General features: G+C 69.6%; 107 protein-coding genes, 2 tRNA genes and 1 pseudogene (2 of these 110 only partly in view). 74 read left to right on the plus strand and 36 right to left on the minus strand.

Going from position 1 to position 115343, the window contains the following annotated elements:
- Window positions 1–29 carry the 5' end (the start) of a MerR family transcriptional regulator gene (locus K1J57_RS07125; protein ID WP_220563671.1) on the minus strand. The gene continues 379 nt to the left of window position 1, outside the view, so only the first 29 of its 408 coding nucleotides appear in the window; its start codon is at window positions 27–29; its stop codon lies beyond the left edge, outside the window.
- 309 nt (window positions 30–338) lie between these two features.
- Entirely contained in the window at window positions 339–1139 is an 801-nt protein-coding gene (locus K1J57_RS07130) for a hypothetical protein (RefSeq protein WP_220563672.1), read from the minus strand.
- Window positions 1140–1335: 196 nt separating this feature from the next.
- Between K1J57_RS07130 and K1J57_RS07135 the strand changes: the two genes are divergently transcribed.
- Window positions 1336–1776, plus strand: a complete 441-nt coding sequence (locus K1J57_RS07135) for an NUDIX domain-containing protein (protein ID WP_277615495.1) — start codon at window positions 1336–1338, stop codon at window positions 1774–1776.
- Window positions 1777–1868: 92 nt separating this feature from the next.
- Window positions 1869–2528 carry a hypothetical protein gene (locus tag K1J57_RS07140; RefSeq protein ID WP_220563673.1) on the plus strand — a complete coding sequence of 220 codons (660 nt, stop codon included), beginning with the start codon at window positions 1869–1871 and terminating at the stop codon, window positions 2526–2528.
- A gap of 106 nt (window positions 2529–2634) precedes the next feature.
- Here K1J57_RS07140 and K1J57_RS07145 read toward each other — a convergent pair whose 3' ends face one another.
- Window positions 2635–3480: an alpha/beta fold hydrolase gene (locus K1J57_RS07145; RefSeq protein ID WP_220563674.1), complete on the minus strand. Its 846-nt coding sequence runs from the start codon at window positions 3478–3480 to the stop codon at window positions 2635–2637.
- A 39-nt stretch (window positions 3481–3519) separates the two neighbouring features.
- Entirely contained in the window at window positions 3520–4062 is a 543-nt protein-coding gene (locus tag K1J57_RS07150) for a dihydrofolate reductase family protein (RefSeq protein ID WP_220563675.1), read from the minus strand.
- A gap of 113 nt (window positions 4063–4175) precedes the next feature.
- Here K1J57_RS07150 and K1J57_RS07155 point away from each other — a divergent pair, with 113 nt between their 5' ends.
- The gene (locus K1J57_RS07155; protein ID WP_255646872.1) at window positions 4176–4823 is read left to right on the plus strand and encodes a helix-turn-helix domain-containing protein; all 648 of its coding nucleotides are present in this window, start codon (window positions 4176–4178) and stop codon (window positions 4821–4823) included.
- 415 nt (window positions 4824–5238) lie between these two features.
- Here K1J57_RS07155 and K1J57_RS07160 read toward each other — a convergent pair whose 3' ends face one another.
- From K1J57_RS07160 to K1J57_RS07170, 3 genes are all read right to left on the minus strand, one after another.
- Window positions 5239–5934, minus strand: a complete 696-nt coding sequence (locus K1J57_RS07160) for an alpha/beta hydrolase (protein ID WP_220563676.1) — start codon at window positions 5932–5934, stop codon at window positions 5239–5241.
- 172 nt (window positions 5935–6106) lie between these two features.
- Window positions 6107–6691, minus strand: coding sequence for a hypothetical protein (locus tag K1J57_RS07165; RefSeq protein ID WP_220563677.1), 585 nt, complete (start codon window positions 6689–6691; stop codon window positions 6107–6109).
- Window positions 6688–6873, minus strand: a complete 186-nt coding sequence (locus tag K1J57_RS07170) for a hypothetical protein (protein ID WP_220563678.1) — start codon at window positions 6871–6873, stop codon at window positions 6688–6690. Before K1J57_RS07170 ends, K1J57_RS07165 begins: the two co-directional genes overlap by 4 nt.
- A gap of 1230 nt (window positions 6874–8103) precedes the next feature.
- On the opposite strand from K1J57_RS07170, the gene K1J57_RS07175 reads away from it, so the two are divergent.
- Window positions 8104–8580, plus strand: coding sequence for a TrmO family methyltransferase (locus tag K1J57_RS07175; protein WP_220563679.1), 477 nt, complete (start codon window positions 8104–8106; stop codon window positions 8578–8580).
- A gap of 56 nt (window positions 8581–8636) precedes the next feature.
- Here the strand turns inward: K1J57_RS07175 and K1J57_RS07180 are convergent, their stop codons facing one another.
- Together K1J57_RS07180 and K1J57_RS07185 are read right to left on the minus strand one after the other, a co-directional pair.
- Window positions 8637–8816, minus strand: coding sequence for a DUF397 domain-containing protein (locus K1J57_RS07180; protein WP_220563680.1), 180 nt, complete (start codon window positions 8814–8816; stop codon window positions 8637–8639).
- A gap of 141 nt (window positions 8817–8957) precedes the next feature.
- Window positions 8958–9413 (minus strand): NUDIX hydrolase, encoded by a 456-nt coding sequence (locus tag K1J57_RS07185; protein WP_255646873.1) that lies wholly within the window; start codon window positions 9411–9413, stop codon window positions 8958–8960.
- A 30-nt stretch (window positions 9414–9443) separates the two neighbouring features.
- Between K1J57_RS07185 and K1J57_RS07190 the strand changes: the two genes are divergently transcribed.
- From K1J57_RS07190 to K1J57_RS07200, 3 genes are all read left to right on the plus strand, one after another.
- Entirely contained in the window at window positions 9444–10223 is a 780-nt protein-coding gene (locus tag K1J57_RS07190; protein WP_220563682.1) for a GntR family transcriptional regulator, read from the plus strand.
- A 340-nt stretch (window positions 10224–10563) separates the two neighbouring features.
- Window positions 10564–11364, plus strand: coding sequence for a hypothetical protein (locus tag K1J57_RS07195; protein ID WP_255647129.1), 801 nt, complete (start codon window positions 10564–10566; stop codon window positions 11362–11364).
- A gap of 87 nt (window positions 11365–11451) precedes the next feature.
- Window positions 11452–11973, plus strand: coding sequence for a hypothetical protein (locus K1J57_RS07200; protein WP_220563684.1), 522 nt, complete (start codon window positions 11452–11454; stop codon window positions 11971–11973).
- Between the two features lie 330 nt (window positions 11974–12303).
- Here the strand turns inward: K1J57_RS07200 and K1J57_RS07205 are convergent.
- A tRNA-Lys gene (locus K1J57_RS07205) sits at window positions 12304–12371 on the minus strand.
- A gap of 333 nt (window positions 12372–12704) precedes the next feature.
- Between K1J57_RS07205 and K1J57_RS07210 the strand changes: the two genes are divergently transcribed.
- Window positions 12705–13469 carry a transposase family protein gene (locus K1J57_RS07210; protein ID WP_220563685.1) on the plus strand — a complete coding sequence of 255 codons (765 nt, stop codon included), beginning with the start codon at window positions 12705–12707 and terminating at the stop codon, window positions 13467–13469.
- 156 nt (window positions 13470–13625) lie between these two features.
- Here the strand turns inward: K1J57_RS07210 and K1J57_RS07215 are convergent, their stop codons facing one another.
- The 3 genes from K1J57_RS07215 to K1J57_RS33940 all read right to left on the minus strand — a co-directional run bounded on the left by K1J57_RS07215 (window position 13626) and on the right by K1J57_RS33940 (window position 23519).
- Complete coding sequence (locus K1J57_RS07215; RefSeq protein ID WP_220563686.1) at window positions 13626–13835, minus strand: hypothetical protein; 210 nt, start codon at window positions 13833–13835, stop codon at window positions 13626–13628.
- 120 nt (window positions 13836–13955) lie between these two features.
- Window positions 13956–14540 (minus strand): hypothetical protein, encoded by a 585-nt coding sequence (locus K1J57_RS07220; RefSeq protein WP_220563687.1) that lies wholly within the window; start codon window positions 14538–14540, stop codon window positions 13956–13958.
- 9 nt (window positions 14541–14549) lie between these two features.
- Window positions 14550–23519, minus strand: coding sequence for a DNRLRE domain-containing protein (locus K1J57_RS33940; RefSeq protein ID WP_220563688.1), 8970 nt, complete (start codon window positions 23517–23519; stop codon window positions 14550–14552).
- Between the two features lie 369 nt (window positions 23520–23888).
- Here K1J57_RS33940 and K1J57_RS07230 point away from each other — a divergent pair, with 369 nt between their 5' ends.
- On the plus strand, window positions 23889–25445 hold the full coding sequence (locus K1J57_RS07230) for an FG-GAP-like repeat-containing protein (protein ID WP_220563689.1): 1557 nt from the start codon (window positions 23889–23891) through the stop codon (window positions 25443–25445).
- 240 nt (window positions 25446–25685) lie between these two features.
- Complete coding sequence (locus K1J57_RS07235) at window positions 25686–26258, plus strand: hypothetical protein (RefSeq protein ID WP_220563690.1); 573 nt, start codon at window positions 25686–25688, stop codon at window positions 26256–26258.
- A 55-nt stretch (window positions 26259–26313) separates the two neighbouring features.
- On the opposite strand, the gene K1J57_RS07240 is transcribed toward K1J57_RS07235, so the two are convergent.
- The gene (locus K1J57_RS07240) at window positions 26314–27540 is read right to left on the minus strand and encodes a HEPN-associated N-terminal domain-containing protein (protein WP_220563691.1); all 1227 of its coding nucleotides are present in this window, start codon (window positions 27538–27540) and stop codon (window positions 26314–26316) included.
- Window positions 27541–28050: 510 nt separating this feature from the next.
- On the opposite strand from K1J57_RS07240, the pseudogene K1J57_RS33365 reads away from it, so the two are divergent.
- A pseudogene (locus K1J57_RS33365) lies at window positions 28051–28347 on the plus strand (transposase); the annotation flags it as partial.
- Between the two features lie 276 nt (window positions 28348–28623).
- On the opposite strand, the gene K1J57_RS07250 reads toward K1J57_RS33365, so the two are convergent.
- Window positions 28624–29420, minus strand: a protein-coding gene (locus tag K1J57_RS07250; protein WP_255647131.1) for an IS5 family transposase whose coding sequence is annotated in 2 segments (ribosomal slippage) — window positions 28624–29084 and window positions 29084–29420 — 798 coding nt in all. Because the reading frame shifts where the segments join, the coding sequence is not laid out codon by codon here.
- Window positions 29421–29870: 450 nt separating this feature from the next.
- Here K1J57_RS07250 and K1J57_RS07255 point away from each other — a divergent pair.
- From K1J57_RS07255 to K1J57_RS07260, 3 genes are all read left to right on the plus strand, one after another.
- Window positions 29871–30692, plus strand: coding sequence for an ISAs1 family transposase (locus tag K1J57_RS07255; protein ID WP_255646874.1), 822 nt, complete (start codon window positions 29871–29873; stop codon window positions 30690–30692).
- Window positions 30677–30967: a hypothetical protein gene (locus K1J57_RS33370; protein ID WP_255646875.1), complete on the plus strand. Its 291-nt coding sequence runs from the start codon at window positions 30677–30679 to the stop codon at window positions 30965–30967. The genes K1J57_RS07255 and K1J57_RS33370 overlap by 16 nt, the downstream gene beginning before the upstream one ends.
- Before the next feature lie 514 nt (window positions 30968–31481).
- Window positions 31482–33053 carry a PIN-like domain-containing protein gene (locus tag K1J57_RS07260; RefSeq protein ID WP_220563693.1) on the plus strand — a complete coding sequence of 524 codons (1572 nt, stop codon included), beginning with the start codon at window positions 31482–31484 and terminating at the stop codon, window positions 33051–33053.
- 64 nt (window positions 33054–33117) lie between these two features.
- On the opposite strand, the gene K1J57_RS07265 is transcribed toward K1J57_RS07260, so the two are convergent.
- The 3 genes from K1J57_RS07265 to K1J57_RS07275 all read right to left on the minus strand — a co-directional run bounded on the left by K1J57_RS07265 (window position 33118) and on the right by K1J57_RS07275 (window position 34689).
- Window positions 33118–33423, minus strand: a complete 306-nt coding sequence (locus K1J57_RS07265) for a hypothetical protein (protein WP_220565938.1) — start codon at window positions 33421–33423, stop codon at window positions 33118–33120.
- Window positions 33344–33727 (minus strand): transposase, encoded by a 384-nt coding sequence (locus K1J57_RS34130; RefSeq protein WP_220563694.1) that lies wholly within the window; start codon window positions 33725–33727, stop codon window positions 33344–33346. Before K1J57_RS34130 ends, K1J57_RS07265 begins: the two co-directional genes overlap by 80 nt.
- A 116-nt stretch (window positions 33728–33843) precedes the next feature.
- A complete protein-coding gene (locus K1J57_RS07275) occupies window positions 33844–34689 on the minus strand; it encodes an Eco29kI family restriction endonuclease (RefSeq protein ID WP_220563695.1) in 846 nt (281 codons plus the stop codon).
- A gap of 121 nt (window positions 34690–34810) precedes the next feature.
- Between K1J57_RS07275 and K1J57_RS07280 the strand changes: the two genes are divergently transcribed.
- On the plus strand, window positions 34811–36163 hold the full coding sequence (locus K1J57_RS07280; protein ID WP_220563696.1) for a DNA cytosine methyltransferase: 1353 nt from the start codon (window positions 34811–34813) through the stop codon (window positions 36161–36163).
- A 278-nt stretch (window positions 36164–36441) separates the two neighbouring features.
- The gene (locus K1J57_RS07285; RefSeq protein WP_255646876.1) at window positions 36442–36945 is read left to right on the plus strand and encodes a very short patch repair endonuclease; all 504 of its coding nucleotides are present in this window, start codon (window positions 36442–36444) and stop codon (window positions 36943–36945) included.
- Window positions 36946–36957: 12 nt separating this feature from the next.
- Here K1J57_RS07285 and K1J57_RS07290 read toward each other — a convergent pair whose 3' ends face one another.
- The 5 genes from K1J57_RS07290 to K1J57_RS07310 are packed head-to-tail and all read right to left on the minus strand — an operon-like array spanning window position 36958 to window position 43213.
- On the minus strand, window positions 36958–39849 hold the full coding sequence (locus K1J57_RS07290) for a type I polyketide synthase (RefSeq protein WP_220563697.1): 2892 nt from the start codon (window positions 39847–39849) through the stop codon (window positions 36958–36960).
- Window positions 39846–40559 (minus strand): hypothetical protein, encoded by a 714-nt coding sequence (locus K1J57_RS07295; RefSeq protein ID WP_220563698.1) that lies wholly within the window; start codon window positions 40557–40559, stop codon window positions 39846–39848. Before K1J57_RS07295 ends, K1J57_RS07290 begins: the two co-directional genes overlap by 4 nt.
- A gap of 52 nt (window positions 40560–40611) precedes the next feature.
- Window positions 40612–41937 carry a hypothetical protein gene (locus tag K1J57_RS07300; RefSeq protein WP_220563699.1) on the minus strand — a complete coding sequence of 442 codons (1326 nt, stop codon included), beginning with the start codon at window positions 41935–41937 and terminating at the stop codon, window positions 40612–40614.
- Complete coding sequence (locus K1J57_RS07305) at window positions 41934–42740, minus strand: DUF742 domain-containing protein (RefSeq protein ID WP_220563700.1); 807 nt, start codon at window positions 42738–42740, stop codon at window positions 41934–41936. The genes K1J57_RS07300 and K1J57_RS07305 overlap by 4 nt, the downstream gene beginning before the upstream one ends.
- Complete coding sequence (locus K1J57_RS07310) at window positions 42737–43213, minus strand: roadblock/LC7 domain-containing protein (RefSeq protein WP_220563701.1); 477 nt, start codon at window positions 43211–43213, stop codon at window positions 42737–42739. Before K1J57_RS07310 ends, K1J57_RS07305 begins: the two co-directional genes overlap by 4 nt.
- Window positions 43214–43515: 302 nt before the next feature.
- Here K1J57_RS07310 and K1J57_RS07315 point away from each other — a divergent pair, with 302 nt between their 5' ends.
- Window positions 43516–44742 carry a helix-turn-helix transcriptional regulator gene (locus K1J57_RS07315; RefSeq protein WP_255646877.1) on the plus strand — a complete coding sequence of 409 codons (1227 nt, stop codon included), beginning with the start codon at window positions 43516–43518 and terminating at the stop codon, window positions 44740–44742.
- Here K1J57_RS07315 and K1J57_RS07320 read toward each other — a convergent pair.
- Entirely contained in the window at window positions 44726–45373 is a 648-nt protein-coding gene (locus K1J57_RS07320) for an HAD family hydrolase (protein WP_255646878.1), read from the minus strand. The two genes, K1J57_RS07315 and K1J57_RS07320, sit on opposite strands and share 17 nt — an antisense overlap.
- 292 nt (window positions 45374–45665) lie before the next feature.
- Here K1J57_RS07320 and K1J57_RS07325 point away from each other — a divergent pair, with 292 nt between their 5' ends.
- From K1J57_RS07325 to K1J57_RS07510, 38 genes are all read left to right on the plus strand, one after another.
- Window positions 45666–45836, plus strand: coding sequence for a hypothetical protein (locus K1J57_RS07325; RefSeq protein ID WP_220563703.1), 171 nt, complete (start codon window positions 45666–45668; stop codon window positions 45834–45836).
- Window positions 45837–45877: 41 nt separating this feature from the next.
- Entirely contained in the window at window positions 45878–47113 is a 1236-nt protein-coding gene (locus tag K1J57_RS07330) for a hypothetical protein (protein ID WP_220563704.1), read from the plus strand.
- A 50-nt stretch (window positions 47114–47163) separates the two neighbouring features.
- On the plus strand, window positions 47164–48459 hold the full coding sequence (gene hisS, locus K1J57_RS07335; protein ID WP_220563705.1) for a histidine--tRNA ligase: 1296 nt from the start codon (window positions 47164–47166) through the stop codon (window positions 48457–48459).
- Window positions 48460–48463: 4 nt separating this feature from the next.
- Complete coding sequence (locus tag K1J57_RS07340; protein ID WP_255646879.1) at window positions 48464–49318, plus strand: hypothetical protein; 855 nt, start codon at window positions 48464–48466, stop codon at window positions 49316–49318.
- Window positions 49319–49367: 49 nt separating this feature from the next.
- Window positions 49368–49844, plus strand: coding sequence for a TrmO family methyltransferase (locus K1J57_RS07345; protein WP_255646880.1), 477 nt, complete (start codon window positions 49368–49370; stop codon window positions 49842–49844).
- A gap of 278 nt (window positions 49845–50122) precedes the next feature.
- Entirely contained in the window at window positions 50123–50926 is an 804-nt protein-coding gene (locus K1J57_RS07350) for a sigma-70 family RNA polymerase sigma factor (RefSeq protein WP_220563707.1), read from the plus strand.
- Between the two features lie 32 nt (window positions 50927–50958).
- Window positions 50959–51330, plus strand: coding sequence for a hypothetical protein (locus tag K1J57_RS07355; RefSeq protein WP_220563708.1), 372 nt, complete (start codon window positions 50959–50961; stop codon window positions 51328–51330).
- Window positions 51327–53237, plus strand: a complete 1911-nt coding sequence (locus K1J57_RS07360; protein ID WP_220563709.1) for a hypothetical protein — start codon at window positions 51327–51329, stop codon at window positions 53235–53237. Before K1J57_RS07355 ends, K1J57_RS07360 begins: the two co-directional genes overlap by 4 nt.
- A gap of 30 nt (window positions 53238–53267) precedes the next feature.
- Window positions 53268–54221: a PrgI family protein gene (locus K1J57_RS07365; protein WP_220563710.1), complete on the plus strand. Its 954-nt coding sequence runs from the start codon at window positions 53268–53270 to the stop codon at window positions 54219–54221.
- Window positions 54222–54355: 134 nt separating this feature from the next.
- Complete coding sequence (locus K1J57_RS07370; protein WP_255646881.1) at window positions 54356–56068, plus strand: VirB4 family type IV secretion system protein; 1713 nt, start codon at window positions 54356–54358, stop codon at window positions 56066–56068.
- Window positions 56068–58401: a type IV secretory system conjugative DNA transfer family protein gene (locus tag K1J57_RS07375; protein WP_220563712.1), complete on the plus strand. Its 2334-nt coding sequence runs from the start codon at window positions 56068–56070 to the stop codon at window positions 58399–58401. Before K1J57_RS07370 ends, K1J57_RS07375 begins: the two co-directional genes overlap by 1 nt.
- Window positions 58394–59224 carry a replication-relaxation family protein gene (locus tag K1J57_RS07380; protein WP_220563713.1) on the plus strand — a complete coding sequence of 277 codons (831 nt, stop codon included), beginning with the start codon at window positions 58394–58396 and terminating at the stop codon, window positions 59222–59224. Before K1J57_RS07375 ends, K1J57_RS07380 begins: the two co-directional genes overlap by 8 nt.
- The gene (locus tag K1J57_RS07385) at window positions 59221–60288 is read left to right on the plus strand and encodes a bifunctional lytic transglycosylase/C40 family peptidase (protein WP_255646882.1); all 1068 of its coding nucleotides are present in this window, start codon (window positions 59221–59223) and stop codon (window positions 60286–60288) included. The genes K1J57_RS07380 and K1J57_RS07385 overlap by 4 nt, the downstream gene beginning before the upstream one ends.
- 704 nt (window positions 60289–60992) lie before the next feature.
- On the plus strand, window positions 60993–61190 hold the full coding sequence (locus K1J57_RS07390; RefSeq protein WP_220563714.1) for a hypothetical protein: 198 nt from the start codon (window positions 60993–60995) through the stop codon (window positions 61188–61190).
- A 379-nt stretch (window positions 61191–61569) separates the two neighbouring features.
- Complete coding sequence (locus K1J57_RS07395; RefSeq protein ID WP_220563715.1) at window positions 61570–61941, plus strand: hypothetical protein; 372 nt, start codon at window positions 61570–61572, stop codon at window positions 61939–61941.
- Window positions 61942–62150: 209 nt separating this feature from the next.
- Window positions 62151–62744, plus strand: coding sequence for a hypothetical protein (locus K1J57_RS07400; RefSeq protein ID WP_220563716.1), 594 nt, complete (start codon window positions 62151–62153; stop codon window positions 62742–62744).
- Window positions 62745–62870: 126 nt separating this feature from the next.
- The gene (locus tag K1J57_RS07405) at window positions 62871–63482 is read left to right on the plus strand and encodes an SAF domain-containing protein (RefSeq protein ID WP_220563717.1); all 612 of its coding nucleotides are present in this window, start codon (window positions 62871–62873) and stop codon (window positions 63480–63482) included.
- On the plus strand, window positions 63479–64366 hold the full coding sequence (locus K1J57_RS07410) for a hypothetical protein (RefSeq protein ID WP_220563718.1): 888 nt from the start codon (window positions 63479–63481) through the stop codon (window positions 64364–64366). The genes K1J57_RS07405 and K1J57_RS07410 overlap by 4 nt, the downstream gene beginning before the upstream one ends.
- On the plus strand, window positions 64363–65661 hold the full coding sequence (locus tag K1J57_RS07415) for a CpaF family protein (protein WP_220563719.1): 1299 nt from the start codon (window positions 64363–64365) through the stop codon (window positions 65659–65661). The genes K1J57_RS07410 and K1J57_RS07415 overlap by 4 nt, the downstream gene beginning before the upstream one ends.
- Entirely contained in the window at window positions 65661–66539 is an 879-nt protein-coding gene (locus tag K1J57_RS07420; protein WP_220563720.1) for a type II secretion system F family protein, read from the plus strand. Before K1J57_RS07415 ends, K1J57_RS07420 begins: the two co-directional genes overlap by 1 nt.
- Window positions 66536–67417, plus strand: a complete 882-nt coding sequence (locus tag K1J57_RS33375) for a hypothetical protein (RefSeq protein WP_255646883.1) — start codon at window positions 66536–66538, stop codon at window positions 67415–67417. The genes K1J57_RS07420 and K1J57_RS33375 overlap by 4 nt, the downstream gene beginning before the upstream one ends.
- Before the next feature lie 12 nt (window positions 67418–67429).
- Complete coding sequence (locus K1J57_RS07430) at window positions 67430–67636, plus strand: hypothetical protein (protein ID WP_220565939.1); 207 nt, start codon at window positions 67430–67432, stop codon at window positions 67634–67636.
- Between the two features lie 38 nt (window positions 67637–67674).
- Window positions 67675–68040, plus strand: a complete 366-nt coding sequence (locus K1J57_RS07435; protein WP_220563721.1) for a TadE/TadG family type IV pilus assembly protein — start codon at window positions 67675–67677, stop codon at window positions 68038–68040.
- Window positions 68040–68465 (plus strand): TadE/TadG family type IV pilus assembly protein, encoded by a 426-nt coding sequence (locus tag K1J57_RS07440; protein ID WP_255646884.1) that lies wholly within the window; start codon window positions 68040–68042, stop codon window positions 68463–68465. The genes K1J57_RS07435 and K1J57_RS07440 overlap by 1 nt, the downstream gene beginning before the upstream one ends.
- A complete protein-coding gene (locus K1J57_RS07445; protein WP_255646886.1) occupies window positions 68462–68881 on the plus strand; it encodes a pilus assembly protein TadG-related protein in 420 nt (139 codons plus the stop codon). The genes K1J57_RS07440 and K1J57_RS07445 overlap by 4 nt, the downstream gene beginning before the upstream one ends.
- A 44-nt stretch (window positions 68882–68925) precedes the next feature.
- On the plus strand, window positions 68926–71391 hold the full coding sequence (locus tag K1J57_RS07450) for an OmpA family protein (protein WP_220563722.1): 2466 nt from the start codon (window positions 68926–68928) through the stop codon (window positions 71389–71391).
- Window positions 71392–72378: 987 nt separating this feature from the next.
- Window positions 72379–72987 (plus strand): hypothetical protein, encoded by a 609-nt coding sequence (locus tag K1J57_RS07455; protein ID WP_220563723.1) that lies wholly within the window; start codon window positions 72379–72381, stop codon window positions 72985–72987.
- A 111-nt stretch (window positions 72988–73098) separates the two neighbouring features.
- Complete coding sequence (locus tag K1J57_RS07460; RefSeq protein ID WP_220563724.1) at window positions 73099–73713, plus strand: hypothetical protein; 615 nt, start codon at window positions 73099–73101, stop codon at window positions 73711–73713.
- 104 nt (window positions 73714–73817) lie between these two features.
- On the plus strand, window positions 73818–74492 hold the full coding sequence (locus K1J57_RS07465; protein WP_220563725.1) for a hypothetical protein: 675 nt from the start codon (window positions 73818–73820) through the stop codon (window positions 74490–74492).
- Window positions 74493–74591: 99 nt separating this feature from the next.
- Window positions 74592–75209, plus strand: coding sequence for a hypothetical protein (locus K1J57_RS07470; protein WP_220563726.1), 618 nt, complete (start codon window positions 74592–74594; stop codon window positions 75207–75209).
- Between the two features lie 76 nt (window positions 75210–75285).
- Window positions 75286–75948 carry a helix-turn-helix transcriptional regulator gene (locus tag K1J57_RS07475; RefSeq protein WP_220563727.1) on the plus strand — a complete coding sequence of 221 codons (663 nt, stop codon included), beginning with the start codon at window positions 75286–75288 and terminating at the stop codon, window positions 75946–75948.
- Between the two features lie 83 nt (window positions 75949–76031).
- Window positions 76032–76385 (plus strand): hypothetical protein, encoded by a 354-nt coding sequence (locus K1J57_RS07480; RefSeq protein ID WP_220563728.1) that lies wholly within the window; start codon window positions 76032–76034, stop codon window positions 76383–76385.
- A 154-nt stretch (window positions 76386–76539) separates the two neighbouring features.
- The gene (locus K1J57_RS07485; protein ID WP_255646889.1) at window positions 76540–77295 is read left to right on the plus strand and encodes a hypothetical protein; all 756 of its coding nucleotides are present in this window, start codon (window positions 76540–76542) and stop codon (window positions 77293–77295) included.
- Window positions 77296–77342: 47 nt separating this feature from the next.
- Window positions 77343–78236 (plus strand): DNA methyltransferase, encoded by an 894-nt coding sequence (locus tag K1J57_RS07490; protein ID WP_255646890.1) that lies wholly within the window; start codon window positions 77343–77345, stop codon window positions 78234–78236.
- On the plus strand, window positions 78233–78628 hold the full coding sequence (locus K1J57_RS07495) for a hypothetical protein (protein WP_220563730.1): 396 nt from the start codon (window positions 78233–78235) through the stop codon (window positions 78626–78628). The genes K1J57_RS07490 and K1J57_RS07495 overlap by 4 nt, the downstream gene beginning before the upstream one ends.
- Window positions 78629–78938: 310 nt before the next feature.
- A complete protein-coding gene (locus K1J57_RS07500) occupies window positions 78939–79199 on the plus strand; it encodes a helix-turn-helix domain-containing protein (RefSeq protein WP_255646891.1) in 261 nt (86 codons plus the stop codon).
- Window positions 79154–80680 (plus strand): site-specific integrase, encoded by a 1527-nt coding sequence (locus K1J57_RS07505; RefSeq protein WP_220563731.1) that lies wholly within the window; start codon window positions 79154–79156, stop codon window positions 80678–80680. Before K1J57_RS07500 ends, K1J57_RS07505 begins: the two co-directional genes overlap by 46 nt.
- A gap of 590 nt (window positions 80681–81270) precedes the next feature.
- Window positions 81271–83886, plus strand: coding sequence for a hypothetical protein (locus K1J57_RS07510; protein WP_220563732.1), 2616 nt, complete (start codon window positions 81271–81273; stop codon window positions 83884–83886).
- Between the two features lie 327 nt (window positions 83887–84213).
- On the opposite strand, the gene K1J57_RS07515 is transcribed toward K1J57_RS07510, so the two are convergent.
- Window positions 84214–84286 (minus strand) — tRNA-Lys (locus K1J57_RS07515).
- Between the two features lie 160 nt (window positions 84287–84446).
- Between K1J57_RS07515 and K1J57_RS07520 the strand changes: the two genes are divergently transcribed.
- From K1J57_RS07520 to K1J57_RS07560, 9 genes are all read left to right on the plus strand, one after another.
- Window positions 84447–85283 (plus strand): MerR family transcriptional regulator, encoded by an 837-nt coding sequence (locus K1J57_RS07520; protein ID WP_220563733.1) that lies wholly within the window; start codon window positions 84447–84449, stop codon window positions 85281–85283.
- A 130-nt stretch (window positions 85284–85413) separates the two neighbouring features.
- Window positions 85414–85932: a DinB family protein gene (locus tag K1J57_RS07525; RefSeq protein ID WP_220563734.1), complete on the plus strand. Its 519-nt coding sequence runs from the start codon at window positions 85414–85416 to the stop codon at window positions 85930–85932.
- A gap of 715 nt (window positions 85933–86647) precedes the next feature.
- Window positions 86648–87079, plus strand: coding sequence for a hypothetical protein (locus K1J57_RS07530; protein WP_220563735.1), 432 nt, complete (start codon window positions 86648–86650; stop codon window positions 87077–87079).
- Window positions 87080–87380: 301 nt separating this feature from the next.
- On the plus strand, window positions 87381–88196 hold the full coding sequence (locus K1J57_RS07535) for an ABC transporter ATP-binding protein (RefSeq protein ID WP_220563736.1): 816 nt from the start codon (window positions 87381–87383) through the stop codon (window positions 88194–88196).
- Between the two features lie 14 nt (window positions 88197–88210).
- Window positions 88211–89158 (plus strand): ABC transporter permease, encoded by a 948-nt coding sequence (locus K1J57_RS07540; protein ID WP_220565395.1) that lies wholly within the window; start codon window positions 88211–88213, stop codon window positions 89156–89158.
- Window positions 89155–90276: an ABC transporter substrate-binding protein gene (locus tag K1J57_RS07545; protein WP_220563737.1), complete on the plus strand. Its 1122-nt coding sequence runs from the start codon at window positions 89155–89157 to the stop codon at window positions 90274–90276. Before K1J57_RS07540 ends, K1J57_RS07545 begins: the two co-directional genes overlap by 4 nt.
- A gap of 99 nt (window positions 90277–90375) precedes the next feature.
- On the plus strand, window positions 90376–91464 hold the full coding sequence (locus K1J57_RS07550; RefSeq protein ID WP_220563738.1) for an LLM class flavin-dependent oxidoreductase: 1089 nt from the start codon (window positions 90376–90378) through the stop codon (window positions 91462–91464).
- Window positions 91461–92129, plus strand: coding sequence for a cysteine hydrolase family protein (locus K1J57_RS07555; RefSeq protein WP_220563739.1), 669 nt, complete (start codon window positions 91461–91463; stop codon window positions 92127–92129). The genes K1J57_RS07550 and K1J57_RS07555 overlap by 4 nt, the downstream gene beginning before the upstream one ends.
- Before the next feature lie 68 nt (window positions 92130–92197).
- On the plus strand, window positions 92198–92449 hold the full coding sequence (locus K1J57_RS07560; RefSeq protein WP_220563740.1) for a DUF2795 domain-containing protein: 252 nt from the start codon (window positions 92198–92200) through the stop codon (window positions 92447–92449).
- Window positions 92450–92514: 65 nt separating this feature from the next.
- Here K1J57_RS07560 and K1J57_RS07565 read toward each other — a convergent pair whose 3' ends face one another.
- Together K1J57_RS07565 and K1J57_RS07570 are read right to left on the minus strand one after the other, a co-directional pair.
- Window positions 92515–92772 (minus strand): type II toxin-antitoxin system RelE/ParE family toxin, encoded by a 258-nt coding sequence (locus K1J57_RS07565; protein WP_220563741.1) that lies wholly within the window; start codon window positions 92770–92772, stop codon window positions 92515–92517.
- Window positions 92769–93035 carry a type II toxin-antitoxin system prevent-host-death family antitoxin gene (locus tag K1J57_RS07570; protein ID WP_220563742.1) on the minus strand — a complete coding sequence of 89 codons (267 nt, stop codon included), beginning with the start codon at window positions 93033–93035 and terminating at the stop codon, window positions 92769–92771. Before K1J57_RS07570 ends, K1J57_RS07565 begins: the two co-directional genes overlap by 4 nt.
- Window positions 93036–93137: 102 nt before the next feature.
- Between K1J57_RS07570 and K1J57_RS07575 the strand changes: the two genes are divergently transcribed.
- The 3 genes from K1J57_RS07575 to K1J57_RS07585 all read left to right on the plus strand — a co-directional run bounded on the left by K1J57_RS07575 (window position 93138) and on the right by K1J57_RS07585 (window position 97074).
- Window positions 93138–94052, plus strand: a complete 915-nt coding sequence (locus K1J57_RS07575) for an aminoglycoside phosphotransferase family protein (protein WP_220563743.1) — start codon at window positions 93138–93140, stop codon at window positions 94050–94052.
- Window positions 94045–95550, plus strand: a complete 1506-nt coding sequence (locus K1J57_RS07580; protein ID WP_220563744.1) for a CdaR family transcriptional regulator — start codon at window positions 94045–94047, stop codon at window positions 95548–95550. The genes K1J57_RS07575 and K1J57_RS07580 overlap by 8 nt, the downstream gene beginning before the upstream one ends.
- 210 nt (window positions 95551–95760) lie before the next feature.
- Window positions 95761–97074, plus strand: coding sequence for an MFS transporter (locus K1J57_RS07585; protein WP_220563745.1), 1314 nt, complete (start codon window positions 95761–95763; stop codon window positions 97072–97074).
- A gap of 66 nt (window positions 97075–97140) precedes the next feature.
- Here the strand turns inward: K1J57_RS07585 and K1J57_RS07590 are convergent, their stop codons facing one another.
- Window positions 97141–98031 (minus strand): alpha/beta fold hydrolase, encoded by an 891-nt coding sequence (locus K1J57_RS07590; protein ID WP_220563746.1) that lies wholly within the window; start codon window positions 98029–98031, stop codon window positions 97141–97143.
- Window positions 98032–98262: 231 nt separating this feature from the next.
- Here K1J57_RS07590 and nhaA point away from each other — a divergent pair, with 231 nt between their 5' ends.
- The 3 genes from nhaA to K1J57_RS07605 all read left to right on the plus strand — a co-directional run bounded on the left by nhaA (window position 98263) and on the right by K1J57_RS07605 (window position 101669).
- Window positions 98263–99537: a Na+/H+ antiporter NhaA gene (nhaA, locus tag K1J57_RS07595; protein WP_220563747.1), complete on the plus strand. Its 1275-nt coding sequence runs from the start codon at window positions 98263–98265 to the stop codon at window positions 99535–99537.
- Window positions 99538–99800: 263 nt separating this feature from the next.
- Window positions 99801–100004 carry a cold-shock protein gene (locus K1J57_RS07600; protein ID WP_220563748.1) on the plus strand — a complete coding sequence of 68 codons (204 nt, stop codon included), beginning with the start codon at window positions 99801–99803 and terminating at the stop codon, window positions 100002–100004.
- A 261-nt stretch (window positions 100005–100265) separates the two neighbouring features.
- Window positions 100266–101669, plus strand: coding sequence for a DEAD/DEAH box helicase (locus K1J57_RS07605; protein ID WP_220563749.1), 1404 nt, complete (start codon window positions 100266–100268; stop codon window positions 101667–101669).
- Window positions 101670–102061: 392 nt separating this feature from the next.
- Here K1J57_RS07605 and atzF read toward each other — a convergent pair whose 3' ends face one another.
- The 3 genes from atzF to K1J57_RS07620 form a co-directional block, all read right to left on the minus strand.
- Window positions 102062–103759, minus strand: a complete 1698-nt coding sequence (gene atzF, locus K1J57_RS07610; protein ID WP_220563750.1) for an allophanate hydrolase — start codon at window positions 103757–103759, stop codon at window positions 102062–102064.
- Complete coding sequence (gene uca / locus K1J57_RS07615) at window positions 103759–107364, minus strand: urea carboxylase (RefSeq protein WP_220563751.1); 3606 nt, start codon at window positions 107362–107364, stop codon at window positions 103759–103761. The genes atzF and uca overlap by 1 nt, the downstream gene beginning before the upstream one ends.
- A gap of 70 nt (window positions 107365–107434) precedes the next feature.
- Window positions 107435–108160: a GntR family transcriptional regulator gene (locus tag K1J57_RS07620; protein ID WP_220563752.1), complete on the minus strand. Its 726-nt coding sequence runs from the start codon at window positions 108158–108160 to the stop codon at window positions 107435–107437.
- 199 nt (window positions 108161–108359) lie between these two features.
- Here K1J57_RS07620 and K1J57_RS07625 point away from each other — a divergent pair, with 199 nt between their 5' ends.
- Entirely contained in the window at window positions 108360–109304 is a 945-nt protein-coding gene (locus K1J57_RS07625; protein ID WP_220563753.1) for a TAXI family TRAP transporter solute-binding subunit, read from the plus strand.
- Between the two features lie 93 nt (window positions 109305–109397).
- Here K1J57_RS07625 and K1J57_RS07630 read toward each other — a convergent pair whose 3' ends face one another.
- From K1J57_RS07630 to K1J57_RS07645, 4 genes are all read right to left on the minus strand, one after another.
- Window positions 109398–110813, minus strand: a complete 1416-nt coding sequence (locus K1J57_RS07630) for a HAMP domain-containing sensor histidine kinase (RefSeq protein ID WP_220563754.1) — start codon at window positions 110811–110813, stop codon at window positions 109398–109400.
- Between the two features lies 1 nt (window position 110814).
- Window positions 110815–111492 carry a response regulator transcription factor gene (locus K1J57_RS07635; protein WP_220563755.1) on the minus strand — a complete coding sequence of 226 codons (678 nt, stop codon included), beginning with the start codon at window positions 111490–111492 and terminating at the stop codon, window positions 110815–110817.
- Between the two features lie 188 nt (window positions 111493–111680).
- Entirely contained in the window at window positions 111681–112136 is a 456-nt protein-coding gene (locus K1J57_RS07640; RefSeq protein ID WP_220563756.1) for a DoxX family protein, read from the minus strand.
- Window positions 112137–112314: 178 nt separating this feature from the next.
- Window positions 112315–112821, minus strand: a complete 507-nt coding sequence (locus K1J57_RS07645; RefSeq protein WP_220563757.1) for a MarR family winged helix-turn-helix transcriptional regulator — start codon at window positions 112819–112821, stop codon at window positions 112315–112317.
- Window positions 112822–112894: 73 nt separating this feature from the next.
- Here K1J57_RS07645 and K1J57_RS07650 point away from each other — a divergent pair, with 73 nt between their 5' ends.
- The 3 genes from K1J57_RS07650 to K1J57_RS07660 all read left to right on the plus strand — a co-directional run bounded on the left by K1J57_RS07650 (window position 112895) and on the right by K1J57_RS07660 (window position 115172).
- A complete protein-coding gene (locus tag K1J57_RS07650; RefSeq protein WP_255646895.1) occupies window positions 112895–113674 on the plus strand; it encodes a dioxygenase in 780 nt (259 codons plus the stop codon).
- A 61-nt stretch (window positions 113675–113735) separates the two neighbouring features.
- Entirely contained in the window at window positions 113736–114299 is a 564-nt protein-coding gene (locus K1J57_RS07655) for an NADAR family protein (RefSeq protein WP_220563758.1), read from the plus strand.
- Between the two features lie 123 nt (window positions 114300–114422).
- Window positions 114423–115172, plus strand: a complete 750-nt coding sequence (locus K1J57_RS07660; RefSeq protein ID WP_220563759.1) for an SDR family NAD(P)-dependent oxidoreductase — start codon at window positions 114423–114425, stop codon at window positions 115170–115172.
- A 51-nt stretch (window positions 115173–115223) separates the two neighbouring features.
- Here K1J57_RS07660 and K1J57_RS07665 read toward each other — a convergent pair whose 3' ends face one another.
- Window positions 115224–115343, minus strand: partial view of an SDR family NAD(P)-dependent oxidoreductase gene (locus tag K1J57_RS07665; RefSeq protein ID WP_255646896.1) — the 3' portion only. Its footprint extends 666 nt past the window's final position; only the last 120 of its 786 coding nucleotides appear in the window; the start codon falls outside the window, past its right edge; the stop codon is at window positions 115224–115226.

A 115343-nucleotide genomic window follows, 5' to 3' on the forward strand; every position in this document is an offset into this window, starting at 1 on the left:
CCGATCTGCATGTGACCCGCTTCGGGCATCGCTGTGCTCCTCGTCCTTATTTCTACTCTAACGTCAGAGTCGCCTTTTCGGCGTCGGCCCCGTAGCGGGCAACGCTAGCGCGCCCGCGGACGCGGAGGACGCCGTGCCGCGTCGGGCGGTGCGCCCCCTCCACCCCGGCGGAGGGCGGTGGCGCCGGGGGCGACGCCCCCCGGCCCGCCCCGGAACGCCGGCTCCTCCCCCGGCCTACCATCCCCCCGGCCCGCCCCTGGACCGGTCTCGGGACAGGCCCTGGTCGGCGCCCGTCCCGCCGCGCCCCTCCCGGAGCGGACGGCCGCTCCCCCGGCCCGTCACGCGTGGAGGTCGACCGTGACCAGGTAGGCGTCACCGGGCAGGGCGTCCAAGAGCGTGTTCATGTGGCGCAGGTGCTCACGCAGGGCCCGCCGCGCCTCGTCGTCGCCGGCGTCGGACAGGTGCTCCATGCCGTGCCAGGCCCCGCCCGTGTCGATGAGGGCCCACCCCGGTACCGCGCTCCAACGAGCCTCCTCCACGAACTCCTCCCGGGGAGCGGAGTAGTGGTCGACCGCACAGCCGAGGAAGTGCGTGAGCCCGGCCTCCCTGAGCTCCCGGACGGCGTCCTGGGCGTGGTAGGCCTTCAGGGCGGCCGACCGCTCGGCCTCGGCGATCCTCCACTCCGGCGTCCGGACGTGCGCGGCCGTCGACCCGGGGCACGCCAGTTCGGCCCGTTCCCTGCCCCGCAGGACGAACGCGGAAAGGGGTTCGGTCTCGGGGCGGCGCCGGAGGACGGCGTTGGCGCGATCCCACCGGTCGGCCGCCTTTCGGGCCCGCGCGTCCCGCTGCGCGTCGAGGTCGAGCAGGGACACGGGGGCCGCCGTCACCATGCGGGGATCGCCGTCCTCGGCGGGCAGGATCAGGGAGTGGTCGGGGTCGGTGCACAGGAACCCGTTCTCGAACCGGCCCCCGACCATCCACCAGTCCCACCAGCGGTCGGCCGGGTCCGTATCTCCCCCGGCGTAGACGGGTTCCCCCAGCAGGGGCAGCAGGTCCCGTAGGAGCGCGTCGCCCAGGGCGGTACCCGCCGAGATGTCGGGCGGCTCCGGCAGGGCCACGGTGAGCCGGTAGTGGGACACGTTCGCCTCCAGGTGGTTCCGGTGGGCGGACCGGGATCACACGGACCCCCGACACCGCGGCGCCCCGGAGTCCCACCGCACGATCGGACGGGTGTGGTACGCGCGGAGCAGGATACTCCGGCCCGGCCGCCGATCCGGGCGTACGGGATCTCCTGGTGCCCGCTCACCGAGCTCCTCCCCCGGCTAGGGTCCGGGCATGGACATACGGGTGACGGGCCTCCTGGTGGAGGACGGGAGGGTGCTGCTCCTGGACCAGGACACCGACGGCCCGCGCCGCTGGAGCCTGCCCGGAGGGCGGGTCGAGGAGGGCGAACCGCTACGGGACGCCCTGGTCCGCGAGATGCGCGAGGAGACCGGCCTGGAGGTCGAGGTGGACCGGCTCCTGTACGTGTGCGACCACATCGCCCCCGACACGGGCCTGCACGTCGTCCACATGACCTTCGAGGTACGGCGCACCGGGGGCACGCTCGGGGAGGTCGCCAGGGGGCTGGACACCCGGCCGATCCGCGGCGTGGAATTCGTGGGAACCGGTGACCTGACCGGCCTGGGCTTCAGTGAGCGGTTCGCCCGGCTGGTCGAGGACGGGTTCCCCGGGGCGGGCTCCTACATGGGCCCCAAGTCGGCCATCGGCCTGTGACCGGGCTTCGGCCGCGGACCGGCTCCGCGGGTCTCCGGGTACGGCCGCCGACCGCCCTGTACCCGCCGGCGCGGCCGGTCCAGAATGCCGTCATGGCCGAAGACGACGAGACCGGCGGGGAACCGCGCTCATTCCTGACCTGCGCGGCGGAAGTGGCCCGGCTGCTGGGTGTCGAAGACGAGGACGTCCCCGGCGAGCCCGACCACCGGCACGCCCGCCGCCTCGCCCTCAGGGTGCGCAAGCCCCTGCTCGAACGGGCGGGCCTGCCCGAGGAACTGTTCGCCCCGCTGATGGCGGCGGCCGTGTACGACCCGGACCCCAGCTTCTGCCGCTGGTTCGTGGAACCGGCCGTCTACGCCTTCGGACGCCGCCGTGTGATGGCGGCGCTGGTCGACCGCCTGCGGTTCGGCACGGACACCGAGCGGGCGGGCGCCGTGCGGGCCTGGTACAGCGCCCACGTTCCCCTGCGCGCGGACCGTTCCCCCGCGTACGGGCCCGACGGCGTACGCGATCCTGCCCTGGACGAGACGCGGGACGTCGAGCACTCCTGGCTGGAGGTCTCGATGCGGCTGTTCGCCGAGACCGCCGACCTGCGGATGCGCCACCGCGTCCTGCTGGACCTGCCCACCTCCCGCACGGCGTACCCGCCCCGCCTGCACGGACTCCTGGAGAGCACACGCGCGACCGCCCGGGCCCACCCCGACCCCCACATCCGCGGCTGGGCCGCCGCGGCGGACCGCGACGAGGCCTGAGGGCCCCGACGACCGCCGGGGAGGGCCGGCCCGCGCCGACCGGCGGGGACCGCCGCGACGGGCCCCCGCCGGAGGGCACGACGCGGCCGCCCCCGCGCGGCGAGGGTCAGGCCAGGGCCGCGTGGACGAGCTCCACGCAGGCGGGGGCATCGGTCGCCAGACCCTGGTGGTCGCCTGGGAAGGTGAGCGGCTCGACGCCGAGCCGCTCGGCCAGCACCCGCGAGGAGAGGACGGGGACGCCCTCGCCCGAGGCCTTCCCAATGCCGACGGTGACGGGGACCGGGCCGGAGCGCAGCGCCGCGACGTCGGGGGTGAAGCGCAGCACCGGCAGCAGGACGTGGGACAGGAAGTGGTCGAGGTTCCCCTGGATACGGCCCATCATCTCCAGCGCCTCGGGCGGCATCTGCGAGGGGTCGGGCATCGCGGGAGGCGCGCTGTCGGGGCCGTCCACGGTGGTGATGAACTCGCCCATCGCCGCACCCGCGCCGTGGGCGAGGTAGGTCTCGTGCACGTGCCGGAACACCGTCCGCCAGTGGTCGCGGTCGGACAGCAGCTCGGGGAGCGGCGGCTCGTGCACCACCAGGGCGCGGACCTGTTCGGGGTGGCGGGCGGCCAGCTCCAGGGCGGTGAGCGCGCCGCCGCTGTTGCCCAGCACGTAGGCCGGACCGTCGCCCAGGGCGGTGATCAGGCGGTGGGCGTCCTCGCCGAAGACCGTGACGTCCGTGTCGGCGGGCGGTCCGGTGAGGGTGCTGCGCGACAGGCCGCGCTGGTCATAGGTGACGACGGTGTAGCGGTCGGCCAGGCAGGCCGCCAGCCCGGCCAGCGCTCCGGCGTCGGCGGGCGCGCCGGGGATCATCAGCAGCAGCGGCCCGGTCCCCCGGACCTCGTAGTGCAGGCTCGCACCGGGGACCTGGAGGGTGCCGGTCCGGCCCTGGGTCTGGATGTCGTTCATCGGTGTCTTCCTTCTGGGTTCTCGGCTGGGGGGGGAGGGTCAGGCGGCACGGTAGGTCAGGTCGAGCACGCCGTTGGGCAGGACGGCCGACCGGATCAGGTCCAAGGGCACGGGGGCGGCGCCCTCGGGGAAGAGGCGCCGTCCGGTGCCGACCACCAGGGGGTGGACCAGCAGGCGCAGCTCGTCCAGGAGGCCGGCCCCGAGCAGGGCGCGCACCAGGCTGATGCTCCCCGCCACCGTGACCGTGCCGCCGGGCCGCTCCGCGAGCTCCTTCACTGCGGCGAGCACATTGCCCCCGATGAGTTCCGCGCCCGCCCAGTCGACCCCGGTGAGGGTGGTGGAGGCCACCAGCTTGCGGATGCCGTTGATCGCCTCGGCCATCTCCCCGCTCTGGTGCGGCCACACGGCGGCGAAGGCCTCGTAGGTGGCCCTCCCCAGCAGCAGGGTGTCGGCCTCGGCGTACATCCCGCCCACCGCCGCCTGCATCTCCGCGCTCAGGTAGGGGAAGTGCCACGTCTCGGGTGCCTCCACCACACCGTCCAGCGAGACGAACAGCCCTGCCGCGATCTTGCGCGCCGCCATGCGCCCAACTCCTCACAACTCCTCTGTGGATCGACCGTCCGGTCGAGCACGAAAGCAAGCTTGTCTTTTGCAAGCACACTTTGTCAAGCGAAGTTCGATGTAGAGTGTGAGGCATGGCGATTCGTAGCTACGGACAGTTCTGCGGCCTGGCCCGCGCGCTGGAGACGGTCGGCGAACGCTGGACGCTGCTGATCGTCCGCAACCTGCTGTCGGGGCCCCAGCGCTACACCGACCTGCGCAAAGGCCTGCCGTCCATCCCGACCAACATCCTGTCGGCGCGCCTCAAACAGCTCGAGGAGGCGGACGTGGTCACCCGCCGCGCGCTGCCCCACCCCGAGCGCGCCGTCGTCTACGAGCTCACCGAGTACGGGCGCGAACTCGAACCGGCGCTGATCGCGCTCGGCCGCTGGGGCGCCTCCACGATGACCGGGCCCCGCGCCGGCGAGGTCGTCACCGCCGAGTCGGTGGCCATGGCCTTCCGCACCACCTACCGGCCGGAAGCCGCCGGGAAGGCCACCGTCGGCTACGAGGTCCGCATGGGCGACTTCACCATCCGCCTACAGATCAACGAAGGGGTCCTGACCGCCGCCATCGGGCCGCACCCGTCCCCGGACCTCGTCATCGAGAGGGTCTCCGAACAGGGGATCCACGCCATGATGACCGGCGCCAGGACCCCGGAGCAGGCACTGGCCGACGGCAGCGTGCGCGTGGAGGGCGACACCGCCCTCCTCCCGGGCTTCGTGGAGACCTTCCGCTTCTGACCCGGCCCACGCCGACACCCCGGCCACCCCGGAGCGGCCCCGCACTCCAGGCTTCCCCACGGGCTCCCCGCCCCCGGAAACGACGAAAGGCGCCCCTCCCAGAAGAGGAACGCCCAGGTGGAAAGGGGTAGGGCCCAAGGACTCGCCCCCTCACCCACGGATCAAAAGTCCGCTCCCGTCGTGCCGATATGCCCCACCATGCCCCGATATATCCCCCATCGCCCCGCAGCGCCGACACCACACAGGCCCACCCGGCACCACCGGCTCCCCAGCACCGGAGCAACCGCCCCACCTCCCGAGCCACGGACCGAACCCGTTGGGTTTCCAGCCCGCGCCGACGCCTCCATCGCACCTGGCCCGGAACAGTGTGCTCACGAAGTGAAACCACCCAAGGGGCATGACCACCGGAAGCGGATCAGGCCGTAGCGGCGAGTCCGACGAGGTGCCGGGCCGTGCCGACAGGATCGCTGATCTGGTGGAGGTGCGTTCCGGGCAGGTGCGCCGAACGCCAACCGCGTTCGCGTGCCTCGGCGGCAAGACCTGCATACGGGGGGCTGAACAGCAGGTACGAACAAGGGTGGTCGTCCCAGCCCTCGGGAACAGGGATGTTCTGCTCGTAGTAGGACAGCGGAAGGGTGGGTTGCTCCTCGACGACCGTTCGCCGCACCTTCGGGTTCGGGAACAAGGAGGCGACCTCTGCCTCGTCCCACCAATCGGTCCAGCGCGGAAGCCTGCCGTTCATGGCCATCGGGCGGAGGAACTCCAACAACCGTGGTGGGGCGACGGGGGTCGGCCCGGATCGGGCCGGCAGCGCGGCATCAACGAAGACAGAACCGACCACTGGCCGGTCGAGGCCCGAACGTATCAGCGGAAGGAACAAGCCCGCGTTGCTGTGCGCGACCAATACGAGAGGGCTGGCGGCCGGAACCTGCCGGAGGTCGTCGCGGACGGCGCTGACGATACGGGGCCAGAACGGGGGAGCGCCGGCGCCTATGTCCAGCAGGGAAGGCAACCGCACCGGGTATCCCGTCGCCGTCAGGCATTCGGCCACGGGGCGCCAGGTCGAAGGACCTACGGACGGGCTGTGCACGAGAACGAAGGTCGGCTGCATACAACGATCTTGGCGCCCATACCACGGTAGGCGCGAGGGTCTCGGCTGATGGCAGAACGCCGCCGGCCGAGCGCCTAACGTCGGCGGGCGGGCAAGACGTGCACATGGCCCGCGGCAGTTATTTTCACTGGGGCGCCCTCCCCCGTCGTTCGACGGAGGAGGGCGTCGCGGGTCAGGCCGAGGTGTTCCCTTGGCGGGTGGGCAAGGCGATCATGTACGGGCCGCCGGCCACCCTGCCGTCGAGGGAGCGCCAAGCGGTGGCCCACCTCTGGAAGTCCTCCTGGGTTCCGCCGAGCGAGACGACGAAGGCGTTGAGGAGGGTGTAGGAGGGCAGCCGGTCGGTACGTTTGAGCGCCTCGCAGAACCCCGCCGCAGATCCGGCGCCCATCCTGCGGGCCATCTCCCGGAAGGAAGGCTTGCCCGCCCAGTGGCGGTAGCGGCGCATGGCCTCGACGAACTCCTCCACGGTCTTGGCTTCGAGGGGGTCGGGCTTGAAGCGGTAACCGGGCACGTCCTCGGGCGCGGCACCGGCGAGACGGCGCCTGGGGCGGGGCCGGCGGATGCTCCCCGCGTTCTGAGCGGCGGTCTCGTCGTGCGAGTACCCGTGCACCACCACACTGAGGGACTCGTGGATGGGAACGACCTGGACTTCTCCCCACAGGGTGCCGTCGGGGGCCATGCGGATGTTGCGGGGCAGGGCCCCGTCCCTGACGGCGAACCGGTTGCAGCGGACCTGGTGGCGGACGGAGTACGTCATCGCGACTCCTTGGCCAGGATGCGGTGCGCGACCTCGCCCGCCAGGGCGAGTCCGGCCACAGCCACCAGCAGGGCGGTGGCCAGGTCCTGGCCCTGCAGGTGCAGGACCAGGGCGAGAACGATCACGACGATCACGAGCACAACGCGGCCCGTGACCGCGTCAAGGGTGAAGACAGCAGTCATGGAAATTCCTCGTCATAGGAAACAAAGGACCAGATCGGCTGGATGGTCACAGGGCCCTATAAAGCGCCCGACTGCGGCTGTAGTTCTGGAGACGCCGCAAGCGGGTAGGGATGCGACCGAGGAACCGTAAACGGGAAAGTACCCCATGCCGGAGACGGTCGCCACGCACACATCAGGATTTTGTACCATCTGACCTACATGCCCCCTAAAGTCACGATTGTTAATATTTGTGACTCCATCCCATCGCTACCGGCCAGTAGCGTTCAGAAATGTTCAGAACCGTTGCCGCGATGCACTGAAGCCATGTTGTGACGTTCCCGATCTTTGAAACCAGCCCTTCCGGGTAGAAAGATCACCACGTCGACCCGAGGCCGCTGCGCCGGTTTCGGTCGACCGAATTCCCGTCTTAGGGAATACGGAAACGCTTGAGGGCTCGGCTGGATGCCCAGGGCGCGGGACTGGAGACCTCGCACCCCGGGAGACGGGACCTCAGGTGGGCCTCGTCTCGATACGAAGGCCACGCGTTCCAGACTTGTTCTGGACACGACACGGAGTCCCGGCCACCTCGCAGGTGGCCGGGACTCCGTCATTCATGTGTTCTCCTGCCTCAACGCCACACGAGCCGAGGGACGGAGAAACACCCCCGTTGTGGCCACAACAGCCGCTCTGCCGTCAGCCTTCTCCGCCCTACAGGGATTGCCGACAGACCGATGCGGTCTGTCCTCTTACAGCCCGGCTCCCCATGACCCGCCCTCTGCATCTGTGAACTCCTGAGATCCCCGTTCACCGCCATGCAGAAGCGAGCTGATCAATTTCGGACAGGCTCAAGCGAGGCAGTAACGATGGCGCGGATGGCCATGAGGAGTCTCTTCTCCAGGTCCGTGGGAAGTTCGGAGCGGTCGAGGCCACAGTCGACCACGAGCTTCTTCAGGAGCCTTGTCCCACGGCGAGGGGGAGTCGACCAGTTCTCGAGCGCAGTAGCCATCCCTGCTCTGGAAGGTCCGTTCGAGCAGTATCGAAGCCGCCTGCTCGACGTCGTCACAAACCCTGGACTCCATGCAGGGCATGCGCTCCGGCCGGGCGATGAACACTATGAGGACCATGAGGTCGATACTCGACACGTTCTGGAACCGGGGCGTCCGTGCTGTCGACGAGCTCGATCACCGCGCAGCCGAAATCCTGCGCGATATACCCTGATCCAGCCTCTCCCCCAGTGTGAAGGGAACACCTGTGGAGATCACGCTCTCCCCCGTCGCCACCATTATCGGCGGCCGGTTCGAGGTCGGTGACGACTACTGGGGCGGTGTGCGGTCCGTCATCCGCCTCAACGAAGACCTGCCCCTGGACACGTTGAAGGGCCTGGAGGAGTTCAGCCACCTCGAAGTCGTGTGGCACTTCAGCAAGGGCTCAGACGCCGACGTGCACCTCGGGGCACGCCACCCGCGCAACAACCCGGCCTGGCCGGAGACGGGGACGTTCGTCCACCGCAACCACCGGCGCCCGGCCAGGATCGCGGTCTCCCACCCCCGCCTGCTGAGCGTCGAAGGCCGCGACCTGCACGTGGAGGACCTGGACGCGGTCGACGGCACTCCGGTCTACGACATCGCCCCGTGGTTCACCGAGTTCGGACCGCGCGGAGAGGTCGGCCAGCCTTCCTGGCCCGGAGAAATGCTCAGCCGGTACTGGGAGAAGCGCTCGAACACGTAGCATCGAGTTACAACGGTGAATGCGCAGTGCCAGCCGGCCTCGGCGGGCACCAGCGGTCAGTCGGTGTGCAGGCCTCTGAGGAAGTGGGCCCCCGCTCCCGGGGTGAAGTCCAGCGGCTCCACGTGGAGGTTCTGGTTGTCGCGCACACGCGTCACCGGACCTTCGGAGACCTCCACACAGGTCCCGGCCTCGTTGCTGTAGCTGGACTTGCGCCAAGGCAGGCTCTGGGTGCTCATGTGGAAAACCCTCCTCAGTCGAGTGCGGCGATCCGGGACCGAATCAGGTCGCGGGACCGCTACGGGAGCCTGGTCATGTGCGCTACCGGCCTGAGTGGTCCTTGTCGTTCAAGCGGTCAGCAGCGGTGCGGTCCCAAGAGGTCACCGACCTCTGGCCAGACGTTGGCCGTCGTGGCTGCGGACGTGGGGGGTGTTGGGGTCCAGGGCGTCGAGCAAACGGACCGCATAGACCTCGCCCATGCGCTCGGACACCTCGGCGGGGGCGAGCCAGGCAACTTCGGTGGATTCCGCGGAGGGGCGCTCTGTGCCGCCGGAGGGCTTGCAGCGGAAGACCAGGGCGACGACACCCCGGGCGGTGTTCTTGTAGACGCCGGTGAGGCGGTCCACCTCGACGTGGATGCCCGTCTCCTCCCAGACCTCCCGGCACACGCCGTCCTCCGGGGCCTCGGCGAGCTCCAGAACCCCACCCGGGAGCTCCCAGCGTCCGTTGTCGGCACGGCGGATCACCAGGAACCGGCCGTCCTCGTCGAGGACGGCTCCGGCGACGGACACCGAGTGCAGCGGCGTTGACGGCCTGTCTCCGGTGCTGTTACTCATGTACAGGAGCATAGGAGGTACGGAAGGACCATGGCGAGCACTGTAGGGGCGCGGTCCGGTAAGCCCCGGTATCTCCAGATCGCGGACGACATCGAAGAGCAGATCACGACCGGAAGGTTGGCTCCGGCAGCGGAGATTCCGAGCGAGACGGTGCTGGTGGAGCGCTACGGCGTCTCGGCGGGCACGGTTCGCAAGGCCATCGCCCAGTTGCGGACCGTTGGGTTGGTGGAGACCTTCCAGGGCAAGGGCTCGTTCGTGAAGTCGCGCCCGCCCGTCACCCGCAAGTCCTCCGACCGGTTCCGGCGCTCGCACCGTCGCGCGGGTAAGGCCGCCTACATCGCCGAGACCGAGCAGGCCGGGGTCGAGCCGACCGTGCAGGTGCTGTCCATCGGCCCGGTGCCCGTTCCCGCCGAGATCGCGGAGCGCCTGGGCGTGGATGAAAGCGACAAGGTCCTGGCCCGCCGACGCCTGTACTTCAGCGACGGCACGCCCACGGAGGAGGCCACGTCGTACCTGCCGTGGGACGTGGCCCGGGACATCCCGGAGTTGTTCGAGGAGAACCCCGGAGGTGGCGGGATCTACGCACGGCTCGAAGAACACGGCCATGAGTTCGCCGAGTACACCGAGACGGTGCGGGCGCGGCTGGCCACCAAGCAGGAGGCGAGCGCGCTGGGCCTGAGCCCGGGTTCCGCGGTCTTCCACCTGACGCGCAACGCCGTGACCACCGCCGGGCGTGTGGTGGAGGTGTGCGACACGATCATGGCGGCGGATCAGTTCGTGCTCGACTACCGCATCCCCGCTGTGGACTGAGGGTTTTCCGGGTTCTTCGCCAACGGGGTTGACTCATGTACATGAGTGAGGCAACCTGATCTCACACTCATATATATGAGTACATGAGTTAGGCACATACATATGTGATGGCTCTTCCACCAATCCCGGCCCTCTTGGAGCGTGCTCCGTGAACGCTGCCGTCGTCTCGATGCCGAAACCGATCGCCACGGAAGATGGCGTCCCCGAACCGACACAGGTGGGAGTCGGCAGGGGCGGGTCGACCGCGCGTGCTCCGCGCGGGTCGAGTGAGTTCGGTCCTTTGCTGCCACCGCCCCGAGCCGATGACCCGGTGGGGCACGGATACACGGCTTTCCAGGTGGTGCGGTTGGCGGTATGGGCGGCGCGGGAGTGCCGGTGGGTGGACGCCATGGACCCGGTGCACCGCGCGGAGACCGCGTGGGAGGCCATCACCGAACACCTCCATCTCGTCCACGAGCGCCCGGAGGAGACGGAGCTGATCGCCATCGGGTGGAAGGCGATGAAGGCCCAGCACTACCAGGATCTCAAGGTCCGCGGTCTGGGCGGCAAGGACAAAGCCCTGCTCTCCCGGGCGTTCGTCCGCTACTGGACCAGTGCGTCGGCGCCGGCCCACTCCCACGAGGACCACATCGTCGACCGCCTCGCCCTGGCGCAGATCTGGGCCGCCCTGAAACCCGCTCATCGCGAAGTGCTCATCGCTCTGGCCGAGCACGAGGACCGGCGCAGCGCCGAACGCTCCTTGAACATGGACCCCGCCGCCTTCACCCGCACGTTGGGGCGAGCCCGCCGCGCCTTCCTGGCCCTGTGGCACGAGGGCGAGACCCCGTCCCTGCTCTGGGGCTATGACCGCCCCGGGGCGCGGCACCAGAACGTGATGTACCTGGTCCGGCTGCGCAAGCGCCGAGCATTGCAGCGCAAAGCTGAAGGCCATGTGCGCCGCTACGGACACCGCCCGCCCCGGGACCTGGGGGTACCCGACACCGAACTGCTGGCACGGCACGAGGCCGGGGAGAGCTACGCGGCGCTGGCCGAGTGCTTCGGTGTCAGCCGCGCGCTGATCGCCTCCCGAGTAGCCAAAACCCGAGCCCAAAGGGAGATACAGACCACTCATGCGACACCGCTGACGGCATCCCGCAAGTAACGGGAGCAAAGAAAAGAAGGTGCCCCGACCGGTGCTGGAACACCGGACCGGGGCGTGATCACCACCTGAAACCACCAGGAGGAGACCATGGAAAACCCTACTACCGGCCGCCATCGTCGACCCTGCCACAGCATGGCCGGGCGCGTATGGGCGCTGACCGCAGCGCTACTGGCCACAGCCCTGGCGGCGATCTTCAGCCCTCGATTGGATCGTCCCAGCCAAGTACCGCGCGCATTGCCCGCAGCACCGACGCCCGGAGGCAACCCCGGGCACGGTAGGCGAGGCAGTGACCTGCTCGCCGAGCCTCCCGGCTTCCCGGCGCAGAACATCTGGGCGGCCGGGGCGTCCACAGCCTCGACCCTCTGGGAGCAGGCCTACCGCGACCGCCCCACATTGTTCGAACCGGAGGATGCGGTGGACGCCGATCCCGACCAGATCGCCGGAGCACTGGTTCGCCCCTACCTCGGCCCTGCCATGATTCCCCGACCGCGACCGGCCGAGCCGAGCGATTACCCGGCCAGGCCCTCGACTGTGGAGCCCGAACCGGTGAAGGACGAGTTCGCCGAGCTGGCCGACCGCATTCGCACTTACCTGGCCATGAGGAACTGAACCGCCCTTCATCGGGATGGACTTACAGTTCCGCCCGCGAGCGGCCCCATCGGAACGTCCCCCTCCAGTTCATCGGTGCAGCTCAAGCCACTGCGAATGGGCCTTTCGCAATCCAGGCACATACCCGAGCGGGCGGTCCCTCTTCGCGCAGGGCGGAGCGAGGACAACATGGAAGCGATCGCGGAGGAGGAGCGTGCGGCGAGGATGCTCGGTGAGGTGAGAGACACGGCGAAGACAGCGGAGCGTGTCCGGAGCGATCGGCGGGTGTCGGGGACGGGAAAACCCCGGATCGGGGATCGAAACCGGGGCTCTGAACTGGGGTTTTGTGGGTAGGCCCCCAGGGGCTCGAACCCTGAACCCACGGATTAAAAGTCCGCTCCCACCACGGCGATACGCCCCACCACGCCCCGATAGCTCCCCCGCCACCCCACAGCGCCAACACCACATAGGACCACCCGGGACCACGGGAGACCGCCCTGTCCCCCAGCACCGGAGCAATCACCGAGCAACCGCCCCACCTCCCGAGCCACGGACCAAATCCATGGGGGCCAGGTCAGCACATCCGCTGCAAACCCTTGCCTGTTCCGTTTCCGATGGGGTCACTGAGCCTTTTTCATCCTGAACGTGCAGGTCGCAGCCTCGTACCAGCTCACCCTGAGCACCCCTGACAGCAAGAAGCCCCTGGTAGATGGATTAACGACCAAGAAAACCCGCCCCACCAGAGGCTCCACATGCTGTTCTACCGTGCCGCGCTACCCCTGTCACGCCGGACCCTGAACCTGGCCGCCCGCACCATCCGAACCCACCGCAAGAACACCGGTTCTCGATGGCGCCGCCTCGACCCGGCCACCCAGGCCCTGCTCGTCCTGGTCCACCTGCACAAGGGCGAACCGTTCGCCCAGGTCGCGGCCGGTTTCGGTGTCGGCACCACCACCGCCTGGCGCTACGTGCACGAGACCACGGCCCTGCTCGCCGCCCAGGCGCCCACCCTGGAGCAAGGACTGCGCCGCGCCCGCCGCAAGGGCTGGGGATACGTGATCGTGGACGGCACGCTGATCGCCTGCGACCGTCTGGCGGCCGACCGCCCGTTCTACTCCGGCAAGCACAAACAGCACGGCATGAACATCCAGATCGTCGCAGCCCCCGACGGTGAACCCCTGTGGACGTCCTGGTCGCTGCCCGGGGCGGTGCACGACACCCGGGCCGCCCGGGTCTGGAGGATCGCCGATCGCATCAGAGCCGCAGGACTGCTCGGCCTGGGCGACAAGGGATACGTGGGGCTCTCGGACGTGGTGTTCTGCCCGTTCAAAGGGCGGGGCAAGCCGCAGTGGAAGAAGGAGGCCAACTCCGAACACGCCAAGCTCCGCTCGCCGGGCGAGCGCGCAATCGCCCAGCTCAAGCAGTGGGACATCCTGCGCCGCCTACGCTGCTGTCCGCAGCGCGCTGGCCAGATCACCCGCGCGGTGCTGGTCCTTCAGCTCCGAGAAGCAGGATGAAAAAGGCTCACTACCCGGAAAACCGATGAGGAAGCGGCCATTTCCGTACTCGGTGAACACTCACAACAGTCCGACCACGAGCAATTGAAACCGACCAGTGAGCACCGGTTTAGTGTGAGATACAAGCGCTACCACAGCACAGGTCGGCATTCCTTGCTACGCCTCATATGGCGTGAAGAACGGAGGGTCCACCATGTCCGCGATGGTGTAGTCCTCAAAGGTGGCATCGGTCAGGACACGGAAGAGACACTCCGATGCCGACATCGTCAGGAGCTGCCAGTCATCGGCCTCCTCTCTCGCCACCACCGGCCAGTCCTCCGGCGGAGTCTCGGCGTCAGCGGCCCAGCAGAACTCCGCGGCCGTCATCGATATGCCCCAACGGACCAGACCCTGCCCGCCCGGACGGTAGACGCCATAGGAGCCGAAGACATCGTCCGTAGCAAAAAATTACCAAAGTCAAGCCAGATCAAAAAATAATTTCCATCATCATTCAAAGTAGCCATATTCAGACAAGCGCTCCCCTCCCCCCCTCCATTTTCCATCGCTCGCCTCAAAAGGAATTGGAATTTGACTATCGGTTTCGTCGAAGAACTCCATCTCCCCAGTGTTCCAAATATAAGAATACAAATACTGGGAGAATCCACCATTGAAGTGAGCCAGATCGTCGGCGCGCGACGACGCCGCTACAGTCCACGCGTTGGGATCACCCGGCGACGTGACCCAGTACAAAGCATCCCCATCAATAGTGAAACCCCAAGGCAGCCACCCACCCACCTCAGGAAATAGCGAGTAAGGTCGTGGTGAGTCGGGGTTGATTTTTTTACGAAAATCGCTTAATTTTCCCTCATCCTTCAATCGAGAACCCAATTCCGTGACGCTATTTTCGACACCAGGGATGCAAATATAGAGATACTCCTCGAAGCTCCCCGGGCCAAACCAATATACGTACTCCTTGTAATCCGATGGCAGAGAAGTTCCCAACTCGGCTTCCGCCCTTCCCCAATCCACCTTGTATCGGCGAGGCCCCTCCAGTCCTGCGTCTGATGCCAGTTGCGAAATCGTCACCTTCACGAATCCTCCTTAAGGCATTCCCGTAGGGGTGTTGTACACAGTCCATTGAGCATAGAAACCCCGATCGCCCACAGCATACAGGTCGATGGTCTCCGGAACGGGGTTGTTTCCTTCATAGTTAGGGACAGAAACGTAAAATACGCGCTCCCCTGCATCGAGCCGCCTCCTCACTACATGCTCATACTGCGCCATCACGCCCGAGTTAGCCGCAGTATACATCTTTACAAGGTTACGCCTGTCTCTGCCTGTACCACCAAGTTCACGAGCGAGAAGGTGACCTCGAGCAAATCCTCTTTCTCCGTCGAGATGCTGCCATCCGGCCGGATTGGTTTTTTCGCTACCCCTACCGCGATCAGTGTCTCCACCAATGATCTCCGTCGACTTATTTGGGTCCTTTTTCCTGCCGCGACCCCTGTAGTCGATTTGGTCAGCACTCAAGCATGCCGTGACGCCAGTGGCTCTCCCCTGAGAGTCGAGGGGGTGATAATAGACCCATGATTCATTGCCCTGAAGGCAGTTTCCGGGCTGCTCATCCCACCCCCCCAAGAGATCGCTAAATTCTCGACGACGATCCGCATCAGTGAGAATAATTGGGAAGTGTTTAAAGTAGTCCTTCAGTTGCTTTTCATTTAGCCCCAGATCCTTTACGGCACGAGTGAATGAGTCGTCAACAAATTGGTCGTGGCCCGAGTCTGTGGTTGCCTCAGTAGTGGGCCGTTCGTACGCAGTGGCCAGGACCGCTGCAAGGATTGCCTTCCACGGGGGCGGGGGCGGAGGAGCCGCAACAACGAAACCGCCTCCATTGCCATCCCAGTAGTAGTAGCCGCCTCCAGAAGGGTTTGGGACCCACGTGGGCTTATTCCCATAGCAGGAACGGCAGAAACCCTTGCCACCGTAACCCAGGCCAGGGAAATCCTTATTCCCGTAGCAGAGATTGCGACAGGTGCCATCTGCCAAAGTTCCAGGCGTGAGAACCACGATAAGACCAGCAAGGCCACCAACAACGGCTGCCTTCACTCCGGCAGCAACTCCGGCTGCGGCTGCGGCTCTTGCTGCGGCTTTCCTCGCCTGCCTTTTGAGATACCTCTCCATTTTCTGAGAAAGCCGACGAAGCTCTTCGTCAATGTGATCGGTGTACTTATCCGGGATAACGTCAGGCCAATGCCCACTGGGGTCGGTGAAGTTCAGCGGGGAACCGTTGGCGTAGGTGTACCGGTTCGCTTGTACCGACGGGACCGGGTTGAGGGTCCAGCTGTCCCGGGAGGCGAACCCGCCCGTCGCCGGGTCGTACCAGCGGGCGTGCATGTTCACCCGCCCGGTCTCCGGGTCGGTGAACTCGCCCTGGTAGCCGAGTGAACCGGTGGCCCCGTCCTCCTGGGTGACCTCGCCGAACGGCGCGTAGGTGCGCGACCCGGTGATCGCTCCGGTAGCGGGGTCAAGCCCTGCGATGACATCGCCGTGCTGGTCGGCTATGGTGACCAGCCCAGCACTGCCACCGGTGCTGGTGGACAACGGTGATCCGGCCAGGTCCCGGGCGATGAGCTCCCCTGCCACGGAGACCGGGTCGTTGGCCTGGTCCGCGTAGAGGATCTTGTCGCCGCCGCGCTGAATGAGCCGGTTCAGGCCGTCGTAGAAGTAGGTGGTGTCCCCATCGGTGATCATCCGGCCACGGGCGTCGTGCGTGAAGGCCGTGACGGTTCCGTCGACGTCCGTGGTTTCGGCCAAAGTGCCACGGGCGGTCCAGGAGTAATCGGTCCCGGCCCCGCTGATCAAGCGGTTGCGCTCGTCGTAGACGGCGCTGTCCTCACCAGCGGAGGTGCGGTTGCCCGCGGCGTCCCAGGTGTAGTCGGTGACCGTATCGTCGGGTGCGGTCCAACTGGTCAGACGCCCGGCATGGTCATAGGTGTAGGTGTGCTCGCCCTCCCCGGCGATACCGGCGGTGGTCCTGCCGGTGACCTGTCCGGCCTTGTCGTAGGTGTAGGCGGTGGACAGGGTCGGCACCGGGCCCAGGGTGAGGGTGGTGTCGGTGAGCAGGCGCCCCTGGGCGTCGTAGGTGAACGAGCGCTGCGGGGCCGGGTCGGCTCCGTAGGTGATGGTGCCCAGGCGTCCCGCACTGTCATAGGCGTAGCGGTGCTCCACTCCGGTGAGCGGGTCTCCGATGGCGCTCACCCGTCCCGCGTCGTCGTAGGCGAAGGTGGTGGTTCCGGCCGCGTCGGTGCGCTGGGTCATCCGCCCTTCGATGTCGTAGGAGAAGGACGCCTCCCCTGAGCTGCCGGCTGCGGTGAGCAGGTTGCCGCGGTCGTCGTAGGTGTAGGTGGCCGATCCGGCCCGGGTCGGGCGGCCGACCAGGTCGTAGGCGAAGGTGTCGGTCTGGGTCTCGGCCTCGGCTCCGCTGCCGCTGACCTGGGTGATGCGGCCCAGGGCGTCGAAGGTTCGCTGCTGGACGACCCCGCCGGGCTGGCGTTCCTCCACCGGGTTGCCCGCGACGTCGTAGACGGTGGTCCAGGTGCGGTCGGCCAGGTCGGGGTGGGCGTCGGTGGCCGGTTCGATCACCGATTCCAGGAGCCCGTGGGTAGTGAAGGTGTACCAGGTGGTGTTGCCGCGTCCGTCAGTGAGGCGGGTGCGGTTGCTCGCGGCGTCGTAGCCGAACGTGGTGGTGATGGAGGTGGTGTCGTCGACGGGCTCGGTAAGGGTGGTCAGTCTTCCGAGAAGGTCGTATTCCTGGGTGGTGGTGTGGCCCAGGGGGTCGGTGATGGCGACGGGGTTGGAGTCGGCGTCGTAACGGGTGCTGGTGGTGGCCAGGGTGGTGCCGGAGGCGTCCTCGGCCGTGGTGGCGGTGGCGCGTCCCGCACCGTCGTAGGTGGTGCGCAGCGTGGTGCCGTCGGGGTGGGTGACCGCGGCGGCCAGCCCTGTTGGCCCGTAGGTGTAGGAGGTGGTCAGTCCGGCGGGGTCGGTCTCCGTGACCGGTTGTGCTGCGGCGTTGAAGGTGGCGGTGGCGACCGTGCCGGAGGGTGTGGTGGTCGAGGTGAGGTTGCCCGCGTCGTCGTAGGCGAGGCGGGTGGTGTGGGCGCCGGGGGCGGAGTGGCGCTCGATCTGCGTCAGGGTGATCTGGCGGCCCAGGTCGTCGTAGGTGGCCTCGGTGCGGGCGCCGGTCGGGTCGGTGACGGAGAGCTGCTCGCCCAGTAGGTCGTGGGTGTAGGTGGTGACCGGGGCGTCTTCGCCCTGGCGGGGTGCGGGTTCGGTGAGGGTGGCGATGTTGCCGAGCTGGTCGTAGGTGTAGGTGGTGACGCCGCCGGCCGGGTCGGTCTCGGAGGCGATGTGCCCGGCGGTGTTGTAGGTGGTGGTGAGGGTCGGGGTCAGGGCGGTGGAGGAGCCGGGCGGGGTGTAGTCCGCGAGCGTGACCGACACAGGGCGCCCCGCACCGTCGTAGGAGGTGCGGGTGATCTGTCCCTGGGCGTCCTTCTCGTGGGTGGCCTCACCGAAGGCGTTGTAGCCCACGAGGGTGGTGGGGCGGCCGGTGACGGCTTCGGCGGACCATTCCTCAATGGTCACCGAGGGGCTCTGGGTGGCGACCGGTCGGCCGAGGGCGTCGTAGGTGTGGTGGACGGTCGCACCGCCGGGGGTGGTCTCGGTCAGTGCCAGGCCCCGCTGGTCCAGGGTTCGGGTGAGGGTGAGGTCCTGGTCGCCGTTCTCGATGGTGTGGCTGGTCCAGGCTCCGGTGATGTCCCGTTCGTAGGTGGAGGTCTCGGTGCGTGTGCCACCGGCGCCGGTGCGGGTCTCGGTGAGGACCTCTCCCCCGGCGTCGTAGGTGTAGGTGGTGCGTCGGGCGAGCCCGTCGGGGTCCAGGACCAGGGCGGTGATGCGGTTGGCGGCGTCGACCGTGTAGGTGGTGGTGACGGTCCCGTTACCGGTGCTCTCCCGGGTCAGGTTGCCCGCGGCATCGTAGGCGCGGTCGGCTAGAACGATGTCGCGGGTGGACCCGTCCTCCTCGCGGAACCCGACGCGGATCTCCTGTGCGGGGAGGCCGTCGTCGTAGTAGGTGTAGCGGGTGGTGCGGCCCATCGCGTCGGTGTGTTCGGCCGTGCGACCCACGGGGTCGTAGGCGTAGGAGTCCAGAACGACGTCGGTGGCGGGCTGAGGGTCTGCAGGATGTCCGGTGTAGCCGGTGAGGACGACTTCGGCCAGGTCACCGGTGGGCGTGTACTCGTAGCGGAAGGTGTCTCCGCCGGACATGGTGCGGGTGTGCTGGTTGCCGTAGGTGTCGTAGGTGTAGGTCTCCGTCTGGCCTTCGGGGTCGGTGACCGAGGCCAGGCGGCCGTGGTCGTCGTAGGTGCGGGTGGTGGTGCGCACCTGGTCGGTGTCACCCAGGTCGGTGACGGTCTCGGTGAGGGGCAGGCCGTCGGGGTCGTAGGTGTAGGAGACCGAGGCCTGGTGGGAGGTTTCGGTGACGGCGTTGACGGTGGCCGGACCGGTTTCGGTGGTCACCCGGGAATCGCCGTCGTAGTTGCGGGTGGTGGTGATGCCTTCGGGGTGGTCGTCGGTGATGACGGTGGCGGAGACTTCCCGGCCCAGGGTGTCGTAGGTGTACTCGGTGATCAGGCCGTTGGGTGCGGTCACCCGGGCCAGGTCGCCGGTGGCGTAGTACTCCCGTGAGGTGACGGCCCCGCGGGGGTCGGTGGAGGTGAGCAGCAGACCTGCGGGCACGGTGCCGCCGCCGACGGCGGTCTCGGTGCCGTCGGTGAAGGTCTGGGAGGTCTCCCGGCCCTGGGGGAAGTCCGGTGTGGCCGGGGTCGTGGTGGCGATGCGGTCGCCGAAGGCGTTGTAGGTGTGGACCGTCGCGTAGGTGTCGTCGTCGGCTCCGGTGGAGCGGGCGTCGCGTTCGACGGTCAGCTGGTCGTTGCGCGGGTCCAGCGGGTCGTCGGCGTTGAGGTGGAACCCGTAGTAGGACGTGGAGCAGGAGTCCGGGTCGGAGGCGTCGCGGCAGGTGGTCTGGGAGATCTTGTTGCCGCGTTCGTCATGCCCGGCCCGGGTGACGGTGCCGTCCGGTGCCGTGGTGGCGGCGAGGAACCCGCCGGTGTCGTAGGCGAAGGCGGCGGTGTTGCCGGACACGTCGGTCTGGGAGATGAGGCGGTGTCCGTTGAGGGGGTCGTAGGTGTAGCTGGAGGTCCGGTCGTCGGGGTCGGTGACCTTGACGGTGACGGTGCTCTCCGTCTCGGGCACTTCCTCGTCGTCGCCGGTCGGGGTTCCGTTCGCACCGGTGAGGGTGTGGTCGGAGAGGCGGTAGGTGGCGCCGTTGGCATCAGTGTAGGAGCGGACGCGGTCGTGGGCGGTGTCGTGCTCGATGGTGGTGTGCACGCGGCCGCTGGGCAGGGTGGCCTGGGTCAGCTTCTGGGAGAGGGTGCCCGCGGCGTGGTGTTCGGCCACGGTCTGGGCGCCTAGGGGACGGTTGTACACGGCGATCTCGTCGAGGTCGCCGGTGAAGTGGGAGATGTCGCCTTCGCTGCCCGGCCAGTTGGACCAGGAACCGGCGCCGGCGTAGACGTAGCGCTGGTCGTCCTGGGTGATGGCACCGGTGAGGCCGCCGACCTTGGCGCCGTCCAGGTACAGGGACTGGCGGTCGCCTGCCGCGGTGAGGGCGACGTGGTGCCAGGCGCCGTCGTTGACGGCCTGGTCGGTGGTGATCGGTGCGACCGTGCCGTTCCAGAACTGGCCGCGGAGCCTGCCATCGGTGCCGACGTACAGGGCGGGTGTGGCGGTGCCGGTGATGGCCTCGTCCAGTGCCTGCTGCTGGTAGCTGAACAGCACACCGTGGGCGTCGGTGCGGAACCACATCTCAACGGTCAGGTAGGGGGTCTGTCCCACCAGCCAGTCGGACAGGCGCAGGTGCGAGGAGGTGCCGTTGAAGGTCGCGGCGCTCTCCGGGCTGCCCTGCAGGGCACCGCCGGTCCCGAGCTGGACGTCGTGGTAGACGCCGGTGTGGCGGTCGTGGTCCAGCAGCAGGTCGTTGTCAGCCTCGGTGGAGCCTTCGGCTTCGCCCAGGCGCCAGTAGGCGACGGGGCCCGCGTCGCGCACGACCGTCAGGTAGTGGGATCCGTCGGTGTAGGTGTAGCGCGTGCAGGCACCGTCGGTGTCCTCAGGGCCGCAGACCTGGACGAGCCGCTCACCCTCGTAGGTGTAGGTCCACGTCAAAGGTGCGGCGTCGGTCTGGGGCGGCTCGGTGCTGACGCTGGCGACCCGGCCGTTCTCCCAGGTGAAGTGGAGCGTGCGTCCGCCAGGGTTGGTGACGCTGGCCAGGGTGCCGTCGGAGGCGTATTCCAGGTGCTGGGTGCGGTCGCGGAAGTCGGTGATCTCCACAACCTGGCCGGAGGCGTCGAAGACGTACCCGGTCTGGTTCTTGTCGGTCAGACGCCAGCCGCCCCCGTCGGTGGAGGTGAGCGTGGCGAAACTACCGAAGGGCGGTGCGTAGGTGCCGTCGGGGTTCTGGCCGAAGCGGACCTGCTGGCCGTGGGGGTAGGTGACCACAACGTTGCCGGTGCCGTCGTCGTCGGGACTGACACGCATGTCGAAGCGGGTGCTCCAGCCGGCGCCGAAGACGTTGTCGGTGCGCGGGTCACGGCTGTTGTAGGTGCGCTGGATGCCGAGCGCGGGTCCGACAGCCGCGACCTCGGCGTCGGTGTCGGTGAGGGTGTGGTTGCCGATCAACGGGTCGACGTCGCGTCCTGCGCCGCTGAGCCCGACACCGCCCAGATGGGAGGTGATGGCGGGCTGCTCCACCGCGGTGACGAAGGGGTAATAGGGGCTGATCGGACTGGCTGTGGTGCCCTCGCGGGTGCGGACACGCCAGAGGAACTGCTCGCCCCAGGCCAGGGTGCCCTCGGGGACCACCCAGGTGCGGTCATCCTGCCAGGTGGAGTTGACGCACTCACCCGGTTCGCCGTCGTTGTCGGCGCAGACCTCGAACCAGTACTCCACCGTGGCGTCGGCCGGCCAGTCGTCGATGCTCTCGCCCTCGGCGAATAGGGTGGGAGTGAGGCTGCCCACCTGGGCCCCGGGTCGGGGGTAGATGTCGTTGATACGCGGCCCCACGTCCTGGGAGGTGACGGTGACCGTGGTCACCGGGACCGATTCGCTGGAGAGCCAGCGCTGGTCCTGGAGCCTTTGCATATCGAAGTTGAGGAGGTACTCACCCGGCGGCAGCGGCGGGATGCGGGCGTCGAGGGTCGCCGAGTCATTGGGGGTGAGGCGCTCGTTGAGGCGGGTGAACGCCACCGCGTCCAAGAGCTCGCCGGTGGCCTTATCCCGGACCCGGGTACCCAGGCGGAACTCGTTCCACCCCTGGGGTTCCCAGTCCTGGCTGCCGAGGTTGGTGACGGTGACACTGACCTCGCCACCCTGGCCTCCGGTGACCGGTTCGGTCAGTGAGCCGACGTCGTAGGAGGCACCCCACTCGCTGTGGGTGATGGCGAGGTAGGGCTGGTTGGCGGACTGGCGGCTACCGAAACGCTTCCAGGCGTTGGTGTTGTCGAAGTCGGCCTGCAACGACAGGCCGTGGTTGGTGACCGACCCTTCAACCCAGTCCTGGACCAGGTCCACGCCCTTCTTGCCGAGGTCGACGGTCTCCCACTTGGCGCCACTGCAGCTCTCACCGTGGGAGAAGGAGTCGGTGGCCACCGCGGTACCGGAGCTGGAGGGGCGGTTGTTCCAGGTGACGGTGGACGCCGACCAGGACTCGGTGATCTGGTGGACCCTCATCTGGCGGGGCGAGCAGTTCGCGGACCAGTGGTTGAACAGGACCAGGTCGGCGTTGAGGATGTAGCGGTTCTTCAGCTGGCTGTTGACGTCACCGAAGCGCAGGTAGCTGATCGCCCGGGTGCTGCCGTCGTAACTGCCGATCTTGAGCTCGTCGTCTCCGCCGTAGTTGGTGGTGGGCCAGTCGTTCTGGACATAGGAGTCACCGTTGGTGTCGATGTCGGCGACGCTGGGGTCCACCTGGACGGGGTAAACACGGTCGGGGTCGTCCAGCCAGGTGTCGTCGAGCACCACGACCAGGGACCAGTCGCCGTCCTTCTCCTCCACCCGGTAGCTCACGTCACCGGACATGGCGGGGCCGCCGGTCTCCTCATTGAAGGAGGAGTCCTCCATCCACCCGGTGGGGATCACGGCCTGGGCTTGGCCGTCGGTGTCGGAGAAGACCACTGCGCCCTGGTCGTCCAGTTCCGGGGTCAGGCCGTTCAGTTCAAGGGGGAAGGTCCACTCGCGGGGAGCGTCCGCGGAGTTGAGAATGATGGTCTCTTTGACCATGCCGGGGGCGGCCTGCAGTTCGAGGTCCGCATCGGGGCGCACGTTCTCGTACAGGATGGTGTCGTCCTGGGCTTGGCCGGTGACGGGAGCTGCTTCTTCCAGGCCGAAGGCGAGGCTGTGCCCACCGTTCTCGGTGACGCCGAGCGTGACCAGTTCCGGGGCGTCACCGTCGGTGGAGAGGGTGAGGTCGGTCTCCTCAACGGCCATGCCGAGGAGGTCTCCTTCGTTCCCCGTTGCCGGGTCGCCGGCTGCCGGGGTCTTGGGGACCAGGGTCGTGTCGATCTCCTGCCAGGTGCCGTTCTCGTCTCGGGCGTGGACCGGATCGGTGTAGAGGAGCGTGGTGGTGGTGCCGTCGGTGTTCTCGTACTCCTTGGTCCACCGGGTGCGCTCGTCGACCAGTTCCTGGCTCTGCTCCGGGTCGAACCCCTCACCGGCAGGGGTGGTCTCGACCATCTCCTGGGTCTGGTCGGTGAGTTCCTGGGGATCGATGTCCGGGGAGACCGGCGTGAAGGGGGTGGTTCCCCCGGCCAGCGGCAGGGCGTCGTTGTCGGTTTGGAGGTCAGCGGCGTCGAGGGCGTTGCCGCCGTTGGCATCGCTGTGCTCGGCTGGTACCTCGTGGTCGCGGCCAGAGGCGTCGCCGCCGAGCTGTTCGGGTCCTGAAGGGATCTGTGCGGGCACGAGGGCTCCGGAGGCGCCCTGCCCCCAGGCCGGTTGCGCCAAGACGCTGGCCACCAGGGAAAGAGCGACGGCACCGGCCAGGGTCGAGGACCAGATCCGACGGCTCAGGGTTCCGCCATGGTGCGACGCGTGCACGACGCTCCTTCACTTGCGATGCGACAGCAACAGGCCGACCGCGGCAAGGAGAACAACGCGGTCGGCCCTACTAGAACCCGGACATATTAGGGCTAACCGCGTAAACCAACCACAACTTTTGAATAACGTATCGAACATTTGCATAGTTATGAAAACATGACAAAAAGTGAGCCTTTTGTGAGGTTCAGGATGGTTAGGGTTCCGCCGTCCCAATGTTGACGTCGAAGGTGCCCGATGAAGCAGAAGCTCTCCCAGCTGTCCACTTCCCAGAAGTGGCTCGCCGCCGCGACAGGCGTGGCGGTCATCGGGGGAATGGGCACCTACGCTCTCGTCGCCGGCTTCGCCGACCCCCGGGCCACCCCCTACGACTTCAACGGGGACGGCTACCCCGACCTGGCCGTGGGACTACCGGGAGACACCCTCAACAGCCATGCGAACGCCGGTTCCATCGCCATCACCAACGGCAGCGTCACCGGTGATTTCAGCTCCGGCTACCTGCTCCACCAGGACTCGGCCGACGTCGCAGGAGCACCGGAGAAGAACGACAGCTTCGGCCAGAGCATGGCCAGCGGCGACTTCGACGCCGACGGATACGCCGACCTGGCGGTGGGCATCCCCTTCGAGGCCATCGGCGACGTCGAGGGCGCTGGATACGTCGCCATCCAGTACGGCAGCGGCTCCGGGCTCATCAACACCCGCAGCCAGTCGATCCACGAGGACAGCCCCGGCATCCCCGGGACCGTGGCCAAGGACGAGGTCTTCGGATACTCTCTGGCCACCGGCGACCTCAACACCGACGGATACGACGACCTCGTCATCGGCATGCCCCTGGACAACGCCAACGGCAAAGGCAACGCCGGAACCCTGCGCATCATCTTCGGAACCGGCACCGGCCTGGACATGAGCTCGACCATCTCGGTCGACCAGCTGACCGCGAACGTTCCCGGAGCCCCCGAAGCCGAGGACCGCTTCGGCGAGCAGCTCGCCGTCGGCGACATCAACGGCGATGGGAACGACGACTTGGTCGTGACGACCATCGGCGAGCAGATCTCCGGCAGCTCCGACCGGGGATCCATTCACGTGCTCTACGGCCCTTTCACCGACGCACCCGCGGACAGCGACTACATCGACTCAGCCCACGTCGACGGCATCGGCGAGTTCTCCGGAAGCGCCTTGGCCCTGGGCAACTTCGACGACGACCCCTACCTTGATGTGGCGGTCGGCGTGTCCGACCAGAAGGTCGGAGAGGTGGGCGCGGCAGGCAGTCTGGCTGTTTTCTACGCTGGCGCCGACGGCCTCACCCACCGCAACGTCGAGGTCATCCACCAGGACACTCCCGGGATCGGCGGCGCCCCCGAACCGGAGGACTACTTCGCCTCCGACCTGGCGGCGGGCGACATCGACGGAGATGGCATCGACGACCTGGTCGTGGGCATGCGCAGCGAGGCGATCGGCAGTGCCACCGGATCCGGGTCCGCCATGGTCCTGTTCGGCAACGCCGACGGCGGTATCTCTTCGGCGGATTCGGTATGGATCGACCAGGACGTCGAAGGGGTTCCCGGCACCGTCGCCAAGGACGACCACTTCGGCTGGACCGTCGGGATCATCGACATCGACGACGACGGACACGCTGAACCCCTCATCGGCGCCCCGGGCAACGCGGCCGGCACCGTCACCGTCCTCAAGGTGGACCGTGGAGCCCTGGTCTCTGCACAGGCGTACGCCCAAGCCGATCTCGGTCTCGGCAACGGCGTCAACGGGGATGCCTTCGGTATCGCTTTGCCCAAGTAAGACGCTCTCGGCCACACGTCTGGCCGTCGTTCCCCGAGCACCGTGGCCTGAGAATCCAGAAACACGGCTCCACCAAAGCCGGTACATGCCAAAACCCGGCACGAAACAGTGTGAATACGACGCTTCGCCAGTCACCCTGCGCTCCTGCCCGGCGAGAGCACACCCGGACCCGGTTTCGGGATGTCCGGGTTCGCCATGGCAATCTGGGTCCCTGTTACTGGACAACAGACGGGTGTGGTGATGGATCCGATCCTGATCGGTGGGTTGGCGGGCGCGGTGGGCAGCGTGGTGACGGCCTTCACCACACAGCTGTTCGCACACCGAACCAAGGCGCAGGAGCTCAGGCATGCTGAGCAGGTGCGCGAGCGACAGCAGAGTTCCGAAGACTCTCGAGCCGAGATGGCGCGGCGCCGCACCGGGTACATCGCGCTCAACTCCGCAGCTCGGGAGTATCTGACGGCACTCACCGACCTTCTGCGGGCCCTGGAGTTGGACGAACCACGTGACGAGGAACGGGGATCTATCGAACGCGTCCGGGCGGCCTACCGGCTCAGCTACGCCGAGGCACAGCTTTCGGTGAACGACGACATTCTCGGGGCCGCGTCCAAGGTCAACCGGAGCCTGTCCAGCCTTTTCGGCCTGGTGAAGCGGCTCGACCACGGCAATCCCAGGGACGGGGAAACCGCGAAGCTGGCCGAAACCAGGCGCCAAGACACCTGGGTTCGGCTTCAGGAGCTTCGCCTGTTGATGCGTGTGGACCTCGGGGTGGGGGTACCGATGGCCGGGACGGATGAGGAAGGTTCATACGCGTAGCGCGTACGGACTCCCCTGTTCCGCTACGTGCCCGGCCTGCTCACTCCAGTTCATCTCAGCCTCGGAAAGGGTCACCGAAGACCAGGCCGCTGCTTCCGAGAGCCACGTCGAGCGCTACCGGCACGGCCACCACACGCACCGCCTCTACCGACCCCTCACGAAGCCTGAGGATGGTGTTCGTGTCCTCCTCGCCCGCGTCAGCACAGTGTTCGGGGCCGCAGAAGACCACACAGGACCTGCCTTCATTCTGGGCGCTCGAGAACAGGATGCCGTCGAATGAGGGTTCAGAAAGCCACTTCATGTACTCGGTGACCACCTGGGTGGGGACGTAGTCGATATGCTGGCTTCCGTTGAGCGACACCGGTGCTCGTAGGTCCTGAGTGAACGAGTGCAGGAACACGAGGTCGTAGTAGGACTCGCGTCCAGCCGCGTCGAACACGCTTGGTACCGGCGGCAGATCCGCGAGGTTGATCATTCTCAGTGCCCTGGTGGTCTCGAACGCGCCGATCACCGCGAATCTGCTGGCACCGTGCGCGCCGATCTCCGCCACCACGGTCTCCGGGTCGTCACTTCCGTAGAACATGGGGATCCCAGCAGGGCTCATACGGTTGGCCGAAGCCAGCTCTGGAGGCGGCGGGCCGAGGGTGTGAGCGTTGCACCAGCTGAGGTCATCGGGGCGGTCGATGAGCCGTCCTCGGTAGAAGACCTGGCCTGCGGGGATCTGGAGCACTGCCTGTCGCTGCTCGATGATCTTCATGAGCTTCTCGAGAAACTCGGTCGTGGTGAACTCGTCTGGGTGGTCCGAGGACTCCTCAGGAAGGGAGAGGAAGGTGAAGCGGGACGAGTATTTCACCTTGTTCCGAAACTCCTCCCACGAGCCCTTCAAGGCAAGGTCGGGCCTCAGCCTCCCCGGATCCGGGTTCCAGTCCTCGTCAGGGATCAGCGCGACTATCGACTCTATGACACGATCGGTGACGGCGTTCCCGCAGACGTCATAAGCCACGTCCTCCGATGAGTACCTCGTGGTGAAGTCATCGGACCAGAAGAGGCTCTCCTCGGAGCGGTCATAGAAGAAGCGAATCGCGGCCATGACAAGTGGCATGAACTCCTCGAAGTCAGCCGCGATCGGCTGCTGGCCGTTTGATTCGCGCTCGCAAAAGGTGCAACGGTGTTCGGTCAGGATCTCGGACACACCGTGCCGAAGCCCGTCGTCCAGGACACACTCCAGACAGACCGCCTGGTCACCGGCGTCTTCGAAACCCCGATCCTGGATCTCCATCATGCGCGCTTTGGCTAGTCCCATGACCCCTCAAGAAGTTCCGGTCCGCAGTGTACCCGTCCCTCGGTGAGGGGCGGTAGGAGGTGCCTGGCGACGGATTCGGCGTCGTTCCTGGAGACGACAAGATATCCGCATTCCTGGTGGTTTCGTGGCCGATCTGGCTTTCGACACCGAAAGGGTTGGCTTCGGTCCTGAGGTCGGGGAAATGGTGGAGCTCCTGACCGAGCACGGTAGGGGCTGGCCCTCATCCAGGCTTTCACCCGGCATGTGTGCGGGACCTATTGCTGTGGTCAGGGCAAGCGTGTGTGGTTCGAGGTGGACAGCGATGGGGCTGAACTCAACACCGCAGAGTACTCCAGCCGCACTTGGAGATCTTGGTCTGAGCAACCCCCGGACATGAGACGGCCACCGCTGTGATCATGTGGGTGTGTTGGAACCAAACGATCGGCGGTGACCGTGCCGCCCACTGTAGTAGAAGCCGGCTCCGAAGCATGGACGAACAGTTTCGAGGACCTGTTCTCCCAGGTCGTAGCGCCCTTCTTCGGCCGCAGGGAACCCCGGCTGCGCGCCCGCTACTACCTGCTGGGCCTGCTCAGCGGCCTGGAGCGTAAGAACGGCTGGTCCCTGGCCGAGTTCGCCAGCGACGCCACCCCCGACGGCATGCAGCGGCTGCTCAACCACGCCCGCTGGGACGCCGACGAGGTCCGCAACGCCCTACGCGCCCAAGTGGGAGAACGGCTCGGCCACCTGGACGGGGTGCTGGTCGTGGACGACACCGGGTTCGAGAAGAAGGGCCGCCGCTCAGCCGGGAGGGCCGGGGCGGCGAGGAAACGGACGGCCTCGCCACACAGGGGGCCCGAGTCGTGGGGACGATCGCCGCGTGAGGGGCCGGGCGGTGATGATCCGGGCGAGCTGATCGGGTTGACCGTCAACGAGATCCGCCGATTGCATGCCCACTACCATCGACCCGATCATGCCTGGTCGTACCGGGTTCGTTGGTCGCGGTGGAGACACCGTCACCAGGCCCGGGCCCGCTGCTGTCACTACCAGCGGCAGAAACGTCTCATCGATCACTAAGAGCTCATCTCATTTGGTGAGTTGGCGATAGCAGATCAGTGTGCAGGCGATGCCGGCGAAGGCCAGGAAGTGGTCGGCCTTGCGCTCGTAGCGGCGGTGCAGGCGGCGGCATCCGGCCAGCCAGGCCATGGTCCGCTCGACCTGCCACCGATGCCGGCCCAGCCGCTGCGAGGACTCCATGTCCCGGCGGGCCAGGCGGTGCACGATCCCCCGCTGCCGGAGCCAGCGGCGCAGATGGGCGTAGTCGTAGCCCTTGTCGCCGTGCAGCTTGCCCGGGCGGCGCCTGCGGGGTCCGCGGCGGGAGCGAATCGGAGGGATCCCAGCCACCAGGGGCTGCAACGCTTGGCTGTCGTGGGTGTTGGCCCCCGAGATCGCCATGGACAGGGGCAAACCCTGTCGGTCGGTGATCAGGTGGATCTTCGACCCCTTCTTGCCCCGGTCGACAGGATTGGGACCTGTCAGGTCCCCCCTTTGAGAGCCCGCATGTTCACCGAGTCGATCGCGCACCGCGACCAGTCCAGCTCACCGCGAGAACCGAGCTCGTCCAAGACCAGGCGGTGGAGCTTGGCCCACACCCGGGCCCGGGTCCACTCGGTGAAACGCCGGTGCGCGGTGGCACCAGAGGGACCGAAGACCGGCGGGAGCTGGGCCCAGGTGCAGCCGCTGGTGGCCACGAAGATGATCGCGGCCAGCACTTGGCGGTCGCCGTGTCTGCGCCGCCCGCCGCCTTGCGGGCGGGTGGGCGCCTCGGGCACCACTCGTTGGAACAGTTCCCACAGCTCGTCCGGCACCAGCCGTTCCACCATCGACACAGGAGCAGGCTACCGAGAACCCAAATGAGATGAGCTCTAAGTGCGGCTGTAGTGCTAACGGAGACCACATAGGACTCCTCCGTGTTGTGGGATCACGGGACTGCGGAGCATGAACGGAGGATTTGAGGCCGCCGTCAAGGTGCGGATTTCAGTCCGCTGGTACCTCGAGGTCGTACGGTCAGCCTTAACGGCGGTCCGACTGGCCCCGGAGCAACCTCGAGGGCGCGGTTCAGGCCGTGGCCTCGGACACAGGTCGTCCCGAAGCGCCACTACGCCTCTACGTGCAGGGCTGTTTCATAGTCGGGATCGTGGACTATCAGCGCTGATCACAGCCCTGTAGCGATCCGGTCGAAGCCCGCACCAACGAGCAACGGAGCCCGCTAGAAGATCAGGGACTTCCACATCTCTGACTTCCAAGGGACTCCGTTGCGCCCCCAGTCTGCCATGCCCGCCCCTGTCCCCGTCGGCCTTGCCGACAAGCTCGCCCGCCTGGCCGATCCCCGCTCGCCGCAGGGTCGCCGCCACAGCCTGGCCAGCGTCGTGCTGTGCGCCCTGTGCGCGATGCTCGCCGGAGCCCGCCACCTGCGGGCCATCGGCCAATGGGCCGACGCCGCACCACAGCACACCCTAACCCAGTTGGGATGCCGGAGCTCCTGTCCGGCCTTGGGGGCGCGCTCTGCTCCGTCCCCGGCGACCATCCGCCGGGTCCTGCTCGCCCTGGACCCCGAGACCCTGGCCGCCCTGACCAGACCCGACACCCTTGAGGTGGTGGCGGTGGACGGCAAGACCCTGCGCGGATCGGCCACGGCCACCGAGGTGGCGGTGCACCTGCTCGCCGCCCTGACCCCGGATCGGCACCTGGCGGCCCAGGTGCGGGCCCTTGCCGGCACCAGCGAGATCGACGCCTTGGCCGTCCTGCTGGCGGGCGTGAATCTGGCTGGAGTGGTGGTCACGGCCGATGCTCTGCACACTCAGGCCGACACCGTCACCCACCTGGTCCAGGACCTGCACGCCGACTACGTGTTGACCGTCAAACGCAACCAGCGGACGCTGTTCGCCCAGCTCAGGACCCTGCCCTGGGCGCAGGCTCCCGCACTGGGCACCACTCGGGCCTGTGGCCACGGGCGGGCCGAGACCCGTACGGTCAAGGCCATCGACCTTGAGGGCAGGACCGGTTTCCCGCACGCGGTCCAGGCGGTGCGCGTGCGCCGTTACGTGAGGGATCTGCACACAGGGAAGGTCTGTGGACCGTGGCTTATGCGGTGACCTCGTTGGAGGTCGGGCAGGCGGACGCGGCCCGGATCAGTGCTCTGGTGTGGGGGCACTGGAACATCGAGGCCTGGCACCACGTCAAGGACGTATCGATGGGCGAGGACGCCTGCAAGGTCCGCTCCGGCCACGGCGCCGACAACCTGGCGGTGTTGCGAGCGCTCACCTTGGTGTTCTTGGGCCGGTTGGGTCAGGACACGGTGCCCGACGCGATCCGGTGGGTGTCGTACGAGGCGTTCACCCGCCCGCTGGACGTGATCGGGCTTCGCTGACCAGCGCCAACATCACCACTCGCCGAGAATGAAACAGCCCTGCGATATGCGGGGTTCCGTACCGGCTCATCCGAGCAGCGAAATCCCACTACGTGCCACCGGAGACCACCCCGTGCCGCAGTATCCAGGAACAGCCGAGCAACCACGGAGGATTTCATCGGCCCTGCGAGACGCGGATCGAATCCGCTAGCAGCTCGGTGTTCACCGCTCGATTTTTCCCTGGAACCCGGCCTGAACGAACGCTAGTATCGGAATACCCACGGTTCTACCTCGGGCCGAGTCCGGACTGACAGTCAGAGCGACTTCCTCGTTTTGAGCTCAGAACAGGGCCCACCCCTTGAGCCCTCGCACTCCCGCACGAACTAACGCAGACTAAAATTAGTCTCAGAGCATAGAAGAAAGGCCACCCAACTTGCAACGCCGCCTTACTGTAGATTTCTCGTCTTGGTTCGATCAGAAGCATGTTCCGCAAGAGCGATTTTATCGCGAGGGACTCGTTATCCTTGACGCCAACGTGCTCCTCGACCTGTACAGACTTACCCCCACAGCCCGAAACCAGGTCCTTGATGCTTTTAGCTACGCAGGGAGTCGACTTTGGGTACCTCATCAGGCTGCCATTGAGTTTAGCCGAAATCGCAAGCGTGTCGTCGAAGAAAGAATGTCTGCATTTAAGCAGACAGGCCGACTTCTGAAGACTGCTACGACTGATGCCGCCATTATTATTGAAGATGCTATTGAAAAACTTCAGGGCCTACGCGATCGGGCGGGTACAACTAGGGAGTGGCACCCTGATGAGGCTGGTCTGAGGAGGGAAGACATCCTTGCACGACTGAACGGAGTAATGGATGAGGCAATTCAAGAATTTGAGGCATTAGAGAGCGAGCACGATTTGCATCCACAGGATATGCAACGCGTGGACTCGCTACTCCTTAGGATCGATGATCTGCTGGTGGGTAAAATTGGCTCCGGATACTCGTCCTCTGAGCTCCGGTCATACGTAGATGAGGCGCATTCCTTTCGGTTCCCGAACAAAATTCCTCCAGGATACCTCGATGCTGGAAAAGAAAGCAATCTGCGCGCTGCTGGTGATTTTATTCTATGGCGCCAAACTCTGGATAGGGCGACGGAGGTCGCCAAAAAAGAGCGCCTTATACTTTTTATCACCAAGGACCTGAAGGCTGACTGGTGGGAGTACGACGCTAAGGGAAAACTCAAAGGTCCGCGGCCGGAACTGGTCCAAGAAATGCGCGACACGGCAGGTGCTGACCTGTTGCTGGTAACGCTGAAAGAATTCATCGTCGGAACGAAGGAGTATCTGTCTTCCGAGGTATCGAATGAGACAATTGAGTCACTGGGGGAATTTGGTGAAGATTTGAATTCACTGTTGCCAGAAACATTCCGCGACCCGGGTGCATCACCGAACCTTCTCGACCTTGATAGAACTGCCTTCGAAAACCTAATCCACTATCTTTTGGCTCACATGGGCTACCATGTCGAAGGCGCCGATGTAGGGTATAGGGACGCAGGATTTGATTTTATCGCCACGAGCATGGAGGATCCCAGTAGAACAAGTATCGTGCAGACAAAGCGGCATCACAGACCTGTTCCCGTCCGTGCGATCTACGAACTGATCGGTGTTCTACGGAGCAGGAACGAGGATGAAGCCATCTTCTTTGCGACATCTGAATTTTCACCGTCCGCGACAAAAATCGCCAAGGCGGAAGGCATCAGAATTGTGGGCGGCAGTGATCTAATCGCACTTCTTGCGAATTTCGGGATCAATGCCACTATCGATGTCTCCCCTTCTAGTGTCGGGTACTTTAATCCAGATAATGACGCACGAGGCCCGTGGCGCCCATCCGACATCACAAGCCCTGATTTTCGCAAGGAGAATTATTACCCGATAATCAACCCTGACGACAAGGCGATCTACCCACCAACTGGCAGGGCATGGAGATTCCCAAAGATTATAGTTGAAGAATTGCAGGCGGAGGGGCGTATTTACTGGGGTGGAAAATCGCGCAGAACGCCAAGATTGAAGAGTTTTTTCTCCGAGAGCATGTTTAAGAAGGGAGAGCAACGGTGAGGCACTTCACTCCGCAACATATTCGCGACGCTGTGAGCATGGAGGCTATGGCGGTACGACCAACCTATACCTCGACTTGACCGATATCCAGTGAGTCCTGATCGAGCCCCTGCCCTCCCCGGCCGGCCCGGGACATCAGCATCGCCACCGTGCCGTGCCAGAGCTGCATCCCGCGCCCGAGGGTGAGTGCGGCATGTACACGCCGCACCTCGTACACACTGTTGGAAGCGGCGTAAATCTGGCGGATGGTGTCGGTGAGCAGCACATGCCGGCGGGCCGAGGACTCTCGATCACGCCAGGCGTAGAATCCGAACTCTGAGACCTCCAGCACCTGGACGGCGACTTGGACCGGATGTCCCTCGGCGGCCATCACCGCGACCGCTTCGAACCGTCTTTTGGGGCACCGCCTCGCCCAATAACACGCTGGCCCGGCAGTGGATGTCCAGCTCAGCCTTCAACTCGGCGATGTGCTTGTTAGCTGCGGCCAGTTCGGTCTTCTCGGTGCTGGTCAGGCCCGGGGCCAGACCTCGGTCGATACGGTCCTGGCGCCGCCAGGCGTAGATCGTCTCGGTACTGATGTCCAGATCGCGTGCCACGTCCGCGACGCTGCGCCCCGCTTCGACCACGTCTAAGACCTTGCAGCGGAACTCGGCGGGGTATCCACGACGTCCCACGATGCCCTCCTTCAAGGGTCACGTGGTCCCATGAGTCCAAGAATCCGACTCCGAAAAGCGCAGGACACACCACCTCTAAAGAACCCGGCACGAAACACTTCTGTTGTTCTTATTTTTTACGATTCCTCGTCAGAATCTTCTTCGGCTATCTCGTGAGCTTGGTCGACTTGCGGATCGACATCTACTGGATTTCCGTCGCGGTAGTAGCGCCACGCGCTGGGATAGTCTTTTTTGCCTTCAGGGTACATGATCGCATACCCGTGCAGCAATGAAATCTGCCATTCTTGAGTGATCGCTTTTCCGATTATGGAAAAAATTTCCCCAGCGCTTGGGTCAGCCCTCGGGATGGTAGTCTCGACGTCGCCCATGGGGCCTAGAAGTTTGAGGGCGTAGCGAAAGTTGTATGGCAGTTGCTTCTTGAATTCGGCCAGGAGTTTGCGGAGAGGCAGCTTGCCTGGTCCGATGCCTTGCACAGGCAATTCTAGGTTGATGGGATGCAGGACGTCAAAGTGGTTTGCAGGGATTATGGTGCCATCTCGCTGCCTTCCGGGGTCATTATTTCCAAAGCCGTTGGTATTCCATGGGATCTCGCCCCGCTCTCTGTACTTTGCGATAAGAAGTTTTTCGGGAGCTACCGCAGGGAAATCTTCGTCAACGTAAAGGCAAGTAAATTTCATCTCGTCGATGGAGATGTTCTTTCGGCCTGAGATCTTCTTTAGGTGTATTTTGATTCGCTGCGGGAGGTTTTTGTCGGCCTTGCCTACATAGACGAAATGTTCGTTGTGGTATAGCTGGTAGATTCCGCCGCGCTTGTCCAGCTCATTTAGTCTCTCCATAGAAAGAGGACTTGGTTCCAACTCCGCCAGAGACTGGGCGAGTTGATCCTTTAGGGCCTTGGTGATGCTGAGTCTGAACTCCGCGCGATGCGAAGGTTCATCATCCCACTTCAACTGTTGTGTCATCTGTGCTCCAACTCTCACTCGGTGCGCTCGAACGGGCGCCCCATGCGTCTGTGACAGATCGCCTGGTCCACAGTCTGCCAAACTGGCTTCAAGATCGCCTGCTCCGCGGTATGCTTTTACCATGACTGAGCAGCCTAAAGACTTCGTAGGAGATCGCACCAGTGTTGAGTTGTTCGCTGGTGGCGGCGGTCTGGCCATGGCGGTTCACCGGGCCGGCTTCCGTCCGCTTCTGTTCAACGAATTCAACACCCGTGCTTGTGAGACCCTCGAAGCAAGCGCGACGAAGACGCTTGGCGACGACGGCATCATACGCACGCAGGATCGGAAGCCGACAGCCCCCAAGCCCGGTGAGCCCGCCCCTCTGTACCCGGGCGACGTGCAAGACCTTGATCTCAGCGCGCTTCGTGGGCAGGTCGACGTTCTCGCTGGAGGACCGCCCTGTCAGCCGTTCAGTGCTGGCGGCGTCGCCAAAGGAGACGAAGACAAGCGGAACATGTTCCCCGCTATGTTCAAAGCCATCCGCGAGATGCAACCCAAGGCTGTCATCTGCGAGAACGTAAGAGGCCTGCTTCGCCCATCGTTCAAAGAGTACTTCGATTACATCCAGAGGGAGTTGCAGCTTCCCTTCGTGGAGCGAGAAGACAGTGTCAGATGGCAGGTCCATAACGCCCAGCTTGAGCGTCTCCTAGCGCAGCGTCCAGCTAATGATAGAGATGACCAGCGTTACCATGTCGTCCAGGTACCCGTGAACGCCGCCGATTACGGTGTTCCGCAGATTCGCCACAGAGTTGTGCTAGTAGCTTTCCGGGCTGATCTCGACGTGGATGTCGATACTTTCGAGAAGTATGTCAAGACACCACGATTCTCGGCCTCCGCTCTGTACCGATCAATGAGGGATGAGGACGGAGAGTACTGGCAACGTCACTCCAAAGTTCCGGAACATGTCCGTGAGCGCGTCCGGGCTTCTCTCCCAAAGATTATTGGCGAGGATGACTGTGCTCCGTGGCGGACGCTCCGCGACGCCATCCAAGGTTTCGGTACAGACACACGTCTCCCAGAGCTCCCCCCGATCGACCTCGCCAAACTCGACCGCAAATCCGAGCAGGCGGCGCGTCTTGGTATCACTGATCACATCGGGTGGCCAGCGGCCCGCATCTACAAAGGACACACACCCAACGAACTCGACCGTCCAGCGAAGACGGTAAAGGCAGGGGTCCATGGTGTACCCGGCGGAGAGTCAGTAATGCTTCTCGATGAACGCGTACATGATTCCAGCGTTGAAAATGGTTGGCGATACGAGCACCGCTATATGACGGTGCGCGAGACAGCGCGCGTGATGACGTTCCCAGATGAGTGGCAGGGTGCCGGTCCACGTGGTGAAAAGATGCGACAACTTGGCAACGCTGTACCAGTCGTCCTCGGCGAGTTCTTTGCCAAGGCCGTCGCAGACGCCCTGGGTAATGCTGGTCACTGAATACTAAGATGACAAGGAAGCAGAATACCTGGAACGATCGACTGCCTCCTGAACGGGCATACAAGCACGCCAGGGGAATTTCTCCTATGCTCGAGCAGGACCGAGCCGCTGGAGGCCGACACCGGCGGATGGTGGCCTTGGGGGACGGCCGGTTCGCGCGGGCTTCGGTCGCACTCAAGCTTTATAAGAGAACCAGAAGGATCCGCGCCGTTCTTCGATGGTCTGACGCTGGCAAGTCTCCGGAGATATACCTCGGTGAGGTATCGCACAGCACACGCTTGGCGAACCTGCGTGAGGCGTGGCAACGTGCTTGGGAAAAAGGACTTCTCACTGAGGAGTCCTTGCCACCCTCATCCAAAGCCTCCTCTCGAGAAGTCCGTGCGGTCATGCTCGCGAATCGAGGAAGAGATACCAAACCCGAAATGGCCCTACGTTCCTTGCTTCACGCGAAGGGTCTACGTTACAGGGTGGACGCGAGTCCACTGAAAGGGGTTCGTCGGCGCGCAGACGTCATTTTTCCCAAGGATAAGGTTGCCATATTCGTCGATGGCTGTTTCTGGCATGGATGCTCGCAGCATCTGCGTCCAGCGAAGAAGAACGCAGAAGCCTGGGCCGCGAAGATCGAAGGCAATAAAGTCCGTGATGCGGATACTAATGAACTACTACGCGCGGCTGGTTGGACGGTCATTCGGTTCTGGGAGCACGAGGACTCAAAGAGAGCTGCGGATACCGTGGAACAGGTTTTGCGGCGATTGCGCGGTAAAGGCGAGATCAGCAACTGAAAGATCGATGCTTTAACCCATGTCCAGGACAGGTTCGTTCGCTTCGGGCAGGTGTGCGGCCAGGGTTGCGGCGACCTGGCGCCAGGTCTTTTCCGGGAGGAAGAGCCGGATGTCGATCTGAGCCCACGGCGGGACGCGGCGTAGGCGTGAGGTGAGTTGGAGCAGGCTATGGCTTCCGAGCCCGGTCTGGATCCAGGTGCTGTCGATATCCAGGCCTTCGGGCAGGTCTACCAAGCGCGCGACCTCCTCGGCCAGGTACGCCTGCACCTGGTTCCGAGCGGGCGCCGAAACCGCTGGGGCGCCCATGGTCGAGGTGTCGCGTTCGGCGTGGTCCCAGCCTGGGGCGATCACCAGATCGGGGTGAGCCCTCGCGGTGGGCCCGGTCGGGGTGATCCCCGTGGTGTAGAGCTGACCGATCCCGCGAGCGAACCCGAAGGGGTCACTGGTCACAGCAGCCGTCACGGCTTCGGGAAAGGTGTGGGCGATGTGCTCGCTCAACAGCGCACGAGGCCCGATCTCCACGAAGACGAGCGGTCGCTGACCCGCAGCTGAGGCGGCTGCCTTCAGGGCCCGGGTGAAGCGCACCGGCTGCCGCGCCTGCTCGGCCCAGTAGGCCGGCCCCCACGTGCGCGACTGGTCTCCGGGGTGGTCGGGGTCGGCGGTGGAGACGATCGGTATGCGGGCCGGGACGCTGACCAGTCCGGCCAGGGCTTCGCGGAGCGTCGGAACGACGGGAGCGACCATTGGGGAGTGAGCGGGGATCGCGTCCGGAACCGGTCTGCACCACACACCCTGCTCGTCCAGGTACTCGTGGAGGTGGTCCAGGTCCGCTGTGGGCCCGGCAACGACCTGCACTGCGGGGGCACTGTAGGAGGCGATGATGATCCTCCCCTGGTAGGGGGCGAGCATGGCCTCGACTTGCTCGACTCTGGCGCGAATGGCCAATAATCCACCGCTCTGGGCGAGCGGTGCCAGGAGTTCGGCCCGGCGTGCCAGGACCCGGGACGCCGTCCAGGTGTCCAGGATCTGGGCGGCGGACGCGGCGGCGATCTCTCCCACCGAGTGACCGAGCACCAGGTCCGGGACGATGCCTCGGTCGGCCAGCTCAGCGGTCAGACCGACCTGGACCAGGTACGTGCAGTGCTGGGCATCGGCGAACCCAATGATCTCCTCCCCCGGACCCCAGACCTGGGATCCGGTCTGCTGAGCCAACGCGGCCCGCGCGTCTTCCACCGCTTGGGCGAAAACGGGCAGGTGCATGAGTTCTAGCCCCGCGTGGGGGTGGTGGCCGCCGTGGCCGGAGTAGACGAACACCGTCCACGGCCGCTCTCCCGGAGCGGGGCGGGGGGCGATGGCGTGCGGGTCGGGGGTGCCGTCTTGGAGGCTGCGCAGCCCCTGGACCAGCGAGCCCAGATCAGCGGCGGTCACAGCGGCCCGCCAGCGGTGATGCGGTCCCCGCGCCAAGGAGGTGTCGGCCACGACCCCGACCGAGCCGCCCCTGGGGGCGTTGACCGCCAGGCGGCCAGCGGCCGAGGCCAAGGCGGCAGGGGTATGCGCGGAGACGAACACGGTCTCCGGCAGTGGCATCGGATCCTCGGCCGCGGGGCCCTCTGTGGAGGGTGCCCGGGTGAGCAGGACGTGCGCGTTGGAGCCGCCGAACCCGAATCCGCTCACCCCGGCCACCCTTCCCCTGTCTTTCTCCGTCGTGTGCGGCCATGGCTCGACCCGGGTCGGTACCCGCACCTGACGTTCCAACCCGGTGCGGAGGTGCTGATGGTGTGCGGTCGGTGGGATCTGCCCGTGGTGGAGGGCCAGGGCCGCGGCCATGACACCCGCTGCTCCGGCGGCGCCTTCGAGGTGGCCCAGCACGCTCTTGACCGACCCCACCACCACCGGGCCCCTCTCCCCCAGCGCCTGGGCGAGGCCTCGTGCTTCGATACGGTCCCCCGCTCTGGTGCCGGTGCCGTGGGCCTGCACCCACCCCACCTGGGCGGGGAGTATCCCCGCGTCGTCCAGCGCCCTGCGGACCGTCAGGGTTTGACGGTCGGCGCGTGGGGCCAGCAGGTGCGGGGCCCTGCCGCCGTGGCTCATCCCGGTTCCGGCCACCTGCGCCCAGATCCGGTGCCCGCGCGCGGTGGCGTCCTCGGAAAGGGTGAGCACCAGGACCACTGCGGCTTCGGAACGCACGTATCCGTCGGCGTGCTGCTCGAAGGGTGCGCACCGGCCTCTCCGCGAGAGCACCCCGGTTTCGGTGAAGCCAGCGGTGATGACCGGGTTGCCGAGCACGTTGGTTCCGCCGACCAGAGCCATGTCCACCTCACCCGAGCGCAGATCCCGCACCGCGTAGTGCAGGGCGGTCAGCGAGGAGGAACAGGCCGTGTCCAGCGTCAGGGAGGGCCCGGACAGGTCCAGGTGGTAGGAGAGCCGGTTGGCCAGGATCGCCATCCCCGCACCCGAAGCGGTGAACACCCCTGCCCGAGCGCCCGTTCCGAAGTTGGTGGCGGCCTGGTCGATGGAGGCGGCTCCCACGTACACCCCGGTCCTGGTCCCGGCCAACGACGCCGGGTCCAAGGCGGCGTCGGACAGCGCCTCGTAGGCGGTCTCGAGGAGCCATCCCTGCTGGGGGTCCATCTCCGCCGCTTCGTCGGCGGTGATGCCGAAGAAGGCGTTGTCGAAGGCGTGGTCCACGACCCCGGCCGGGAACGGGCGTTCGGGAACCTGGTCCGGGTGCAGGCGAGCGACCATCCCTTCCCAGCGCTCCTGCGGGATCCGGGAGACGCAATCGCGTCCTTCGACCAGGGCCTTCCACAACTGGTCGGGCGAGTTGACTCCGCCGGGCAGGCGGCAGCCCATGCCGATGATCGCCGCCGAAGGGTGCGGTGGGGCGGGCGCGTTGGCGGTCATCGGATGGGCTCCCCGACGACGAACACCGCAGCGCTGCCCATGGGACAGATCTCGACGGCGGCGAAGTACATCTTCAGCTCGCGTTCCAGGTCCGTGAACCGGTCGCCGCGGTTGCTGAAGATGTTGTCGGCCTTGTTGTAGTGCCACATCAGGACCCGTGCGAGCAGGTTGGTCCGGGTCATCGGGTCCTGGGCACCGGTCAGCGTGTAGCCCCAGGCGACGCCGTCGTCGGCCAGGGCCTCGGCCATCCCCTGGATGACCGCTGTCTTCGTGGTGAACCCCGCACCCGGCAGGCAGTGGAGCACGTTGCCGATGGCCAGAGAGAGGAAGTGGTGCTTCTTCACCGGCCAGGGCAGTGCGAGGACGTCGTGCTCGTGCGTCCTGACCTGGGCGCGGCCGGTGAGCTTCTCCTTTGCCGTGTCCAGTGGAGCGGTGTTGATGTCGACCACGTCCACTTGCCACTGGTGGGCCATCGCCGGGGCCGGGGTGCGGTCCAGGAAATGCAGGTCGGCCGGGCCGATCTCCAGGTGGGGGTCCCGGACGTGGCTCAGGTACAGGTCCTGGAGTCGGGTGTTGTCGAGCTTCCACGCCCACTTGTGGGACTTGCCGACGATGAGGTCGCCGTAGCGGCGGATGTTCTCGGGGCTGTACAGGGTCGGGTTGGGGCGCGAGATCCATCCGGCGCCGGTGTAGGGGGTGTGGTCGGGCATGGTGCAGCAACACCTTCCGTCTCGGGAAAGGAGGAGGACAGCGGAGGAAGGGTCAGAGGGGGAGAAGGCGGTTCATCCGCGCGGGGTCGTCCAGTCCGGCCGCCCACGCCGCCGCCCCCTCTGGGGTGGACACGGTGTGGGCGAACCCGGACAGCACGTGCTCGGGCAGGGACCCGCTCCAGTAGGCGGTGACGAAACCGCCGAAAGCCGAGGTGTACTGGCCGTGGCGGGCCCAGTACGCCTCCCACGCCCCCGACAGGAACTCCGCGTCCAAGGCCCCGTTGGCCTGGCGCTGTTGGCGGATCTGGTCGCGCAGGGTCGAAGCGACCCAGGTGGAGGCCCCGGCTCCTTGGCCGGAGGCGTGCTCGACGGTCATCGTCGCGTCCCCGATCCCCACCACGGGTCGGCCCGCCACGGTCGTGACCGCGCGCCTGACCTGCGGGTGTATTTCGCGTACCAGCTCAGAGCCGGTCACCACTTCGTGGTCGGAGCACCGGGCGGACAGCTCGGCATCCAGGGTGCGGAGCTGGCCGAGGACGTGGGTCCAGGCGGTGCGGGCGTGGGCGCCGTGCCTGCGCGGCAGACCCGCGCCCGTCTGTCCGTTGGCCCCGTCCGGGGATATGGCGGGTGTGGGGTCCAGCGGACTACCGGGGCGGGCCATGACCTGCACACAGACCCCTGCGAAGGGGGTGACGTGCACCGGCGGCGCGTCCGCAGCGGACAGAGTCCGTACCTGGGCCGGAGTGAGGCCGTCCACGGTCAGGACCGGGTACAGCATCACCTCACCCCACGGACAGGTCAGAACCTGGGCGTGGTCGGGGAGGTCGTCTTCGGGTACGGCCAGGTGGACCTGGACGACAACGCGGTCGGTGGCTCCACCGGTGCGGTCGGGGTCGGGTGTGAACAGGTGGCGCAGGTCGGAGTCGACGCCGGGGGCGACCACGAGCAGATCGTGTAGTCCGGAGGCGGCGAACCCGGTCACGTCACCGGATGTGCAGGTGCGTTCGTGGACCCGCCCGCCCCGGTCGGTCACGTGTTGGAGCCAGTAGGCGCTCTTGAGCCGGTGGTCCACCGCCACCGCGGCTCCCGGCAGGGGGGCGGTGAACTCCAGTCCTTCCCCCGAAGAGGGGAGCATGCGCATGCGCACCTGGTGGGCGGGCGGGGCGGTGTGCTGCCACAGTCCCAACCCCAGGGCGAGTTCAGTGGCGTGCACCGAGGGAAGGGTGAGCTGGGTCAGCCCGGCGCCGTGGCCCAGGATCTCGGGGGTGGAATGGCGGGTGAAAACATCCACTCTCCACCCGTCCGCCAACAACCCGGTGGCCAACGTCAGAGCGGAGTGCCCCGAGCCGAACACCACCGCACGCGGATTCCGGGTCATCGCCGGCCTCCGCTCATTCGGGCCGAGCACAGGTCCATCAGCGCCTCGCACATACCGCGCTCATGGACGTCCCCCACCACCACCGGGATGTGTGCGGACAGGCCCAGGCAGGCGCGCACCACGTCGGTGTCCACGTCACCGGCACCGTCCTGCTGGACCAGGACCACCACGGGAACGCCGAACTCGCGCAGGGGCAGCAGGCTCTCGCGCGCCGCGTTCAACTCTTCGGCCCCTGGGCCGGTGATGAGTACGGCACCGAAGGCTTCACGGCACACGTCCCCCCAGACCGGGCTCGCCCCGCCCAAGGCGCTGACGCCCAGGGCGAGCAGGTCCAGGTCCGGTGCGATACGGGTGGTGGCGACCTCGATCACCGGCGGCCCCTGCAACCGCCACGGGCCGACGCCGCCCAGGTCGGCGAGTGCATGCCGGGTGTACTCGGCCAGGGCGCTGACGACCAGGGTCTTGATCACCGACACCGCCACGGGGACCGGGCGGGTGCGGGTGGCCCAAGCCCGTAGTCGCTGTGCCCAGGCGGGGGCACGCACCACCCGCACCAGGTCCAGATCCGCGAGTTCGGCGACCGCCACACCGGCCACGGCTGGGGAGTGGCAGGTACGGGCCGCCAGCTCCGCCACGGTCACCGACCTGCCCAGCCCTCGGCACAGCTGCAGGACCTGGCAGAACGCCTCCGGCAGGTCCGGTTGGTAGGAGGACGGAACGGCGGGGTTGGCCTCGACCGTGGTGTGCATGACCACCGCTGCTGAGGGCCTCACCAGCAGCGGGGCTGGAACCAGAGCGCTCACCGTGCCCCTCCTGGAGCGGGCATCAGGCCGCCAGCGGAGGAAAGGGCGTCCGGAGGGAGCAGGTGCGCGGCTCGGGTCGTGAACCGGGCGATGGCGTAAGCGATGAGCGCCAGCTTCTCCGCATCACCGGTCAACAACCCCAGCCCGAACGAGTCGCCCAACGGAGCCAGGGCCAGCGCGCCGGAGGCGTAGCGGACCACGACCGTCTCCGCCTCGCCCCGGGTGGTGAGCTTCCCGGCCCCGCGGGAAAGCAGCAGCACGTTCGTCATGATCGCGGTGACGCTCTCCGCACCCACCTGGCCCAGGTCCCCGGACCGCAGCAGGTGCAGTCCGTGAGTACCGAACACCACCCCGTAGGAGGCAGCGGTGTCGCGGACCAGCTCGTCCAACAGGTCCTGGAGTCGGCCGTGGTGCTCGGGATCAGGAGCGATGGTGTTCATCAGACGCGGCGGCGTCGGTGTTGTGGTCGCCATGCCGAGCAGTTTCTGAGCGCCCGGGACAGAAACCTATGCGTACTCGGATAAGCGCGGTGTTCGAACTATGCGAACTGTTCGATTTCTCGCTTCCGACAGGCGCAGAGACTCCGAAGAAGGCCACTCCGCTTTGGAAAGAACCCGAACGCGCAGACGGCCCCGTGGTTACTGTGGAGTGATCTCGTTGCACCCCCAGGTGACGGAGGAACCCCTCGATGCGTTGTGGAAACTGCGGGCGGGACCGCGGCGCCCACCATGGGTCCTGTCAGTGCATCCCCTCGTGGGTATGGCGGGATCCGGAGATGGTGGACGCCGTCAGGGAACGTGACGCCCAGCGGGTGATCCGTTTTCTGCGCCGCCGAGTCAAGAACCTGTCCCAGGAAGCCCTGGCCAGGATGTGCGGGGTCGCCCAAAGCACCATCACGCGCGCTGAAGCAGGCAAAGGACTCAGCGACCGACGCAAGATCCACGAGGCTCTCCAGGGGCTCGGAGCCTTGGACCCGCTCCCAGCCGACGAAACACCTCGCTCCCTCGCCGAGCCCGAGCAGCCGACGCCCGCAAGCGGAAGCGGTGATGTCGACTGGAAGCAGGGCATCGCACTGCTGGAATCCCTCGTCAACCGGTACGACCTCCCCGACGACGGGCGGGTGCGGTCTCTCGGCCAGCTCCAGCGAGAAGTCAACAGCATCATTCGGTGCCGCCTGAACTCCCACTACAGCTGCCTGATGAAACGCCTCCCGGAGCTGCTCCCAGAGCTGAGCCGCTCCCTGTTGAGCCACCACGGGCAAGAACGTGCCCATGCGGCCCGCCTGCTGGTGCAGGCGTACCGGGCCGCCGACGCGATCGCCGACAAGTTCGGCCTCCACCACCTCTCAGCCCGCACCATCCAGGTGCTCCTGTGGGCAGCCGACCAGACCGGAGACGACGTCACACGGGCCGCCGCCACCTACGTACGCGGGGAGACCTTCTTCTGCTCCGGCGAGTACGAAGCCGGACGCCGCCTGCTCGAACGCGCAGCCGAGAACCTGACGCCCTCGGACGCGCGCTCATGGGCGGCCTACGGGTCCCTGCACATGCGCGCCGCCGTGTTCGCCGCGAGGGACCACAATCCCCGACAGGCCGCGCCCCACCTGGCACAAGCGCGCCTCGCCGCCGAGCACACCCGGGAGGCGGTCTACACCGGCACGGCTTTCGGTAGCGCCTCCGTGCGCATCCACCAGGTCACCCTGGCCCTGGAGTGCGAGGACCCCGACCAGGCGCTCCACGCGGCCGCAGGTTGGACCCCGCCCCTGGAGCTTCCCGCTGAGCGGGCTTCGCACTACTTCATCGACGTGGCCCGTGCCCACCACCTCCTCGGACGCCAGGAGGTGGCCTTGGCCAACCTTCGGGCCGCATGGCAGAGAGCCCCGGAGCACACACGGCTCAATCCCCACGTGCGGGCGTTGTCGGGGCTGCTGCTGTCGTCCAGCCGGGCCCAGGCGCAGGCTCGTGAGTTCGTCGCTCAGACCGGGGTCAGTCCCTTGCGGTGAGCAGGCCCGGCAGTTCCTTGATCGAGTCGATGACCCAGTCCGCGTGCGCGCGCACCTGGGGCTCGTCCGCCCACAGGTAGCCCCAGGGGCCGCGACGGATCAGCGCCGGCCGCAGCCCCGCTTCACGGGCGGGGAGAACGTCGTTGTCGCGGTGGTCGCCCACGTACACGATCTCCTGCGGTTCCCCGGGAGCCATGGCGATGACACGGTCGAAGAAGCCGGGGTCGGGTTTGGCCACCCCCCACTCCCCGGATGTGGCGATGCCATCGACGGGAAGGTCCAGCTGTCGGAGGAGCTCTCCGGCACGGGCGGTCTGATTTCCGGCGATCCCCACCCAGAGTCCGGCCTCCCGCAGGGCCTGTAGTCCGGGCCGAACGTCGGGGTACAGGTCCACGTCCTCGATGAGTTCCCCACGTCCCGCGTCCTCACGCCGTTGGCGCTCCTCGGCCAGGTCGAAGCCTGGACGGAAGTAGTCGAAGGTCTCCGCGTTGTTGCGCCCCTCGGCCGTCACAGCACCCAGGACGGCGGAGAAGGTGTGCAGGGGAACGTTCAGCCAGTCGGCCCATCGCGCCCACTCCCGGGTGTCGTCAATGAGGGTTTCTCCGACGTCGAACACCACTGAGCGAATCATGCTCTCCTGCTCTTTCCAGACCTGACGTGCACGGGACTCTCGGTGTTCAGCGTAGAACCAGCGGCCGATCAAGGCATCCGCACCCAAAGCCCTACATCCCCACGCACTGGCCATGCCGGGTTTTTCGAACACCGCGCATAAATCGAACGACGAGATTATGCGCGTGCGCATAGGTCGGTGTCCCGGTTCGCGCGACACTGCTGACTCCGGTCACCGTTCGCGGTACGAACCCCGCTGGGCGGCGGACCGGTCCCGGTCATCGCGATGGTGACAACCCCACGGAAAGGCGCACATGAGCAACAAGGCCAGTCTCACGACGTCCACCGACCACACGACGCAGCTCACCACCGCCGACCTCGGCAGGATCATGACTCTCACCCTGCCGCAGGTCGGCATGGACCGGATGACCATGCCCCGGGTGGAGGAGACGCTGTCCTGCTCCGCCCTGACCGCTCACTACTAGACCGACGAGTCCGTCCGCCTCAGAAAACGAAGGAGTCTTGAGTGAGTAACTGGGAACGGGTCACACTGCTCTTCGCCAACGGGGCGAGGACCCTGGCGCAGAAGGACGCCCTGTCGTTCGCCGATCTGCTGCGCGCGAACCGCTTTCCGCCGTCCATGTTCCAGGCCTACGAAGTACCCGGCGACGGGAGCCTGCGGCCCGTTCCCATCTCTCACACGCTCGACGCGATCCCCGAGACGAGCAACGTCATCCTGCAGTGCATGCGCAACACCGACGCCGACCTGATCCCGCCCGCCCTCACCACGTTCGCGCACACGGACCGCCCGGTCGCGGCCATGTACGACCTCAAGTACGCGGAGAAGGACGCCCTCCACGGCGTCCACCTCGTCGACGACGACCAGCTCCGCGAGATGGTCTTCGACAAGATCGCGGACTTCCTCCACGAACACCGCGTGGAGCTCCCGCTGGTCGCCGGGATCTCCGGTGGCGGCGACTCCAGCAGCATCGTGCAGGGTCTGCGCCGCTACGTCACGGCGCGAGGCCTCCCCGCAGACCAGGTGCTGTGCTTCACCGTGGTCCTGGACCCGCTCTGGCGGGGCTCGGCCGCCGAGCGGGCGCGAGAACTGTGTGAGGGGCACGGGTTCGGCCACCGCGTGCTCCACCCGGAGGACATCGCGGCCCTGCTGGGAATGAGCGCCACGCCCCAGGCCCTGTGGTCCGAGATCAGGTCCGCCTACGGGCCCGACTCCTCCCACTTCTTCGGGACCTGGCTCCTCAATCTCGTGGGTCGCGCGCTCAACAAGGAGATCGGTGGCTCCAGCCTGCTGATGGGCTACAACCGCGAGGACGTCATGGCCGAACTGCTGTTCTGCCTGATGAACGGACGCCGACCGCTCCCCTACCCCAAGCGCCGCACCGGCGAGGTGGACTGCTTCATGCCGGTGTGGGACGTGCCGAAGGTGCTGCTGGACTCGTGCTACCCGCAGGTGAGCGAGGTCAACTACTCCGAGCGGATCGACTCCACCGCGCCCCGGCGCTCCTCGATCTACTACCAGGCACACGCCCTGGACGCGATCGTGCCGCAGATGTCCCTGTCGCTGATGACGGGGGTGCGAACGCTCATGGACTCGCTCAACGGGTGGGAGGAACTGGAGGCCGTCGACGGGACACCGCTTCTGCACACCGGTCACGGCAGCTCCGAGGACCGCGCCGCGCTGGTGGAGCTCCTGGCCCGGCACTTCCCTGACTGGTCGGTCAGCGAACCTGACCCACAGTAGTCTGACGCCATCCCGGGAAGCCTGAAACCACAGCAGGAGTAAGCGTTCACATGGCCAAGTCAGCAGCCCCCTCCGGAACGAGGGACTTCCTCGCCGACGACCTGCGCCGCCGTAGGGCGGCGTTCGCCACCGTCAGCGACGTCTTCGAGCGCTACGGGTTCGACCCGCTGGAGACCCCCGCCTTCGAGCGGCTGGAGGTGCTGACCGGCAAGTACGGCGAAGAGGCCTCCCAGCTCCTGTTCAAGATCCTGCGTCGCGGGGTCCACGAGGCCTCCGGCAAGCCCGACCTGGCGCTGCGCTACGACCACACGGTTCCTCTGGCCCGGGTCATCGGCACCCACGGGGCGAAGCTTCCCAATCCCTACAAGCGCTACGCCATCGGCCCTGTATGGCGGGCCGACCGCCCGCAGGAGGGGCGGTTCCGGGAGTTCGTCCAGTGCGACATCGACACGGTGGGTTCGGCTTCCCCGTTGGCCGATGCCGAGGTGGTCCTGGCCCTGGCTGAGAGCTTGGACGCTCTGGGTGTGGAGCGGTTCCGCTTCCTCGTCAACAGCCGCGAAGCGCTCCGCGGTCTTCTGGAGGTCTACGGCGTCGCAGAGGAGAACGGTGACGGGGTCCTGGCCACTCTGGACAAGCTCGACAAGGTGGGCGTGGGTGCCGTCGCCAAGGAGCTGGTCGATGAGCGCGGCTTGGACGTGGCGAGTGCCGAACGCCTGGCCGAGGACGTCTCCTCGGACGACCAGGACCTGATCCGGTCCAAGCTCGCCACCAACGAGCGCGGCCAGCGCGGCCTCGACCAGATCGACAGCCTGCTGGAGTTGACCTCCAGCCTGGGCGACCGGGCCGTGTTCGCCCCGCGCATGGTGCGCGGGCTGGACTATTACACCGGTGCGATCTACGAGGTGGAAGCCGAAGGCTTCCCCGGGTCGATCGCGGCGGGTGGACGTTACGACGGTCTGGTCGCCTCGCTGGGCGGCCCGGACATGCCCGCCTGCGGGGGTTCCATCGGTATCGAGCGCATCCTGGCCCTCCAGGACGCCGGCGACGCTCCCGCAGTTGGGCTCGACGTCGCGATGACGGTGTTGGGCGGGCAGGCCGAGCTGATGAAACTGGCGAGCGAACTGCGCGCGCACGGTCTGCGGGTCGGCACCTACCTGGGCTCCTCCGGCAAACTCGGCAAGCAGCTGCAGTGGGCGAACGCTCAGAACGCGCGATACGCGGTGATCTTCGGCCCCGAGGAGCAGGAGTCCGGCGAGGTCACCCTCCGGGACATGGTCTCCGGCAATCAGAACCGCCTCTCCTTGGGGCAGGCCAGCGCCTACCTGCGGGAGCACCTCGAAAGGTGACCGATTGAGCGCACCCACCCCCGAACGCAACGCCCCGGCATCCGTCCGCCTCCAGGCTCAGGCGAGACCGCCGGGACTGCTCGAAGCGGCGGCAGCCAGGCTGGGCACCGGCCTCATCGAGGATCACCTGGTGGTGCGGGGATCTCGCCCGTCGGTAGGGGTTCCGACAACGCGTGGGACTTGGGTGCGTATCAGCTGGCATCCGCCGTCCAGGGTCTTCTCCCGCGAGTTCAGCGGGTTGGAGGCCTCGATGGCCGTGCTCGGCGTCCCCAAACCGTCGTTCATCCAGGCGGTGCACTGGATGAACGACGGCCTCGTCTGCCGTGCCGAGGAGATGACCCTCATACACGAGCCCACGGTCTCCACCGGTTACATCCTGGACAAGGCTCCCAAGCTGACCGAACAGTGGTGGGAGAACCTTTCCGCCGCGCTGGAGTACCTGGCTCGCACGGACACCGACCGTGTCTCCCTTGTCCAGGAGGACATCGACCGCTCCATCCGCGAAGCGTTCGGCATCTCGATCGACACAACTGTCTCTGATTGGGTGATCGGCCACGGGGATCTGCACTGGGCCAACCTCACCGCTCCCCGCCTGTTCCTCCTGGACTGGGACAGCTGGGGCATGATGCCCAGGGGTCTGGACGCTGCGAAACTGTGGGAGTCGGCGTTCCGTGTGCCCGACTTCGCTGAGGAGATCACGGAGCGCCTGGACCCCAGCCTCACGTGTCGAGACGGCAAGCTCAGCCTGCTGTGGGTCTGCGCGAACAGGATCCTCGGGGCCAGACGCCGAGGCAGGGCGACCGATCAGACCGAGCATGCCCACAGGACAGGAGAGTCACTGCTGGCAGAGCTGTCGTGATCACCATGGGCCAAACGCGCGTGATGGTAGCGCTCCGAAGGGAAACATCGTGAAGATCACGCTCTCCCCCATCGCCACCGTCATCGGGGGCCGACCCGAGGTCAGTGACGACTACTGGGGCGGTGTGCGGTCCGTCATCCGCCTCAACGAGGACCTCCCCTTGGACACGTTGAAGGGCCTGGAGGAATTCAGCCACCTCGAAGTCGTGTGGCACTTCAGCAAGGGCTCCGACGCCGATGTGCACCTCGGGGCACGCCACCCGCGCAACAACCCGGACTGGCCGGAGACGGGGACGTTCGTCCACCGCAACCACCGGCGCCCGGCCAGGATCGCGGTCTCCCACCCCCGCCTGCTGAGCGTCGAAGGCCGTGACCTGCACGTGGAGGACCTGGACGCGGTCGACGGCACCCCGGTCTACGACATCGCCCCGTGGTTCGCCGAGTTCGGCCCGCGCGGAGAGGTCAACCAGCCCTCCTGGCCCGGAGAAATGCTCAGCCGGTACTGGGAGAAGCGCTCAGACACGTAGCTGCGGCACCACGGCCGCCATCTGCCCAACAAATCTCTTTTCGGTTCTCAGAGCCCTGCTCACAAGGCATCACCAGCCCTTGCTAGCAGGGCTTTCGTCGTCCTCCACCGACCATGCCTTGGTGGATTCTTTACCTTCTGAGCGGCCTTTGAGTGCGCCGTGAGTCCGGCCTGAGTCCGGCGTGAAAGTGCTCTGAGCAGGGCGTTCGTCAAGGTGCGGGTGTCCGATGACCCGCACTGGCGAAAGGTCTGCTCATGGGCTCGCGCTCACCTCTGCACGTGGTCGAGAACGCCTTCCGGCACCTGGCCCCCACCCACCTGGTGCTGAACGGCGACCAGGTCCACCCCTGGCTCGAACCCCGCCCCTACCCGCTCACCGAGCTGCGCCGCATCCTGCTCACCGACGGCACGCCTTACGAGGTTCGCGACGAGGTCTGGCGGCACACCATCCGCGCCGCCCGCAGGTCCTCGGACTGGATGACCGGTGCCTTGGGCCTGTGCATGCCGGCCTTGCGGGCAGCGGCCTCCCGGGCCGGGCGAGGATTCAGCCCTGCTGACCGGTACGAGGTGGAGTCGGCGGTTGTGGCCGCGACCATCCAGCAGGTCCGGACCATCAACCTCTCGTACTGGCGGCTGGCCTGGTACCTGACCCGGCCCGCGCACCGGGCCGGGCTCTCCGCCCGCAAGCACGAAATGGACGCTCCGACGCCCTACGGAGGAGCACGCAACGAAAGCGACCCCGGCCTCGACACGCGCGGGAACTGCGACTTGGTGCTCATCGCCGCAGTGCGGGGTGGGGTCATCACCGCTTCCGAGGCCGATCTCATCGCCTCCACCCGGTTGGAAGACAACGTGCTCGCCGATGTGGCCCAGCGGTTGGGGGTCTCCTACAAGGCCGCGGCCAAACGGCGTGAGCGCGCTGAGAAGCGTCTGGCCAAAGCCATCCGGTCCGGTGATGTGCAAGCCTCCACGGCTCTGGACACCGAACCGACCGCCTCCTCCCCTGCCGGGGTCGTGGTCCCGCTGCTGTCGAAAGTCGCCGCTCTTCCCGTGTCGCATTCGCGCCTTCGTCCCGCTTCCTGAAAGGCGTCACTGCGAAGAAGGGAGGGGAACGTATGCGTTCACCGGCGCAGAAGGTCTGGTGGGGGCTGGCTCTGGTGGGAGCCGTCGGGTTGCTGGTCACCGGGGATGTCTCGTGGGCCTGGGCACAGACCCGGGAGGGCGCCGAGCAGGAGGCCTCGGCGCTGCTCCAGATCGTGGACCGGGTGCAGCTGATCCTCATCGTGCTCGGCACGGCCCTGGGCACGCTGTTCCTGACGATCGCCGGGGTGCGGTGGATGGTGGCGGGCGGGGAACCGGGTTCGATCGATTCGGCCAAGCGGGCGCTGACCGGGACCGCCATCGGCTACGGCATCGCGGTCCTGGCCAGCACGCTCATGCAGATCCTGGACTGGGTGCTCGCCGCACAGACCGGGGGCGGCCAGTGACCTCGCCCCTGCCCGGTGGGCGGTCGCCCGCGGACCTGGAGATCAGCGACGACCCGCTACCGCCTCCGTCCGACGACCCGCCACCGGAAGAACCCGAACCCGCACCCGAGGCCGAGCCGGAGATCACCGATGACCCGCTGCCACCGCCGGAGGACCCCGAGGGTGGGGAGCCTCCGGTGGTGGAGCCGGAGCCGGTGGAGTTGGAGGTCGACGACGCCGTCTTCGACTGCGACCTGATCGACGCCGGGTGCCACGTCTCGAACTGGTTCGCCGACTTCGCCGTCAGCGGGTTGAACCCCGCGCTGGGGTGGCTGGCGTCCAAGGCGTTCCACACCCCCGTCCCCACCGAGGGCATGCAAGGGCTGCACGCCGGGATCCTGGGCGTGTCCAACACCCTGTTCGTGCTGCTGGTGGTGGCGGGCGGTCTGATCGCGATGGGCCACCAGACCGTACAGATGCGCTACTCGGCCGCCGACATCCTGCCCCGCATCGTGTGGGGGTTCGTCGCGGCGAACGTCTCGCTGTGGATCTCCACCGAGATGATCACCGTCTCCAACCAGGTCTCGGCCGCGATCGGCGCCCAGTCCATCGACCCCCGGGAGGCGGCCGAGAACTTCCGCGACCGGCTCGACGCCCTGGTCGCCGAAGCCCTGATCTTCACCGTGCTGTTGGTGGTGGTCGTGGTGGTGCTGTTCGTGGTGTGGATGATCACCGAGGCGGTGCGCATCTGCATGGCCATCGTCCTGGTCATCGGCGCCCCGATCCTGTTGATCTTCCACGCCCTGCCGCAGACCAACCGGATCGCGGAGATGTGGTGGCGGTGCATGGCGGGCCTGTGCGCCATCCCCGTTGGGCAGGCGGTCGTGTTCATGTCCCTGGCGAAGCTGTTCTTCGAGGGGCAGATGACCTTCGCCGATATCAACCACACCCCCTCCGCCGACGGGGACGAGGTGGGGGACGGCGACTGGTTGATGCAGCTCATGCTGCTGCTGGTGCTGATCTACACCCAGATCCGGATCGGGTCGTGGGTGATGCGCCTGGTGTGGCAGCCCAATCCCGGCACCTCGCCGATCGCGAGCCTGTTGAAGAACATCGCGTGGATGCTCGCCTTCCGCAGCGTCAGCGGCCTGCGCCTACCGCGGACCGCAAGCAATCTGCCCGGTCTGGGGGTGCGCTGGCCCAGACGGACACCGGCCCCGTCGGGCAGGCCGCTGCCGCGCCACACCCCGACCCCGCCGAGCGGGTTGCAGCCGTTGCAGCCGCAGACCTGGTGGTACCGGCCCCGCCACGACCCACCCGACCCGGCCGGGGCGCTCGGCGCGGGCCGCCCGGGGCTGCCCGGCCCCGGCGGGACCACCGGGCCGTGGCCGGCCGGTCCGGGAGCACCTCCCGGTGGCGGCGGCCCCGGCACACCGGGAGGCCCCGGCACATCAGGCGGTCTCGGTCGCCCGTTCGCCCTGCCCGGCCAGCGCCCGCTGCCCTCACCCGGGGCGCCGCGCGGCCTGCCCGGAGTTCCGCCACGTCGTGCTCTGGAGGAGGGACGCATGCCCGGATCACCCAAGACGGGTCAGCAGGTGCTGTTCCCGCGCCCGGCCGCACCGGCCGTGCGGCCGCAACCGGCTCCGCCCACGATGGCTCCGCGGCGGCGGTGGCGGCAGCTGGTGCTGCCCACGCCCCCGCCGGTGCGGGTGCCCGGCAGGCGCGCCCCTGAACGCCTGGGATGGGTCGGGCCCCGTCCCCGGGCGACGGAGGGGCTGCGGCACCTGCCGTCGATGCCCGCCCTGTCCTGGGACAAGCGCCCCCAGGTGAAGGGGCAGATCCCGCTGTTCTCCAGCCCCAGGCGGGTGTGGAAGCAATACGGGCTCTTCCCGCCCCCGAGGCCGGGAGCAAGGCGGGACGACTCGTGACGGCACCACCGATGACAAGGAGGAATGCTCATGGCCTCGGATGAGAAAACGGTGTGGAGGAGCCGTATACCGGCCGACATCGACCGGCCCGAACCGATTCTGTTCGGTCTGACCGCGCGGCAGTGCCTGCTCCTGGCCCCGGCTCTGGCCGGAGCCTGGGGAATCTACCTGCTCCTGCGCGACCACCTCCCGTGGTGGGCGATCGTGGCCGCCCTGGTCCCCGCCCTTGGGGTCGTCATCGCCCTCGCGCTGGGCGAGAAAGGCGGCCAAGGGCTGGAGAAGCTGGTTGCCCAGGCGATGCGGTGGGTTGCTGCCCCCAAACACCTGGTGGCCGCGCCGTCGGGTCAGGTTCCTGCCCGGCCGCGGTGGGCGCCCAGGGTACGGCGAACGCCCCGTATAGAGCCGCTGCGGCTGCCCGCCTCAGCGATCACCCCGGAGGGCGTGATCGACCTGGGTAGGCGGTGCGCGGTGGTCATCGCCTGCACCACCGTCCCCTTCCAGCTCTCCTCCGCGCGCGAACGCGGCCAGGTGCTGGCGGCGTTCGCCGGAGTTCTGGACGCTCTCACCGAACCGGTGCAGCTCGTCGTGCAGCGCCGCACCGCCGACCTCACGGCCCTGGCCGAGATGATCCGCGCGCACGCCGCTCACCTGCCGTACCCGGCCTTGGCCGATGCCGCCGTGGGCCATGCCGAATTCCTGGACGGGCTGGCCGCGACGCATGAGCTGTCCCACCAGCAGGTCCTGGTCGTGGTCACCGCCACCGGGTCCGCCCGACGGGCCAGGGCGGCTCTGGGACGCACGGCCCGAGACACCGCCGGGCGGCTCTCGGCGATCGGGGTGCGCGCCCAGGTGTTGGACGGACAAGACGCCGAGCAGGTGCTGCGCGTGTCGATGGCCTCTCCCGAAGCACCCCTGACCCACGCCCCGGACGCAGGAGACCTGTGGATGGACCCGACCAACGACGCGCACGAACAGGAGCGGTGATGATTCTTCGCAAGCTACGGGAACGTTCGGGCTCTCCCGAGCTGGGCGGTCCGGCGATCCACGTCGGCTCCCGTCACCTGCGGGTGGGCGGCGGAGTGTGTCAGACCCTGTTGGTGATCGGTTATCCGCGCGACGTGAGCGCCGGGTGGGCCGAGCCGCTGTTCTCCTATCCCGGCCAGCTCGACATCTCCTTCCACCTGGACCCGGTACCGGCGCCGACCGCCGCCCAGCAGTTGCGCAGGCGCCGGGCGAGGCTGGAGTCGGCACACCGCACCAGCACCGCACAGGGGCGGGTGGAGGACCCGCACCAGGTGACGGCGGCAATGGACGCCGCCGAGATCGCCGACCGCATCGCCACCGGCCAAGGCAGGTTGTTCCGAGTGGGGGTGTACATCACGGTGCACGCCCCCACCCTGGAGATGCTGGACGGGCACGTTCAGCAGGTGCGGGCCCTGTGCTCCTCCCTGCTCATGGACGTCACCCCCGCCATGTTCCGGGCCGTGGAGGGGTGGATCTCCACACTGCCGCTGGGCACCGACGCGGTGGGGACGGCCCGGTCGATGGACACCGACGCCGTCGCCAGCATGCTGCCGTTCTCCTCCCCCGAGCTGGTCGCGGACCTGGGCGAGACGACGGTGGTCTACGGCATCAACACACACTCCTCCGGCCTGGTGGCCTGGGACCGGTTCTACGGCGACTTGGACAACCACAACTCGGTGATCCTCGCCCGCAGCGGGGCGGGCAAGTCCTACCTGGCGAAGCTGGAGGTGGTGCGGTCGTTGATGGTGGGGGTGGAGGTCACCGTCATCGACCCCGAAGGCGAGTACACGCGGCTGGCCGACGCCGTGGGCGGCACCGTGCTGCGGCTCGGTTCCCCCGGACAGCCGGGGCTGAACCCCTTCTCCCTCCCTCCGGCGACAGAGGATGAGCAGGGGTTCACCACCCGGGCGCTGTTCCTGCACACGCTCATCGGCGCGATGGTCGGCGACCTCTCAACGACCGACAGGACGGTCCTGGACCGGGCCATCGTCACCACCTACGCCCAGGCCGGAATCACCCGTGACCCGGCCACCTGGAACCGGGCCGCGCCCGTGCTCGGGGACCTGGCCGCGGTGCTGGAAGAGCTGGCCACCGCACCGGACACCGAGGAGGGCTTCGCCCGCGCGGCTCAGGACCTGGTCGGACGGCTGGAGCCTTTCACCCAGGGCTCCCACGCCGACCTGTTCAACGGCCCTTCCGACAGCACCGTCGGCGGGCACCTAACCGTGGTCTCGCTGCGGGACCTGCCCGACGAGATGCGCCCGGTCGGGGTCCTGGTGGCTCTGGACGCCATCTGGCGGCATGTCACCACGCGCGCCGAGGCCCGGCCTCGCATGGTCGTGGTGGACGAGGCCTGGCTGCTGCTCCAAGACCCCGCAGCAGCCCGCTACCTGGCGCGCCTGGCCAAAGCGGGCCGCAAACACTGGGTCGGGCTGACCGTCATCACCCAGGACGTCGGCGACGTGCTCGGCAGTGCGCTGGGGAAGGTCGTGATCGCCAACGCGGCCACGCAGATCCTGTTGAAACAGGCTCCGCAGAACCTCGACATGGCCCGGGAGGCGTTCCAGCTCTCCGACGGGGAGTCCCACCTGGTCGGTACCGCGCCGCGAGGCAGCGCGCTGCTGGTCGCCGGCCACCAGCGCGTCGGTTTCCACCCGGTGGCCTCACCGGCCGAGCACCGGCTGATCACCTCCGACCCCGCCGAGCTGGCCGCCCTGCGCGCAGAAGAAGAGGACCCGTACGGCGGTGTCCCGGAACCGCCGGATTCCGAAGCGAAGGCCACCGGCGGGCAGGAGGTGGACGGTTGATGGTGTCGTTCCTGCTCAACGGCGGGTTCTTTCTCGTCCTCGGCATGATCCCGTTGATCGGTGCGCTGGTGTGCGCGGTCGTACTCGGGGTGCGGCTGGCCCGTCATCACCACCTGTCCCGGCAGGCACGGACGGTGGAGATCCTTCCTCCGCCCGAGGCCACCATGGAGGACGCGATCGCGTTCTGGCAGCACGTGATGGGCCTGCTCAAACCCGGTTGGTCCCGATGGCTGCTCCAGCCCCACATCGCCCTGGAGATCCTGGCCTCCACCGCCGGAGTCCGCTTCCAGCTGTGGGTCCCCGGGACGGTACCGCCGGGAACGGTCGAACGCGCCGTCACCTCAGCCTGGCCCGGTGCCACCACCTCCACCCGGCAGGCGGCCCCCGGCTCGTCCTCTCTGCTGCTCGGGGCGTACAGCACGGGTGGTCGTCTCCGGCTGGGGCGGGCGGAGGTGTTCCCGCTGCGCACACGCTTCGACGCCGACCCCTACCGCCCGCTCCTGGGCGCGATGGGGGACCTGGCCGAAGGCGAACACGCGATGGTGCGCATCACCGCCCGGCCGGTCACGGGCCTGCGTGCGGCTCGGGCCCGCCAGGCGGCAGCCCGCCTGCACGGACACACTGCGGCAGCGGCACAGCTCATCGACGCCCTGGACCCCACCCTGACCGGGCATCGCTCCCGTCCGCCCCTGCTGCCGGGGACCGGCGACGATGTGCGCGCGATCCTCAACAAGGCCTCCAGCTCACGCCTGGCCTGCGGGATCACCTACATCCTCACCACCACCCATGCCGGAGAAGAGGCGAAGGAGCGTCTGCGAGGACTGGCGCACGGGGTGGGATCGGCGTTCGCGGCCTTCACCTCCGGCAGCAACCACCTGGATCGCGGGTACATGTTCCGCACCGCCTGGTGGGCGGTGCACCGCTTCCTCGGCCACGGGCTCCTGCTGTCCACCGCCGAGCTGGCCGCCATCGCGCACCTGCCCACCGACATATCCGTTCCCGGGTTGGTCCGCGCCGGGGCCCGTCCGGCCGCACCGACCCCGGCGGTGCCCCGCGGGGGCGAGGGCACCAAGGTGATCGGGGACAGCGATGTCGTGCCCGACCGCCCGGTCGCGGTGGGCGTGGCCGAAGGACGCCAGCACACCCACATCCTCGGCAAAACGGGCTCGGGGAAGTCGACGCTGCTGGCGCGCCTGGTGCTCCAGGACGCCGTGGCGGGTCGGGCCGCCCTGGTCATCGACCCGCGCGGCGACCTGATCACCGACGTCCTGGCCCGTCTGCCCGAAAGCGCCGTCGGCAAGGTGGTGCTGTTCGATCCCGACGACAGCAGCCCTCCGCCCCGGCTCAACTTCCTGGAAGGCGGAGATCCGGATTTCGTGTCCGACACCGTGGTGGGGATCTTCCGCCGCATCTATGACCAGTACTGGGGGCCCAGGACCGACGACATCCTGCGCGCGACCACCCTCACTCTGACCCGGGCCGGTGACCCGAATCTGACCCTGGGGGACATTCCGCGCCTGCTCGCCGACGACGGGATCCGCGCCCAGGTCCTGGCCAAGGTCACCGAGAACACGGGACGGGACCCGGCTCTGGAGGACTTCTGGGGCTGGTACGCGGGGCTGACGGTGTCCGCGCGCAGCTCGGTCACCGGGCCGATCCTGAACAAGCTCCGCAGTGCCCTGCTGCGCAAGTGGGTGCGCCAGGTGGTGGCCTCGGGGGCGTCCACCGTCCACCTCCCCACGCTGTTCGACAGCGGCCACCTGGTGCTGCTCCGGCTGCCGAAGGGGCGACTGGGAGAGGACACCTCAAGCCTCATCGGGTCGTTCGCGCTGGCCGCGACCTGGCAGGCGGTGACCGCTCGCATCCGCACTCCGGAGCACCGGCGCAAGGACCTGTCCGCCTACATCGACGAGGCGCAGAACTTCCTCAACCTGCCCGGCAGTCTGGAGGACATGCTCGCCGAGGCCCGCGGCTACCGGCTCGGCCTCACCCTCGCCCACCAGGAGCTCGGCCAGCTCCCCGGCGATCTGCGCAAGGCGCTGTCCGCGAACGCGCGCACGAAGATCTACTTCTCCGCCTCTCCCGACGACGCCGCCAGTCTCCAGCAGCACACGCTGCCCGTACTGGGGGCCTACGACCTGACCCATCTGGGCGCCTACCAGGCCGTCGTGCGCCCGTTGGTGGGGGCCAAGGAACAGGGGGCGCTGACGGTCCTGACCCGGCCTCTCCCCCCTGGTGTCAAGGGCCGGGCCACGAAGGTGCGAACGGTGGCGCGGCGGCACGGCCCGGGGGCGGCGGCAGGTTCCGATCGTAAGGGGAACGCAGATGACTGAACCCGCCAACTACACCGTCGCCTCCCTGACCACCCGGATCACCCCTCGGGACCTCGCTGTCCTGTGCGGTGTCTATGAGCACCAGACCCTGGACACCCACCAGATCGCCCGGGTGTGCTTTCACGACACGCACCCGCGCCGAGCGCGGCGACGGCTGCTGATCCTGCACCGGTACGGGGTCCTGGACCGGTTCCGGCGGTACACGCCCAAGGGCAAACTTCCCGACTACTGGGTGCTGACACCCCTGGGCGCCGAGCTGGTCTCCTACCACCAGGGCACCGACACCGCGGCTCGGGCGGTCTTCCCCGACCAGGCGGTGCGGCTCATGTACTCCCCGCAGATTCATCATGTGCAGGGGCTGGCGGAGTGCTTCGTGCGTTTCTCGGAAGCGGCCAGGTCGGGGCCCGGTGAGCTGGCTCGGTGGTTCGGTGAGGCGGAGTGCGCACGTCGGTGGGGTCAGTACATCCGCCCGGACGCGTACGTGCGGTGGCGGCAGAACGGCCTGAACCTGCGGGCCTTCGTCGAGTACGACACCGGAAGCGAGTCTCTGGCCACGGTCTGCCGCAAGATGCGGGGTTACCAGGCACTGTCCCACTACACCGAGCGGCCCTCGCTCGTGCTCTTCATCGTCCACTCAGGGCAGCGGGAGACCAATCTCGTGAAAAAGCTGGTGGACGTCGTTTCCGAGGAGGCGAACGCCTATGTCACCACGCACGCCAGGGTGGCCTCGCCCGGACCGGACCAGCGCGTGTGGCGGGCGCCGAGCGCTGCGGACCGGGTGCGGCTCGTCGACCTCATGCCCAAGCTGGGGGAGGCCGAGTGATCCGGCTGGTCGCCGGCGCTCTCGGCGGGTTCTTCCTGTTCCCCGCGGTGTTCATCAGTGCAGTCGTCGGAAGCGGTCAGAGCAGCAGGGTTCCGCTGGAGGTGGACGGCATTCCGCCGATCGTTCTGACCGCGTACGTCCGGGCCGCCCTACGACTCGAAGAGGAGTACAGCGGTTGTCGCGGGATGTCCTGGCCGGTCCTCGCGGGGATCGGTGAGGTCGAGTCCGGGCACGTGGCCGACCGGCAGATATCCCCGGACGGCGAGGTCTCGCCGCCCTTCACCGGGCCGCTGTTGGACGGCTCCGGGGTCGGGGGCAACACCACCCGGCATGCCGACTCGGACGGCGGCCGGTGGGACGGGGAGACCGAGTTCGAGCGGGCGGTGGGGCCGATGCAGTTTCTGCCCGCCACCTGGGCCTCGCACGGGCTGGACGCGTCCGGGGACGGTATCGCGGACCCGCACAACGTCTTCGACGCCGCCTGGAGCGCTGCGGTCTACCTGTGCGTGAGCAACCCGGAGGCCGGAGGGGTCGACTTCACCGATGCCGACGACCTCGAAGCCGCGCTGCTGCGCTACAACCGGAGCGGCTCCTACGTGAGCGATGTGCGGGAGCACATCGAACGCTTCACGGCGTTGGCCGCCAGTGTCCCCACCGAGGTTCCCGTCGGAGCAGCAGGGGGCAGCGGAGAATCGGGCGCCGTGGCGGCGGCGTGGGCGCTACAGCAGGTCGGCAAGCCCTACCTGTGGGGCGGGACCGGGCCGGGGGCGTTCGACTGCTCGGGCCTGGTCATGCGGGCGTGGGAGGCGGCCGGGGTGGCAATCCCCCGAGTGACGACAGACCAGGTGAACGCCGGGACGCGGGTGGGGCTCGGTGAGCTGCGGCCTGGCGATCTGCTGTTCTACGACACCGGAGCGCCCGGGGGTTCTCCGTCGCACGTGACCATGTACGTCGGCGGCGGTCAGATGGTGAACTCCCCGAGAAGCGGACAGGTGATCCGTGTCGAGCCGGTCGACGGCCCGTACTACAGCAGCGTGTTCGTCGCCGCTGTGCGCCCGGGGTGACCGCGAACCGCTTTCAGGCGAAAAACGAAACAGGCCACATATGAAGCCTGAAAGCACGTGATTTCCCTTTTGGGAAATTTCCCAAATTCCGCATTGATCCTTCTCGCGAGAATGGTGCACCATCGCAGTCGGCCCGGCCGCGCCACCGCGCGCGAACGGGAAACGGGGAGGTCCGCCCGCTGGACCACGAAACCTCCACCAACGCCCGATAACGACCAGTTCGACACCGGGAGACGAAGGAGCACCCAAGGGAAGCGCAGCCCCGGACTTCCACATCCGGGGCCAATGACACCCGTGTGCGCCTGGCATCCGAACACCCGGAAGAGAAACCGCCTCGGGCGGCGCTCCAACGCCGCCCGAGGCACGGCCTCCCACCTGAGACAGCAGGAGAGAGAACCATGACCCATCGTACGGGCAGGCACCGCAGGCGACAGCGGCCGCTTTCACACCTCCGACACCTGATCGAGGCAACGTGGAGCGCCTTCTGGAAGACCCCTGCCCCCACCCCCGGACCCGCAGCAGGGAGGGCGGCTTCTGCTTCTCCCGTGCGGCCGCCGGAGTATCGCACCTTCCGCCGCACGGACACCCCGCGACAAGGCCTGCTCTCTGCGGAAACCCGCCAGGGCAGCAGGGCTGAATTCCGTGAGCGCGAGTCGGCGCGCCCCACGCCCCCGACGCAGGAACCGTTCTCCACCGGGGGGTGCGTGGACGACGACGGTATGGCCGCGGTTCGCCCCTACCTCGTCGCGCACGAACAGCGGAAACAGCAGCAGAGCCACACGGGGGACCTCCTCGTCGATGCACCGGGCGGCCTCGCACCGGAACCCCCGGCCGATGACGAGTGGCGGGAGTTGGCGGACCTCATACGCCTGTGGGGAGTCGGGCAACCGGCGTTCGCGTGAGCAATCCCGACCGAGGAGGGACACCGCCGAGCGGTGCCCCTCCTTCGTGTTTTCGGCGTTTTCGCAGGTAGAGCGTGCGACATCTACCAGGCGTGTTATTCTCCACAATTTTCGTCACTCTGAGTATCCACAAACCGATTGTCGGTCACATTGAGTGTGGCTACTGTCACTCTTCGAAAGAGCGGTGCGGAGTCGGTCCTGAGAACGGAATCGGTGGTGGAGTGTGCGCAGCAGGTCTGGAGTGAGTGTGTTCGCCCTGATGGCGGTGCTGGGCACCGGGTGTTCCGCACCCGGCGGGGACACCTCGTCGGCCGAAGTCCCACGCACCCTTCCCAGTGCTCTGCCTTCCCCTTCCCAGCGGCCCGAGGAGGAGCGTGCCGTGGACGCCTACCTCGGCATGATGCGGGCCCTGGTCGACGCCTCCCTGGAAGGGGCCGACGATCACCCCGACCTGGAGCGGTTCGCCGACGGCCAGGCCCTGCAGCTGACCAGGGACATGCTGGCGGGCCACGATTCCGTCGCCACGGGCGAGCCCGTACTGACGCCGCAGGCGGCGGAGGTCGACCTTCGACAAGACCCGCCCCGGGTGGTCGTTGAGGACTGTGTGGACGAGACCGACTGGGTCATGGAGGGCTACGAGTCCACGTCCGCCGGGGAGCGGAGCACACGGCTGTTCGTCGCGACGGTCACCGAGCAGGAGGGTGAGTGGAAGGTCGGCGAGCTGTGGCTCGGTGAGATCGACGGATGCTGAGGACAGGCATCGGTGCCGCACCGACGATCGCGGCCCTTCTCCTGCTGTGCCCGCCGGCATGGGCCGAGGGAGGAAACTTCTCCCACCACACCTCCTGCTCCGCTTCGGGCTGCGACGTGATCGCCCGAGCCCCCGGGGAGCCTCCGAGCAACCCCGGTGGGAGCACTCCACGGGGTGCGGCCACGACGACTGCTCCGCCGCCCTGTGTCATGCCTGATGTCGAGTTCTCCGGCTCTGACGGCAACGCCCTCGCTCCCGCTGGCGGCACGGCCGAGTGCGAGCGGTCCGCGTCCACCCACACGGCACCGGTCTTCGAGCCGCGGGTTCTGGCGGAGCAGGCGCGGGCAAGGCTCGCCCCACCGGTTCCGGACATCGGCACCGCTCCGGCCCCCGGCAAGCCCCGGTTCGTGAACCTGCCGTCCTGGTTGTGGATCGACGCCGCCGACTGGGAGCCGGTGTCGGTGTCGGCGTCGGTGAGCACCGGGGCCGTGACCGTGGTGGCCGCCCCGCACCGTGTGGTGTGGGCGACCGGTGACGGGGGCGAGGTGGTGTGTCCGGGCCCCGGCACCCCCTTCTCCGTTTCCGCGCACCGGCGGAACGGAGCTTCGGACTGCTCGTACACCTACACGTCCGTTCCGCCGACCGGCCCAGGGGTTCCGGTCGACCTGGTGGCGTCGTGGGAGTGGACGGTGTCCTGGTCGGCCTCGGACGGGCAGAGCGGGGAGCTAGCCGATCTGGTCACCGCCTCCTCGGTTCCGGTGTCGGTGGCGGAACTGCACTCGGTGGTCACCGACAGCCGCTGATCCAGCGGATACGACGAAGAACGAGAGGGAGGATGCGCGATGGTCGCGCTCGCTAATCCTAAGCAAAAAGACCGGGAAAATCGGAAATACTCCGAAGGAGGCCAACAGGAGTGGGAGTCCGTGCGGTTGGCCGCCACATCCCGCCGTCGGTGGAAGTGGGGAGCGGCGGCGGTGCTCATGGTCGCCTCCGGGATCGGGTTGGGAGCCTGGGCCGGGTGGGCTGGTGAGGACACCGTCCAGGTCGCCGTGGCGGGGGCCGACCTGCCCGCGGGCCATGTGCTCACCGCCCAGGACGTGACCACGGTGGAGACCGTTCCCGCCGAGGGCCTGCACCTGCTGTCCACCGAGGATGTCACCGGCATGGTGCTGGCGCAGCCGGTCTCCGCCGGGACGCCGCTGGTCGAAGGGGCCCTCGCTGAGGAGGCCGCCTGGCCCGAGCCCGGGAGTTCCCTCGTGGCCGTTCCCGTGGCCACGGTGCCGCGCGGTCTGACCGCAGGCACGACCGTCGACGTGATCCCGTCCGTGCACAGCGATGATTCGGGAGCCCAAGTCATCACCGGGCTGGTGCACCACGTCGCCTCGCACGACGACGGATTCGGTACCGGCGGGCACGTGGTGGAGGTGCTGGTGCCGAGGGATCAAGCCGCAGCCCTGTCCCGGTCCCTGGCCGGTGAAGCGGCCCATGTGGTCCTGGTGAATCGACAGGACGCCCTGACCGGCGAGGAGGAAGCCGAATGATCGTCGCTGTCTGCTCTCTCAGCGGAGCCCCGGGAGTGACGAGCCTGGCCGTGGCTCTGGCCGCGTGCTGGCCCGCGAGCCCGGTGACCGTGCCGGTGATCGTGGAGGCGGACGCCTCCGGGGGCGACATCGCTGCCTGGCACGGTCTGGAGGGCGCGCCGCGGACGGGCCTGGTCGCGCTGGCCGCGGCTTCCCGCACTCCGGCACTCGTCCCACGGGAGGAAACGGTGCAGGGTCCGCTCGATGTCTTCTCCGGCGAGGAGCAGGCGAACCCTGCGCCGGCCCGGTTCGCGGTGGAGGTTCCCGGGGGCCTGCGGGTCGTGGCGGCCCCGGGTGACCCGTTGGAGGCGGGGCACGCGGTGGCCGTGCTGGCGCAGAACCCGGCGCTGCTCGCCTCGGGGCGGGCCACGGTGGTGGATGTGGGCCGGGCCGTACCGGGGTCTGCCGGAGCCGCCCTGCTGCGTCACGCCGATCTCGTCCTGGTGGTGACCGCTCCCGGCGACATTGGGCAGGCGGCCCGCCTGCGGTCCTGCGCCCCGGTCCTGGCCTCGCTCCGCGAGGACGGCACCCGGGTGGGCCTGGTGGTGACCGGGAACTGCCCGCACCCCGACGCCGAGGTGTCGCGGTTCTCCGCCGACCTGCCGGTGTGGGCGCGGATCCCCCATGACCCGGTGGGAGCCGCCCTGGTACGCGGGGAACACCGCCCGCCCGTCCGGTGGCGGGACCGGTGGGCGGCCTGGTCCGCACACCGGCGCGATCCCGACGGCTTGGAGTGGATGCCACTGATCAAGGCGGCCAAGGGCCTGGCCGAGCTGTGCGACGACTTCTCCGGGGTCGGTCTGGACACCCTGGGGCCGGAGCTGGCGAAGGCGGGTGCGGCATGACGGCGACCGTTCCCCACCTGGTGCCCGCGTCCTCCCGGTCCGATGAGCTCCGCGCGCACGCGCTCGTGTTGGCCGCGCAGATCACCGAACGGCTCTCGGCGTTCCCCGAACTGGGCGAGACCCCCGACACGGTCGCGCGCCTGGTGGACGAGGTCCTGGAGGACGAGGCGCAAAAGGCGGTGACCCGGGGCGGCGGCTGGTCCCCCGAGCAGGAGGGCCGCCTGCGCAAGCTCATCACCGACCACGTCCTGGGCTTGGGTGCGGTGGAGGAGCTGCTCACCGAACCGGGGGTGGAGAACATCCACATCACCGGCAGCGAACCGGTGATCGTCGACTTCGGCGCAGGACGCCGTGAGGAGCGGCCTCCGGTGGTCGAGACCGACGACGACCTGGTCGCGCTGGTGCGCCGTGCGGCCGCCCGGGCTCTGGGCGGGGAACGCCGCTTCGACCTGTCCGCCCCGATCCTGTCGATGGAGCTGCCCGGAGGGGAGCGCCTGTCGGCGATCATGCCGGGGATCGCCACCCGTCCCTCGGTGACGATCCGCCTGCACCGCGACGGCTTTCTGCGGCTGGGGGACCTGGCCAGGGCCGGGACCGTCGACCAGGCCGCCCGCGACCTGCTCGTCGCCGCCGTACGGGCCCGGTTGAACATCCTCATCAGCGGAGCCACCAACGCGGGCAAGACCACGCTCCTGCGCGCCCTGCTCGGCACGGTCGACGCCCAGCGCATCATCACCATCGAGGACTCCCTGGAACTGGGGCTGCACCGGCTGGGCACGAACGCGAACGTCATGGCCCTCCAGGGGCGGCCCGCCAACATCGAGGGGGTCGGCGAGGTCAGCCTCGCCGAGCTGGTGCGCGCCGCGCTGCGGATGTGCCCGGACCGGGTGATCGTCGGGGAGACGCGGGGGCCGGAGACCCTGGCCCTGCTCAACGCCATGTCCATGGGCACCGACGGCTCGATGTCGACCATCCACGCCTCCGGGTCCCGCCAGGTGTTCACGAAGCTGGCGGCCTACTGCGCCCAGTCCGCCGAGCGGTTGAACCCCTCGGCGACCGCCGCCCTGGTTGCGTCCGCCCTCCACCTGGTGGTGCACCTGGACACTGCGCCGTCGGGGGACCGTGTGGTCGCGAGCATCCGCCAGGTCGTCGGGGTGGAGGGCGAGCAGGTGATCTCCGACGAGCTGTACCTGCGCGACGCCGACCAGGCGACCGGAGAGGTGGTCTGCCCGCCCAGCGGTGAGGTGGCGCGACGGCTGATGCGGGCCGGGTACGCGGTGCGGGGGTGGGTGTGATGCCGCTCTGGTGGGACTGGGAGACCGGTGTTCTCGCCGTTGGCGGCGGTCTGATCGGGGCGGGTGTCCTCTGCGCGGTGCGCGGCCTGGTCACCGGGGGTTCCTCGACACCTGTTCGGCGGCTTCTCCCTTCGGTCGGGATCTCACGGGAGCTGTGCGTGCGCGTGGCCGCGGCGGCGGCCGCCGGGGTGGTGATCGGGCTGGTGACCGGGTGGCCGGTGGGGGCCGTGCTCGCGGCGGCGGCCGGCTGGTGGTTGCCGTCCCTGCTCGGGGCGGACACCGAAGCCCGGCGGCAGGCCGACCTGGCTGAAGCCCTGGCGACCTGGGCCGAGCAGCTCCGGGACATGCTGACCGGGGCGGCCGGTCTGCACCAGGCCGTGGCCGCGACGGTTCCGGCGGCTCCGGCGGTCATCGGAAAGCAGGTGCGGGCCTTCGAGGCTCGGCTGCGTTCCGGGCAGCCGGTGGAGCGGGCGGCCGCGGAGTTCGCCCACGAGGTGGACTGCGATCTGGCCGACCTGGTGTCGATCACCCTGGCCATGGGCGCTTCGCAGTACGGCGGCGATGTGGCCGGAGCGCTGTCGCGGCTGGCGAAGACGGCGCGGGAGCGGGCCGTCACCGTGGCGCGGGTGTCGGCCTCCCGGGCGCGCGTCCGGTCCTCGGTGCGGATCATCGCCGGGGCGACCCTGCTCATGGTCGTGGGCACGGCCGTGTTCCAACCGGCGGTCCTCGAACCCCTGGGGACGCCGATAGGGCAGCTGGTGCTCGCTCTCACCGGTGCGATCTGGGCCGCCTCGTTCGCGTGGATGGCCCGCCTGGCGGCACCTCCTGCCGTTGTGCGCCCGTTCACCCTGGTGACTGCCGACGGGGGTGGGCGATGAGTGCGGGTCTGCTCGCCGCGGCCGGTGGCCTGGTCGGTGCCGGTCTGTGGATGGCGGCCTACGGGTCGCGACGTCTCAGCCTGGTCGAACGGCTCAGCCCTGTGGTTCCGGCCCACAGGCCGCAGGAGGCCACCAGCGCCGACGCCGGATGGGCGTACCGGTTCGGTGCCCCGGTGCGGCGGGTGCTGGCCCGTGTCGGCCTTCCCGGGCCGGGGATGCGGCGGGCCCTGGCCGCGGCCGACATTCCGGTGGAGGACTACCGGGCGGAGAAGGCAACGGCCATCGGGGCGGCGATCGTGGTCGGCGGTCTGGTCGCCGTTTTCGGCCCTCTCGTCATGCCGTCCGCACCGGTGGGCTGGGGGCTCGCCCTCCTGGTGGGGGCGGGGTGCTTCCTCAGTCCGGATCTGGCGGCCCGTGGCCGGGCGGCCGAGTGCCGCGCCGAGCTTCGGGCCGCCACCGCGGTCCTGGCCGATCTGACGGCGATGGGCCTCGCCTCGGGGCTGGGCCCCGTCGGGGCCCTGAACGGGGCGCTCGACCGCGCGCGGGGCAAGAACCCGCAGCGGATACGCCTGGCCGTCCGGGCCAGCGAGATGCGCCACCAGCCCCAGTGGGAGGGCCTGGCCGGGCTGGGGGCCCAGGCCGGGGTGCGGGAACTGGAAGAGCTGGCGGCCTCGCTGCGGCTGGGCGGCTCCGGGGCGCGTACGCGGGATTCCCTGGCCGCCAAGGCGGCGTCGCTGCGGATCCGGCAGGCGGCCGAGGCGGAGGCCGACGCACATGCGGCGACCGAGCGCATGGCGCTGCCCACCATGGGCCTGGTGGCGGGGTTCCTGGTCCTGGTCTGCTTCATCGCCCTCACCCACGTGATGGCGGGATTCTGAGGAGGAGTCGGTATGGAAGAGCTGGTCTGCCGTGCCCACCGGCGGATACGTACGTGGGTCGCGTCAAGGCAGCATGTGGCCGACGACCGGGGGTCGGCCAGCACCGAGTGGCTGCTCACGATCATGGTGGCAATCGCCATCGCCACGGTCGTCGGAGGCATTCTCGTCACCGAGTTCACCACGGCGGCGGAGTCCATCGACCTGGGCGTGACGCGGTGAGGCCCGTCCAGGGGCCACTGGGACAGCGGTGGAGGCCGGTGGGCGGGGACGATCGCGGAAGCGCCGAGCCCCTGTTCGTCCTCCCCCTGGTCTTCGTGATGGTCCTGGCGGTGGTGCAGGTGGGGCTGTGGGCCCATGCGCAGCACCGCGCCCAGGTCATCGCCGCGCAGGCGCTGGCCGCCGCCCGATCGTTCGACGGGACGGTGCACCAGGCCCGGGAGCAGGCGGCCCGGGCCGAGGAGCAGCTGGGCGGCGGGATTCTCCAGGGCACCGAGGTGGAGGTGGAACGGCGGCCGGAGGCGGCGCAGGTGCGGGTCAGCGGGCGAGCCGTGAGCCTGGTCCCGGGTGTGGGTGTGCCGGTGTCCTCGGAGATCACCGGCCCGGTGGAACGCCTGGTGCCGTGATGCCCTCCTCAGAGTCGAAGCGGGCGGACGACCGGGGCAGTGCCTCGGTGGAACTGCTGTTGCTCGCACCGGTCCTGGTGGCAGCGCTGCTGCTGATGGTCATCGCGGGACGGCAGGTGTCGGCATCACTGATCGTGCAGGAGGCCGCCTACACGGCGGCCCGGACGGCGTCATTGCAGAACAGTGCGGCAGCCGCCCCTGAGGGGGCACGCCGTGCTGCCGCCCGAGAACTCCGGGACCGGGGCGTGGTGTGCGAGCCGTTCTCGACCGCAGTGGACACGTCGGATTTCGCACCGGCGGGCTCGGTGGGGGTGCGGGTGTCCTGCACCGTGACCGTGGTGGACCTCGGCGGGTGGGGTGGAAGCCGAGTGGTCCGGTCCGAGGCGGTCTCGCCGGTGGACCCGCACCGGGAGGCGCTGCCGTGAAGGACCCCCGAACCCGCGGGTGCCGATGGGTCCGCCGGGACGACGGGCACGCCTCGGTGTTCCTCCTGCTGCTCGTTCCCGTGCTCATGGTCGTCTTCGCCCTGGTGTGGGAGGCCGGGCACATGCTCACCGTAAGAACCGAACTGATGGGAGCGGCGCGCGAGGCGGCACGGGCCGCGACCCACCGGCTGGACGAAGGCGAAACGCTCGCCCGGAACGCTCCCGTACTGGACGAGGCCGGAGCCCGGAAGGCGGCGGCCCGGCAGTTGCGGGCGGTGGACGCGGAAGGCCTGGTCACCGTCACCGAGGACGGCGTCACGGTCCTTGCCCGCACCTCGTACACCCCGGTCCTCCTCCCCCTCGGCCCCTGGGAGATCGAGGCCGAAGCGACCGCGACCGTCGTCAGTAACGGGTGAGCCGATCACCCGAAAGCCCGTCATGAACAATCAGGAAGGACGACATGTCGCGCAGCCCGTGGTCGATCGCCGCTGAAGCCCTGGCCACCGTGCTCATGCTGGTAGGGCCTCCCCTGCTGGCGTCCGTTCTGGGCTGGCCCCCGCAGCGGACGGAGATGTCGTGGACATGGCTGATGCAGTACCTGCGCGGCGGAACTCTTCCGTCAGCGGCCGTGATCACCGCTGCGGTCGTGGCCCTGTGGGCGGTGTGGGCCGCGCACCTGGTGATCGTGGTCCTGGACGTCGTCGCCGTGCTGCGCGGCCTGGTCCCGCGCGTGGGACTGATCCGGCTGGTGTGGGTGCTCTCCGCCGGGGGTGCGACCGCTGCCACCACGACGACGGCTTCTTGGGCGGACACCACGACCTTCGTGGCGGGTGAGGAGGAAGCAGGCCCGCAGGAGGCCATGTCCGGCCGGGGCGGGGAACAGGCGGGGGATGAGCGGATCCACCGGGTCCGGACGCTCAGCCACTTCGGGTTCGACTCGGCCGAGCTCACCCCGCAGATGCGGGAGTCGTTGGCCGCCACGGTGGAGATGATCTCCGAGCTCGGCGACCCGGATGCTCCGGTGGTCGTGACCGGCCACACCGACCCCACGGGCGACCCGGTCTACAACCAGGACCTGTCCGAACGGCGGGCGCAGGTGGTGGTCGACCACCTCAAAGAGCGCACCGGTAGGGACGACGTGCGGTTCGAGGTTCAAGGAGCAGGCGAGGACCGCCCGCCCGAGGAGGCAGGTGTCTCCTACGAGAGGTACCGGCGTGTGGAGATCGCCTACACCCTGCGCCCGGCACCCGATCCTGTCTCTGCTCCCTCTGCCGACACGCAGGAGCAGCGCTCTTCGCCCGAGGACCGGGGAGAGACGGTCCAGGTGGAGGTGGTGGCCTCCGAGGAGACGGCCGCCGCGGCCCATCCGGTTCTGATCGGTGCGGCCGCCGGAGCTGCGGGGTTGGGCGTGGGATACGCGGCGGGAAGGCATAAGGGCGCACTGCGGCATCGCCATTCGCCGAGTGGCACCGATGAGAGAGAAGGAAGCATTCCGAGCGCCGGTGACGCGCCCCCTCCTGAGCCCGACGATGATCTGGTGCGCCGTGATCCGGAAGGGGTCGCACGGGGGGTCGTCGACGTGGACGGCTTCGTCCTGGTGGCCGAGGAGACACGTGTCCGGGGCAATGAGGGGGTCGGCTTGACAGGACTTCACGCCGAGGCCGCGCTGCGGGCCATGGTCACCGATCACCTCCCCGGCCCGGTGATCGCGACCGAGTCGGCGCTAACCGCTTTGGGCGGACCGGATGCCGTGCCAACCGGGGTCCAGAAGGTCGAAAGCGCACACGAAGCGCTGATCGAGGTCGACATCCTCATGTTGCACACGGCGCGAGAAGGCTTGAGCGGGGAGAGGTCCACAGAGGCGGTTGAAGGCCGACAAGCCCCGCTGGTCGTATGCACCGACCAGGACTTCACCGCCAGGGAGTCCCCCCGGCCGGCCGGTTCCTCCGGCGGGGTCGTGTGCGTGCTCGGTGGAACCGGGGCCGGTGTCGTCCTGGAATTCCAGAGCCCGGACCGGGTGTCGATGACCGCACCGATTCACCGGGAGATCTCCGATCGGCCACGGCTCTCCGCCCGGGGCACCTCTTCCGGTGAAGAACCGGCCGAGACCGACCTCCCGAAGGGGGACACGGCGGAGGCTGTGAACGGACCGGCCCCGGCACACCCTGGCGGGGAGGCAGAGCAGACTTCGCCGGAACGTGTACAGGTTCGGCTGCTCTCCCCCCATCTCGTATGCGAGGTGGACGGTCAAGCCGTCCAGGGGTTCCGCTCCAGCAGCCTCGCCCTGCTGGCGGTGCTGGCGTTGAAGGGTGGGGTGAAGGGGATCTCCGACCAAGAGCTGCTTGGTTGCCTGGCACCGGATACGGATGTCGAGCGGGCTCGCCGTCTCCGATCCAACGCGGTCACCAGCCTGCGCAACACGGTACGCAAAGCCTTGGATTTGAGTAGCGAAGCGCCTGTCATTGAGAAGGAGGGCGGATTCTACCGACTTCAGGACGGGTTGTTCGACGTCGATGTGCATCGGTTTTGGAAGTTGCGCAAGGAAGCCTCCAAGGAAGAGGATGGCGCGAGCACTCGGGCACTCAAGGAGGCCATAGGGCTCTACAAGTCGGATCTCCTTTCGGACAGCGACGAGGAGTGGCTGGGAAGATACCGGCGCCGCCTGCAAATGGAGTTCTCCGACACCTGCACGAGGCTTATCAAGGGAACCAAGGATGCAGAGGAAAAGGTTTCTCTGATCGATCTTGCCCTGCACGTCGACCCGATGAACGAGGTGCTCCACCGGGAGAAGATGATCCAGTACTCGCAAATGGGACGGAAAGAGATGGTGCACCGCTCCTTCCGAGAAATGAAGGAAATCCTGTCCCACTTCGGAGCCCGGCCTGACGCGATCTCCCAGGATCTCTTCAGGGACCTCACCGGCTGAGGGACCTTGCGAGGCGGCCCGCCCACGCCCGAAAACGGGGCGGGCCTGTGACTCCGCCTGTGACTCCGCTTGTGACTGGGCCCCACCATGGGCCTGTGACTCCGCCCGTGACCTGGCCCATTAGAGCGGCCCACCCTGTTGGCGTTATCAGTGCAGGTCAAAGCCGCCCTGGGTGGGCCCTTCGCTATCCAGACACATACCCAAGTGGGTAGTTCCTCTTCACGTAGGGCGGGCGGCGCCCCCTCCTCCGCGCCCCGACCGGCCGGGCGGTCACCCCTCCTCTCCTGCCGACCTGCTTCCCCCTCCCCCATCCCCATCCCTACTGACAGCACCACTCTCCATCACCACAAAAACAACAGCAGGACACATTTATGACCGCTTTCATGATCATCCATCATTGATCAGATCATGGAAATGGTGATCATCCAGAAAAATCGCGAACGTGAAATTTACTCCCTCACGCGCGCGTGGTTCCTTCCTCTGGCATGCGGGCGGGAAAGATTCTCGCGAGAAATCTCGCGCCGCGGGTTGACAACCCCGCTGAACCCAAGGTGCTATTGGCGTGCCACCAGGGCGGAACACGGCCCCCGGGGCGGGCGGGAAAAGTTTTCCGCAGCACGAGTTGACAAACCCGCGCCACCCAAGGTCACCTAGGGTCCGCCCCGGAGAACGGAACCGTTTCCCGGGGGTGCGGAAAAAGGTTCACGGGGCGAGTTGACAAACCCGAGATACCCAAGCGAACCTCGGACCGCAGAAAACGGAACGACGGAATGGAAAGGGGGAAATTCCCGTGAATACATGCGCACACCGCGCAGAAGAACAGAGTGGCGACCGGGCGCCCCCGGTCGAGTGATGCGGCCGGCCGGAAGACGGTCATCTTCCGACCGGCCCCACCTACAACGACCGCGCCCGCCGCAAGGTGTGGAGCCCGATGACGGGCGCGGTTCCCACACAACCAACGAAGTGGAGTGTGCTGTGAGCACGAGTATGCCTTACAAGACAGGGATCACCGTCACCCCCGCCAACATCGACAAGCTGCACGACCAGGGAACCGCCGGTTGCCTGGTCTGGGACGAGGCGACCTCCTGGGTCCACGCGGTCAGCGGCGACAAGGCCCCGGCCCCCTCTCACATGATCATCACGGGCCGCAGCGGGCTGAAGCACCTGGCCCGGGACCTCAAGGAGCAGGGACGACCGGCCACCGATGAGGAACTCGCCCGGGACCTGACCGACATCGCCAACGACCAGCTCACCGACTGGCCCGGCATCCGCGCGATGAACCTCCAGGTGCAGGGGCTGCGCGAGGCGCTGATCGGAGCCCGGGTCTATCTGGATGCCGCCCCGACCTTCGAGATCGAGGCCGGGGGACTGCCGCGGATGACGGACTACTACCGGCGCACCCACACCGGCATCACCGCGTGCGTCACGGTCACCTTCGGCTACCTGGAGGCGACCCGGATCACCGTGTGCGCCCCGGGCGAGGTCCCCCGGCCGGTCGCGGACCTGACGGTCAGCGCCGCGGGCACCTTCAAGGCCCACAAGGTCCACCGGCTGATCGCCGCCGCGGTCGACGGCGCCCTGGACCTGGACCTGTAGCCACCTACCGCGTCACCGGGGCCGCCCCTTGCGAGGGGCGGGGGCGGCCCCCTTCTTCCCGAACCACTGCCGAGCCTGTGTTCGGCATGCCCGAAAAGGAACCGCATTCTCGTGATCGATCTGAACCTGACCCGTCTCCTGGCCGCCGAGGTCACGTCTGAGGACCTGCTCGCCCTGGCCGGAACGGGCCCTGGCGCCGTGATCGTCCCCGATGCCGACAGCAGCGGGTACGCCGTCGCCCGCGCCGAGCACCTGGACTGGAACCGGCGCCGGATCTTCATCTACGGGTACGGCGACCTGTGCCTGGACCTGGCCCTGCGCCACCGCGACCTGACCGGGGCCGCCGCCGCACTGACCCGGACGGCACGCGCCGACCTCCCGGGCTGGGTCGACCGCACCCGGTGGGCGACCTCCCTGGTGTGGCGGGTGCGCGAGGACCTGCACCGGCACGGCCTGCACCTCAACGCCCGGCCCCAGTTCAGCACCACCGAGGACGGCGGGCTGCGCACCGACGACACCTTCACCTGGCGCGAGGACCGCAGGGTCGCCGTCACCCTGTGCACCGTCCAGCGCCAATCGCACAGCCTCCTGGCGGTCCTGGACCTGTACTGCGCAGGCCGCCACGTGACCGGCTGGTCCGAGCGCATCACCCGCACCAGCGGCGTGCCCCGGTTCGCCGGTCTGGCCGGGGAGCGGGCCCGTCTGCACCTGGACCTGCGCGACTGACCGCCCACCAGGGCCGCCCTTGCGAGGGGCGGGGCGGCCCCACCACCCGACCCGTTACCCGCGCCGTGCCCGGTGTTCGGCGCGCCCACAGAAAGGGACATTCCGTGTACGACGAGGAACCCGACGTGACGATCTCCGACTGGTTCACCCACGCCCGCATCACCTCGGGGATGCTGCGCGCCCTGGACAGGATCGGACCCGGCGGCGTGATCATCGCCGACCTGTTCCGGCAGGACTACCGGGTCACCCACGCCCAGACCCTGGCCCCGGACCAGAACCGCACCCACTTCATCGTGTACGGCCACCACGACCTGACCTGGGACCTGCGCGCGTTCCGCTGGGACTACGGGGAGCGGGCCTGGGAGGAGTTGGTCGCGGCGGTGGACTGCACCGCCATCGACTGCATGGACGACCAGCTCGACAACATCGCCGCCACCGGCTATGTCGTCACCCGCATGCGCCATCACCTGCGCCGCTACGACCTCGACCTGACCGCCGTCCCGCACTACCGGGACAAGCGCCTGCGCCCCGGCGGCCCGACCGCCACACGGCGGACGGTCACCGACCGGTACGCCTACCGGGCCGCACCCAGCATCACGGTCACGGTCACCAGCCCGGTGGACGAGACGACCGGAGCGCTCTCCCTGATCAGGATCACCGACCGGGGACGGCACGTGAGTGGGTGGCCCGCTCGGATGCGCAACCAGTTCACCGCCGCGCACCACGCCCACCGGGTGAGCGAGGCGATCCAGGCCTACCTGCGCCGCACCCGCACCTGACACCCCCGGGGCCGCCCCGCACAGGGGCGGGACGGCCCCGACACCCGGCACCCCCGTAGCGCCGAGTCTCGGCTCGGCATGCCCGAAAGGACGCATCCCATGGCTTTCACCCCGCCCTATGACAGGTTCTCCGACGCGGAGATCACGGTGGACCTGCTCGACGACCTAGCTGCCCGGGGACCGGGAGGGTTGATCAGGGTCGCCTACCGCGAGGCCGACTATGCGGTGACCCACTCCCGGCACGAGGACTGGCGGCGCCCCACCGTGGTCGTCTACGGCCACGGCGACCTCGTCTCGGACCTGGTCCACTACCGCGGGGACCTGGAGGAGATCGCCGCCGCGCTCACCGACCACGCCCGCGACGAGACGACCCGGTGGATCGGCCAGAACCTGCACACCTGCCGCCTGCACAAAAAGCTCCGACAGCACCTCAACACGCTCGGCTGGTACATGGACCGGCGCCCCCGGTACAAGACCGGCGAGGACGAGACCCGCTACGTCACCGACCTCCTCACCTGGCGCAACGACCGAAGGTTCACCCTCGCCCTGCGCAGCGCCCGGCGCCGCCCTGAGGACCTCGACGTGACCGTGGACCTGCACTACCAGGACCGGCACCTGACCACCTGGACCGAAACGCTCACCTACGACACCCCAGATCCCCGGTTCACCCGGCTTCTGAAGGACCAGGCCCGTTCGGCCCCGGACACCCGCGCCTGACCCCCGGGGCCGCCCCGCGAGGGGCGGGGCGGCCCCGGGCGACCAACCCGAACCCGCAGAAAGGAACACGTTCACCATGACCACCACCGCTGCTCCGCACCGGTCTGCCGAGCACACCCGCGCCCTGATCCTGGCCGCCCTCACCCACACCTCCGGCCCCGTCACGGTCTCCGCGCTGGCGGAGGAGACCGGGCTGGGCACCTCCACCCTGTCCAAGCACCTCAACACGCTGGGGAAGGAGAAGAAGGCGGTGCGCACCCAGGGCGGGCGCGAGGGGAACAAGCGGCTGCCCGACACCTGGCACGCCGCCCCCGCACCGGCGCCCGCCTCCCCGCAGGAGACCGCCAAGTCCGCCCCGGCCACCTCGTCCCCGGAGGACCCGGCCCCCTCCCAGACGAAAGCGGAGAAGGACAGTCCCGCTCCGGGTAACGGCGACCTGCCCCGCAAGGCGGCGACCGCCGAACCCGCCACCTCGGAGGCGGTGTTCATCGAGGTCGGCGCGCCCAACCCGGTCAGCGGGTCTCCCCGGCTCGCACCCGGAGAACTCAAGGTGATGGTCAAGGCCCTCCTGGACACCTCCCCCGAGGAGGAGTTCACCGCCACCGAGATCAGCCACCTCCTGGGCGGGCGGTCCATCGGCGCGATCCAGAACAACCTCGCCCGCCTGGCCAAGGAGGGGCGCGCGGCGCAGACCGGCGACAAGCCCCGTCGCTACCGCTCGGCCAAGACCGGCAGCTGACCCGCCACCCCGGGGGTGCGGGCCCGAACCAGCCCGCACCCCCATCTCGCTAATACCCCTGGGAGGTATGAGAAGTGTTCATCATGAACCCCTACTGGGACCCCTGCCCCGGATGGGGAACCGCCCTGTTCCTGGCCGGAGCGTGCGTCCTGGTCACCCTCGCCGGAACGGTGGCGCGCACCGCCCGGCTCCTGGACCGCTACTACGTGCAAGGTGACTGGCCCGGCATGGTCCACCACTCCGAGCGCGGACCCGGCACCCTGTGCGGCCACTGCGGACACCACCTGACCGCCCACGACCGCACCACCGGCCGCTGCTGCCACGGCCTGCCCCTGGACCGGCTCGCCGCCATCATCGCCCTCCCGATGCCGCTGATCCTGCGCAGCCTCGTGCAGCAGGCGGGCTGCCCCTGCCGGATCGAACACCGGCGCACCTGACCTCTACCGACGACCGGGTGAAGCCCCGGGACCCGCACCAGCCTCGTGCTGGTGCGGGTCCCGGGGCTTCAGCTTTCTTTCCCGCGAGGTGTCGCATCCCCACCCCTGGCCGACTTCCTCAAGGGCGTCACAACAAAGAAGGAGGAGGGACCCTTTGGGAGAGAAGCCGACCTCGTGGCCCGACACCCCGGGCAGGCCGCCGCTGGCGGTGTGGTCCTGCGGCACCCATGACCACGACACCGAGCAGCGCCTCGTTCCTACCCGGTTGGCCGACCGGTTGGTGGTCGAGTACACCCGCTCCGGACAGGCGGTCGCGGACCTGACCGGCACGCTGACCGTCGCCAGCGCGGCCCTTCAGATTGGGCGCGCCGCCACACCCACCACGACCGGCAACAACGAAGAACCGGGCGAGGAGAGCTCGGAGAAGGTGGGATGGGCCGACCTCGCTGTCCTGCACGTACCCGCCCCCTCCGAACGGGTCCGGCCCGAAGGAGCGTCGGTACGGGCGCGGTTGCTGTTCGCCGCGACCGTGACCCGCCCCGGCGGAATCGTCGCCGTGATCACCGGCCTGGACCACACCCGGACCGGGGCCCTGATCGACCCGGCCCCGGCGGTGGTACGCGCCGCTGCCTGCGCGAACCTGGTCTACCTCCAGCACGTCATCGCGCTGACCGCGCCGATCTGCCAGGGCGGGCTCGGGACCACCGTCCCCGTCCGTGGCCAGGACGACGACTCCGGTTTGGGCTGGTGGGAGAACGACCCCGAGGTGGAGGAGGTGGGGTTGCCGCCGTCGGTGGCCGAGGCCGCGGTGACCGTCACCTCGCCCGCGCACCTGAACATCAGCGTGTTCCGGCTGCGCAGGTCGGCGCACCGCCCCGACGCCGGCCGCTCCGGGGAGGTGGCGGCCTGATGCACCACGAGAACAACGAGGGTTCCGTCTCATCCTCGGCTCCGCGCGTGTCCACGTCGGGAAGGTCGGTGTGGGAGACCGGCCAACAGCAGGCCGCCCGCCAAAGGGGCAACCGGTACTCGCGCCTATCCCTGGAGCACCCCGCGCGCATGCTTCCGGCCATCGCCGCACACGCCATCGCCACCTACACCCGTCCCGGTGATGTGGTGCTGGACCCTATGTGCGGGATAGGCACCACCCTGGTCGAAGCCGCCCACCAGGACCGCCGGGCGGTCGGGATCGAGCTGGAGCCCAAGTGGGCGTCCATCGCCCGGCTGAACCTGGAGACCGCCGCAGTGCAGGGCGCGACCGGGTCAGGCGAGGTGCACACCGGCGACGCCGCCGAGATCGCCGCACGCCTGGCCAAGACCGCGCTCGCAGGGCGGGTGCGGCTGGTAATCACCTCCCCGCCGTACGGGTCGATGACCCACGGCCAGGTCCGTTCCCGTCGCGACGGCGCGGACACGGTGGAGAAGACCGCCTACACCTACTCCCGGGACCGCGACCGGCGCGCCGCCAACCTCGCCTACCAACGGCCGCAAGCGCTCGCGGACTCGTTCGCCCGGATCATGGCGGCCTGCCGGGACCTGCTCGCGCCCGATGGGGTCGTGGTGGTGACCACTCGCCCCTTCCGCAAGGACGGGAAGCTCATCGACTTCCCCGGACAGATCACCCAAGCGTGCCAGGAGGCGGGGCTGGTGCAGATCGACCGGTGCGCCGCCCTGCTGTGCGCGGTCCGCGACGGCGAGGTGGTGGGACGGACCTCGTTCTTCCAGCTTGTCGAGGTGCGCAGGCTCCGCAAGGGCGGAGTACCGGTGCACGTGGTCCAGCACGAGGACGCCTTGGTGTTCACCAACCCGAGCACGCAGAAGAACAAGGAGCGGGAGGTGCGTGCCGCGTGAACACCCCGGACCCCGACCAGACCTCCGAGCCCGAGACGGGAAAGACCAGCATGCCGTTCACCGACACCGCCGGACCCGCGTTGCGTTCCCGGATCATCGCCGACCTGCGAGCCTTGGCGGACTTCCTGGCTGAGAACCCGGACCTGCCTGTCAGCCAGTACACGACGCTGGACATCACCTATTTCCCGCACACCACCACCGACACCGACGCCTTCGCCGAGGTCGCCCACGTGGGGGCCCTGTTGAAGCGGATCCCGGCGTGGGAGGGCGACCACTACATGGTCGAACACCAGCACGGGGCGGCCCGGTACCGGGCGGTCGCCATCCCTGAGCGGGTCAGGGCCGCCCACCGGGCCTGGGCCACGTACACCGGGCACGTCCGACCCGACTGATACCGGCCGGGTAGGGCGGTCGGGGCCGTGTGGGGCGCTGTGGTGCCCCACACGGCCCCACGCCCCCGGACAGGGCCCACGGGGGCCGTCCGGGGGTGTTCAGGGCCGCAGCGGCCGCACAGGCCCGCAAGCGGCATCGGGCCCGGTATCGGCCCAGGTGGGGAGGTGGAGGAGACATCCGTTGGGATTTTTCGATGATCCGCTTGCAATGCTCGCCGAGGTCGAGCGTGGATACGTGGTGCCCCGCGATCGGCGGGGCCGCGCACCGTGTGCGACCAGGGAAAACGAGGTCGGGAACGAGGTGGATGAGGTGAACAGAACCGTGCCAGTGCTGGCCGAGGTCGGTGCCCTGCCCGTGTGGGTCACGCCTGCACACGCGGGGCGGTTGCTCGGGATGAGCCGCACCACCGTCTACCGCCACCTCAACCACGGGACCTTCCCGGTCCCGGTCTACAAGGTGGGCCGCCACTGGCGGATCCCCACCGCTGGTCTCCTTGTTTTCCTCGGCCTGTCCACAACCTGTGGATGCGGTGCGCGCACCACTACCCCGGAGGAGAACGAGGACCGGTGAGCACCGTACGCGAAGGCTCCACCTTCAAACGCTGCACCTGCCGCCACCCCGACACCCACACACCCGTCGGGGCGCGCTGCCCCAAGCTGCGGCGCCGCAACGGCACCTGGAGCTCCACCCACGGCCGGTGGGGCTACCAGATCGAACTCCCTCCCACCGCCGACGGCAAACGCCGCCAGGCCCGCAAGGTCGGCCTGGCATCCCAGGAGGATGCTCTGACGGAGCTCGCCCACATCAAGATCCTGCTCGAAACCGCCCACGGCGACGAACCCGAAACGCTGGTGCGGGTCGCCGACCTCATCCAGACCGCCCTGCGCGCCCGCACACCCCTACCGAACGTTGAGGAAGTGAGGCGGCGGATCAACCTCGGTGTGGACGTGCGCACCACCGTCCCCACGGTGGCGGAGTGGTTGACCGAGTGGTTGAAGGGCAAGCCCGGGCTGGCCGAGGGCACCCGTTCCTCCTATGCCGGGCACCTGCGTAACCACCTCATCCCCCACCTGGGGCAGTTGGCGTTGAACAAGCTCCAGGCCCGCCACGTCGAGGCCATGTTCGCCACGATCGAGGAGAACAACGAGCACGTCCTGGAATGCCGCGAATCCTCCGACCCGCAGGTGCGCGCCCAGGTCAAAGGAAAAAGGGTCACCTCGCTGTCCACCAAGCACCGCATCCGCGCCACCTTGCGCAGCGCCCTGTCGGATGCGGTCCGCTCACCCGAACTGCCCATCACGGTGAACGTCGCCTCCCACGCCCGACTCCCGTCTTGCCCGAGGAAAAAGCCCCTGGTGTGGACCACCGACCGGGTGACGAAGTGGCATAAGGACGGCACCGTCCCCGGTGAGGTCATGGTCTGGACGCCTGACCAAACCACCGCGTTTCTCACCCACGCCCGCAAATACCCCTGGCTCTACGCCCTGTTCCACCTCATCGCCATCAAAGGGCTCCGACGCGGCGAAGCGGTCGGGCTCCCCTGGCGGAACGTGCGACTCACCGATGGACAGGTCGATATCACCACCCAAATCGTGCAGGTGGGGTGGAAGACCATCACGAGTACCCCGAAAAGCGATGCGGGTTCTCGCACCATCACCTTGGATGCCACGACCGTGCGGGTGTTGAAGCGGTGGCGCCGCCACCAGTTGGAGACCAAACTCGCCGCCGGAAAGGACTGGGTGAACAGCGGTTTGGTGTTCACCCGCGAGAACGGCGAGGGGTGGCATCCGGCGGAGGTCACCGACTGGTTCAACCGCATCGGCAGGGCGGCGGACCTGCCCCCGATCGGGTTGCACGGGCTGCGCCACGGAGCCGCCTCCACCGCCCTGGCCGCCGGCGTCGACGTCAAGGTGGTCTCCGCCGAACTCGGCCACGCCACCACCCACTTCACCCAGGACACGTACCAGACCGTGTTCCCCGACGTCGCCAAAGCCGCCGCCGAAGCCACCGCCGCGATGTTCACCGCCAACCGTGCCCCTGCAACACGCTGACGCACCACAACACGCCAGGGCCCTGCACCGTTGCAGGGCCCTTCGGCGTCCGCACCAACAGGGAAAACGCCCGGGGGGCGAACAGCGGCCACGCCGGGGGCGACCCGCCCGCTGGGTTGTGTCAGAGGGCTCAACGCCACAGCAGCACGCTTGTTGAACGGCGGGAGAACGTCACCAACTGCCACAGCATCTGTCACCAGTTTTCCGAGGGGCTGGAGGAACCCGAACGAACCCCAGCTCGGCAGCACCTGAACAGGCAGGACTGCCGAGCTGCAGGGCGTACAGGGGCAGTCAGTAGTAGGCGCCCACAGCCGTCAGGTACAGGGCACAGACGGTTCCGGCGGCACTCGCACCGACCAGAAGAGCACTGGCGGGGCGAGTGCCGCCCCGCCAGGCAATGAAGGCTCCGGCGCAGCCAATGTGCACGGCCACGGACAGGGCCAAGAGCAGCGCAAGCAACTGGAGTACGGACATCAGGGTGCCTTTCTCAGGTGGAGAGGTCCGCCGGTAGGGCGGGTCGTGAGAAAAACTGCCTGTCCGGTGCCGTGTCCTGCAGCTGTCTGCCGTGAAATCAGATCAATCCTCGTCACATGGCTGCTGACAGCCGTAGACTGATCGTGTCCGGTGGGCCCCCTTCCCGGACATCGGACACCGGAAGGGCGGCGATGGGTGCGCAGCCGGACATCTTTGAGGACCTGCGCAAGGTAGGGGCGCTCAAACGCGGCCTGTTGGATCGCAAACCCTCGGACAACGCCCTGGGCAAGCACACCGACGTGCAGGCCTCTCGGGACACGGTCGGGGCCTGGCTGCGTGGGAAGCGCTTCCCCCAGCAGGTGGAACCGCTGCTGGGCGTCCTGGCGCAGATCCGCGCCGAGGCTGCCCGCCGGGATCTGCTGGATAACCCTGCGGACTCCGCCGACGACTGCACCGTCGCCGAGTTGATGGATCCCGACCGATGGCGCGCGTCCTGGGAGGCCGAACAGCGCCGCCGGATACAGGCCAACCAGGACTCCGCCCGACGCCAGAGCGCCCACGCGGCTCTGGAGAAGAACGAGCGGCGAGCCCGCCAGGCGGCTCTGGCTGACCGACCACGCCCAGTGGGCTCCTGGTCGGCGCAGCGCCTCGGAGTGCACCCGGCCATCCCAGGCCACTCCGCGGGGGCGCAGCAGAGCGACTTCGTTCTTCCCCGGTACGTGCCCCGTCCCCACGACGCCGAATTGCGCGCCCACCTGACCGCCGCGGCGGCCGAGGGGGCGCGGCCGCAGATGGTGGTGGTGCGAGGAGCATCATGCACCGGCAAGACCCGCACTGCCTACGAAGCCGTGACCGCAGCCGCGCCCAACGACTTCGATCTGCTCTTTCCCGCCGACGCCGAGGGGCTACTCGCGGCCTTGGCTGCTGACGCGGTGGGACCGCGCACCGTACTGTGGCTCAACGAAGCCCAGGAATACCTGGACGGGCCCGTAGGTGAGGCGGTCGCAGCCGCACTGCTGCGCCGCTTGGACGCTGCAGGTCCCCTCCTCGTGATCGCTACCTTGTGGCCCGAGCATGCCCAGGCCCTTACCCAGCGCCCTGCCCCGGGCACGGAGGACCAGCACAGCAACGCCCGGAAACTACTCAGCCAGGCCCGCTACATCAATGTCCCCGGATCTTTCGCTGAGCACCTGAGCGTGGCGCGTGAAGTAGCCCACCACGATTCGTCCCTGGCCGAAGCGGTGGAGAGCGGTGCAGCTGATCTCACCCAGGTGCTGGCCGCCGGCCCGGATCTGGTCGATCACTACGAGCACCCGGCCGGGCAACATGGTGTCTACGGCCAGGCGTTGATCAGCGCTGCCATGGACGCCTACCGCCTGGGTGTGACGGGGCCGCTGACATTGGACTTTCTCCAGGCGGCGGCTCCCGGTTACCTCACCGACATCGAACGCGGTGGCGCCGCCCCAGACTGGTTCGCTGGCGCTCTGGCCTACGCCTGCACGCTGGTCAAGGACACGGCCCGGCCCCTGCAGAATGTGCCCCGCTCCACGGGGATGGGGGCGCTTCCGAATGTGGTGCTCCTGACCGATTTCCTCCGGCAGCACGGTCGCCGCAGTCGCCACACCCTGTGTCCTCCCACGTCTTTTTGGGACGCGGCTATGGCCCACATGAGCGACCCGGCCGACCTCAACAGGCTGGCCCGCGCTGCCAAGTCGCGATGCCGGTACCGCCACAGCGCCCGGCTGTCCTGTGCCTCCATTGAGGCCGGGAACGTCGGAGCCACAGCGGATCTGGCCCTGTTGCGGCTGAAGGCGGGGGACCGGGAGGGGGCGGAGGGGCTTCTCCAGAGCGCTGCCGAAGCCGGGAACACCAGAGCCCTGACGGCACTGGCCCGGTTGTGGGAAAAGGCAGGGAACCGGGAGGGGGCCGAGCGACTGCTCCAGAGTGTCGCTGAAGCCGGGGACCCTCTCGTCCTCATGCATTTGTCTCGGTTGCGGGAGGAGGCCGGGGACCGAGAGGGGAGCGAGCAGCTTCTCAAGAGAGCCGCCGAAGCCGGGACCTTCGACGTCGTGACTGAGTTGGTCTGGACATGGGAGCAGGCCGAAGGCTGGGAAGTAGTCGAACAGTTCGCCCTCCAGGCCCTGGACCTTGAGAACACCCTCATAACGCAGTTAGCCCAGCTAATGGAGGGGGCCGGAGACCAAGCTCTCGGGTCCGGGGAGCCTTTCACCTTGACGGTACGGGCCCGGTTGCGGGAGGCGGCCGGGGACCGAGAGGAGGCCGAGCGGCTTCTCAAGAGCGCCGTCGAGGCCGGTGAGCCTCTCGCCCTCACACGGCTGGCCCTGCTACTGGAGGAGACCGGAAAACACCAGGAAGCCGAACTGTACGCCCATCTAGCTCTCGGGGTCGGGGATCCGCTCAGCCTCACACAGCTAGCCCTGCGACTGGAGGAGTCAGGGGACCGGGAGGGGGCCGAACGGCTTCTCAAGAGCGTCGCCGAAGCCGGACACACCAGAGCCCTGACTGAGTTAGCTCGGTTGCGGGAGGAGGCCGGAGAACACGAAGCAGCCGAACAATTCACCCTCCAAGCCCTCAACGCCGGGAGAACTTCTGCCCTGGCGGCATTGGCCCGGTTACGGGGAGGGTCACCGAAGGCGTATCAGCGCTACGGGCTGAAGCCGGACGGGGCTCTGGCCGAGTCGTGGGAGTGGCCAGAGCCGCGCACTGTGTGACAGAGAGCGAAACATTCTCTGTCACACAGGAGGCAGGAGGGCTCTACTGCCCCGGCTACAGGCCCGAGGAACTGCGTTCCCACCTCTATCACCTGAGCAATGGTGACAAGTGCTGTTGCGACCGGTGACAGGCTTCTGTCGCTCAGCGCCCAGGGCCGGAGCGACATGACAACGAACGCGGCGGAGGAGCGCGGGGCGAGGGTGCTCGGGAGGTGGGAGGCACGGTCAAGACAAAAGAGCGAGCTTCGAGCAATCGGCGGGGGCCTGGAACGAGAAAAACCCAGGACCGAGACCTTGCAAAAGGCCTCTGACCTGGGGTTTTGTGGGTAGGCCCCCAGGGGCTCGAACCCTGAACCCACGGATTAAAAGTCCGTTGCTCTGCCAATTGAGCTAGAGGCCCGTGGCATGACCCGCCTGACCAGGGGGTTCACCACCGAGGGCTGAGTCTACCGGATACCACCGGGGGCACACAGCCGAGTATTCCCCCGCGCGCCCGGCGGGAAGGGGGCTCCCGTGCCCCTTGACCCTGACACCGTGTCAGCCCCGAACGTGGAGGTGTCATGTTCACCATCGGAGAGTTCGCCTCGATCGGGCGGGTGAGCGTGCGGATGCTCCGGCACTACGACCGGATCGGTCTGCTCGCCCCGGCCCGGGTCGACCCCGTGACCGGGTACCGGTTCTACGAGGTCGGGCAGCTGACGCGGCTGAGCCGCATCGTGCAGCTGCGCGGCTTCGGCCTGGGGCTGGAGGACATCGCGCGGATCGTGTGCGGTGACCCCGATCCTCGGCTGGAGCGGGAGATCCTGGAGGCGGCCGGGGAGAGCATCCGGCGGGAGATCGCCGAACGCCGCGCCCGGCTGGCGAGGGTCGAGGCCTACCTCCGGCGCAGGGAAGGGGTCCCCGCCATGTCCACGTCCGACACCATCACCGCCGAGCTGCGCCGGGTGGAGCCGCAGCGGATCGCCACGCTGACCCGCACGGCCCCCGGCCACGGGCCGGAGAACGTCGGCCCCGTGGTCGGCCCGATGTTCCCCGAGGCCGCCGGCGCCCTGGCGGCCGCCGGGGTCGGCGACCACGGCCCCGGGGTCGCGTTCTACGGCTACGACGAGTCCGCCGGGGACGGCATCACGGTCACCGCGGGCTTCGTGCTCCCCTCCCGGGTGGAGGGGGTGCCCGGGCTGGAGGTGTCCGAGCTGCCCGGCGGCGAGGCCGCCGTCACCACCCACCGGGGCGAGGTCGCCGGCATCGGGGAGACCTGGGCGGCGCTGGTCGACTGGGTGCGTGAGCAGGGCCTGGAGCTGGCCGGGGTCTGCCGGGAGGTGTACTGGACCCCCGGCGACCGCCCGCAGGAGGAGTGGGTGACCGACCTGGTGCAGCCGGTGCGCCGGGCACCGTAGGGAGTATCCGAAAGGCGTGGCCGGTGGCGGCCCAGTGCGCCCTACGACCGTCCGGGGCGGCGGCGCCGCGCCGGGCCGCCGCCGGGAAAACCGATGGTCGGCGCAGGTCCGGTGTGCGAGGCTGCCGGGCATGAACGACGCCCGTACCGACCTGTTGCAGCGCCAGTTCGACCTCACCTGGGGTCTGCTGGAGTACCACCTGGACCGCCTGGTCCCCGAGGAAGTCCTGTGGGAGCCCTCGCCCCTCTGCTGGACGATGCACCGCTCCGGGGACGGCTGGGTCCCCGACTGGGCCGACTCCGAGCCCGACCCGATCCCCGTCCCCACCATCGGCTGGGTGACCTGGCACATCGGCTGGTGGTGGGGCGTCACCCTGGACCACCTGTCCGGACGGGTCCCCCGGGACCGGGAGGCGGTGGCCTGGCCCGGCCCGGACGGTGTGGTGGAGTGGCTGTCCGCGCTGCGCGGCGAGTGGGCCGCCGTACTACCGACCGTGTCCCTCGACGCGCCCGCCCCCTTCCCGTGGCCCGAGGGCTCGGGGATGACGGTGGCAGACACGGCGGCGTGGGTCAACGCCGAGCTGATGAAGAACGCCGCTGAGCTGGGCCAGCTGCGGCTGCTGCGGGCGGCCTCCTCCGCGAAGCCGTAGGGCCGGCCGGGCCTCCTCAGCCCGTCCGCGGATTCGGCCTCGGGGTCTCGACCGCTTCCGGACCGCGGGAGGACACGCACGGCCGACGACCCGGCGCACCTTCCACCCTGCCCCGCCCCTACCACCCCCCGCCCGGCCGCCCCGGTCGTCGCCCCGCCGCCCCGCGCGCCGGCGACCGGGGCGGTCGGGCGCTCTCCGTGCACAGCACCCGCCCCGGGGCGGTACTCCCCGGGGCGCCCGCCGCCGTGCCCGGCCCCCAGGGCCCCCGGCCGAGGGCTCCGGGCTCCACCAGGGCGGACACCCGGTTCGGACGACCGTTCCGACCCCCGCCCGGCGGTGGCATTCGATTGCCTTATATGTCCATTTGCTACCCATATACACGAAAAGCCCAGATCCACCCCCGAAGACCCGACCCCACCACGGCCACGGGTCCCGTGATTATGGTTCACCTTTCAACTTCTTCATTCCCGAAAGGAATGAGGCACCCCCGCCCCCCATGGAGCCGCACCCCCTCCCCCACCAGCCCCCTCTACCAGAACCCCCACCAGCACGGGGATCCGCGAGAACCTCACCCATTTCCCAAATATGTGAAACACATCACAATTTGCCCTCGAGAAAACCCCAGGTGGCCACACCGGACCCACCCCTGAACACAGCGGACAAAGGACTAATGGCGGAGACCGATGGGACCCTTGTGCACTAAAGTCTTCTTCCCATGAGGGAAACAGCGGTACGCGACCCCGCGGACACCCTCGCCCGGCGACCCGACAACACCGAACTGGCCCGGGCCCTGTCCGCCCAACTCGGCCTTGACCTGGCGCCTCGCGAGTTCACGCTCGCCGACGGCGTCCGGGTCGGCGTCGACTGCGCCGACGGAGACCCGCCGAGCCTGCTGGTGCAGTGCTCGCCCTTCGCCGGCCAGGTGAAGTCGTCCCAGCGGAACAAGGTCATCGCCGACGCCTTCAAACTGTCCTGGATCCGGGACACGCACTTCCCCGAGGCGCGGGTGCTGCTGGTGCTGGGCGAACCCATGGCCCGGCTGTTCGGCCGGGGCGCCTGGCTGCCCAGCGCCTTCGCCACCCACCGGATCACCGTCGCCCTACTGGACGCGGACCTACGAGTACGCGTCCTCGATATCGGTACGTGACGGAGCCTTCATACAGAGTTAATACCGGCTCCCTAACGTCAACGTCTCAACCCGTCACACGACCCCCGCGGGCCGTCGATCCCCGATCTTCCACCCGCTCTCCAACCGCCAGCCCCCGGTTCGCCGTACCCGGGGAGCGACAGGAGGGTGCCCCCGTGGATTTCTCGACCGTGACAGCCGGACCGCCGTCCGGCCCCCCACTCCCCGACGCGGACTGAGCCGCCGTGCGCGTCTCCGACACGCCCCGGACCCGGACCGCCGCCCCGTGCCCGCACGTGCGCACCCAGGACGGGGAGCCGTCATGACACCTCTCTCGGACGGTCTCGGCATCCGCATCCGCGGCCTCACCAAGACCTACGACGGCGGCGACCCCGCCCACCCGGCCCTGCAGTCGGTGGACCTGGACATCGGGGTCCGCCGCTTCGTCAGCCTCATCGGCCCCAGCGGCTGCGGCAAGTCCACCCTGCTGCGGGTGATCGCCGGGCTGGAGGACCACGACTCCGGAGAGGTCTCGCTCTTCGGCTCCACCCCCAGCGCCCTGTGCGCCGCCAAGGGGGTGGGCCTGGTCCCGCAGACCCCGGCCCTGCTGCCCTGGCAGACCGTGCGCCGCAACATCGTCCTGCCCCGGCGGGTCAACCGCCGCGCCGGGGCCGACGGGGAGGACCCCGACGACCTGCTGCGGGCGGTGGGCCTGTCCGACGTGGCCCACCGGTACCCGCACGAGCTCTCCGGCGGCCAGCGCCAGCGGGTGGCCATCGCCCGCGCCTTCGGCCTGCGCCCCCGGCTGCTGCTCATGGACGAGCCCTTCTCGGCCCTGGACGAGTTCACCCGCGAGGCCCTGCGGTTGCAGCTCCTGGGCCTGTGGCAGCGCCGCGCGACGACGGTCGTCTTCGTCACCCACTCGGTGCGCGAGGCGGTCACCCTCTCCGACGAGGTCGTCGTCATGTCCGCCCGGCCCGGCCGCGTGCACGAGGTGCTGCCGATCGACCTGCCCCGCCCCCGGGACGCCGAGGTCGTGACCGGGCCGCGCATGCACGCCCTGGAGGACCGCGTCCGCGCCTCCCTTCAGTCCGCCTGGGAAAGCGGAGCCGCCCCCGACGACCTCGTCCGGCTATGAGCGAGAGCACCCAGATGACCGCGACCGCCCCCCTGCGCCACGCCCCCGACCGCCCCGGGCCGACGCCCGGCCCGGGCGCCGCTCCCGCCCGGCGCCGCGCCCGGCCGCGCGGCCCCCTGCACCCGGCCACCTGGATGCCCACGGCCTTCGTCGTGGTGCTGCTGGGCATGGGCTGGTCGGCGGTGGCCGCCGAGCACCCCTACATCCTGCCCCGGCTCGCCGACGTGGGGGCCACCCTGGCGGACCGGCCCGAGATCTTCCTCGCCAACGCCTGGAGCACCCTGTCCATCGCCCTGATCGGGGTGGCCTGCGGGGCGGGCACCGCGTTCGTCCTGGCCCTGCTCATGTCCGAGATCCCGGTGGTGCGGCGCGCCCTCATGCCGCTGGCCGTCGTCCTCAACGTGACCCCGGTGGTCGCGCTGGCGCCCGGGCTGGTGGTGGCGTTCGGGTTCGGCCTGGCCCCCAAGGTCATCGTCACCGCGATCATCACGTTCTTCCCCGTGCTGATCAACGTCGCCACCGGGCTGCGCGCGGTCCCCGAGCCCGTCCTGCACGTGTTCCGGACCCTGGACGCCTCCCGCCTGGAGGTGCTGTGGCGGCTGCGCATCCCCTACGGCCTGCCCTACACCCTGGCCGCGCTGCGCGTGGTCATGCCGCTGTCCATCGTGGGCGCCGTGGTCGCCGAGTTCGTGGCCGCGGGCAGCAGCGGCGGGCTCGGCACCCTGATCCGCACCTCCGCCTCCTCGGCGCAGCTCGACTCCGTCTACGCCGCGATCGCCTGCCTGGCCACCATGGGCGTGCTCATGCTGGCGCTGGTCTCGGCCGTCGAGCGCCGCGTGCTCTTCTGGCACGAGTCGCAGCGCACCCGCGCCTCCCGCCGCACCCGCGCCCCCCAGCGCACCGACACTTCCCGTCCCCGTAGATCCCACGTCGCACAACGAACGGAAGAGCCCCCCAGATGACCACCCCCACCACACCCCTGACCCGGTACCTCGGTGCCGCGGCCCTGGCGGCGTCCGTGCTGGCGACCGCCGCCTGCGGCGGCTCCGAGGCCGCGGCCGAGCCCCCCGCCGAGTCCGAACTCGCCATCAACGAGGAGCGGTGCTCCACCAACCGGGACGCCGGCACCATCACCTACATCTCCGGCTACTTCTACCAGGCCTCGGTGAGCCAGCTGGAGGTGTTCGCCGCCGAGAGCCTGGGCTTCTTCGACGCCGTCTGCCTGGACGTGGAGATCCAGGGCGGTGTCGGCGACATCATGGCCAACTCGCAGCTGGTGTCGGCGGGCACCGCCCACTTCACGCCGATCGCCAACGAGGCCGAGGTCGTCCAGGCCAACCAGGAGGACCACGACGTCATCGGCATCGCCACCTACGGGCACGTGCCGATCGCCTCCCTCCTGACCGGCCCCGACGTCGAGGACCTCAAGGAGCTGGAGGGCCAGACCATGGGCCGGCCCGGCATGCTGGCCGCCCCGCTGGAGGCGATGCTGAACGCCGCCGGGGTCGACGTGGAGTCCATCGAGCAGGTCGAGTCCGGGTACGACCCGAGCGTCCTGCCCCGGGACCAGGTGCAGGCGCTGACGGCCTTCCGCTCCAACGAGCCCCACCAGCTCGACGCCATGGGCGAGGAGTACCGGGAGTGGCTGCCCGAGGACTTCGGCGTGGTCGGCTCCTTCGGCGTGATGGCCACCAACCCGGAGTGGGCGGCGCAGAACCGGACCGTCGTCGAGGACTTCCTGCGGGCGATCGGCAAGGCGTTCGAGTACTGCGGTCAGGAGGAGAACGAGCGCGAGTGCGTGGAGTACGCCGCCGCGCTGGACCCGACCGGCGAGTTCGACGTCGACCACAACCTCCAGGTCTGGGCCTCCGAGAGCGAGCTGGTGCGCGCCTCCACCCCCGACGAGACCGCCGTCGGCTACATCGACCTGAACCTGACCGAGGCCGAGACGCAGAACCTGGTCGACAACGGCGTGCTCGATGACATGCCCGACCTGGAGCCCCTCTTCGAGCCGCACTACCTGGAGGCCGTGTACGTCGCCGGGAACGTGAGCTGGCCCGCCGAGGAGGAGAAGGAGTAGCGCTCCCGAGCAGTACCCCCCACACCACGGGGAACGGCCACGGGCACCGGGGCGACGGCCCCGGTGCCCCCCCTATTCATTCAGAGCGAGGGAACCGAGTTGTCAGAATCTGGCGGGACACCGGCCGCCGACACCGAGTACGGGATCTTCCTGCCCATCGGCAGCGGCGGGTGGATCGTCTCCGAGACCGCACCGCACCCGGAGGCGACCTACGCCTACAACCGCCGGGCCGCGGTCCTGGCCGAGCAGTACGGGCTGGACTTCATCATGTCCATGGGCAAGTGGCGCGGCTACGGCGGCGCCACCGACCACTGGGGCCGGACCCTGGAGTCCATCACGATGATGGCGGGCCTGGCCGAGGCCACCGAGCGGGTCAAGGTGTGGGCGACCGTCCACACCAACCTGTTCCACCCGGCGATCGCCGCGAAGATGTTCACCACCCTTCAGGAGATCGCGGGCGGCCGCGCCGGGATGAACATCGTCGTGGGCGCCTACGCCAAGGAGTTCGCCCAGATGGGCCTGTGGGACGAGTCCCTGGCCCACGGCGACCGCTACCGCTGGACCGAGGAGTGGACCTCGGTGCTGGAGCGGCTGTGGTCGGAGCAGGCGGTGGACCACGACGGCGAGTACTTCCGCCTGGACGACTGCCGGTCGCTGCCGCACCCCGCGACCCGGCCGACGCTGATCGCCGCGGGCCGCTCCGAGGCGGGCCTGGACTTCCAGTCCCGGCACTGCGACGGCTCGTTCCTCACCGCCCAGGACCTGCCGGGCCTGCGCGACGCCTGCCGGGACGTCAAGCTGCGCGCCGAGAAGCAGGGCCGGAGCATCCGCACCTACTCGATGCTGACGGTCGTCATGGCCGACACCGACGAGGAGGCCGAGGCCCGCAGGCTGGAGTACGGGCGCGGCGCGGACGTGGAGGCGCTGGTCAACATGAAGGTGTCCTGGGGGCTGCCGCAGGACAAGGCGCTGTCGCTGACCGCCGAGCGGCCCGAGGACGAGGCGTTCCAGACCCCGTTCGTCACCGGCTCCCCGCAGACCGTGGCGGAGCGCATCCGGGAGATCGTCGAGTTCGCCGGGCTGGACGGCCTGATGCTGATCTTCCCCGACTACCACACGGACCTGGCGGACTTCGGAGAGCGGGTGATGCCGCTCCTGCGCCCGGCCGGCGCCCGGGGGGAGGGGTGACCGCCGCCTCCCTCGTCGACACCGCGGGACACCGCCGCCCGGCGCCCGGACCGGCTGGGGAGGCGGCCGTGCTCGTCGTGGACACGCAGCGGGACTTCGCCGCCCCGGAGCGGCCGCCCCGGTCGGACGCGGGCGCCCGGGAGCGGATCGACGCCGCCCTGGCCGGGACCCGGCTGCTGGTCGACCGGGCCCGCGCGGCGGGGGTCCCCGTGGTGTGGACCCGCCTCGTGCAGGACCCGGACGAGCCGTGGGACTCCTCGCGGTGGCTGCGCGGTCTGGCGGACCTCCCGCCGGAGCGGGCGGCCGCCGAGGAGCCGTGCCTGGCGGGCACCCCGGGCCCGGAGTGGTTCGGGGCGGCACCGCTCGACGGCGAGGAGGTGGTGGACAAGCGCCGCTACTCGGCGTTCCACGGCACCGACCTGGTCCGCATGCTCTACTCCGCCGGGGTCTCCTGGCTGGTGGTGTGCGGGCTCACCACGGACTGCTGCGTCGACGCCACCGCCCGGGACGCCTTCCAGCACGGGTTCCGGGTGGTGGTGGCGGCCGACGCCGTCGGCACCTACGAGCAGGCCCGGCAGGACGCGGCGCTGGAGGGGCTGGCCCGGCACGCCGCGGTGGTGGCGACGGTCGACGCCGTCACCGGGCTGTGGCGGGCCGGGGGTTGACGCTCCCGGGCCCCGGGTAGTCACCCCGTGCGCTGCGGGAGGGGCCCGCGGCGCACGGGGGAGGGACCATGGGGGTCGAACGCGGCCTGGCAGGCCTGCGCCGGATCCTGGAGGGCATCGACTTTCCGGCGGACAAGGACCGCATCGTGGCCGCCGCGCTGGAGGCGGGCGGCGACGAGGAGGTCGTGAGCGCGCTGCGGGCGATGCCGCCCGCCGACTTCTACGAGGCGGAGGAGGTCCTGCGGGCGGTCCCGCTGCCCGAGGCCGAGCCGGGCTCGCACACCGAGTCCGCCCGCGCCCAGGAGCGCCCGCAGCGCTGAACACCGCGGCCGGGCTCCACCACCGGGTCCCGGCCGCTCCCCTGCGCGCCCGCCGTCCATCGGTGTCAGTCGTAGACGCCGGAGCGGTGCCCCACATGGACGACCCACACGATGAGCCGGTCGTGCTCCACGGTGTAGATGACCCGGTAGTCGCCCACTCTGAGGCGTCGCACCTCGGGAGAGCCGACCAGGGCCGTGGTGCCGAAGCCCAGAGGGTCGGCCTCCAGTTCGGTCAGTTTGCGGAACACGCTCATGGCCACGGTGCGGGGCAGCTTGCGCAGCTCCTCCCGGGCCTCGGGGCGGAAGATCGTCCTGTAGGTCACTCCGGCCCTTCCAGGATCTCCGCCATGACCTGCTCCATCGGGATACCGGGAGAGGGGTCGGCCATGCGCTCCCTGACGAGGCGCAGGATCTCCTGCTCCTCCAGCCGCTGGTAGCGGCGGAGCATCTCGATGGGGACCACGGCCGCGACCTCACGGCCTCTTCGGGTGATCACCGTCGGGGAGTCGTCTCTGTCGGCTCTGTCGACGACGTCGGCGATGTGGTCGCGCACCTGGCGAATGGTCTCCACCTGAACCTCGTTCATGGAACCGAAGGTACCATGTGTACCTTTGGTACACCGGGGATTCCGGCGGCTTCCCGGACCCTCCCCGGGGGTCCACTCCTGCGGGTGGCGGAGGATGGGGGGATGAACATCCCCGAGGCCGAGGTGGACATCACCCCCGGGCTGGTCCGGCGGCTGCTGGCCGACCAGCACCCGGACCTGGCCGGCCTCCCCCTCACGCCGGTCGCCAACGGGTGGGACAACACGATCCTGCGGCTGGGCGACGCGCTGGCCGTGCGCCTGCCGCGCCGGGAGCGGGCCGCCGCGCTCGCCCGCAACGAGCAGCGGTGGCTCGGGGCGATCGCCGCGCGCCTGGGCACCCCGGTGCCCGCGCCCGTGCGGGTCGGCGCCCCCGGGCGGGACTACCCCTGGCACTGGTCGGTCGTCCCCTGGTTCGAGGGGCGCACGGCCGCCGAGGTCCCCGTCGCCGGGCGGGACGTGCTGGCCGCGCCGCTGGCCGACTTCGTCGTCCGGCTGCACGTGCCCGCGCCCGCGGAGGCACCCGCCAACCCCTTCCGGGGCGTGCCGCTGGCCGCCCGGTCCGCCGGGTTCCACCGGCGGCTGGAGGCCGCGGACCCACCCCGCCGGGAGCTCCTGGCCGGGCTCTGGGACGGCCTGGCCGCCGCGCCCGTGTGGTCCGGCCCGCCGCTGTGGCTGCACGGCGACCTGCACCCCGCCAACCTCCTGGTGTCCCCGGACGGAAACGGACCGGCCGCGGTCCTCGACTTCGGCGACCTGACCGCCGGCGACCCGGCCACCGACCTGGCCGTCGCCTGGATGCTGTTCGGCCCCGCGGGCCGGGCCGCGTTCCGCGCCCGGGTGGACGCGGCGGGCACCGTCGACGCGCACGTGTGGGACCGGGCCCGCGCCTGGGCGCTGCTCTTCGGCGTCCTGCTGTCCGCCCACTCCGACGACGCCCCGACACTGGCGGCGATCGGCGCGCATACCCTGGACCAGGTCGTCCTGGAGGAGGACACCGCGGAGGTGGACCATGGCTGAACCCGGACGCACCCTCAAGTCCCTGCTGGACGCCCTCGACGAGTCCGTGCACGGCCTCATGGCGGCCCCGCGCGGCCTGGGCGCGGTGGTGCGCTCGGTCACGGTCGTCGACGACGCCGCACCGCTGCCCGTCGGCACGCTGGCGGTCGTCCCCGGCGAGGAGGCCGACGCCCTGGCCGACCGGAACCCCGAGGGCGTCGCGGCCGTGGCCGTCACCGGCGTCCCGGACGGGGGCGCGGAGCGGCTGCGGGCCCTGGGGCTGCCCGTGCTGTCCGTCGACCCCCGGCTGACCGGCAAGGAGTTCGCCGACCTGGTCCGCGCGGTCCTGGACACGCCCGGCGACGAGCCCCGGCACCGCGACCTGTTCTCCCTGGCACAGACGGTGGCCACGCTCACCGGCGGCCTGGTCAGCATCGAGGACTCCGCCGGGGCGGTCCTGGCCTACTCCGCAGCTGACGAGGGGGCCGACGAGCTCCGGAGGCGGACCATCCTGGGGCGCGGCTGCCCGGAGTCGTTCCTGGCGCACCTGCGGGCGTGGGGGGTCAACGAGCGCCTGGCCGCCGGAGAGGTGGTGGAGGTGGCCGAGCGCCCCGACCTGGGGGCCGAGCGCCGCCTGGTGGTGGGCGTCCTGGCCGGGGGCCGGATGCTGGGCAGCATCTGGGTGCAGATCGGCGACGCGCCCCGGCCCGCCGCGACCACCCGTGTCCTGCTCGGCGCCGCCCGGCTGGCGGCGACCCACCTGATGCGCACCCACGGCGCCCGCTCCGGCGGCGATCCCGCGGAGCTGGCGGTCGGGCTGCTCACCGGCGCGTTCGACACCGACGCCCTCGCCCGCCACCTGGGCGCCGACCCCGGCACCCCGGTGTCCGTGATCGCCCTGGCCCTGCGTGAGGAGGCCGGGCAGGGGGGCTGGCTGCTGGACCGGGCGACGGAGACCGCTTCGGTGTACGCCGCCTCCTACCGCAGCGACGCCCTGGTCATCCCGGCCTGCGGGCTGCTGTACCTGCTCATGCCCGCGCCGTCGGGGAACCCCGCCCCCGCCTCGTGGGTCCGCGACCTGGTCACGGCCCTGCGGCAGAACCTGGGCACCCCCGTGCAGGCCGCCCTGGCCGGGGTCGCCCCGCGGATGAGCGCCGTGCCCTCCCTGAAGAAGGTCGCCAGCCGCACCCTGGACGTGGTCCGGGACCGGCCGGAGCTGACCGTCACGTCCTTCGAGGAGGTCCGCTCCTCGGTCGTGCTGCGCGAGCTCATCGACGACCTCGCCGAGCGCCCGCACCTGCGCGACGTCCGCCTGGACGGCCTCGACGAGGAGCAGTGCCGCTCCCTGGCGGTGTACCTGGACACCTTCGGCGACGTCACCCGGGCCGCCGAGCTGCTGCACGTCCACCCCAACACTCTGCGCCACCGCATCCGCCGTATCCGTACCCTGACCGGGCTGGACCTGGACGACGCCGACCAGCGGCTGCTGGCGTCCCTGACGCTGCGCGCCCGCAGGTGAGGTGGAGATCCGGCCACCGCCGGATCTCCGACCGGTCACGGGGCGGGCGGCCGGACGCCCCGCGGGGCCCCGATTGTCGTTCCCGACACCGCCGGGGCCCTCATATCGTCCGTCCGCACAACGGTGATCCGTGCCACCGCGTTCTAGGCTCCGGCGTACTCGCGGTTCTCCCCGGGCCGCGGAACCCCATCTGACCAGGAGTGATCGGACATGAGCACGGAGACCGCGCGGCCCGGGCCGCCCAGGACGAAAGTCCTCGTCGCGAGTCTGACCGGAAGCACCATCGAGTGGTTCGACTTCTTCCTCTACGGGACCGCCTCGGCCCTCATCTTCAACAAGTTCTTCTTCCCGTCGGACGACCCGCTCGTCTCGCTGATGCTGTCGTACCTGACGTTCTCGCTGACGTTCTTCATCCGCCCGCTGGGCGGCGTGGTGTTCTCCCACATCGGGGACAAGATCGGCCGCAAGAAGACCCTGGTCATCACCCTGTCCCTGATGGGCGGGGCCACGATGCTCATCGGCCTGCTGCCGACCTACGAGACCATCGGCATCCTCGCGCCGATCCTGCTCATCCTCCTGCGCATCGTCCAGGGCCTGGGGATCGGCGGCGAGTGGGGCGGCGCGCTGCTGCTGGCCTACGAGTACGCGCCGGCGAACAAGCGCGGCCTGTTCGGCAGCGTCCCGCAGATGGGCATCACCCTGGGCATGCTGCTGGCCAGCCTGGCCCTGACCCTGATGTCCCTGCTGCCCGACGCCCAGTTCGAGGCCTGGGGCTGGCGGGTGCCGTTCGTGGCGAGCATCCTGCTGGTGCTGCTCGGCCTGTGGATCCGCGCCGGGATCGACGAGACCCCCTCCTTCCAGAAGGCCAAGGAGGAGGGCACCGTCGCCAAGCTGCCCGTCGTGGAGACCTTCCGCTACCACTGGCGCGCGGTGCTGGTGGCCGTGGGCGCCAAGGTCGTGGAAACCGCCCCCTTCTACATCTTCGGCACCTTCGTGGTGAGCTACGCCACGGGCACCCTGGACTTCGAGAACACCGAGGCCCTGAACGCGGTCACCGTCGGCGCGATCGTCGCCAGCGTGCTGATCCCGGTCTCGGGCGCCCTGTCGGACCGCTGGGGTCGCCAGCGCGTCTACCTGGCCGGCGCCGTCCTGCTGGCCCTGTTCATCGCCCCGTACTTCCTCATGCTGGGGACGGGCAGCACCGCCCTGCTGGTCCTGGCCACCGTCCTGGGTCTGGGCGTGTTCTGGCCGCCGGTGACCGCCACCATCGGCACCCTGTGCTCGGAGATCTTCTCCACCCAGGTCCGCTACACCGGCGTCACCCTCGGGTACCAGATCGGCGCCGCCCTGGCCGGCGGCACCGCCCCGCTGATCGCCACCTGGCTGCTGTCGAGGTACGACGACTCGTGGGTGCCGATCGCCGGGTACCTGGTGTTCACCGCGGTCATCTCGATCGTCGCCGTGTCGCTGGCCCGCAAGGCCTCCCGCGCCGAGCGGCACGAGGCCGCGCCGGCCGGCGACTGACCCACCAGGGCCCTCCGGGGCCCTCCCCGCCGCCCCGGGCCGGACGGACCCGGGGCGGCGGCGCGCTCAGTCCAGGGAGCGCACGAGTCCGGCGATCTCCTCGGGGACCTCGTAGGGGGCCAGGTGCCCCGCCCCCTCCAGCACGGTGACCTCGGAGTCCAGCAGCCGACGGGCGGGACCGTGCAGGCGGGCGGGCGAGTAGAAGGCGTCCTCGGAACCGGTGGCCACGACCACCGGGGTGTCCTCCCAGGGGCGCAGGCACTCCATCGGCAGCGGCCCCGGGGCCAGGCTGGTCCGGCAGTGGCGTCCGACCAGGGTCATCCACGGCGCCAGCGGGTGCACCGCCGTCCCCCGCGCCCTGGACGTGTACCCGGGCCCGCTCATGTAGTCGAGCAGGCGGGTGCTCTTGTCGTCGCGCGGCCCGATCATCCACGGCAGGGTGACCCGCATCAGGTCCGAGTTCACCGGCGCCGCCGTCAGGCCCGCCGGGCCGACCATCACGACGGCGCGGACCAGCTCGGAGGGTCTGGCGGAAAGCGCCACGGCGGCGCCCAGCGAGTGGGCGAGCACGGTCGCCGGGCGGCCGGTGAGCATCGGCAGGATCTCGTCGAACCAGGCGCCGTAGGCGGACGCCCGGCCCGAGCGGGGGCGCAGCCCCTCGCTGAGGCCGGGCTGCCCGGGCAGGTCGACCAGGGTGACCGCGCGGTCGCGGGCCAGGACCCTGGCCAGGTCCACCGAGGTCGCGGAGTTGAAGTTGGTGCCGCCGAGGAAGACGACCGGCGGGGCGTCCCCGCCCGGGGCGGTGAAGGCGCGGGTGGTGCCCAGGCCGGTGCCGAGCGGGGGCAGCGCGGTGAGCGCGGGCCAGGAGGCGAGCCGCTCCTCGCACCAGGTCCGGATCTCGCGGGCGCCGGTCTCGGAGCGGTAGACGTGCGTACCGTGGAGGTGTGTGTCGGGCATCGGACACCTGCTCGTTTCCGGATAAGAGTTGTGCCACCGCCGACCAGTCTTCCCGGCACACCGGCCGACAAGCGTACATGACGCCCCGGACACCGTTCATGAAAAACGGGCGTATATGCTCTGCATCGGACTTTCCCATCGTCCCCACAGAGCACGGGGCGTGAACCGTTGGTCCTAGGTGTGCCGGGAAGACTGGTCGGCGGTCCGACAGCCGACTCCAGAAAGCCGCCTATGAGCATCGACCCGCTGGCACACTCCACGTCCCGGACGCCCCTCGCACGACTCGCCGAAGCACTGCGCAGCGACACCGTCGGGGGCTTCCTCCTGATCGGTGCGGCGCTGGTCGCGATCATCTGGATCAACTCGCCCTTCGGCGGGGTCTACGAGAACCTGCGATCGGTGACCGTGGGACCCGAGTCCCTGCACCTGAACCTCTCGTTGGAGACCTGGGCGGCGGACGCCCTGCTCGCCGTCTTCTTCTTCGTCGTGGGCAACGAGCTCAAGCAGGAGTTCGTGAACGGCGAGCTGCGCAACCCGCGCCGCGCCATGCTGCCGATCATCGCAGCGGTCTGCGGCATGCTCGTGCCCGCCGCGATCTACGCGGCGATCAACTTCTCCTCCCCGGACACCCTCCACGGGTGGGGCATCCCGATGGCCACCGACATCGCCTTCGCGGTGGCCATCCTCGCGGTGATCGGCCGGCACCTGCCGCCCGCGCTGCGGACCTTCCTGCTGACCCTGGCGATCGTCGACGACCTGGGCGCCATCATCGTGATCGCGGTGTTCTACACCTCGGGCATCGACCTGCTCATGCTGGCCGCCGCCCTGGTCGGCCTGGTGGTCTTCGGGTACCTCCAGCGCGGCAAGGGCCTGGCCGCCGCGCTGAACGCCTCGCGGCTGCCCAACTGGGTGGTGTACGTGCCGCTGGCGGTGCTGATCTGGGTGCTGATGCACGAGAGCGGCGTCCACGCCACCATCGCCGGTGTGGCCATGGGCCTGCTGATGCGCACCAAGGCGCTGCCCGGTGAGGCGCACGACCCCAGCCACGGCGTGGAGCAGATCCTGCGGCCCTGGTCGGCGGGCCTGGCCCTGCCGATCTTCGCGTTCTTCTCCGCCGGCGTGGTCATCGACGGGATGGGCGCGATCGTCAGCGACCCGGCCTCCCTCGGCATCATCCTGGGCCTGGTCGTCGGCAAGACCGTCGGCATCGCGGGCGGCTCGTGGATCACCACCAAGGTGACCCGGGCCGAACTGAACCCGAGCCTGAAGTGGATCGACATCGTCGGCATGTCCCAGCTGGCCGGGATCGGGTTCACCGTGTCGCTGCTGATCAGCGAACTGACCTTCGCGGGCTCCCCCGAGCACCTGGCGCACGCCAAGACCGGTGTGCTGGCCGCCTCGCTGATCGCCACCGCGCTGGCGGCGGTCATCCTGGGGGCGCGGTCGCGGCACTACAAGGGCAGGATGGACGCCCTGGCCGAGCAGGAGCGCGGCGACCGGGGCTGAGGCCCCGGGGCGGGACGTCCCACCGTGTCCGGGCTCCGGCGGTCCTCCGCCGGGGCCCAACACATTTCCGACGGTTCCGATACCACATCCGGCGGTGCCATGTGACACACCGGAATCACCGGGACAGGGTGATTTCCGTGTGCTACGTTCTAGGAAGTTGCAGTCGTGAACCCCCGATGGAGTCATCTCTCGGGAGATCACCGCGGTGACGGGAAAATCGTCACACGCGGTTTTCTTCATTTCTTCGAACGAGAGGCATCCATATGGCGACCGGTACGGTCAAGTGGTTCAACTCCGAAAAGGGCTTCGGCTTCATCGAGCAGGACGGCGGCGGCCCCGACGTCTTCGCCCACTACTCGAACATCCAGGCCACGGGCTTCCGCGAGCTGGCCGAGGGCCAGGCCGTGCAGTTCGACGCCGTCGCCGGGGCCAAGGGCCCCCAGGCCGAGAACATCACCCTGATCTAGTCTGATCCTCAGGAGCGCGAGCTCCTCCAGCGACGGGGTCCGCCCTTCGGGCGCCGGACCCCGTCGCTCTTCTTTTTCCCAGGTTTTCTCCGGCCGGCTCTCCGGGCATCGTGCCCCGACCGGCCCCGCGCCCCGGCACATCCGCCGGACGAGCGCCCACTGTTTTCATTCGGCAGTCTCATTCATCCGGCGTACCCCGGTTTCCCCCTGCGAGGCCGCAAGGCCTCCCGCCCGGCGAACGCCGTCGGCGAAAGGCCACACATGAGTCATCCGTACCGCACCGGTACGAACACCCGCAGCCGCCCCGCCCGGGGGTACGGCCGGCAGCGCCCCCGCGCCGCCGCCCGCCCCCGCACCGGCGGCGGCGGGCCCTCCGGGGAGTTCGCCCTCCCCGTCACCGTCACCCCGGCGCTGCCGCCGGCGGAGTCCTTCGAGGCCCTGGACATGCCCGCGGCCCTGAAGCGGACCCTGGCCAAGCAGGGCCTGACCACCCCGTCCGAGATCCAGGCGGCGACCCTGCCCGACTCCCTGGCCGGACGCGACGTCCTGGGCCGGAGCCGGACCGGGTCCGGCAAGACCCTGGCCTTCGGCCTGGCCCTGCTCGCCGGCCTGGACGGGCGCACCGCCGAGCCCCGGCGCCCCCTGGCGGTCGTCCTGGCCCCGACCCGGGAGCTGGCCCAGCAGGTCGCCGACTCCCTGGACCCCTACGCGCGTTCGGTGGGGGTGCGCTCGGCCATCGTCGTGGGCGGCATGCCGATCCACCGCCAGGCCCGCGCCCTGCGCCAGGGCGTCCACCTGGTCGTCGCCACCCCGGGGCGGCTGCGCGACCTGATGGAGCGCGGCGACTGCGTGCTGGACAAGGTGGAGTCGGCGGTCCTGGACGAGGCCGACCAGATGACCGACATGGGCTTCATGCCGCAGGTCACCGCCATCCTCCAGGAGGTCCCGGCCGACGGGCGGCGCATGCTGTTCTCCGCCACCCTGGACCGCAACGTCGATACCCTGGTCCGCCGCTTCCTGAACGACCCGGTGGTCCACTCGGTCGACCTGTCCGAGGGCGCCGTCTCCACCATGGAGCACCACGTCGTGCACGTGTCGCCCACGGAGAAGAAGGACGTCGTGACCAGGATCGCCGCCCGCGAGGGCCGGGTGATCATGTTCCTGGACACCAAGCGCGCGGTGGACCGGATGGCCGACCACCTGCTGGCCAACGGGATCCTGGCCGCGCCCCTGCACGGCGGCCGCAGCCAGCCGCAGCGGACGCGCACCCTCGACCAGTTCAAGCGGGGCGACGTCACCGCGCTGATCGCGACCAACGTCGCGGCGCGCGGCATCCACGTGGACGGCCTGGACCTGGTGGTCAACATCGACCCGCCCACCGACCACAAGGACTACCTGCACCGGGGCGGGCGCACCGCCCGGGCCGGGGAGCGGGGCAACGTGGTCACGCTCGTGCTGCCCGGCCAGCGCCGCGACATGACCCGGCTGATGGGCCGGGCGCGGATCGAGCCGCGCACCCTGGGCGGGGGCGCGAACGCCGCCGACCTGGCCGAGGTGACCGGGGCCCGCGAGCCCTCGGGCGTCCCGGTCACGGTGCGGTCCCCGGAGCCCCGCGAGCCGCGGCGCGACCGGGCCCCGCGCGGGCGGCGCCGCCCGCGCCGCTGACCGTGACCCGAACGGGCCCCGCGACCTCGTCGCGGGGCCCGTTCCGTGTCCGGAGCCGTTCCGTATCCGGGGCCGTTCCGTGCCCGGGGGTCGTCCCATGTCCGGGGACCGTCCCGTGTTCGGAGGCCGTTCCGTGCCCAGGGGTCGTCCCGTGTCCAGGGGCGTTCCGTGTTCGGAGGCCGTCCCGTGTCCAGGTCCCGTCCCATGTCCGAGGACCGTCCCGTGTCCAGAGCCGTCCCGTGCCCAGGGCCCGTTCCGTGCCCGGGGACCGCTCCGGGTCCGGCCCGGAGGGGGCGGTGGGAACGGCTCCGCGTCCGCCCGGCCCCTCTCGGCGGCCGGGGCGGGGAGCACCGGCCCGGCCCGCGGGGACCGCGCGCGGCGCCGCCCCCGCCTCAGTCCCGGGACGCCTCCAGGTAGGCGCGCCAGCCGCCGTACCCGCTGATGTCCCGCGCCCCCTCGGCCGCGACCGCCTCGCAGCCGAACCCCACCACCGTGCGCCCGTCGGCGAGGGTGACCGCGCCCAGGGCCATCGGCGCGGGCAGCGCCGCCAGGAAGGCCCCCAGCGCCGCCGGGGACAGCTTCCACACCTCGCAGGCCACCGCGGTCCCGCCGGAGGCGACCCGTTGCAGCCCCGGCTTGGGCGGGGTCGTGGGCAGGGCGACCATCCGGTACTCCGGCGCGGTCGCGGTGGCCTCCACGAACCGGGCGCCCGCCCCGGTGAGCTGGTGGTGCAGCGGCTGTCCGCGCAGGTGGGCGCCGAACACCGCCAGTTCCACGCCCGCGCCCGGGTGCAGCTCCCCCGGGTCCTGCCCGGTGAGCGCTCCGGCCAGGTCCAGGGCCACCTGGTCCTCGAACGCCCGGGCGATGAGGCTCACCCCGAACGGGCGGCCCTCCGCCTCCCCGGCCGGGACCGCGACCGCCGCCAGGTCCAGCAGGTTGACGAAGTTGGTGTAGGTGCCCAGCCGGGAGTTCACCCCCACCGGGTCCGCGGCCACCTCCGCCAGGGTGGGGTGCCCGACCGTGGTCGGCAGCAGCAGGGCGTCGGACCCGTCGAGGATCCCCGCCGCCGTCGCCCGGTAGGCGGCCAGGCGCTGCTGGTCCGCCGCCAGCCGGTGCGCGGGGAGGTCCTCCGCGGCCAGGATGATGCCCGCCACGGTGGGGTCGGCTCCCTCCGGGTGCGCCCTGAGGAAGTCCCCGACGGCCGCGTACCGCTCGGCGACCAGCGCGCCGTCGTAGAGCAGCCGGGCCGCCTCCAGCAGCGGGGCGACGTCCACCTCGGCGACCTCCGCGCCGGTCTTCTCCAGTACGGCCGCGGCCGCCGCGAAGGCCTCCCGCTCCGCCTCCGACAGCGGTTCCAGGCCCTCCGGGGACGGCACCGCCACCCGGCCCGCCCCGCGCGGGGCCAGGCGCACGTCGGCGGGCACCGGCCGGGAGTAGGGGTCGTCCTCCGCCGGGGACGACATCACCGCCACCGCCGCCCGGGCGGTGCCCAGGTCGCGGGCGAACACGGTGACGCAGTCGTAGGGCCGGGCCGCCGGGACCACCCCCGAGGCCGGGACCAGGCCCAGGGTGGGCTTGATCCCGACGATGCCGTTGAGGGCGGCGGGCACCCGCCCCGAGCCGGCGGTGTCCGTGCCCAGGGCGAGGTCCGCGATCCCCAGGGCGACCGCCACCGCCGAACCCGAGCTGGAGCCGCCCGAGATCCGCTCCGGGTCGGCGGCCCCGCGCACCGCGCCGTAGGGGCTGCGGGTGCCCACCAGGCCGGTGGCGAACTGGTCGAGGTTGGTCTTGCCCAGGACCAGGGCCCCGGCCCCGGCCAGCCTCCGCACCGCGGGCGCGCTCTCCTGCGGTGTGTACGCGAACCCCGGGTGGGCCGCTGTGGTGGGCAGCCCCGCCGCGTCGATGTTGTCCTTGACCGCCAGCAGCAGCCCGGCCAGCGGGAGGTCCTCCCCCGCCGCCAGCCGCTCCTCCAGGAGCGCGGCGTCGGCCAGCACCTCGGGTTCGGGGCGCAGGGAGATCCAGACCTCGGGGCGGTCGGCCTCGGCGATCCGCCGGTAGGCGGCGCGGACACGGTCGGTGGGTCGGTGCATCAGGCGGTCTCTCCTTGCGTGATGACGGCCAGGGCGCTCCCCGGGTCGAGGTGCTGGCCCGGGGTGACGAGGATGTCGGAGATCGTTCCCGCTCTGGGCGCGCGCACCACGACCTCCAGCTTCATCGCCTCCAGGCGGACGACCGGCTGGCCCTCCTCGACGGTGTCGCCCGGCCGGACGTCCACCTTCCACACGGAGGCGGCCAGCGGCGCCTCCACCACGGCGGCGCCCGGCGGCGTCTCCAGCGCCAGGGGGGCGACCGGCTCGGGTTCGGGTCGGTCGTCGAACTCCCCGGACGCCTCCCAGGCCAGGCGCTCGGCCTCGAACGCGGCGGCCTGGCGGGCCCGGAAGGCGGCGATGGAGCCGGCGTTGTCGGCCAGGAAGCGCTCGTGGTCGGCGAGGACGAACTCCCCGTCCTCGATCTCGAGCCCGTGGCTCCCGGCGAGCAGGTCGGCCCGCAGGTCCAGCAGCTCCTCGTGGCCGACCGGGTACCACCGGATCCGGTCGAAGAACCGCAGCAGCCAGGGCACGCCCGGCTCGAACGGCCCGTACTGGCCCAGCCCCGACCAGATGGGGACGGTGCGGCCGATCAGCTGGTAGCCGCCGGGGCTCTCCATGCCGTACACGCACAGGTAGGCGCCGCCGATGCCGACCCCGGCCTCGGGGGTCCAGGTGCGGGCCGGGTTGTACTTGGTGGTGACCAGCCGGTGGCGGGGGTCCAGCGGGGTGGCCGCGGGTGCGCCCAGGTAGACGTCGCCCAGGCCGAGCACCAGGTAGGAGGCGTCGAAGACGATGTCGCGCACCCGGTCGACCGAGTCCAGGCCGTTGATGCGGCGGATGAACTCGATGTTGTCGGGGTTCCAGGGGGCGTCGTCGCGCACGGCGGTGCCGTAGCGGGCGATGGCCTCGTGGATGGACGGGTCGTCGAAGGACAGCGGCAGGTTCAGGGTGCGGCTGGGCACCCTCAGGTCGGCGGCGGACGGCAGGTCCCGCTCGACCTCCCGCAGCAGGCCCAGCAGGGTGCGCAGCGGCAGGCGCTCGGGGTCGGTGTGCAGGTGCAGGGAGCGCACGCCCGGGGTGATGTCGACGATCCCCTCGGTCCCCGCCTCCTCCAGGGCGGTCATCAGGGCGTGGACGCGCATGCGCAGCCCCAGGTCGAGGGCCATCGGCCCGTACTCGACGAGGATGTTGTCGTGCCCGCCGCGCCGGTAGACGACCTCCGGGGAGTCCGCCCCGGCGGGGACGCGGCCCAGGACGCCGTCGTCGCCGTCGCCGCCGCCACCGCGCAGCAGCGGCGCCGCGGCGGGCTCGGTGTGCAGGCGCTCGGCGGCGGCCTCGGTGACCGGGTGGAACCGGACGGTGTCGCCGGGGCGGAGCTGGCCGACCTTCCACCGGGAGCCGGAGACCACGGTGACCGGGCACACGAACCCGCCCAGGCTGGGGCCGTCCGGTCCGAGCAGCACCGGGGTGTCGCCGGACAGGTTGACGGCGCCGACGGAGTAGGCGGTGTCGTGCACGTTGGAGGGGTGCAGGCCCGCCTCGCCGCCGTCCAGCCGGGCCCAGCCCTGCTTGGGGCCGGACAGGCGCACGCCGTTGCGCGCCGACTGGGGGTGGACCCGCCAGGCGGTGGCGTAGAACGCGTCCATGCCCTCCCGGGTGAGGAACTCGGGGGCGGCGTGCGGCCCCTCGGACACCTCGATGTCCCAGTGCGCCCCGCCCTCGGTGGGGACGGGCGGGGCGGGCCGCTCCGCCGCGGGGACGGGGGCGGGTTCCGGGGCCCCCTCCGCGACCGGCGCGGGGCGCAGCACGTCGCCCGGCAGGAGCGCGCGGCCGCTGTGGCCGCCGTAGCCGCCGGTCGTGAACGTGGAGGCGCTGCCCAGGTACTCGGGCACGTCCAGGCCGCCGCGCACCAGCACGTAGGTGCGCATGCCCGGGCCGCGGGCGGGGCCGACGTCGAGCAGGCCGCCCGCCGGGACCTCCACCGGCTCCCACTGGGCGGCCGGGACCCCGTCCACGGTGACCTCGGCGGGGGCGCCCGTGACGCAGACGGTGGCGGCGTGCGAGAACCGCAGGGCCGGGCCCTCGATGGTGCACTCCAGGCCGGGCGCGCCCTCGGGGTTGCCCAGGGCGCGGTTGCCCAGCCGCAGGGCGAGGTCGTCCATGGCGCCCGACGGGGGGACGCCCACCTGCCAGTAGCCGGTGCGGCCGGGGAAGTCCTGGACGGTGGTGAGGGTCCCGGCGCGCTCCACCTCGATCCGCGGCTCGGGGTCGCCCACCCCCGCGCAGGTCGCGGTGGTGTGGCCGACCGCGCGCACGTCCGGGTGGGCGGCCAGGGCGCGCAGCAGCCCCAGGTTGGTCTGGACCCCGTCCACGCGGGTGTCCGCCAGGGCGGCGGCCAGCCGGTCCCAGGCCTGCCGCCGGTCACCGCCGCGCACGATGACCTTGGCCAGCAGCGGGTCGTAGTCGCCGGTCACCCGGCGCCCGGTGGCGGCCCAGCCGTCCACGCGGACGCCCTCGGGGAACTCCACCCGCGTGAGCAGGCCCGGGCTGGGACGGAAGTCGTGGGCGGGGTCCTCCGCGTACACGCGCGCCTCGACGGCGTGCCCGGTGCGGACCGGGCCCTCGTCGGGGACGCCGGCGAGCACGTCCTCGCCGCGGGCCTGGCGCAGCATCCACGCCACCAGGTCGACGCCGGTGATCTCCTCGGTGATCGGGTGCTCCACCTGGAGCCGGGTGTTGACCTCCAGGAAGGACGCCTCGCCGCGGTCGACGTCGTAGACGAACTCCACGGTCCCGGCGCTGCGGTAGGACACCCCCGCGCACAGTTCGCGGGCGGTGCGGTGCAGCTCGTCGCGGACGCGGTCGGTCAGGCCCGGGGCGGGCGCCTCCTCCACGACCTTCTGGTTGCGGCGCTGGAGGGTGCAGTCGCGGTCCCCCAGGGTGACCACGCGGCCGTGCCCGTCCCCGAACACCTGGACCTCGATGTGCCGGGCCCGGGAGACGAAGCGCTCCAGGAACACCCCGCCCCCGCCGAAGTGGGTGCGGGCCGTCCGCTCCACCTGCTCGAAGGCGGCGCGCAGCCCGGCCTCGTCGTCGCACGGCCGCAGGCCGATGCCGCCGCCCCCGGAGGTGGCCTTGAGGATGACCGGGTAGCCGATCCGTTCGGCGGCGGCCACCGCGGCGTCGGCGTCGGGCAGGGTGTCGCTGCCCGCGACCATGGGCAGTCCGGCCGCGGCGGCGGCCTTGCGGGCGGTGTGCTTGTCGCCGAACCGCTCCAGGTGGTCCGGGGACGGGCCGACGAAGACCAGGCCCGCCTCCTCCACCGCGCGGGCGAAGGCGGCGTTCTCGGACAGGAACCCGTAGCCGGGGTGGATCGCCCCGGCCCCGGTGTCGGCGGCCGCCCTCAGGACGCGTTCGGCGTCGAGGTAGCTCCGGGCGGCCGGGGCGGGCCCCAGGCGGACCGCCTCGTCGGCCAGCCGGGTGTGCGCGGCGCCGGCGTCGGCGTCGGAGTACACGGCGACGGTGCGCAGCCCCAGGGCACGGGCGGATCGGATGATGCGGCAGGCGATCTCGCCGCGGTTGGCGACGAGCACGGAATCGAACACGCTGGCTCTCCTTGGTCCGGGTTCGGTGGGCCGGTCGGCGGCGCCGGGTGGGCGCCCTGTGCGGGCGGGGTCAGAACGCGCCGGAGTGCAGGGCCATCTGCGTGAGGGCGCGCCGGGCGCGCTCCAGGACGACCTCCATGGAGCCCCCCACGTGCTCGTGGAGGGCGCGGTAGGCGGCGTCCGGTTCGCCGTCGAGGAGGTGGCCGACGATGGCGAGGTGCTCGGTGATGGTGGAGGCGATCCGGTCCTCGGTGAGGAAGTCGTACATGCGCACCCGGCGGATGCGCCGGTTGACCGAGACCAGGGAGTCGGTGAGGGCCCGGTTGCCGCAGGCCCGGGAGAGGTCGGTGTGGAAGTCCTCGTCCAGCAGCACGAAGGAGGCGTCCGGTACGGGCGGGTCGGCCCCGATGGCCTCCCAGCGTTCGCGCTGGGCGCGGAGGATCGCGGGGTCGTGCCGCAGGGCGGGGTCCTCGATGGCGCGGGCGATGCCGCGCAGTTCGAGGGTGACCCGCAGTTCGTAGAGGTCGCGCAGTTCGGCGAGGTCGGGGACGGTGATGTGGAAGCCGTTCTCACGCCGCTCGACCAGGCCGTCGGAGTACAGCCGGGCCAGGGCCTCGCGGACCGGCGTGCGCGACACCCCGAAGCGCTCGGCCAGGCGCACCTCGCCCAGCCGGGTGTGCGGGGCGATGCGGCCGCTGAGGACCTCTTCCCGCAGCAGGGCGTAGACCCGGTCCCGGCGGGAGCCGGCCGGGTCGGCGGCGGGCCCGGCCGGGCGTGTATACAGCGGTGTGTCCATGGCCCCAGACGCTAGGAACGGCGTGTTTCGGCGGTCCTGTCCGTCGGTGAAGCCTGTGTTTCCCGGTGCCCGGCTGTGTTTCGCCGTGTTTCGGCTCCCGCCGGAGCGGCCCGGGCGCGGGTCCGGCCCGGGCGCGACCCCGCCCCGGGCGCCCGGGGCGACGGGGCGGGTCCCGTGCCGCGCCGCCTACCCTGCTGTCATGGGACCGGATCGCAGGAGTGTGCTGCTGGGGGCGCTCGGCGCGGCCGCGGGCGCCGTGCTCGCCGGGTGCGCGCGCGAGTCCGGTGTGCGCGTGCCCGAACTCGTCATCGCCACCGGCCCGCCCGGCGCCGTGTTCCGGGAGATCGGCGCCGAGATCGCCGTCCTGATGCGGGAGCGGCTGCCCGGCACCGAGGTGGTCACGGTGGACACCAACGCCTCGCACGACAACCTGTACCTGCTGGAGGACGGCAACGCGCACCTGGGGCTGTCGAGCCTGGACTCCACGCTCGACCACGAGTCGGAGATCTCCGAGGGCGGGGTGCTCAGCGCGGTCGGCCGCCTCTACGACAGCTTCGTCCACCTGGTGGTGCCCGAGGAGTCGGCGATCCGCGGCCTGGACGACCTTGCGGGGCTGCGGGTGTCGGTGGGCTCCAAGGACTCCGGCACGGAGTTCACCGCCCAACGGATCCTGCGCGAGACCGGGCTGTCCGCCGAGACCGTGCTGATGGACCAGGCCGCCTCCGCCGAGGCCCTGGCCTCCGGGGGGATCGACGCCATGTTCTCCCTGACCGGGCTGCCCACCCCCGCCATCGCCGGCCTGGCCCGGGAGCGGGACGTCCGCTTCATCGATCTGAGCGGCACGGCCGGGGTCATGGCCGACGCCTACCCCGAGTCCTACTTCCAGGCGACCATCCCCGCGACCACCTACCACGGGGTGCCCGCCTGCCCCACGATGTCCACGCCCAACCTGCTGCTGTGCCGCTCCGACCTGCCGGACGACCTGGTGTTCGAGGTGACCGACACCGTGTACCGGGGAGCGGCCCGGCTGGCCGCCCAGCGGCCCGAGGCCGCCCAGATCAACGTGCGCACCGGCATCTCCACGGGCCTGGTCCCGCTGCACCCCGGCGCCGAGCGGTGGTACCGGGAGAACAAGCCCTCCTGAGCCGCCTCCCCCGGCCTCCGGAAACCCGCCGGGCGCCTCGCGAACCCTCCGGCGGAACCGGAGGGCGTTCGGAGGGCGTTCGAAGGGCGGGCCCTAGTCGGCGTCCCGGCGGTCGGGGGCGGGGTCGGCCGCGGGGAGTTCCAGGGTGACCCCGAAACCGCGCCGGCCGGTGCCGGGCAGCCCCGTGCCCAGGACCAGCCGCCCGCCCGCCTCCCCCATCAGATCGGCGACGATGGCCAGGCCGAGCCCGGTGCCCTCGGTGTTCTGGTGGCGCGGAGAGCGCCAGAACCGGTCCAGGGCCAGGGCGTACTCCGCCTCCGGCAGCCCCTCCCCGTCGTCGAGGACCCGCAGGCGCACCGGGTCGCCCGGGTCGGCCCGCACCACCACCCGGGTGCCGCCCGACAGCCTCAGGGCGTTGCTGACCAGCTCGTCCAGGATGCTGCCCAGCCCGCCCGCCGGGGCCAGCACCCACAGGCCCGCCGGGACGTCCGTCTCGACGGCGATCCCCCGGCCCTCCCCCAGCGCCCGCCACCGCTCCTCGCGGCTGCGCAGCACCTCGGCGGCCTCCACCGGCTCCGTGCCGGTGAGGCTCTCCAACCGGGTGGCGGCCAGCAGCGAGTTCAGCATCCGGTGCATCACCGTGGTCTCGTCGATCGCGACCGCGTGCGCCTCCCGCGCCTCCTCCGACTCCAGGTACGGCGCCAGGTTCTCCACCGCCAGCCGCAGGCTCGCCAACGGGTTGCGCAGCTGGTGCGAGGCCTCCGAGACGAACGCGCGCTGGCGGTCCAGCGCCCGGCTCACCACCCCCACCATCGTGTTGAAGGAGTCGGTGAGCCTGCGCAGCTCCGGCGGCCCGCCCGCGGCGTCCACGTGCACCTCCAGGTCGCCGGAGGAGACCGCGGTGGTGGCCGCGTCGAGCCGGTTGATGGGCCGCAGCACCCACCGGGACAGCGGCACCACCGCCGACACCAGCAGGGTCAGCGGCAGCACGCTGAACAGCGCGAGCAGCGCCCACGAACCGAGGATCTCCGCCCCCAGCCGGTCGGTGGGCGACACGACCACGACCGCGCCCGCCACCTCGCTGTCGCGGCCGATCGGCTCGGCCACCACCAGCGGCTCCCCGCTCCACGGCCAGACCGTGGCCGGCGGCGCGGGCCGCTCCCCCGCCATCGCCGCGGTGACGATGGGCCGGGCCTGCGCGGCGTCCAGCAGCTCGCGCATCCGGGCGCGGTCGCCCGACCCGGTGACCACCGCCCCGTCGGGGGCGACCACGACGGCGGGGATCCCGTACAGCTCCTCGTAGCGCTCCATCTCCCGGGCCAGCGGGTCCACCCGCCCGGTGTCGAGCGCGGTGCGGGCCAGCGCGGTGAACCGCCCGGCGTCGCCGAGCCGGTCCACGTACATCTCCTGGGTGAGCTGCCCCGCCACGACCGTGCCCAACGGGACGAGGACCGCGGCGACCAGCACGAACGCGGTCGGCACCAGGATGAGGAGCAGGCGCCGCAGCACGTCAGGCCTCGTCGAGCAGGTAGCCGACCCCGCGGACGGTGCGTATCCGCACCGCGTGGCCCACCTTGGCGCGCAGCGAGGCGATGTGGGTGTCGAGGGTGCGCGAGGACGTCTCCCAGGCGGTGCCCCACACCTGGTCGAGGATCTGGTCGCGGGCCACCACCGAGGGCGACCGGGAGGCCAGCAGCAGGAGCAGGTCGAACTCCTTGCGGGCGAGCCGCACCGGTTCGCCGCCGACGGCGGCCGTGCGCGAGGCGGCGTCCAGGGTGAGGGACCCGACGGTGACCGGCGGCTCCTCGGGCTCCACCTCGGAGCGGGCGCTGCGGGTGCGCCGCAGCACCGCGTCGATGCGGGCCAGCAGCTCGGCCACCCCGAAGGGCTTGACGACGTAGTCGTCGGCCCCGGCCCGCAGCCCGCGCACCCGGTCGCGTTCCTCGGCCCGGGCCGTGACGGCGATGATCGCCGTCTGCGGACGCTCGCGCAGCCGCCGCAGCAGGTCGATCCCGTCGGCGTCGGGCAGCCCCAGGTCGAGCAGGACCACGTCGGCGGGCGGCGCCGCCAGCGCCCGCTCCGCGGTGGCGACCCGCTGGACCTCGAAGGAGGCCGACCGCAGTGCCGTCACCAGCCCGCGGGCGACCCGGTCGTCGTCCTCCACCACGAGAATGCGCATGTCCAGCATGTTAAGCAGCGGCCGGAGCGGCCGCGCCGCGGATCCGGGGACCTGGGGCTCACGGACCCCGGAAATGAGAAAAGTGTTCCCTGCGGTGCGCGAGTGCGCTGGGGAACACCGTGGTGCGCGATCCCGAGCCGTCCGTCTCCGGCCACGGACGGCCCGGTCACCGGGAGCGCGTCCCGGTCACCCTTCGGTCAGGCGGTGACCGCCTCGGCGGCACGGGATCGCCCGCGACGGCCCCAGGGGAGGAGGCTGTCGAGGGAGTAGCGTCCGCCCGCGAAGCCCAGGGCGAGCGAGGTCGCGCCCAGGACCAGCAGGAACTCGTAGCCGCCGACGAGGGGGTCGCCCAGGTGGGCGAAGTAGTAGGCGTTCGCCATCATGAACGCCAGGGCCAGCCCCGCCAGGGGCAGGGCGAGGCCGACGATGAGCGCCAGGCCGCCGCCGACCTCGATGGCCGCCCCGAGCAGGGCGGAGAAGGCCGGGAAGGGGATGCCCAGGGAGGCGAAGCCCTGTGCGGTCCCCTCCAGGTCGGCGGCCTTGGGGAGGCCGTGGGCGACGAAGACGACGCCGACGGCGACCCGTGCGATGAGGGCGGCGACGTCTCCGACGGCGGGCGGGAGGATGGATCTCCGATGCGGTGCTCGGATCATGGGAACTCCGTGTTCTGTGAGCGGGTCACCCGGAGGTACCGCGTCGCACCGTTGAGACCGCGGTCTTTACCGGGTGGTCGGATGGTAACCCGCAGTCGGCCGGACACATAGAGTGCAACCTGCGAAAGAACGCGGACTTTCGGATACCCCCTGCTCAAAACCCCTGACAGAACGGGGCTCAGTTCCGGGTCCGGGTGCCCCCCGGGTCGGTGTACCGGGGTTCGGCCCCCTCGGGGTCCAGGACGCCGAGCATCGCCTCGGCGATGGCCCGCAACTGTCCGACCTGTTCCGGTTCGAGCACGTCGAACAGGACCCGGCGCACCTCGGCCACGTGGCCCGGGGCGGCGGCCTCCAGAACCCGTTCGCCCTTTTCGGTGAGCTCCACGAACGTGGTGCGCCGGTCGCCGGGGCGGCGGAAGCGGCGGATGAGGCCGTCGTCCTCCAGCTTGGCGGCGGCGTGCGACAGGCGGCTGGGCGAGGAGCGCAGCAGCCGGGCCAGCTCGGTCATGGTCAGCGACCGCTCGGGGGCCTCCGACAGCATCGCCAGCGCCTGGTAGTAGGTGTGCGGGAGACCGGAGTCCCGCCGTAGCTGGCGATCCAGGGAGGCGTCGAGGAGATGGACGGCGGCCAGGAAGGTCCGCCAGGTCCGCTGCTGCCCGTCGTCCAGCCACACGACTTCGGCCACCCTTGCACCCCCGGAATACTTGAACTCTCAACCTTGTTCTCGTCGTCGACCGGCCCGACCCCGGAAGGACGACATGGAGACGACAGCGGCGCGCATGCCGACCCTCTACCTCAGCCACGGAGCACCGCCGCTCGCCGACGACGCCGAATGGACCCGGCAGCTCGCCGACTGGTCCGGCCGCATCGCCCGCCCCACCGCGATCCTGGTGGTCTCCGCGCACTGGGAGGACGCCCCGCTCACCCTCGGCGCGACCGCCGGCGGGGTCCCCCTCACCTATGACTTCTGGGGCTTCCCGCAACGCTACTACGACGTCACGTACACGGCTCCCGGAGCGCCCGCGCTGGCGGAGAAGGTGCGCGGCCTGGTCGGCGGCCCGGTCCACCAGGACCCCGCCCGGGGCCTGGACCACGGCGCCTACGTCCCGCTGAAGGAGATGTACCCCGGGGCCGACATCCCGGTGCTCCAGGTCTCCATGCCGTCCCTGGACCCCGTCGAGCTGCTCGGGCTGGGCGAGCGCCTGGCCCCGCTGCGCGACGAGGGCGTGCTGATCGTCGGCAGCGGGTTCACCACCCACAACCTGCGCGAGATGTCCCGCAGCGCGCACGGCACCGCCCCGGCCTGGTCGGTGGAGTTCGACGACTGGGTGAAGCGCGCGGTGGCCGACCACGACGTCGACGCCCTGCTGGACTTCGGGCACAAGGCGCCGGCGGCCGCGATCGCCCACCCGCGCAGCGACCACTTCGCGCCGCTGTTCGTCGCCCTGGGCGCCGGGCTCGCGGACCACCGCGGGTCCGCGTCGACCGTGGACGGGTTCTGGCACGGGCTGGCCAAGCGCTCCTTCCAGTTCGACTAGGGCCCGCCGGAACGCCGAAAACGCGTGGCGGAGTGTCCGGGGTGTCCGGGAGACTCGTCCCATGTCGGACACCCCTGAAAACGCGCGCTCCGTGGCGGACCTGGTCAGGGTCCAGGGCCGGATCAAGTACCTGCACTTCTGGGGCCACCACCCCCACCCCTCCGGCGAGGTCTCGGCGAGCTGCCTGTCGCAGTGGTGGCCCGCCGACTTCACCGTGGACGGGGTCCTCTACCGCACCGCCGAGCACTACATGATGGCGGGCAAGGCACGGCTCTTCGGCGACGACGAGGTCCTCGGGGAGATCCTCGCCTGCAAGCACCCGCGCGAGGCCAAGGTGCTGGGCCGCAAGGTCCGCGGGTTCGACCAGGAGGCCTGGGAGGCGGCCCGGTTCGGCATCGTGGTGGACGGCGGTGTCGCCAAGTTCGGGCAGAACGCCGACCTGCGGGACTTCCTACTCGGCACCGGGCGGCGGGTGCTGGTGGAGGCCAGCCCCCGGGACCGGATCTGGGGCATCGGGATGTCCGCCTCGCACGAGAACGCCGAGAACCCGGCGCTCTGGCGCGGGCACAACCTGCTGGGCTTCGCCCTGATGGAGACCCGCGCCCGGCTGGCCGCCGCGGCCTGACCCGCGTGGCGGAGCCGGGTCTGCGCGGGTCGGATCCGGCACGGCCCGGGGCCCGGATACGGCCGGAACGACGCGTCCGATTCCCGCCGGACTCGCGGGCCCGCAGCGGCCAGGATCGTTCCCATGAACGAGAACACGCACCACACCGCCGAGGCCGCGCTCGTCACCGGCGGCGGCCGGGGGATCGGGGCCGCGGTCGCCGTCCGGCTGGCCGAGGCGGGCTTCGACGTCGCCCTCACCTACGAACGCGACGAACAGGCCGCCGCCGAGGTCGTCTCCCTGATCGAGAAGCACGGGCGGCGCGGACTGGCCCTGCGGGCCGACGCCTCCGACGCCGACGCCGTCACCGGGGCCGTCGACCGGGCGGCCGCCGAGTTCGGGAGGCTGGACGTCCTGGTCAACAACGCCGCGGTCTTCCCCGTCGGCCCCCACGACGGGCACACCGTCGAGGAGATCGACCGGGTGCTGGCGGTCAACGTCCGGGCGCCCTTCCTGGCGTCCCGGGCGGCGGCCCGCCACATGGACGGCGACGGCCGGATCGTCACCGTGGGCAGCAACGTGGCGACCCGGGTGCCCTTCGGCGGCCTCACCCTGTACACCCTGAGCAAGTCGGCGCTGGCCGGCATGACCCGCGGGCTGGCCCGCGACCTGGGCCCGCGCGGCATCACGGTCGCCCAGGTCGACCCGGGTCCCACCGACACCGACACCAACCCGGCGGACGGCCCGAACGCCGACGGCATCCGCTCCCTGGTGCCGCTGGGCCGGTTCGCCCGTCCCGCGGAGATCGCCGAGACGGTCGCCCACCTGGTGGGGCCGGGCGGCCGGTTCATCACCGGCGCGGTGCTCCCCGTCGACGGCGGCATCAACGCCTGACCCGGAGGCGGGCCTCCCTCCCCGTGGCGGTGCGGGAGGCCCGCGTCGGGTTCAACGGCCCATGACGGCGCCGCCGTTGACCTGGATCACCTGGCCGGTGACGTGTCCGGCCCCGGGCGAGGCCAGCCAGGCGATCGTCTCGGCCACGTCCTCGGGCAGCCCGGCCCGGCC

Source organism: Nocardiopsis sp. MT53 (assembly GCF_019598965.1).
GTDB classification, from domain to species: Bacteria; Actinomycetota; Actinomycetes; order Streptosporangiales; family Streptosporangiaceae; genus Nocardiopsis; species Nocardiopsis changdeensis.

Bases quoted from the DNA above. Each gene is read 5' to 3' on its own strand.
- K1J57_RS07230 (WP_220563689.1), top strand. From the start codon at position 23,889: ATGAAGCAGAAGCTCTCCCAGCTGTCCACTTCCCAGAAGTGGCTCGCC.
- K1J57_RS07140 (WP_220563673.1), top strand. From the start codon at position 1,869: ATGGCCGAAGACGACGAGACCGGCGGGGAACCGCGCTCATTCCTGACC.
- K1J57_RS07620 (WP_220563752.1), bottom strand. From the start codon at position 108,160: ATGGACACACCGCTGTATACACGCCCGGCCGGGCCCGCCGCCGACCCG.
- K1J57_RS07455 (WP_220563723.1), top strand. From the start codon at position 72,379: ATGCCTTACAAGACAGGGATCACCGTCACCCCCGCCAACATCGACAAG.
- K1J57_RS07540 (WP_220565395.1), top strand. From the start codon at position 88,211: ATGACCGCGACCGCCCCCCTGCGCCACGCCCCCGACCGCCCCGGGCCG.
- K1J57_RS07325 (WP_220563703.1), top strand. From the start codon at position 45,666: ATGAGCAACAAGGCCAGTCTCACGACGTCCACCGACCACACGACGCAG.
- K1J57_RS07355 (WP_220563708.1), top strand. From the start codon at position 50,959: ATGCGTTCACCGGCGCAGAAGGTCTGGTGGGGGCTGGCTCTGGTGGGA.
- atzF (WP_220563750.1), bottom strand. From the start codon at position 103,759: ATGCACCGACCCACCGACCGTGTCCGCGCCGCCTACCGGCGGATCGCC.
- K1J57_RS07430 (WP_220565939.1), top strand. From the start codon at position 67,430: ATGGAAGAGCTGGTCTGCCGTGCCCACCGGCGGATACGTACGTGGGTC.
- K1J57_RS07510 (WP_220563732.1), top strand. From the start codon at position 81,271: ATGGCTGCTGACAGCCGTAGACTGATCGTGTCCGGTGGGCCCCCTTCC.
- K1J57_RS07560 (WP_220563740.1), top strand. From the start codon at position 92,198: ATGGGGGTCGAACGCGGCCTGGCAGGCCTGCGCCGGATCCTGGAGGGC.
- K1J57_RS07240 (WP_220563691.1), bottom strand. From the start codon at position 27,540: ATGATGGAGATCCAGGATCGGGGTTTCGAAGACGCCGGTGACCAGGCG.
- K1J57_RS07650 (WP_255646895.1), top strand. From the start codon at position 112,895: ATGGAGACGACAGCGGCGCGCATGCCGACCCTCTACCTCAGCCACGGA.
- K1J57_RS07210 (WP_220563685.1), top strand. From the start codon at position 12,705: ATGCTGTTCTACCGTGCCGCGCTACCCCTGTCACGCCGGACCCTGAAC.
- K1J57_RS07180 (WP_220563680.1), bottom strand. From the start codon at position 8,816: ATGAGCACCCAGAGCCTGCCTTGGCGCAAGTCCAGCTACAGCAACGAG.
- K1J57_RS07605 (WP_220563749.1), top strand. From the start codon at position 100,266: ATGAGTCATCCGTACCGCACCGGTACGAACACCCGCAGCCGCCCCGCC.
- K1J57_RS07505 (WP_220563731.1), top strand. From the start codon at position 79,154: ATGCGGTGCGCGCACCACTACCCCGGAGGAGAACGAGGACCGGTGAGC.
- K1J57_RS07590 (WP_220563746.1), bottom strand. From the start codon at position 98,031: ATGCCCGACACACACCTCCACGGTACGCACGTCTACCGCTCCGAGACC.
- K1J57_RS07635 (WP_220563755.1), bottom strand. From the start codon at position 111,492: ATGCTGGACATGCGCATTCTCGTGGTGGAGGACGACGACCGGGTCGCC.
- K1J57_RS07525 (WP_220563734.1), top strand. From the start codon at position 85,414: ATGAACGACGCCCGTACCGACCTGTTGCAGCGCCAGTTCGACCTCACC.
- K1J57_RS07625 (WP_220563753.1), top strand. From the start codon at position 108,360: ATGGGACCGGATCGCAGGAGTGTGCTGCTGGGGGCGCTCGGCGCGGCC.
- K1J57_RS07545 (WP_220563737.1), top strand. From the start codon at position 89,155: ATGACCACCCCCACCACACCCCTGACCCGGTACCTCGGTGCCGCGGCC.
- K1J57_RS07295 (WP_220563698.1), bottom strand. From the start codon at position 40,559: ATGCCCGACCACACCCCCTACACCGGCGCCGGATGGATCTCGCGCCCC.
- K1J57_RS07440 (WP_255646884.1), top strand. From the start codon at position 68,040: ATGCCCTCCTCAGAGTCGAAGCGGGCGGACGACCGGGGCAGTGCCTCG.
- K1J57_RS07410 (WP_220563718.1), top strand. From the start codon at position 63,479: ATGATCGTCGCTGTCTGCTCTCTCAGCGGAGCCCCGGGAGTGACGAGC.
- K1J57_RS07475 (WP_220563727.1), top strand. From the start codon at position 75,286: ATGACCACCACCGCTGCTCCGCACCGGTCTGCCGAGCACACCCGCGCC.
- K1J57_RS07320 (WP_255646878.1), bottom strand. From the start codon at position 45,373: ATGATTCGCTCAGTGGTGTTCGACGTCGGAGAAACCCTCATTGACGAC.
- K1J57_RS07530 (WP_220563735.1), top strand. From the start codon at position 86,648: ATGAGGGAAACAGCGGTACGCGACCCCGCGGACACCCTCGCCCGGCGA.
- K1J57_RS07535 (WP_220563736.1), top strand. From the start codon at position 87,381: ATGACACCTCTCTCGGACGGTCTCGGCATCCGCATCCGCGGCCTCACC.
- K1J57_RS07585 (WP_220563745.1), top strand. From the start codon at position 95,761: ATGAGCACGGAGACCGCGCGGCCCGGGCCGCCCAGGACGAAAGTCCTC.
- K1J57_RS07375 (WP_220563712.1), top strand. From the start codon at position 56,068: ATGGTGTCGTTCCTGCTCAACGGCGGGTTCTTTCTCGTCCTCGGCATG.
- K1J57_RS07415 (WP_220563719.1), top strand. From the start codon at position 64,363: ATGACGGCGACCGTTCCCCACCTGGTGCCCGCGTCCTCCCGGTCCGAT.
- K1J57_RS07290 (WP_220563697.1), bottom strand. From the start codon at position 39,849: ATGACCGCCAACGCGCCCGCCCCACCGCACCCTTCGGCGGCGATCATC.
- K1J57_RS07255 (WP_255646874.1), top strand. From the start codon at position 29,871: ATGCCCGCCCCTGTCCCCGTCGGCCTTGCCGACAAGCTCGCCCGCCTG.
- K1J57_RS07215 (WP_220563686.1), bottom strand. From the start codon at position 13,835: ATGACGGCCGCGGAGTTCTGCTGGGCCGCTGACGCCGAGACTCCGCCG.
- K1J57_RS07150 (WP_220563675.1), bottom strand. From the start codon at position 4,062: ATGGCGGCGCGCAAGATCGCGGCAGGGCTGTTCGTCTCGCTGGACGGT.
- K1J57_RS07655 (WP_220563758.1), top strand. From the start codon at position 113,736: ATGTCGGACACCCCTGAAAACGCGCGCTCCGTGGCGGACCTGGTCAGG.
- K1J57_RS07185 (WP_255646873.1), bottom strand. From the start codon at position 9,413: ATGAGTAACAGCACCGGAGACAGGCCGTCAACGCCGCTGCACTCGGTG.
- K1J57_RS07380 (WP_220563713.1), top strand. From the start codon at position 58,394: ATGACTGAACCCGCCAACTACACCGTCGCCTCCCTGACCACCCGGATC.
- K1J57_RS07400 (WP_220563716.1), top strand. From the start codon at position 62,151: ATGCCTGATGTCGAGTTCTCCGGCTCTGACGGCAACGCCCTCGCTCCC.
- K1J57_RS07235 (WP_220563690.1), top strand. From the start codon at position 25,686: ATGGATCCGATCCTGATCGGTGGGTTGGCGGGCGCGGTGGGCAGCGTG.
- K1J57_RS07190 (WP_220563682.1), top strand. From the start codon at position 9,444: ATGGCGAGCACTGTAGGGGCGCGGTCCGGTAAGCCCCGGTATCTCCAG.
- hisS (WP_220563705.1), top strand. From the start codon at position 47,164: ATGGCCAAGTCAGCAGCCCCCTCCGGAACGAGGGACTTCCTCGCCGAC.
- K1J57_RS07450 (WP_220563722.1), top strand. From the start codon at position 68,926: ATGTCGCGCAGCCCGTGGTCGATCGCCGCTGAAGCCCTGGCCACCGTG.
- K1J57_RS07640 (WP_220563756.1), bottom strand. From the start codon at position 112,136: ATGATCCGAGCACCGCATCGGAGATCCATCCTCCCGCCCGCCGTCGGA.
- K1J57_RS07170 (WP_220563678.1), bottom strand. From the start codon at position 6,873: ATGACTGCTGTCTTCACCCTTGACGCGGTCACGGGCCGCGTTGTGCTC.
- K1J57_RS07300 (WP_220563699.1), bottom strand. From the start codon at position 41,937: ATGACCCGGAATCCGCGTGCGGTGGTGTTCGGCTCGGGGCACTCCGCT.
- K1J57_RS07420 (WP_220563720.1), top strand. From the start codon at position 65,661: ATGCCGCTCTGGTGGGACTGGGAGACCGGTGTTCTCGCCGTTGGCGGC.
- K1J57_RS07660 (WP_220563759.1), top strand. From the start codon at position 114,423: ATGAACGAGAACACGCACCACACCGCCGAGGCCGCGCTCGTCACCGGC.
- K1J57_RS07200 (WP_220563684.1), top strand. From the start codon at position 11,452: ATGGAAAACCCTACTACCGGCCGCCATCGTCGACCCTGCCACAGCATG.
- K1J57_RS07600 (WP_220563748.1), top strand. From the start codon at position 99,801: ATGGCGACCGGTACGGTCAAGTGGTTCAACTCCGAAAAGGGCTTCGGC.
- K1J57_RS07160 (WP_220563676.1), bottom strand. From the start codon at position 5,934: ATGCAGCCGACCTTCGTTCTCGTGCACAGCCCGTCCGTAGGTCCTTCG.
- K1J57_RS07520 (WP_220563733.1), top strand. From the start codon at position 84,447: ATGTTCACCATCGGAGAGTTCGCCTCGATCGGGCGGGTGAGCGTGCGG.
- K1J57_RS33375 (WP_255646883.1), top strand. From the start codon at position 66,536: ATGAGTGCGGGTCTGCTCGCCGCGGCCGGTGGCCTGGTCGGTGCCGGT.
- K1J57_RS07265 (WP_220565938.1), bottom strand. From the start codon at position 33,423: ATGGCCGCCGAGGGACATCCGGTCCAAGTCGCCGTCCAGGTGCTGGAG.
- K1J57_RS07165 (WP_220563677.1), bottom strand. From the start codon at position 6,691: ATGACGTACTCCGTCCGCCACCAGGTCCGCTGCAACCGGTTCGCCGTC.
- K1J57_RS07315 (WP_255646877.1), top strand. From the start codon at position 43,516: ATGGTGGACGCCGTCAGGGAACGTGACGCCCAGCGGGTGATCCGTTTT.
- K1J57_RS07280 (WP_220563696.1), top strand. From the start codon at position 34,811: ATGACTGAGCAGCCTAAAGACTTCGTAGGAGATCGCACCAGTGTTGAG.
- K1J57_RS07575 (WP_220563743.1), top strand. From the start codon at position 93,138: ATGAACATCCCCGAGGCCGAGGTGGACATCACCCCCGGGCTGGTCCGG.
- K1J57_RS07480 (WP_220563728.1), top strand. From the start codon at position 76,032: ATGAACCCCTACTGGGACCCCTGCCCCGGATGGGGAACCGCCCTGTTC.
- K1J57_RS07365 (WP_220563710.1), top strand. From the start codon at position 53,268: ATGGCCTCGGATGAGAAAACGGTGTGGAGGAGCCGTATACCGGCCGAC.
- K1J57_RS07275 (WP_220563695.1), bottom strand. From the start codon at position 34,689: ATGACACAACAGTTGAAGTGGGATGATGAACCTTCGCATCGCGCGGAG.
- K1J57_RS07570 (WP_220563742.1), bottom strand. From the start codon at position 93,035: ATGAACGAGGTTCAGGTGGAGACCATTCGCCAGGTGCGCGACCACATC.
- nhaA (WP_220563747.1), top strand. From the start codon at position 98,263: ATGAGCATCGACCCGCTGGCACACTCCACGTCCCGGACGCCCCTCGCA.
- K1J57_RS07145 (WP_220563674.1), bottom strand. From the start codon at position 3,480: ATGAACGACATCCAGACCCAGGGCCGGACCGGCACCCTCCAGGTCCCC.
- K1J57_RS07155 (WP_255646872.1), top strand. From the start codon at position 4,176: ATGGCGATTCGTAGCTACGGACAGTTCTGCGGCCTGGCCCGCGCGCTG.
- K1J57_RS07135 (WP_277615495.1), top strand. From the start codon at position 1,336: ATGGACATACGGGTGACGGGCCTCCTGGTGGAGGACGGGAGGGTGCTG.
- K1J57_RS07580 (WP_220563744.1), top strand. From the start codon at position 94,045: ATGGCTGAACCCGGACGCACCCTCAAGTCCCTGCTGGACGCCCTCGAC.
- K1J57_RS07310 (WP_220563701.1), bottom strand. From the start codon at position 43,213: ATGGCGACCACAACACCGACGCCGCCGCGTCTGATGAACACCATCGCT.
- K1J57_RS07470 (WP_220563726.1), top strand. From the start codon at position 74,592: ATGGCTTTCACCCCGCCCTATGACAGGTTCTCCGACGCGGAGATCACG.